Genomic DNA, 115,343 nt, shown 5'->3' with positions numbered 1-115,343 from the left:
ATCAGGTTGTCGCCGGGCGGGCACTGCACGGTGAACGCCGGGCCGGCCACCCGCGGCGCCCCCGCCCACAGCGGACGGATGCCGATGTCCATGACCTGGGCGCGCCCGAGCACGTCGGCCAGGGTGGTGGTGGGGATGTCCTTGAAGTCCTGGTCCATGCTTCCTCGTTCTCCGGTGGGCGGGCGGCGGCCGGCCGCCGCCGGTCACGCTAACCCGCGACGGTTCGGGCGAGGAAGGCCCTTCGGCCGGAGAACTCCACGGCTCGGGCGGGAAGGTCGGGCGTGGGGTTCAGACGCGGAAGGCCGCGACGTAGCGGCGGGGGTCGCGGCGGAGGTCGGTGTCCCAGCGGGCCGTGGTCTGTTCGGCGAAGGTCTGCCCGGTGCGCAGCACTTCGTCGAGCGGGTCGAGGTAGTCGAGCACCTTCGGCTGTTCCAGGCCGGCGCGGACCCGGGCCCGCAGGCCTGCCCGGGCGAGCCGGACGAGTTCCGCCGCGAGTTCGCGGACCCGGTCGCCGCCGAGCATGGTGTCCAGGCCGTCGGCGGGGAGCCTGGCCTTCGCCGCGCGGTGCTCCGCCACGCCGTGGTGGCGCAGCAGTTCCCAGGCCGCCGTCCGCGAGGGCGGGTGGTAGGCGAGCCCCGCCCACAGCGCCGGTACGGCCGGGATGTGCCGGTACGGCGGGCCGTCCCCGGCCCGCAGTTCCAGGGTCCGGCGGACCCTGACGTCCGTCCAGATCTGCGACATGTGGGAGACCCAGTGGTCGAAGGTCGGCATGGTGCCGTCGTCGAAGCCCTGCCGCAGGATCTCGGCGAACGGCCGGTCGGGGGCGGGCCGGTACCGTCCGTCCGGGCCGCGGTAGTAGATCATCGGGATCCCCAGCGCCCAGTCGATGACGTCGTCGGCGTTCACGTCGGGCCGCAGCGCGGGCGGTAGGACGCCGCAGCGGCGCGGGTCCATCCGCAGCCAGTTCTGCGACCTGTGCGAGAGCAGCCCGTTCGACCGGCCGCCCTGCAGCGGCGAGTTGACGAGCAGTGCGGCGACCACCGGGGACGCGGCGGTCAGCATCCGCAGCTTCTGGGTGAAGTCCTCGTCGGACAGGTAGTCCAGGTGCACCTGGGTGGACAGCGACATCGACATGATCTTCGGGGCCCCGCTGCCGGCCTCGCCGATCCGGTCGAAGAAGTCGCGCATGACGGCACCGCGGAGCATCGGCACCCAGGAGACGGTGTCGAGCCGGTCGAAGGGGAGGTTGCCGCCGGGCAGGAGGGCCAGGCCGAAGCGCCCGACGAGTTCCGCGAGGCGCTCCATCGTGGCCCGCATGTCGTCCACGGCCGTGGCCAGGTCGGCGGCCGGGACGGAGGAGTACTCGACCTGGCCGCCGTGTTCGAGCGTGATCTGGGCGGTGTCCGCCAGGTCCACGCCGGTCAGCCGGCCGTTGTCGCGCCGGTCCGTGCCGCCCCATTCGGCGAGGACGGCCTCCAGGACGGCCCGGACGCCGTTCTTCCCCTCGTAGGGGGCGGCCCGCCCGGTCTCCGGGTCGACGATGCCGTTCTCGATCTCCAGCCCGATCCGCTCGGTCGCGGCCGCGGCCGGGGCGAGCAGCGGTCCGAGGTCGTCGCGGTGCAGCGCCGCTCCCGCCGCCGGGCCGCCGCTCTGCTCGCCGGTTCGGCGCCGGGGCGCCGGTGCCGCGCTCACCCGGCCCGCAGCCGCGCGGTGTCGTCGGCGTGCTGCCCCCGGTCGATCACCTGGCCGACCACGGCCAGGGCCGACTGGGCGGCGCCCTGCATCCAGGCGTGCGCTCCGGACAGGTGCTCTCCGGCGAAGAAGATCCTCGGGTCGTCGGTCGGGTGCGGGGCGCCGAGCCCGGTCAGGTACCGGGTGTGCTCGCCGGGCGCGAGGTGGGCGAAGGCGCCGCCGCCCATGCCGACCTGGTCGTCCCAGTTCCAGTGCACGATGTCGTCCGCGTCGCGGAGGATGCCGGGGTGCAGCCGTTCCAGGCACTTCAGGACCAGCAGGTCGCGGTCGGCCGGCGGCAGGGTGGTGAAGCGGCGGGCGTTGGCCCCCCACAGGTAGGCGCCGACGAGCACCGCGGGCTCGTGGGAGCGCTGCGGGTCCCGGGCGGCCCAGCGCCGCCTGCCGACGGTGCTCCCGTTGGTCCGGCCGTCGACGGGCCGGGCGTTGTCCGACGGGTACCAGCACTGCTGGATCGGCATGTCGGTGAAGCTGCCGCCGCCGAAGATCCGGTCGTCCAGTTCCCAGCCGCGCCGCTTGGTGTGCACGAGCGTCTTCGTGCTGCTGGCGTAGCTGATGCCGCGGATCGCGTGGCGCTGGTGGTGGGGCAGGCCGGGCCGGAAGCTGATCTGGTCGAGGGCGGGGACGGGGACGCAGCAGACGACGAAGTCGACGTCCTCGGTGATCGTGCCGCCGAGGCGCCGCCCGTGCACCCGGACGCCCCGGCGGGTCAGCGAGAGCTCGTCGATCTGGGTGGACAGCTGGAGGGTCCTCGGCCGCAGCCGGCGTACGAACGCGTGCACCAGGCGGTCGGTGCCGTCGACCAGTTCCACCTGGCCCGCGTGGAACAGGCCGAAGTAGTCGACGAGGACCTCCAGCAGGGAGGACTGCTCGTAGTGGACCAGGCCGCTGGCGTGGCCGAGGAGGTCCCAGGCGTCCTGCGACAGGTGCTCGTGGACGTACTGCCACAGCGACACCGAGACGAGCCGGTCGAGCGCCGGGTCGTCCCAGTGGCCGTCCAGCACCCGCCGGCGCTGGTCGGGGGTGAGCGTCTCCCAGGCGGCCGTCAGCAGCCGGTCCAGGATCCGCCGCGGGTCCTGCTTCTCGGCGGCGCGCAGCGCGAACGCCGGGTGCAGCGCGTGCACCTCCTGGACGCGGGCGCGGTGGCCGCGCAGGTGGTAGTAGGCGTCCGGGTTGAAGTTGACGAACGGCCTGGTCCGCAGGCCGAACTGGGACACGTAGTGGAGGACGCAGTGGTGGTTCCCGGGGATGCGCATGGCGCCCAGGTCGGCGTGCGTGCCGTCCCAGAAGCGGTGCGTGCGCACCCGTCCGCCGGGTTGGTTCGACCGCTCGTACAGGACGATGCCGAAGCCCCGGCGCTGGAGCTCGTAGGCGGCGACGAGGCCCGCCACCCCGGCCCCGATCACCGCGACCCGCCCGGTGGCGCCGGTCACCGGGCGCAGCAGGCTGCTGGGAAAGGCGAAGCTCTCGTCGAACATGGGCACCTCGCGTCGTCGTAGCCCTCAGACTGGGGCAGCCAGCCGTCGCGAGCCACCAGACCGCGCCCATCCGAACGTCGGTCCGCGGCTGCCGCGGGCTCCGGTGATCCGCTGCCCGCCGTGGGCCGTTCGGCGTAGCCTTCGTGCATGGCAGAGAGCAAGGTCCGGGCGGCGGCGGCACCGAAGGCGAAGGCCGTGCCGGGGGTGAAGCCGGGGAAGCCGGAGTCGCACCTGGCGATGGTGCGGCGGGCGCGGCGGATCAACCGCGAGTTGACGGAGCTGTACCCGTACGCGCATCCGGAACTGGACTTCGAGAACCCGTTCCAGCTGCTGGTGGCGACCGTGCTGTCGGCGCAGACGACGGACCTGCGGGTGAACCAGACGACGCCGGCGCTGTTCGCGAAGTACCCGACGCCGGAGGACATGGCGGCGGCGAACCCGGAGGAGCTGGAGGAGGTCATCCGCCCGACCGGGTTCTTCCGGAACAAGGCGAAGTCGCTGATCGGCCTCTCGATCGCCCTGCGCGACGACTTCGGCGGCGAGGTCCCGGGCCGCCTGGACGACCTGGTGAAGCTGCCGGGCGTGGGCCGCAAGACCGCCAACGTGGTCCTCGGCAACGCCTTCGGGGTGCCCGGGATCACCGTGGACACGCATTTCGGGCGGCTGGCCCGGCGGTTCGGCTGGACCGCCGAGGAGGACCCGGTGAAGGTCGAGGCGGCCGTCGCCGAGATCTTCCCGAAGTCGGAGTGGACGATGCTGTCGCACCGGGTGGTCTTCCACGGCCGCCGGATCTGCCACTCCCGCAAGCCCGCCTGCGGCGCCTGCCCGGTCGCGCCGCTCTGCCCGTCGTACGGGGAGGGCGAGACCGACCCGGAGAAGGCGCGCAAGCTGCTCAAGTACGAGCTGGGCGGGCAGCCCGGGCAGCGGCTGAGGCCGCCGGGGGACTTCCCCGGGGAGGCCGCCGCCCGGGCCGACGCCGCCGGGCACCAGGGGCGGATCGCGGACCTGGCGGTGGGCGAGTGACCCGCGAGGCACGGCGGGCGCCGGAGCCGTCGGCGGTGCGGGTGGTCGAGGGGGACGGTCTGCCGGCCTGGCTGGAGCCGGTGCGGGAGGCGGCCGAGCGGGTGCTGCCGGAGCAGCTGAGCCGCTTCCTGCCGCCGGTGGAGGGCGGCCGGGCGGCGGCGGTGCTGATGCTGTTCGGCGAGGGCCCAAACGGGCCGGACCTGCTGCTGATCGAGCGGGCCCGCTCGCTGCGCTCGCACGCCGGGCAGCCGTCCTTCCCGGGTGGCGCGCTGGATCCGGAGGACGGTGACCCGGACGGCCCGGGCCCGGTCGCGGCGGCGTTGCGCGAGGCCTGGGAGGAGACCGGGCTGGACCCGGCCGGGGTGCAGGTGTTCGCGGTGCTGCCGGCGCTGTACATCCCGGTCAGCCGGTTCGTGGTGACCCCGGTGCTGGGCTGGTGGCGCGAGGAGTCGCCGGTGCGGCCGGTGGACCAGGGGGAGACCGGCGCGGTGTTCCGGGTGCCGGTCGCCGATCTGGCCGACCCGGCGAACCGGGTGCGGCTGCGCCACCCGTCCGGGCACGTGGGGCCGGCCTTCGCGGTGGCCGGGCGGCTGGTCTGGGGGTTCACGGCCGGGGTGATCGACCGGGTGCTGCACCACGGCGGGCTGGAGCTGCCCTGGGACCCGTCCCGGATCGTCGACCTCTCGGACGAGGCGCTGGCCCTGGTTCAGGGCGATCTCGACCACTCCCGGGCGCTGCCGGGCGGCGACGCCGGTCCCACGTGAGGGGCCGTCTGCGCGGCCGGGCCGCGGGCCGTGGGAGGGTGTCCGGGTGAACGTCCTGGATGTGCTGCTGATCGCCGCTGCCGTGGCATTCGCCGTGTCGGGCTACCGGCAGGGCTTCGTGGTGGGTGTCCTGTCCCTGGTCGGCTTCCTGGGCGGCGGCCTGCTGGCCGTCCAGCTGCTGCCGCTGCTGCTCGACCACCTCAGCCCGGGCACCACGGCCTCGGTGGTGGCCGTGGTGGTGGTGATCGTGTGCGCCGCGATCGGCCAGGCGGTGACCGCGCACTTCGGCTGGAAGCTCCGGGGCCACATCGGCCGCCGTCCGGCGCGGGTGCTGGACGCGACCGGCGGCGCGGCCGTGAACGTGGTCTCGATGCTGCTGGTGGCCTGGCTGATCGGCTCGGCGCTGGCCGGGGCGTCGCTGCCGACGGTGTCCAAGCAGGTCCGCTCCTCGGCGATCCTCGGCGGCGTGCAGAACGCGCTGCCCGACGACGCGCCGAACTGGTTCTCGGACTTCTCCAAGGTGCTGGCCCGCAACGGTTTCCCGCAGGTCTTCAACCCCTTCGAGCACGAGCCGATCACCCAGGTCGACACCCCCGACCCGGCGCTGGCCGGCAGCCCGGCGGTGGCGCGGGCCAAGCAGAGCCTGGTCAAGGTGGTCGGCACCGCCACCTCCTGCAGCAAGACCCTGGAGGGCAGCGGTTTCGTCTTCGCCCCGCACCGGGTGATGACCAACGCCCACGTGGTCGGCGGGGTCGACGAGCCGACCGTGCAGATCGGCGGGGTCGGCCAGCTGTACGACGCGACGGTGGTCCGCTACGACTGGCAGCGCGACATCGCGGTCCTGGACGTCCCCAAGCTGAACGCGCCCCCGCTGGCGTTCGCGGGCGAGGCGAAGACCAATGACAGCGCGATCGTGGCGGGTTTCCCGGAGAACGGCGCCTTCAACGTCCAGCCGGCCCGTATCCGCGGCCGGATCCAGGCCAACGGCCCGGACATCTACCACCGCGGCCAGGTGGTCCGCGACGTCTACTCGGTCCGCTCGCTGGTCCGCCAGGGCAACAGCGGCGGCCCGCTGCTCACCCCGGACGGCCAGGTCTACGGCGTGGTGTTCGCCAAGTCGCTGGACAGCGCCGACACCGGGTACGTGCTGACCGCGGCCGAGGTGCGGGAGGACGCGGAGAGGGGCAGCACCGCGAGCACCCCGGTGGACACCCAGGGCTGCGCGCTCTGACCGGGCCGCGGGGCGGTCCGACGCGCCGGGTCCGACGATCCGATATCCGTCACACCGTCAGTCCGCCCTGGTAGCCTCTGCCGCGCTCACCCGTTCGGCTCAACCGGGCGCCGTCCCGGAGTGAGTCTTACGGGAGGTCGTGGTAGTCCGATGATGGGTCACTCGCACGCGGTCAGTGGGGCGATGCTGTACGCCGCCTCCGCGCCGTTCCTGCCCCCGCTGCTGCTGCACACCACGCTGCAGCCGGCGGACATACTGATGGGCACGGTGCTGTGCGCGGGGGCGGCCCTGCTGCCGGACCTCGACCACCACGACGGCTCGATCGCCAACTTCCTGGGGCCGATCTCCAAGGCGCTCTGCCGCTTCGTGGCCTGGGCCTCCGGCGGGCACCGGCACGCCACCCACTCGCTGCTGTTCGTCGCGCTGATGGGCGCCGGCACCTGGGCGGGCGTCACCTACCTGGGCCGCAACTTCACCCTGGTGCTGACGTTCTTCCTGATCGCGCTCGCGATCCGGGCGCTGCGGCTCTGCCCGCCGGGGGACGGCCCGGAGAGCTGGATCACCGTCATCGGGCTGTCCGCGCTCGGCACCTTCGGGATGAACACCTGGATGCCGAACTCGCCGGGCTGGCTGCCGTACGCGGTGGCGCTGGGCACCCTGGCGCACTTGCTGGGCGACTGCCTGACCAAGAAGGGCGCGCCGCTGCTCTGGCCGCACAAGGAGCGCTACGAGGTGGTGCTGATCAAGCGCAGCGGCAACAACGTCGAGACCAAGGTGCTGGTGCCGATCATGTCGGTGGCGACCTTCGTCCTGCTCTGGTTCACCGCGGTGTCGCCGACGCTCGTGAACTGACCGGCGGGACTGGCCGGCCAGCCGACCCGACCGGCGGGACCGACCGGCCGAACCGATTGGTCGGCCGGAACCGGTCCGCCGGACCGGCCGGACGACGCGGCGCGAGGCCTCAGGTCTCGCGCCGCAGTCGTGCGCCGACCCAGCGGGCGCGTCGGCCGAGGATGCGGGGGATGCCGAGCTGCCGCTGCGCCGGGCGTGGACGGCGGTCGGGGCCGTCGTAGCCGAGGTCGTCCGCCCAGTCGGGGCGGTGGGCGGAGCGCTGGGAGCTGTTGTGGCGTCGGGCGCGCGGGGCGCCGCCGCGATCGGGCATCCAGGTCATACCGGAATGGATGCCCCTGGGCCGGTGGGGGTAACCGCCGGGCGCGCGTCGAAAATGGCCTATGCGGTTGTCATATGTGCGTCAGATCAAGGGAGTTGGGGCCAAGGGCCCTTCCCTCCCGGCCCCTTCGCCGCTCCTGCGCCATCACTCCTTGTGACGGCCGACCCAGTCCAGCAGCTCCGCGGTGAACTGTTCCGGGGCCTCCTCGTGCGGGAAGTGCCCGACCCCCGGCATCAGCCGCCAGCGGTACGGCGCCGCCACGTACTCGCCGCTGCCCAGCGCGGTGTGCGACAGCAGCACCGGGTCCGCCGCGCCCTGGACGTGCAGGGTCGGCGCCGTGATCGGCTTCTTCATCCGCCGGGCGAACTGGATGCCGTCCGGGCGCGCCATCGAGCGCAGCAGCCAGCGGTACGGCTCGATCGAGCAGTGCGCCGTGCTGGGGATCTGGATGGCCTGCCGGTACGCGTGCACCGCCTCCTCGTCCAGCCGGTTCGGACCGGCCCAGGCGTCCAGGTAGCGGCCGACCAGCGCGGCGTCGTCGGCCACCAGACGGCGTTCCGGTATCCACGGCCGCTGGAAGCCCAGCACGTGCTCGAAGGCGGCCGCCTGGCGGCGGTCGGTCAGCAGGGCCCGGCGCAGGTCCCGGGGGTGCGCGGCGGAGACCACGGTGAGGCTCTGGATCACCGACGGGCGCATCACCGCCGCCACCCAGGCCAGCGTGCCGCCGGCGGCGTGCCCGACCAGGTGCGCCCGGCGCTCGCCGAGCGAGCGGATCACCCCGGTGATGTCCAGGGCGAGGTTGCCCGGGTCGTACCCGCGCGGGGTGCGGTCGCTGCCGCCGACACCCCGCAGGTCGAGCGCCACCGCCCGGTAGCCGGCCTCGGCGAGCGCGGTCAGCTGGTGGCGCCAGGCCCACCAGTACTCGGGCCAGCCGTGCACCAGCAGCACCAGCGGGCCCGAGCCCAGCTCGGCGATGTGGAACCGGGCGCCGTTGGCCGCGAGGTCGCGGTGCGTCCACGGGCCGCTCTGCCGGACGCTCCAGGCCTCGGCGCCGCCGTCGGGGGTGGTGCCGGGGGCCTCATCGGCGGGCTCCCCCCCGGGTGCCAGGTCGGGTCCGGAGTCGGCGGACGGCTGCGCGGATACGGGCTTCTGGTCAAGCGGCATACCGAGAGCGTGTCACATCCGTGCGCCGGACGGCGCCCGGCACTCGCTCCCGGCGGGTCCGGGCGGGCGGCGTGCACCGCCACCGGACGGACGGTTACGGGATGCGGCCCAGGGCCCGGTCGATCTCCTCCTTGGTGGCCGGGCGCGGCCGGGCGTTCTTCAGCACGTCGGCGGTCTTCTGGGCGCCCTCGATGGTGCGGTGCGGCTTCTCGATCCGCTTGAACGAGCGCCAGGCCATCAGCCCGAGCAGCACCGCGAGCAGCAGGTAGGCGCCGGCCACGATGAGGAACGACCAGCCGAGCGACAGGCCCAGCGCGTGGATGCCGAAGGCCGCCGCGGCGCTCAGCATCGGGACGGCGGCCAGCGCCACCACGGCGGCGACGCCCAGCGAGACGCCCCCGGAGACGCCGCGCTTGACGTCCGCCCGGATCTCGGCCTTGGCGAGCGCGATCTCGTCGTGGACGAGTGCGGACAGGTCGGCGGTGGCCGCCGCGAACAGCTGCCCCACCGAACGCTCGCCCTCGTAGGGCGCCCGGCCGTTGCTGGACGGGTCTGCGGCTCCTGCGGGCATCAGCGGTTCTCCTCTGCGGCTGTGCGGCGTGACGCCGCCGCGTGGTGCGGTTCGGGGGGCCGGAGGGGCCCGGAGGCGTCAGTGGACTGTCGACAGCTCAGAATCATGCCCCTACCGGTCAGTCGCACACCACTCCGGGGCCCCGCCGGGGGGACGTGTCCGGGCTCTGCCGGGCCGCCGGCGGGCCTCAGCGGGGCTTCTCCGGCCCCTCGCCGTCGGGTCGCGGGGCGAGCCCGGCGGCCCGGGCCCGCCAGGCCGGGTCGTCCTCCTGGTAGACGTCCGGGACGCCGTCGCCGTCCACGTCCCGGTCCTCCTCCTCGCACAGCTCGCGGTAGTGCCGGTTGCGGAGCTTGAGCAGCACGGTGGCCACCGTCGCGCAGAGCAGCGAGCCGACCAGGACGGCCGTCTTGGAGAGGTCGGCGAGGGCCAGGTCGTCGCGGAACGCCAGTTCGCTGATCAGCAGCGAGACGGTGAAGCCGATGCCCGCGAGCACCGAGACCGCGAACATGTCGGCCCACCTGAGCTTCGGGTTCAGCTCGGCCCGGGTGAACCGGGCGGCCAGCCAGGTGCCGCCGAATATGCCCACCGTCTTGCCGACCAGCAGGCCGATGACGATGCCGAGCGGCGTGGCCTGGGTGAACACCTCGCGCAGCGACGGGCCGGAGATCGTCACCCCGGCGGCGAACAGTGCGAACACCGGGACGGCCAGGCCGGCCGAGAGCGGGCGGACCAGGTGCTCGATGTGCTCGCCGGGGGAGTGCTGCTCGTCGCCCTCCCGGTGGCAGCGCAGCATCAGGCCCATCGCGACGCCCGCGACCGTGGCGTGGATGCCGCTCTCGTGCATCAGCGCCCAGTTCACGACGGCCAGCGGTACGAACAGGTACCAGCCGTGCACCCCGCGCCGGTGCAGGAACCAGAACAGCACCAGGCCGGCGAAGGCCAGGCCGAGCGCCCAGAACCTGATGCCGGAGCTGTAGAAGACCGCGATGATCAGGATCGCGATCAGGTCGTCCACCACGGCGAGGGTGAGCAGGAAGGCGCGCAGGGCGGACGGCAGGTGGCTGCCGACCACGGCCAGCACGCCGAGCGCGAAGGCGATGTCGGTGGCGGTCGGGATGGCCCAACCGCTGGGGTGACCGCCGCTGCCCGAGTTGACGAGCGCGAAGAGGATCGCCGGCAGCGCGACGCCGCAGACGGCGGCCACCACCGGGAGCAGCGCGGCGCTCGGGGTGCGCAGCTCGCCCGCGACGAACTCGCGCTTGAGCTCGATCCCGGCCACGAAGAAGAAGATCGTCAGCAGGCCGTCCTTGGCCCAGTTGCCGAGGGTGAGGTCGAGGTGCAGCGGGGCGGAGGGCCCGACGGTGTAGTCGAGGACGCTCTCGTACGCGTGCGGCCAGACGTTGGCCCAGACCAGCGCGGCCACGGCGGCGAGCAGCAGCAGCACGCCGCCGACCGTCTCGGTGCGCAGGGCGTCGGTGATGAACGTCCGCTCGGGCAGGGACAGCCGGCCGAGCAGCTGCCGGCGGCGGGTCGTCGGCTCGTGGACGGGCGGCTGGTCGGTCACGAGGACCTCCTGAGGGGCTGGGAGCGGCAACGGATGCACGTGTGGTGCAGTTGCCGACCAGACTTCCCGGCGCGCCCTGTGACGCTCGGACTCCCGTTCAGGGATCTTGATGCGTCGTTAACAGTCTAGGGGATCGTTCGGGTGACATCCGGATTGTCCTATTCAAGGACTTAAGCCCTACGGGTGGGTTCTGCACTCCGGAGGAGCAGCGGCACGGCACCCGAATGGCCCAGGCCGCTCGCAGACGGGTGAACGCGGCACCGTCGGTCGGGGCACCGCCCGCTCCCGGCCGCCCCGCTGTACACCCCGGCGGCCGACCGGAAGGGGGCTTCAGACCCGCGGCATGGCTGTGCCCCGGGCGGTGACCACCGCCCGGGGCACGCTTCACCGTGTCGGCCGGCTCAGCCGTTGCCACCCGCCAGCGGCAGCTGGGCCTGGATCTGGCTCATCACCGTGCTGTCGGCGAGGGTGGTGGTGTCACCGACCTCGCGGCCCTCGGCGATGTCGCGCAGCAGACGGCGCATGATCTTGCCGGAGCGGGTCTTCGGCAGCTCGCCGACCACCTTGACCTGCTTCGGCTTGGCGATCGGGCCGAGCGTGCGGCCGACGTGCGCGCGCAGCTCCTCGACCAGCTCCGGGCTCTCGGTGGCGCCGCCGCGCAGGATCACGAAGGCGACGATGGCCTGGCCGGTGGTGGCGTCCGTGGCGCCGACCACGGCGGACTCGGCCACCGACGGGTGGCCGACCAGGGCCGACTCGACCTCGGTGGTGGAGATGTTGTGGCCCGAGACGAGCATGACGTCGTCGACCCGGCCGAGCAGCCAGATGTCGCCGTCCTCGTCCTTCTTGGCGCCGTCACCGGCGAAGTAGCGGCCCGCGAAGCGCGACCAGTAGGTGTCGATGTAGCGCTGGTCGTCGCCCCAGATGGTGCGCAGCATGGACGGCCACGGCTCGGTGAGCACCAGGTAGCCGCCGGAGCCGTTCGGGACCTCGTTGGCCTCGTCGTCGACCACGGTGGCCGCGATGCCCGGCAGGGCGCGCTGGGCCGAGCCCGGCTTGGTCTCGGTGACGCCCGGCAGCGGGCTGATCATCATGGCGCCGGTCTCGGTCTGCCACCAGGTGTCCACGATCGGGGTCTTGCCGGCGCCGATGTGCTCGCGGTACCAGATCCAGGCCTCGGGGTTGATCGGCTCGCCGACGCTGCCCAGCACCCGCAGCGAGGACAGGTCGAACTTCGCGGGGATGTCGTCGCCCCACTTCATGAAGGTGCGGATCGCGGTCGGCGCGGTGTAGAGGATCGTCACGCCGTACTTCTGGACGATCTCCCAGAACCGGCCCTGGTGCGGGGTGTCCGGGGTGCCCTCGTAGATGACCTGGGTGGCGCCGTTGGAGAGCGGGCCGTAGACGATGTACGAGTGGCCGGTGACCCAGCCGATGTCGGCGGTGCACCAGTAGACGTCGGTCTCCGGCTTGAGGTCGAAGACCGCGTGGTGGGTGTAGCTGGCCTGGGTGAGGTAGCCGCCCGAGGTGTGCAGGATGCCCTTGGGCTTACCGGTGGTGCCCGAGGTGTAGAGGATGAACAGCGGGTGCTCGGCGTCGTGCGCCTCGGGGGCGTGCTCGGTGGACTGGCGCGCGGTGATCTCGTGCCACCAGACGTCACGGCCCTCGGTCCAGGAGATCTCCTGCCCGGTGCGGCGGATCACCAGGACGTGCTCGACGCCGTCGACCTTGGTGAGCGCCTCGTCGATGGCCGGCTTGAGCGCGGACGGCTTGCCGCGGCGGTAGCCGCCGTCGGCGGTGATGACGAGCTTGGCCTGGGCGTCCTCGATGCGGGAGGCGACGGCGTCGGCGGAGAAGCCGCCGAAGACCACCGAGTGGGTGGCGCCGATCCGGGCGCAGGCGAGCATCGCGACGACCGCCTCGGCGATCATCGGCAGGTAGACCGCGACCCGGTCGCCCTTGCGGACGCCGAGCTCCAGCAGCGCGTTGGCGGCCTGCGAGACCTCGTCCTTGAGCTGGGCGTAGGTGATCGAGCGGCTGTCGCCGGGCTCGCCCTCGAAGTGGATCGCGACCCGGTCGCCGAGACCGGCCTCGACGTGGCGGTCGACGCAGTTGTAGGCCACGTTGAGCTTGCCGTCGGCGAACCACTTGGCGAAGGGCGGGTTGGACCAGTCCAGCGTCTCGGTCGGCTCGACGGCCCAGCTGAGGCGGCGGGCCTGCTCGGCCCAGAAGCCCAGGCGGTCCTCGGAGGCCTGCGCGTACGCGGCCGCGGTGACGTTGGCGGCGGCGGCGAGCTCTGCCGGCGGGGCGAATCGCCGCTCCTCCTTGAGCAGGTTGGCCAGGCTCTCGTTGCTCAACGCGCACTCCTCATCGAGTCATGATCGGAGACGATCCCGTGCGTGGGGATTGTCCCGTGTGTCCCAGCGCACAGCTCACCAGGCGAATGGGGCACTTGACAAGAGCCTCCGGGTAATTGGTGTAGACCTTTGACCGACAGTCGAACGGACCATCATACGGCGCACCGCCTCGGGGCGGTGCGCCGTACGACGGCCGGAGGGCCCGTGCCCCGGCCCGCCCGGCGGGGACACGGGCCCGGCTCTCAGGCGGCCAGCCAGGGGCCGTCCTCGGTGCCGCCGGTGGGAACCCGGCCGTCCTCATTCACCCGTTCGGGCGTGTCGCCCGCCACCGGCCCGGCCGGCGGTGTCCTCGGCGCTGCCGGGCCGGCCGCGGTTGCGGCCGCTGCCGTCCCGATGCGCGCCTCGATCGGACTGAACGTCCCCTCGGCCCGGTCGAGCACGTAGGCCTGGGCGGTCGCGAAGTCGAAGTACATCCCGACCAGCCGCAGGGTGCCCTCCTCCACCCGGCGCTCCACGGCCGGGTTGGCCAGCAGCTGGTCCAGCTGCTGGACCACGTTGGTGATGCAGAGCTGCTCCACCAGGTCCACCACCGGCCGCGCGTCGAACCCGGCGGGGACCCGGCGGAGCCGGTCCAGCGAGCCGCGGCCGTTGCGCAGCCAGCGGGCCAGCGGGGTGGGCGGCCCGGGGCGCTCGTGCACGCCGTCCAGCAGGGCCTTCATCGCGCCGCAGCCGGAGTGGCCGCAGACCGTGATCGAGCCGACCTCCAGGACCTCGACCGCGTACTGCACCGCGGCCGCCACCGAGTCGTCGGCCGCGCCGGGCTCGTACGGGGCCGGTACCAGGTTGCCGACGTTGCGGACGGTGAACAGGTCCCCCGGGCCGCTGTTGGTGATCATGCTGGTGACCATCCGGGAGTCCGCGCAGGTCAGGAAGAGCTGGGAGGGCGTCTGCCCCTCCCGGGCCAGCCGGGCGAGTTCGGGCCGGATCAGCGGGGCGGTGTGCTGCTGGAACACCCGGACGCCGTCCAGCAGCCGGCCGTGCGGATCCTCCTGCTGCTCGATGCAGTGGTGGCCGACCCAGGGCGTCCAGGCCCGGCAGCGGTGCGGGCCGGGTGAACTGCCCGCCCGGACGGTGCCGTCGGGGTCGAGCACCTCGTCGTCCCTGCGGCGCGTCACCATCGAGACCCGTCCGCCCGCGGCCTGGTGGCCCGTCCGCCAGCTGTGCAGCGTCTCGTACGCGGCGTGGTCCAGGAAGGAGCCGTCGTGGACCACGGTGACCTCGGCGCCGGAGGGGATCCCGGCCAGCGCCCGGCTCAGCCGGGGCACGGCGGTGAAGGTGAGCGGCCCGTGCGTCTGGACGGTGACCGCGCCGGCCGGGCCGGCCAGCACGTCCACGTGGGCGCGGGTCAGCCGGTAGAGCGCGAGCAGCACGGCGGTGCCGGCGCCGAGCGCGACGCCCCACAGCACGCCGAGCGCCACCACGCCGAGCACGGTGGTCAGGTAGACCGGGAACTCGCGGTGCCGGTGCACGTTGCGGATGTGCGCGAAGCTCACCATCTGCAGCCCGACCACCAGCACCAGCGCGGCCAGCGCGGCCAGCGGGATCCGGCGCAGCCCGCCGGTCAGCGCCAGTGCGGCGGCGAGCACCCAGACGCCGTGCAGCACCGAGGACCACCTGGTCTGGCCGCCGGCCCGCACGTTGGCGGTGCTGCGGACGGCGCCGCCGGCGACGGGAAGCCCGCCGACCAGCCCGCTGACGATGTTGGCCAGGCCCTGGCCGCGCAGTTCGCGGTCGAGGTCGCCGGTACGGCGGGACATCCGGTCGACCGCGACGGCGGACAGCAGCGACTCCACGCCGGCGACGGCGGTGACGGTCAGGACGGCGGCCAGCACCCCGGCCGGCGGGCCGTGCGGCAGTGCCGGCACGAGGGCGTGCGGCTGCCAGGCGGGCAGCCCGATGTGGGCGAGCCGCAGGTCCAGGGCCAGGGCGAGCGCGGTCGCGGTGGCGACGGCGGCCAGCGGGCCCGGCACCTTGGCCAGCCTGGCGCCGAACTCGCCTGCGCGGCCGGGGAGCCGGCCGAGGCGGGGCCAGCCCAGCAGGACGGCCACGGTCACCGAGCCGGCCAGCAGCGCGGGCGGGTGCGGCCCGGCCAACTGGCCTGGCAGCGCGAGGAGGTTGGCGATCGCGGAGCTCTGCGGGGAGCCGCCGAGGACGACGTGCAGCTGCGCGATGGCGATGGTGAGCCCGACCCCGGCCAGCATGCCGTGCACGATGGCGGGCGAGACGGCGAGCGCGGTCCGGGCCACCCGGCGCAGGCCGAGCAGGAGTTGGAGCAGCCCGGCGGCCAGGGTGATGGCGCAGGTGGCCCGCCACCCGTACTGGACGATCAGTCCGGCGGTGATCACGGTCAGCGCGGCCGAGGGGCCGCTGACCTGGAGCGGGGTGCCGCCGAACAGTCCGACGACGATGCCACCGACGGCCGCGGCGGCGAGGCCGGCGGTGAGCGGGGCACCGGTGGCGAGCGCGATGCCGAGGGAGAACGGCACGGCGATCAGGAAGACCACCAGGGAGGCGGAGAGGTCCTGGGCCCAGCGGGCCTTGGTGCCGGGGCCCGGTGGTGCGTGGTCGGTGGTGTCGGAGGCGATGGGGGCGCTGGAGATGTCGAGGGTCATTGTCTTCCCGTCTGTCCGGGGGAACGAACGCAGTCAGGTCCGGCGGTGGGTGGGGCTCCGGGGCGGATCGGCTGTCGTGGGTCGCGACGGTGTGGCGGGATGGCGTGGGCGCGGCGGGGAGTGCGGGTGTCACCGGCCGGACCTTGACCATCAGGGCCCGCCAGGGGCCTGGGCGAGGTGCGGGACGTCTCGCCGAGGGCCGTCGGGACGGACCATCAAGACTCGGTAAACCGAGGGTAATGAAAGCTTTGCACAGCGTCATTCCGGGAGGGAAGGGGAAAACCCCCTGATTCACCCCATTGGGTGGTGTTCGAACCGCTGGGGATCTGCTGGCGGCGCCGGGCGGTCCGGACATGCGGAACGGGCCGTGGCCCTCCCCGGGGAAGGGGGGAGGGCCACGGCCCGTTCGGGCGGAGCGGCGTCAGGCGTGCGCACCCGCCGGGGCGGGCCGCTCGCCGCCGACCCCGAGCCCGCCCAGCACGAAGGTCTCGTCCACCTGGGTCGCGAGGTCGACGCCGACCTTGGCGTTGGCCCAACTCTGCGCGTTGCGCACGTGGAAGAGCACGGCCTGCTCGGTGTAGCGCCGCACGTCCCGCTGCCCGTACGCGGCCTCGGCCTCGGCCCGCAGTTCCTCCAGGACGGCCCGGTTGGCCGGCTCCAGCGACTTCAGCGGCGGCTCGGCGCCCTGCTCCAGACGGCGCACCCAGTCCGAGTGCCCGAAGGTGGTGAGCAGGTCGTCGCCGACCTCCCGGCGCAGGAACGCCAGGTCGTCCGGGCCCTGCACCTTGTTGCCGATCACCCGCAGCCGGACGCCGAAGTCGCGGGCGTAGTCCTTGTACTGGCGGTAGACGGAGACGCCCTTGCGGGTCGGCTCGGCCACCAGGAAGGTCAGGTCGAAGCGGGTGAACAGGCCGGAGGCGAAGGAGTCCGAGCCCGCCGTCATGTCGGTGACCAGGTACTCGTCGGGGCCGTCCAGCAGGTGGTTGAGCAGCAGTTCCACCGCGCCGACCTTGGAGTGGTAGCAGGCCACCCCCAGGTCCTCCTCGGTGAAGGCGCCGGTCGCCAGCAGCCGGACCGAGCCCTCGTCCAGGGCGATCGGGCGGGCGCAGGCGGCGTAGACCGGGTTCTCCTCGACGATCCGCAGCAGGCGCGAACCCCGGCCGGGCGGCGTGGTCTTGATCATCTCGTCGGCCGAGCGGATCAGCGGATTGCTGCCGCGCAGGTACTCCTTGATCTCCGGCAGGTGCGCGCCGAGCGAGGGCAGCTCCGCGGCCTGGGCATCCGTCAGGCCCAGGGCCGGGCCCAGGTGCTGGTTGATGTCGGCGTCGACGGCGATGACCGGCCGGCCCACGGCGGCCAGATGGCGGATGAACAGTGCGGACAGCGTGGTCTTCCCGCTGCCGCCCTTGCCGACGAAGGCGATCTTCATCTGGGACTCCGGCTCTCGCTCTGGGCCCGCGCTCGGGGGCCACCTGCTCAGGGGTCGCACATGTCGAGGCCCCTAAGTGGAAATAGTTATCGTCTCCGATAGTGGCCATGCTAGCCGGGGTTTGGGCCTCCTCGGCGGAGGGAAGTGAGGATTGCCTCTAACGGGTGATCCGGGGTTGCTGTTCCGGGAGGGGCCGGCTGTTCATTACTCTCGGGTAGGTGAGCAATGGAACAGATCCCCTCGCCCCGCTGGCCCAGCTCCCCGGGGTGCCCGACGCCGTGGCCGAGGTGCGCAAGGCCGTCGACCGGCTCTACGGCCACCGGGTGATGCGCCGCCGCGCGGCCGAGGTCACCTCCGAGTCCGCGCTGCGCGGCGCCCGCGCGTCGGCGGCGCTGGCCGGGGCCGACTGGCCGCTGGAGGAGGTCCGGCGCCGCAGCGACTTCAGCGCGGACCCCGAGGCCCGGACGGTCGGCGCGGCCCTGCGGATCGCCGCCGAGGCCGGCCAGCTGCTCAGCATCTGGCGGCACTCGCCGCTCCAGGTGCTGGCCCGGCTGCACCTGCTCGCCGTCGGCGACGGCGACGGCGAGCCGTCCGCCGGGCGGCCCCGCCGCGCGGGCGAAGGCGTCGAGGAGCTGTTCCCGCTGGGGCTCAAGCCGGTGGAGAGCGTCGAGGTCGCCCAGGTGGACGAGCCGCTGCCGGTGCTGCCGCCCGCCCCGGGTGCCGAGGAGGTCGCGGCCCGGCTCGACCAGCTCTCCCGGCTGCTGGTGGCGCGCGCCGAGGGCCAGGGCGTGGGGACGCCGGCCCTGGTGGTCGCCTCCGTGGTGCACGGCGAACTGCTCGCGCTGCGGCCGTTCGGCGCGTACAACGGCGTGATCGCGCGGGCCGCCCAGCGGATCGTGCTGCTCGCCGAGGGGCTCGACCCGAAGTCGATCTGCCCGGCCGAGGTCGGGCTGGCGGAACTCGGCACCGACGCCTACCGGCGGGCCCTGGCCGGCTACCTGGCGGGCACGCCCGAGAGGATGGCGGCCTGGATCGCGCACTGCGGGCGGGCGCTGCGGCTCGGGGTGCGGGAGAGCACGGCGGTCTGCGAGGCGATGCAGCGCGGGATGGTCTGAGCGGGCGCGGGAGGGGCGCGGGCTCTTCCGGAGCTTCTGGCGCTTCTGACACGAAGATGCGGCGGCACCTGATCCTGCCTGGTGCCGCCGCTGGTGCAGATACCGGGTGACCATGCATGCACCGGAAGTGCTGATCAGACGGGGATCCTGCCCGTTCGTCTGGTCCAGCGGCCCGACAGCGGGTCGGCTGCATGTGGGTGCTCGGTCATCTGTACACGCGGTCCGTGGGGCCTTAACTGCGTTGTCGGTTTGACCTCTTCGGGTCCTGACCGGGTCTCGCGGGCCGTGCTTCATTTGTATCGCGTTTCGGGCGAAAGGGGAACCCGAAAAGTGAACTCTGCGCTGATTGTCTGATTTGCCTGCGTTGCGAGGCCTGCGGTGGGTGGCCCGCGTTTGCCTGTGTTGCGGGCCCGCGGCGGGCGGCTCAGGCCTCCGGACGGCGCCGGTGGGCCAGGTACCAGATGACCCCGGCGGTCACGGCCGCCGTCCCGATCGCCACGGCCGTCAGCACCGAGCCGCTCGGCGCGGAGAACTCCGGGAGTCGCCGCCGCAGTTCCACCGGCCGGTCGAAGACCAGCACCGGCCACTCCCGGGCCTGGGCCTCCTTCCGCAGCGCGCGGTCGGGATTGACCGCCGACGGGTGGCCGACGGCCTCCAGCAGCGGCAGGTCGGTGGAGGAGTCGCTGTAGGCGTAGGAAGCGGCCAGGTCGTAGCCCTCGGACTCGGCCAACTCCCGGATGGCGGCGGCCTTGTTCTCGGCGTAGGCGTAGTACTCGATCTCGCCGGTGTAGCAGCCGTCCTCGACCTTGAGCCGGGTGGCGATCACGTGGTCCGCGCCGAGCAGTGCGCCGATCGGCTCGACCACCTCGGAGCCCGAACTGCTGACGATCACCACGTCCCGACCGGCCGCGTGGTGCTGCTCGATCAGTGAGGCGGCCTCGTCGTAGATGATCGGGTCGATCAGGTTGTGCAGCGTCTCCGCGACGATCTCGCGGACCTGCTGGACGTTCCAGCCCCGGGTGAGCGAGGAGAGGTACTCGCGCATCTTCTCCATCTGGTCGTGGTCCGCGCCACCGACCAGGAAGACGAACTGGGCGTACGCGCTGCGCAGTACGGCCCGACGGTTGATCAGACCGCCCTGGTAGAACGGGCGGCTGAAGGCCAGCGCGCTCGACTTGGCGATGATGGTCTTGTCCAGGTCGAAGAAGGCCGCCGTGCGCGGCCCGCCCGGCCTGGGGCGAACGGGTGAGCGGGTCTGCGCGGGCCCGGTGGCCTCGCCCGGGGACTCGTCGGCGTGGTCGTCGGCGTTCTCGGTGGTGTCCACGGGAACCGAGGATAGAGGGAGCCGCAAAACAGGCCGCCATTCGGTGTACTCGTGGGCGTGCGGGTTTGTGTTTCTGGCCGCTCGGGTACACCATGGAAGTCACGGATCGTTCGCGACCGTGCTAACCCGGTCCGGCTCCTCCCCCCCGAGTCGGGCTGTGGATAGACGACCCCCGCTCTCCCCCCCGGCGGGGGTCGTCGCACGTCCGGGGCCATTTTCAGGGCCTGAAGGCCCTTCGCGGCGAGCGCCGCGGCCGCCCCGCCGACGGTGTACAGGGGGTGTCGACACCCTGGTCCACTGACCACCTTTCGTCACTCTGTGTCGCCATTTGCTCATGGCTGCCCATGGCTCTTCGGCTGGTTCCGATCGGTGGGCCGGGCTGCTGCGGCGGGGTGTCCGAGCGGCCTCCGGGAGGGTCTGCCGGGTGGCCGGCGGGGGGCGCGACGGGCTTCCGGTTCGTCTCCGTGATCCCCGATCGTCAATTCTTTGACGATTAATCCCCCGCCCGGGTGAACGTTTTCCTCCACAGCCCACGAGTTATCCACAGGGATTCGCATCGTGGATGACGGAATCCCGATCTCCCCCCACCGTGATGGTCGGCGGCGGTCGCCGGGCGGATCTCACCTCCCTCTCTCCCACGAGGTCTGCCGGGCGGCCGTTCGCCGGAACCGTCCGACGTGCGCCCCGGACCGCCCCTGGCGGCCGTCGGCGCAGAGGGGAGCCCGTCATGTCGACGCCGATCGCCGACCACGCCACCACCGAAGGGCCCGGGGCCACCGGTCCGCTCGTCGTCACCGAGGACGAGGGCCTGGCCGAGCACCTGCTGCGGCTCTGCGCGGCCGCCGGCACCGAACCGAGGCTGATCCGGGGCGCACCACCGCCGCGCGAGCTCTGGGAGGGCGCCTCACTGGTGCTCATCGGGGACGACCAGGCCGCCCGGTGCGCCGGGCTCGGCCGGCGCGGCGGGGTGCTGCTGCTCGGGCTGGACCTCGACGACGCCGGGGTGTGGGTCAGAGCCGTCCAACTCGGCGCCGAGCACGTGCTGTTCCTCCCCGACGCCGAAGCCTGGCTGCTCGACCGGATCGCCGACGCGGCCGAGGGCGCCGGCTCCCCGGCGCTCACCGTCGCCGTGCTCGGCGGCCGGGGCGGGGCCGGGGCCTCGACCCTGGCCTGCGCCCTCGCGGTCACGGCCGCGCGGGCGGGGCGGCGGACGATGCTCATCGACGGAGATCCGCTGGGCGGCGGCCTCGACATCCTGCTCGGCGGCGAGGCGGCCCGCGGGCTGCGCTGGCCCGATCTGGCCGGTTCGCGCGGGCGGGTCAGCGGGGTCGAACTGGCCAGGGCGCTACCGGTGCTCAAACGGATCTCCGCGCTCTCCTGCCTGTCCTGGGACCGCGGCGACACCCTGACCGTGCCGCCGGAGGCCATGCGCAGCGTGCTGGCCGCCTCCCGGCGGCGCGGCGGGCTGGTCGTCGTCGACGTGCCGCGCCATCTCGACGCGGCCGCCGGGCAGGCGCTGGAGCAGTCCGACCTGGCGCTGCTGGTGGTGCCGGCCGAACTGCGCGCGGTGGCCGCCGCCGACCGGGTCGCGGCGGCCGCCCGGATGCGGCTCGGGGACGTCCGGGCGGTGGTGCGGTCACCGCGCACCTTCGGACTCCCGGCCCACCGGATCGCCCGCGGGCTGCGGCTGGAGCTCGCGGGGGAGTTGGAGCCGGAGCCCGGCCTGGCGGAGGACGTCGAGAAGGGCGTCCCGCCCGGCATCCGGGACGGCGGCCCGCTCGCGCGCTTCTGCGAGACCTTCCTGGACGAGGTGTTGCCGCCGGTGCCGGCGGTCGGAGGAGGTGTGTACTGATGGTCCGTCTGCGTAGAACAGGCCCCACCGTGCGGGCGGGGGGCGGTCCGAAGAGCCGGGGCGACGGTGCGCGGGAGCACCGGCCGCTCAGGAGCGTGCCGCCGCCCGGCGGGCCACCCGAGGCGCCGCGCCACCCCTGCCCGTACGGGCGCACCGCCCGGGAGGAGCGGACGGCGGAGCTGGTGGACGCGGTCCGGTTGCGGCTGGCCGAGTCGGGTGCCGCCCCGACGGCGGGGTCGGTCGCGGCCGTGCTGCGGGCCACCCGGCCGCCGCTCGGCGGGGACGAAGTCCTGGACACCGTGCGCTCGCTGCGCGCCGAACTGGTGGGTGCGGGCCCGCTGGAGCGGCTGCTGGCGGCGCCCGACGTCACGGACGTCCTGGTGAACGGTCCGGACGAGGTGTGGGTCGACCGTGGCGGCGGCCTGCACCGGGCCACCGGAATCCGGTTCGCCGACGCCGAGGCGGTACGGCGGCTGGCCCACCGGCTGGCCACCGCGGCCGGACGGCGGCTGGACGACGCGCGGCCCTGGGTGGACGCCCGGCTGCCGGACGGCACCCGCCTGCACGCCGTGCTGCCGCCGATCGCGGCCGGCTGCACGCACATCTCGCTGCGGGTCTGCCGGCCCCAGCCGTTCACGCTCGACGAACTGGTGGCGGGCGGGGCGCTGCCGCCGGAGGGCGCCGGCCTGCTGGCCGGCATCCTGCGGGCCAGGCTGTCGCTGCTGGTGTCCGGCGGGACGGGCACGGGCAAGACCACGCTGCTCGCGGCCTTGCTCGGCCTGGTCGGGCCGGAGGAGCGGATCGTCATCGCGGAGGACTCCGCCGAACTGCGGCCGGCCCATCCGCACGTCGTCCGGTTGCAGAGCAGACCGCCCAACCAGGAGGGGCTGGGTGAGCTCACGCTGCGGGACCTCGTCCGGCAGGCACTGCGGATGCGTCCGGACCGGCTGGTGATCGGAGAGGTCCGCGGGGCCGAGGTGTCGGACCTGCTGGCCGCGCTGAACACCGGGCACGAAGGCGGCTGTCCCGTCTCATCCAGTCGTTCAGTGTCTCGGCCAAAAGTTCAGTGAGTGCTTCAGCGATCGGGCATTTGGCTGTGGTGCAGATCACATGGCGATTCGGGAGGCAGAGCTGCGGCGCTCCTCGAACCTAGGCATCGCGAAGACTGCCTCGTCACCACGGTGGATCGAGGCGGCCTCACCGTGATCTATGGCGCGTCGGGCCTCGTACAGGCGCTGCTCCCAAGCGCCCACTAGATGATCAACTTTGGCGCCGTGCACGCGGGTAAGGACCTCGGCAGCGTGGAGGACGTTGGTGTTCTCCGTCTGGTGCCCGCCAGGGGCGTTGATCGTTGTTCTCAGAAAGAGCTCGAGCGGGTCGCGAGCTTCGGGCCGCTCCCACATCAGCGCCGAGGCTGCCAACATTGTTGACGTGCCGATCAAGGCGGTCCCGTCGTAGAGGTCGTGCGCTTCGGCGCAAAGCAGCGCGACGTTGGCCAGCGAGTGGAATCGGCGCTGGGCGATAAGGAGTGGAAGGTGGAGGCTGAGTTCCTTGGTGGCGGGCCAGCTCCGAACGTGGGCGATCTGGAGCCGTGACCTTCCGAGGTCCGAGAGGCCCCAGTGACCATCCACCTCGTGCTTGTCCCTGTGCCAGCGGAGAGCCTTGGTCTCGCTGTTGCTCGACTCTCTGGGCTTCTGGAGATTCGGGTGGAGGAGCGCGCAGTCCGTGATCCGCATGGAGTCGAGCAGTGACCGAAGCGGTCGGGACATCGCCGGACGGTGGGATGACATGACGGCGGTATAGCAGGCGGGTGGGACAGCCATCAGTTCGAACTTGGGCACACCGCCGGACGCTGATGGGTTCCATACTGGCCGGGTGAATCCTCTCGGTGAGCGTAAGACGAACACGACGTACTCGGCCCCCGTGGGATCGGTGGATCTTTTGGCCCACCGTGAGGACGGAACGCCGTACGAGATCTGGCCTTGTCACGACTGCCTGCCTTGGCATGCGGAGATCGTCCGCGACGACGCCGACGAGACCTTCGTCCGGGAGTGGCACGCTGTGGACTGCCCGGTCTTCCAGGAACTGGTGAATGGGCAGTCGGACTAGTCACGGGGTGTCGCGGCAGGCCCGGTGCTCCACAAGGCCCGTGTTGTCTGCAGCATGCCTTCAGCGCGGGCTGCTCGCGCGATCTGATCCGACGGGCGTAACGGACGTCATGCCGCTGCGGCCGCGCCTCGCGGCTCGCCGATGCCCAGGACCTCAGACAGGGGCTGGCCCCAGGTCGCCCAGTCCCGCATGGTGACCCAGTCGATGAGGACGATGTTCTGCGTTCGGGCGAAGTCTCGGGCCGGTTCGGAGTAGCTGCCGTTGGTGACGACCGCGACGACATCGGCTTGGTGGACGGGACGGGCGGTTCCGTTGAGCGTCTGGAGTGCGGGCGATCCGACCTTGGTTCGCTGGTCCTTGACGTGCTTGCACTGGATGACGACGCGCTTCTGATCGGGTGTCAGGGCGATAACGTCGGCTCCCAGGTCACCTGCCCCGCCGCGATCGCGCCGGACTTGGAAGCCGTCGCGCTCTGCGAGGCCGGCGACGGCCAACTCGAATTCCTTGTGGTGCATGCCGTGGAGCCGGTCCATCGAGATGCTCTTGGCCGACTCCTCGAAGGCGATCCGCGCGGCGTCGCGCAGTGCTATCGGATGCAGTTCGTCGCGGTACGCACGGAGAATCTCCTCCATCCGTCCCCTGGCCTCCGGCAGGTCGTGCCAGAGCTTGGCCGCGGTGTCCAGCAGGAACGGGCCTCGCTCCGCGATCCGTCCGTAGCGCGTGAGGAGTTTCTTCATCTGACCTGAGTCGTCGAGCAGGGTAATCCAGATGTCCCAGGCTTCCTGCTCCTTTGCCTCGGCTTCCTTGTGTTCGAAGTAGAGCTTGTTGTGAGCGTTCACGGCCGCCTTGACGCAGTCGTCCCGGGTGGGGGTCCAGAGGGGCGCGGTCTTCCTGCCTCCGTACAGGCGGGGCTGGATGCGGTCGAGCTCGGCCTTGACGGCGTCACGATGCTTCGACAGGCCCAGATGGATGGCTCGTGCGATCTTGCACTCACGGGCCCACAGGTACGAGGCGAACAACTCGTCGGGGCCCGCCTCGGCGATGTAGTTGCCCATCTCCCATCGGAGGGTCTCGTCCTCATAGTTGGGCGGGGTAACTGGGGCTTCGCAGTCGATGATCACCGCGGGAGGCTACCCGAGGCCGCGGACAGTGGACCAATGCTCCGTTGGGCATGTATGTGCAGGTCAGGGCCTTGCTGGGAGGTAGCAACGCCGCCATTGCCAGCCTTCCGGTTCAGCGGGTCGGCGGTTTGGTCAGGTACATCTTGACGACCACGGCCGGCATCGGGATGGGCTCGTACGGCGTGAGGGCCACGGCGATGGCCTGGGCAAGTTCGTCGATCGTCCGCACCACGTACGTGGGTGGCGTGATCCAGATCCGAGGCACGGCGTCGCGGTCGTCGCTGTTGTGGTAGAGCTGCGCGTAGTAGTGGTTGAGACCGTCCTCGTAGCCCCAGGTGCTGTAGTGGTCCCAGCCCGGCAGCGAGAAGGCGTGCAGCCCGCCGACGTTCTCCTCGGTGATGACCGGGGGCAGCGGGGCCGAGAGCCGGCGGTCGGTGTACGAGGGGCCGTAGACGATCTCCCACACGCCGTCGTCGTGCTCCAGGACGTCCATCCGCACGTGCTGCTTCAGGCCCCGTAGCTGGGCGCGGAACCCTTCCGGGTCGAGGCCGACCCGGGCGGCGAGCTCGGGGATGTCGGCGGGGGTAACCTCGAGGCCCATGATCTCGGGGATCTCCGCGTCCCACAGGTTGCTCGTGATCTCGGTGCGTTCGGCCAGCAGCAGGAACACCTGCTCGGCCCGCTGGTCGGTGATGCCCAGCCGCTGCACGTAGATGACGGCCTGCTTGCTCATTCGGATTCCCCGGGTCTTCGCACGGCTACAGGTGGTGTCCAGCGGATCACGCTACCGGCTGGGGGCTGCGGAGCACTGACGAATCGGCCGAGACCGTACGCGCGGTGAGGCGGTGAACCGGCCGCGCGGACGGCGGTGACGGCGGCGGGGATGGCCGGGACGAACGTGGCCCCGGCGACTTGACCGAGGTCAGCGGTCCACCGGGGCTTTCGGGGGCAAGTGTAGTTCGGGGCTCAGCGCCTGCGCAGTTCGCCGCGCATGATGCCGGCGACGAAGACGTCGTACTCGGCGTCGTCGAAGATGTGCGGCGGCTTGTGCTTGTTCTTGGAGTCGCGGATTGCCACGATGGCGCTGTCGAGGAAGGCGACCTCCACACAGTTGGTGCCACCGCTGCTGGCGGTCTGCCACTCGGCTGAGGCGAGTTGCTGCTCGAGCCAGGCGGGGTCGAGGTCGTTCTTGTTCATGACGCGAGTTCCTTGGCGATCGTCTTGAGCAGGGACAGCGATGCCTTCTGGCCGAGGGCATCGGACTTCAGGTGGTTGCTGGTGGTGCGATAGACCTCGACCGACTCGTGGTCGGTGAGGTGCAGCCGAGCACGGGTCGCCTCGATGGTGACCGTGTCGGCGCCGGTAGCGAACGACATCAGCATGAACGACCCGTCCATGCCCGCGTGCGCGCCGGCGCTCAGCGGCAGGACCTGGATCGTCGTGTTCGGGTCGCTCTTCAGCAGGTCGATGAGGTGCTCGACCTGGGCCCTGGCCACGGCCCGGCCGCCGACCTCCTGGCGCAGGAGCCCTTCGGGGATCACGGACCATATCTTCAAGGGCGGCTGGCGCTCGGCCATGGCCTGCCGGTGCTCGGCACGCATGGCGATGAACCGCTCGATGTCCTCGGCGGTGGTCCAGGCCCGGCTGCCTTCGACGATCGCCCGCTCGTACGGGGGGATCTGGAGCAGGCCGTGCAGGGAGCCCGAGTTCCAGTGGAACAGGTCGAGGGCTTCCTCGATCTCGGTCAGGTAGTCGCTCAGGGGGTCCTCGACGACGCCCTGGTAGCGCTGGTGCCAGTCCGGCTCGCCGGCACGTCGGACCAGCTCTCGCCACTGCTCGCGCCGGGCCGGGTCGTGGATCTGCAGGACCTCGAAGAAGTGGGGCAGGACCTGGAGCTTGACACCCTGAGTCCCGTTCTCGATCTTGCTGACGGTCGACAGCGCCTTGTAGCCGAGGTGCTGGGCGGCCTCTTCCAGGCTCCATCCCAGCGCCTCGCGGGCGCGGCGGATCTCTGCCCCCAGGCGCCTTCGGCGCGGGGTCGGCTCGACGGGCATCGCACCTCCTGACTCTGGAACCACAGCTTTCAGAAGGAAAGCGTAGTGGCCGTGCCAGTAGGTGCATATGACAGATCGCCAGAAAGAAAGGTTTTCCTCTCTGGGGCCCTTGCCCTTCTGCCACGGGCGGGTCCATCATCGAAACCCGGCCGAGCGCAGAGTGCCCCATTGGGCACGGACCGCGACGCCAGCCCCGTATCCGAAGCCATCCGGAGGGCCCATGTCTGCCGCGACTGTCGACCAGCTTGGGGAGCTCCGCCTGGTCCTTCCCGTGCTGCGGCCCGAAGCGATGGGGCGCGTGCGCGAGATCGTGCGGGCCCAGCTGCGGATCTGGTGCAAGAGCGAGTTCGCGGACGTGGCGGAGCTGGGGGTGACCGAACTGCTGACCAACGTCCTCCTGCACACCGCAGGCGGGGGTGAGCTGCTGGTGCGGGAGACCTCGGACGGCATCCGCGTCGGCGTCACCGACTTCGACGACCGGCTGCCGCTGGCCAGCGAGCCGGATCGGGATGCGACCGGCGGGCGGGGGCTCCTCCTGCTCGCCGGCCTCGTGGGCGGGCTGGAGACCGAACTCCTGCCGCGAGGCAAGGAGATCCGGTTCAGCCTCCACTCTGCGGGCTGCGAGGGCGAAAGCGCCTTCGAAGGGGCGCCGGCGATGGCCGCGGCACCCGGCTGATCATCCCATCACACAGTGGTCCAACTGCCCCGGCAGGGGGCGGGAGAAAGTGAATTGACGGTCACTCAGGGGACCTAGACTCGTGGGCTTGCCGGTCCGGTGTCACCGCCGGACCGAAGGGCTGGAGCCGCGTTCCCGCAAGCTCCAGACGATCATTCCCGACCACGTGGAGGTTCCGATGCCCGAGAAGGTCACCAAGGAGAAGGTGCTCGTCTACGTCGTACGCGACGGGCGGCTGCTGGTGTTCCGGCACACCGACTACTCCTACGAGGAGGTCGGCATCCAGGTCCCGGCCGGCAGCATTCGCCCCGGGGAGACCCCGGAGGCCGCCGCCCTGCGCGAGGCCCGGGAGGAGACCGGCCTGAACGACTTCAAGATCGTGCGCAAGCTCGGCGAGACCGAGTACGACATCAGCCCGTACCGGTTCGAGATCCAGCACCGGCACGTCTTCCATCTGGAGCTCACCGAGCCCACCCCGGAGCGGTGGATGAGCCAGGAGGACCACGACGGCGAGCAGGAGCCCACCCACTTCGAGTGCTTCTGGATTCCGCTGGAGGCCGCGCACATCCTCCAGTCCGGCCAGGGCGCCCTGCTGGGACGCCTGTCCGACTAACCACCCGGTCACGGCAGCAAGGGAGGCAGCCGATGCACCGCACCACCGAACAGCACCACCCGATCGACCGGCTCTACCGGAGCCTTCAGCCCGAGGACACCAGCACGGCGGTGTCGGTGATCGTCAAGCTGCGCGGGGAGACCTGTGACATCGACTGCCCCCACTGCTACGAGAAGCGCAAGGAGGTTCCCGGCGGAGCCCGGATCAGCGCCGACCAGATCGGACAGCTGGCCCGGCTCTTCCGGGGCCGCCCGCTCGCCGTCGAGCTCCACGGCGGGGAGCCGCTGACTGCCGGCCGCGACGCGGTCGCCGAGGTCCTGCTCGAACTCGCCGCCCAGCCGCAGGTGGTGCGCGTGTCGATGCAGACCAACGCCGTCCAGCTCGACGGGCAGTGGCTCGACCTGTTCGACGAGCTCTGCCCCGGCCTTCAGATCGGTGTCTCCCTCGACGGCGACGCCCAGGGCAACGCCTGGCGCATCGGCTACGACGGCCTGCCCGTCTACCCGCGCGTCGCGGCGGCCCTGGAGCTGCTGGCCGAGCGGGGCCGCAAGGTCGGCGTCATCACCACCGTGACCCCGGCCGTGCTGGGCCGGGCCGAGCAGGTCCTCGACCACCTCGCCGCCTTCGCGGCGGTCAACGCGGTCAGCTTCGTGCCCTGCTTCGACACCGCCATCCGCCGCTCCACCACCGTGCGGGCCCGTCGCGTCCCGGCCAGCCGCCTGCTCCAGCAGGCCGCCCTCGCCGCGGAGGGCGGGCCGGCGTGGGCGATCCACCCGGACGAGTACGCCGAGTTCGTGCTGGCCGCCACCGCCCACTGGATCGGCGCCGGGCACTTCACCCGGATCAAGCTGGAGCCGGCCGTCTCCACGATCCGGCGCCTGCGCGGCTTAGGAAGCGGCTTCTGCCACTTCTCCGACCTCAAGTGCGACCACGTCTTCACCCTCTACCCCGACAACCGGTTCGGCTCCTGCGACGAACTCCCGTGGCCCCAGGTTCGCCTGGGCCAGCTCGACGAGATCACCGGCCAGGACGAGGTGGCCCGCCTCCAGCAGGGCAACCTGCTGCTGAACCAGGGCAAGGCGCTGATGGCCAAGTGCGCGGGCTGCGACTACCGCAGCACCTGCGGCGGCGGCTGCATCGCCACCCGCTGGCGCCAGGACCCGGCCGTGGACGGCGACGCCTACTGCGACTACCGGATGCGCATGGTTGACGGCATCGCCGCCCTCCTCGCCCAGCCCGCCCACCCCGAAGGCGCCTGGTGCCAGAGCCTGCGCTGGCACCCCCGCAGCCCGAACAGCATGCGCGACGTGAACGCCTTCACCGCCCGCTGGGACGACCCCGCCGCCACCCGCGCCGAGGTGCGGCTGCACGCCAGCGAGCACGGCAACATCAACACCGTCGGCCTGCCCGGCGTCCACGAGGCCGACGACCTTGACCCCGCCCACCCGAACTGGCGCGAGGCGATCGAACCGCGCGTCTGGCCGCTGGTCGACGTCCTCACCACCGGCTGGGGCCTGATCACCTACGACAGCTGCCAGGGCCACCCGTACGGCGGCCTGGACCTGGCCCCGGCCGAACTACGGATCGGCCTGCTGCCGCGCGACCGCGCCGAGTACGCCCGCACCGCAGCGGCCCTGTGCCGCGCGGCCACCGCCGTCGCCTCCGTGCTGCCCGGCGGCATCGAGGTCCGCGTCGCCCGCTCCGAGCTGACCTGCGAGACCTCCGGCACCACTGTCCCGGTCCTCGACCTCAGCCTCCACCCGCACCGCCGCCAGGACTGGGACGCCTACTTCGCCGACCTCGACGCCGCCGCCCGTGCCCTGGCCACGGTGCTGGCGACCGAGCGCCCGGTGGGTACGGCGTGCTCCTGCCCGCTGCCGGCCCCGGCCGATGCCGCGTCCACGGCGGTGGCGGGATGAGGCCCGGCGACGAGGTGACCGTCCACCAGCTCCTGGGGCGGATCTCCTACTTCCACGCGCTGTTCATCGAACCCGCCCTCACCCCGGCCCGCGCCACCATCGGCGGCTGCGAGCCGTGCTGCAACCACCGCACCCCGTCCGGGCCCGCGCGGCCGGACGCGGGCGGGCTGCTGGCCCACAGCGCGTGGGCGGTCCTCGACGAAGCCGCCACCACCCTCGGCGCCGGCGCCGGGCGGTGTCCGTCGCACGGGCCCGCCTGCTGTGCGACGTGCCGCGTCGCGGGCTCGGCCGCCGCCGTCGCCGACGCGTGGCTGGCCACCGAGCACCGCGCCTACCGGCGGCCCGAGCCCAACAGCGCGACCCGGCAGGCGTGCAGGGAGGCCGCCGCCGCCCGGCTGACCCGCGTCTTCGTCCACCAGCACCACGCACCCTGCCCCGCCGCCCAGGCCGGCGAGAAGGCCGGCGCCTGGCTGCTGCCCGGCACCGGCGAGCTGCCGCTGACCGGCGAACTCCTCGCCCTGTGGCGCGACCCGCTGGCCCGGGGCGGCAGCCCGGTCGTCAGCTGGCTCAACCACTGCACCGACCTCGACGACATCCGCCGCGTCCTCGACACCAGGAGGCCCACCCCGTGACGATCCACATCGCCGAGACCACCGGCGTCGGCAGCATCGAGAACTTCCTCGGCTCCGCCGAGCGGCTCCAGCTCGCCGCCCTGATGCACGACGTCCTGACCGCCGCCGACGCCGACCGCTTCGGCGACGAGCGCCGCACCTCCATCCACGAGATCCCCGGCCACAGCCACGAGCAGGCCATGGCCGTCTACGAGCCCGCCGGACGCGTCGAGATCCCCGGTATCCCCGCCGAGGCGGAGAAGATCCTCCAGGACGCCTTCGACCGGGCCCGCCCGGCCCTGGCCCGGGTCATGCCCTCCATCACCGTGTGCCGCCCGTGGACGTACGTCGAGTACGGGGCGGGCCAGCACATCACCAGCCACCTCGACGGCATCGCCCCCGACCCGCTCGCCTGGCCCCGCCAGATCGCCGGCATCAGCGTCGTCATCACCCAGGCCGACGCCGGAGGCGACTTCTACGTCGAGACCGCCTCCAGCGACCGGCTCTGGTACCGCCAGGCCCCCGACCCGGCTGCCAACGGCTACGCGGAAGGCATGTGGCTGGCCCACGACGGCGCCGACAACTCCGCCGACTGGTTCACGACGATGCCCCGCACCCGCTGGTCCGTCGATCCCGCGCCGGGCACCGCGCTGCTGTACGGCTCCCAGCTCGCCCACGGCACCCTGCCGGTCACCGCCGGGCGGTGCGCGAAGTTCATCAGCTGGCTCGCCGCCGACGAACCGGCGAGGTGACCGCCGTGCTCATGGCCCTGGAAGGCTTACCCGGCGCCGGCAAGAGCACCCTGCGAGACCGGCTCCTCGCCGACGCCCGCACCGGCGGCATCGCGCTCGACCACACCGGCCAGTTCTCCTGGCTCTCCCTGGCCGCCACCCGCACCCTGGTGCGGCTGCGGGCCGGACACAGCTCCGACGATCCCGAGGAAGCTGTCGAAGCGGCCTGCTGGGACCTCGCACTCCACGCTCGCTTCAACCTCACCCCGGCGCTCGCCCGCGGCCCGGTCATCGCCGACCGGCTCAGCCTGTCCACCGCCTGCCTGCTCGCCCTGGTCCACCGGCGCCCGGTCGCCGAGTACGTCGAGCGCCTCGCCGAGCAACAGCGGGCCCGCCCGCAGCTGACCGTCCTGCTGACCACCGAGCCCGACCTGTGCCAGGCCCGCCTCGCCGGCCGCGAGAGCGCCCCGCGCTTCACCGACCGCCCCGAGGCCGCCGCCCGCCTCGCCGACCTCTACCCGCAGGCCGCCACCGCCTGGAGCCGCTGCACGGGCCTGGAGGTCTGGCAGCGGCCCTGCACCACCAAGGCCGACCTCGACCAGCTGGCCGCCGACTGCCTCGCCCACTTGAACGGCTCCACCCGCCCGTCCGCGACCTGAGGAAGCGAGCTGATGAACCTCCACCCCCTCCACCCCGCCGCCTGGGTCATCGACCAACTCCGCGCGGACGGATGGCAGGTGAGCGACCTGCTCGCCTTCACCCGCGCCAGCACCCTGGTCACCGCCCACCGCACCGGAGGCCAGCCTGTCGTGCTGAAGGCCGGCTTCGGCTCCAACCACGTCCTGGCCGAACTCCCCGCCGACCAGCGAAGCGCCGCCTACGGCTTCTACTGGTACGCGCAGATGACCGACGCCGAACGCGCCCTGGCCCGCGAGGACTTCCGCCACGAGGCCGACCTCACGCAGGCCGCCGGCGGCGCCGACCATGTCGTCCCCCTGCTCGAACGTGGCACCAGTGAGCGGTTCGACTGGTACACCATGCCGCTGTGCGACGGCGGCAACTTCCGCACCCTCATGGCCTCGGGCAAGGACACCGACGAGGGCCTGAACATCCTCGCCGACGTCGCCGAAGGCCTGCTCGCCCTTCACCAGCGCGGCATCGTCCACCGGGACGTCTACCAGGAGAACATCCTCATCCACGGCGGCTGCGGCCTCATCACCGACCTCGGCGCCGCCCGCCGCCTGTCCGTCGCGCGCGGCCCCGAGCACCGCGGACCCGAGGTCCACTGGCCGCCCGAGTACCTCACCGGCTACCACCAGGCCGGCCCGGCCGCCGACGTGTTCAGCCTCGCCGTCCTGATCTACCGCTACCTGTGCGCGGACATCCCCCGCCTCGGCGGCCACGCCAACCTCGCCCTCATCCCCGCCGTCCTGCGGACGCTGGTCGTCGCAGCCCTCTCCGACCAGGGCAGCGACCGCCCCGCCATGAGCGACCTCGCCGCCGCGCTCCGCACCGCCGCCCGCACCGCCTCGCACTGACCGGGAGGCCACCGTGACCCGGGCGCGATCACCGCCCGGTGCCCGAGCACGCACCACCGCAACGGGCACGCACCACACCATCCGATTCGCTCAGAAGGAGAAGGACCCCATGGACAACGACCGCATCTCCGAGTTCCTCGCCGACGTCGAGGACCTGCGCGGCGAGGACGAGACCGTCCGCACCACCGCCCACACCTCCAGCGTCTCCGCCGAGGGCTGGCCGACCGCCGAGGGCGACGTCGCCTGAACACCCCTGACCGCCCGGCGCGCTGAACGCCGGAGGTAACCACCCTGGGGCCGGACCCGACCGCGGCGGGCCCGGCCCCAGGCCACCCCTTTCCATCTGGACAGGAGCCCGCACGTGGACAACCCCGGCCTCTTCGACTTCCCGCCGACCAGCCGCCTGCACGACGAGCGCACCGCCAAGATCCACACGATCCTCACCCCCGGCACTCGGCCCCGGCCCACGGGCCTGGGCCCCGCCGCCGACTACTGCCTGGCCCACCACGCCCTCGAAGGCGCCGAGACGGCCGCCCGCTCGGGCGAGCGGGCCGCCTTCGACTGGTACACCGCCAACCCGCACGCCGACGCCGCCGCCAGCTCCATCCCCACCGTGCTCGGCCCGCGCGTCGTCGTCGCCCCCGACCTCACCGACCTGCCCCGCTCCCCGATCTCGGAGACGCCGTACTACGTGCTCGGCCCCGGCACCGAACCCGCGCCGATCGCGCTGCGGACGCTGGCGGCCGGCGCGTTCACCACCGCCGCCGACACCGGCTTCGGCAGCCTCCTTGCCGCGCACGCCGTCGTGGTCGTCCTGCTGCGGACCAAGCAGCTCGGCCAGAGGCTGGACAGCTGGACCATCACCCGCCTGCCCGGCACCGTCTTCCTCGACCACGTTGGCGACCCCACCGTGCTGGCCCGCGACCTCATCCACGAAGCCGGCCACAACTGGTTCAACGACGCCCTCACCGCCACCGGCTGCAAGATCGACGACCAGGCCGAGTTCCACTCCCCCTGGAAGCAGGGCACGCGACCCGCCTTCGGCTTCCTGCACGCCTGCTGGGCCTTCCCCCTCACCATGCTCTACACCGCCCGCGTCCTGGAGCACACCGACGGCGACCTGCGGCACTTCCTGACCGCCTACCTCGACCAGCAGCGCGACCTCCTCGCCGCCAGCGCCGCCGACCACCCGCGCGCCCTTCACCTCATCGGCGACGAGGGCCTGCGCGAACGGCTGGCCGCCGTCCACCGCCAGGCGCTCACCCTGTGACCGCCCACCGCCCCACCGCCCCGGGCCTGGCCCTGCTCGTCCACCGCCCCGGCCAGGAACCGGCGACCTGGCACACCGGCCTGGCCAGCGTCGAGCACCAGGTCCCGATCGGGCCCGGCACCGCGTTCAATTCCGGCTCCGTCGCCAAGCAGATCACCGCCCACCTCGTCCTGCTCGCGGTCCGCGACAACCTGATCCACCTCCATCAGAGCGCCGCCGACCTGCTGCCGAAGCTGAAGCTCACCGACGTGACCGTCGCCGACCTGATCACCCACACCTCCGGCCTGCGCGACGCCGAGACCCTGCTCGGCCTCGCCGGCCTGCGCTACCTCGACCACTACACCGCCGCCGACCTGCGGACCCTCGCCTACCGGCAGCGCGAGCGCGCCGTCCCGGAGGGTCAGTTCCTCTACAGCAACACCAACTACCTCCTGCTGGCCGAACTCCTGGAGACCGTCCACCGCACCGACCTGGCCGACCTCGCCCGCCGCCGGGTCTTCGACCCGCTCGGCATGCACGCCACCGGCTTCCAGAGCGACCCCCGCCAGGTCTTGCCCGGCGCCGCAGCCGCCTACCGGCCCGCCGGCGGCGGCTGGCGGCACACCCAGCCCCCGGTCGCCCTGCCCGGCCCCGGCACCCTGTTCACCACCGCGGGTGACCTCGACCGCTGGCTCGGTCACCTCCATCAGCTGTGGCAGCACGACGGCACCCCGCTGCCCTGGGAGGAGATGCTGGGCTACCGCACGGCCGACCACCGGCCGTACCTGTACGGGCCGGGCCTGTACGCCGACCCCCGCCCGGGGCACACCGCCGTCTTCCACTATGGCCACGAACACGGCTTCTCCGCAGCCACCCACCTCACCCGCGAGGGCCTGCGGATCGTCAGCCTCGCCAACACCACCGACCTGGCCGCCGACCACGCCGCGGCGGCCGTGCTCCGCGCGCTCGAACAGCACCCCGGCCAGGACCTGGACGAGCTGCTGCCGCTGGCGGCCGAGCGGGCGCGACAGCCGGTCACCACGGCCGCTGCCGACCACCGCGAGGACGACGGCAACCAGCCCCGCCGCGAGCTCGGCCGCTTCACCTGCGACCAGGTCCCGGGCACCCTGCGGCTCACCCGCACCGGCGACACCCTCCACCTGTGGCGCCGCGGCACCCCGGACCGTCTCGCCCCCACCGGGGCCGCCACCTGGGCGGGCAACGGCTACACCCTCACCCTGCCCGTCGGCACGGACCACATCGAGGGCTTCACCCTCGACCTCGACCGGGCACCCGGCCTGGCCTACGTCCGCCTGCTCCCGTCCTGACCCACCGGCCCGCCTGCAGCCGGCCGCCCCTGGCCGCCGGCCGCGGGGCGGCCCCCGCAGTGCCCGACAACCCGGCCGCCACCGCGCGGTCGCCGACCGGAGAATCCTTCAAGTGCTCGACGTAGACGTGCTCGTGATCCCCGGCATCGCCGAATTCGCCCGGGGCGGCCTGCCCGCCCCCGCGCGAACGGACGACGGCAACCCCTGGGTCGACGGTGTCTGCTGGCTGTACTGCGGCCAGCGGTGGACCCGCGTCCTGTGGATCGGCCCGGCGACCGTGGCGGGGATGAACGCGCCGATGTTCGCCTGCGGCCCGTGCATCGCCGAACTCCAGGAGCGGGTCTGGAAGTCCGTCCTCCTCGGCGACGAACCGGCCGAGCCCGTCCCGGACGCCGTGCGAACCGGCGCCGAACCGGCGCCGGCCGTGGAGACCGATCAACCGCGCCGGGGCAGGCACCGCCGCCCCGGGCTTCTTCGACGGACGTGAGAGCTGCGGAGGGTGGCATCCGCCGCCGTCGGACCGTGGCATTGCACCGAGACCGGGCAGCTGCCGTGCGAGGAAGGCGTCACCCGTTTCTTCGTCACCTGCGGCGGGCCTTCTTGTGGTCCGCGTCGGAGGGGTGGCGCTTCGGCGCGGGGACGTCCTCGATGAGGTTCCACAGCAGTCCGGAGCCGGCCGCCCAGGTCTCCAACAGCTCACGGTCGACAAGGTGGACGTCGTGGGCCTTACCCCACGGGACGGCCTTGGCGGAGAAGCCTCCATTGGTGACGACGAGAGCGAAGGTGGCGCCGTGGACGGGCTGGGCGGTGCCTTTGACCTGCTGCAGCACCGGGGTGCCGATCTTCTTACCGGCGGCGCCGTCGCGCCGGTGCTTGACCTGGACGGCCCAGATCCGGCCGTCCGGGTCCACGGCCCGCACATCGCAGGCGTCGTCCCCGCTGCCGCCGATTCGCTCGGCCCGGAAGCCGTCTCGGCGCATCAGGTCCCGCACCGCGAACTCGAAGGCGTGGAAGTGGAAGCGGTCGATCTGGGATATCGAATACCGCAGCCCGTGGCGGCGGACGTTCCCCTCCCACTCCTTGCGCCGGTTGCGACGGAACCCCCAGGCCGCGAGGAGACCGCACCCGATGATCAGAGCGATCTTGATCACCCAGAAGTGCCGGTCCAGCCAGGCACCGAGGAGAAGGTTCCCCACGAAGAAGAGCACCCAGAAGAGGCCCTGCGCGACCAGCAGTGCCTCCTCCTGCCAGTGCCAGGGTGACCTGGGCAGCGGGCCGGGTTCGGCGACCGGGTCCGATTCAGCATCCTCCGGGAGATCCTTCAGTGCGTCTGGCTGCGACGTCATGCCACCTTCCCTGTCGTGGTTCTGGGTTCTCAAGCCGCCGCCCCGAGTCGACCGCGTCGGGGGCCGCGGCGGGGCAGCCGAAGAAGTTCAGGCAGTGCGGTGCCGCCCTCGGCCCAGCGCCGAAGCGCCTCGCGGTCCACCCAGTAGATTCCGTGTTTGTCGCCCCACGCCTTGGCATCGCGGGTGAAGGAACCGTTGGTGACGACCACCGCGACATCGGCCTGGTGCACGGGCTGGGCGGTGCCCTTGACCTGGTACATCACCTGCGAGCCGACCTTGCCGCCGACCTTGGTGTGCTTGGCCTGCACGACGATCCGGCCCCACCGGCCGTCCTGGCCGATCACGTCGGCGGCCTGGTCGCCCTGCTGGCCGACCTGCCGGGCCTCGATCCCGTCGCGCAGAAGCAGGTCGCGCAGGGCGAACTCGAACTGCTTGTCGTCCATCGCGTCGATCTGGGCGAGGCCGAGCCGCAGCGAGGCCAGTCGCTGGCGGCGCGCGGCAGCCCCCGCCCTTCGCAGCCGCCACCAGACGGCCACGCCGACCGCGCCGATAGCGGCCAGAGCCGCGAGCACGGGCAGGCCGTCTGTGGCCACCCATCGCAGGCCCTGCACGGCCCACGACACGACGACGAGCACGATGACGACGGCGGCGACGCGTTCGGCCGTCGTACGCGGTGCCCGCAGCCCGAGCCGGCGGAGCTTTCGGCGCATCAGTGGCCCGCCGCCGGGGCGGAGGCCGGGGCGGAGGCCGGGGCGGTGGTGCCGGGGTTGGTATTCGTGGTGGTCGACGAGCCGCCGCTCTGTCCGTACAGCCACAGACCGCCGACGACGAGCGCCGCGATCAGCCAGCCGCTGGTCTTGTTGATCCTCCGCTGCGGCTTGCGGCGGATGTGACCCTTCACGTAGGTGTATCCCTCGGGCACCATGCGATTCCCCTCCCACAACGGCGCTCCGCCCAGCGCGGCCCGCCCCCGGAGAATTGGTGTAGCAGCGGCCCCCGACAAATCCTGACTGATCATCAACAATGATCATTGGCTGCGGTGTTAACCGGCCAGCAGTCGTGCTGCGGGGGCGCAAGCTCCGACGCGAGGCGATGACCAGTGCCGATACCCCCGTACGCCGCGGCGGCTGGCACCGCTGCGGCGCCACGTCGCCGCGGGTACCGGGCTTTCGGAACGTGGATCACCTGGGAAGAGACGCGGATCGGGCCTGCGGCTCGCCCGACGCCTCGGTCGCCGTAGATGGCGTGTTAGCGGCGGCGCACACCCGCGCACACTGGCCGCGCTTGGCTGCCGATGCCCGCCAGCGGCGCGAGGCCAGTTGCGGCGCCGAAGGACGGTGCGGCTGCCCAAGCGTCGGAGCCGGGCAGTGTCGGCTTGCTGCCGTAGCCTTCTGCCATGCCGCTGAGCGATGACGAGAAGGCCCTGCTGTCCCTGGTCGCCGAGGCCACCGCCCCGGTGGCGATGTCCGAGTTCTTCGAGACGATCAACCCGCCCGCTCCCGGGCTCAACGAGCACCACCCCGACCACCCGGCCTGGACCGAGCGCCAGATCGCCCTGTATGGCGCCTCCGTCCAGCTGTGGCAGCAGGGCCTGGTCCGGGTCGTCACTCCGGCAGACGGAAGCCGCCCCGATCTGGTGGAGGCCACCGACACCGGACACGCCGTCCTGGCCGGCTGATCGTCGGCAACGGGCCGCCTTCGCGTCCGGGCGAAGACGGCCCGCTGCCGGGACAGAGGGCGCTCACCCGAGCGCTGGTGTCTCAGCTCAGGAGCGGCTGACGTCTGTCACGGCGTTCACCTGCCCAGGTACATCGCGCTGCGTTCACCGATGTCGAGCACCTGGTAGACACCGGGCTGGATCTCCCGGGACTCGGCCCGGATCCAGCGCGCGACGGCGGGCGGCCAGATCGTCGTCTCCGACCACACCAGGCTGGCCAGTGTCGACGGCTCGCCCAATGCCAGGTTCGACAAGTCGCTCCCGCGGGCGTCGAGTTCAACGCCCCTCAGCAAGTGCACCAGAAGCCGCCCCGCTTCCCGGGCCTGGTCCTGTTCGGCGAAGAGCCGGTCCGACTTGGCCAAGGCCGCGTCCACATTCAGCGATCGCATCTCGCGCTGGGTGTCGCGAGCTTGGCCCAGGACGCTCGTGAAGGCCCGCAACTGCTGCAGGACCGCGCCCAGAGCGGGGAGACGGTCCAGAAGCCCCCGGGCGCGGAACCGCAGCGACATGTCGATCGCGGACGTCCACGGACCTTCAAGATCTCCGCGGGTCAGAAGATCAGCGAGATCGGGCAACTCGTCCAACGGGCCGAGCGGGCCGGGCGACCTGACAGCGTCCAACGCCTCGGTCGCGGAACGCGCCAGAGCGCGCAGGTCAACGACCGTGATGACGTCGGCCCCCGTCACATCGTCTGGATCTGCAGCCTGCCCGGGGCCCGAGGGCGCATCCATGATGGCCAGCAAGACCTTCGTGGGGTCCGCCACGGACTCAGCCTGGCCGAGAAGTTCAGCCGACGCGCCGGCCAGCAGAACGTCCAACTCGTCGTCGTCCAGCCAACGGTCAGGTGTACTCATTCCGCTCTCCCCTCCTGTCCGCATCCCGTTGCGCGCTCAGTTTGTGCCGCAGAACAGCGCGAGCCTTCTTCAGCAGATCGCGGGCCTTTTGATCCGACACCCCGATGGCGCGGGCGGTCTCGACCGAGCTGAACCCGTCCAGGTGGAAAGCCATGACGACCCGCGTGTTCTCCTCCAGCGCTCCGAGCGCGGCGAGCACAGCCATCGTCTGGTCGGTCAGCTCGGCGTGACCGGGGCCCGGCTCGCACAGCTCCGGCAGCTCGACTCCCGCAACCACGTCCACCTGGTGGCGGGCCATGGCGGGCGGCCTCGACCAGGCCCTGCGGGCCACCGTCCGGATCCAGGACCGTCGTTGGGCGTCCTGGGCGGGGAACCCACCGTCGCGCAATCGCTCCCACGCTGCCGCGAACGCCTCGGAGGCGGCATCCTCGGCGTCCGGGAGGCTGGCCCCCAGGTACCGCAGGAACCGGATGACGAGCAGGTGCTCACGCTCGAAGAAGTCGAGGAACTCACCGCGCACCCGCGCCATCCTGGCAGCCTCGGAGGCGACGCGCAGGCGTTCGTCCAAGACCGGCGCGGCGAACTGACGGTCATCGAACTCCACCGGCACCGCCCTTGCGCTGGCCGACCTCGATGACCAGACCCTGCCGGCCCCGATCCACGATCAAGCTCCCGACCGGAAGCGTGCGGGCGTACTCCCGTAGCGACAGCTCCCGGTCACGCTGCCGCCGGCCTCGCAGCCGTAACCACGCCGCCACGCCGGAGGCCGCACAGCCGCCCACAGCGGTCACCGCCTCGATCAAGGTGCCAGGTTCCACCATCTCATCCCTCCCTCACCGGCACGGGGACCCTCTCCCCGCTCGAACCGGCGCCTACAGCATGTAAGTGGCCGCCAACGACCATGATCGGGAAGGGAACTTCAAGATTCTTTGCAGCGGACGACGCCGCCGCTGGACCCGCCGGACGTGGTCCGGCTGTCAGCGCTTGACCCGGCTGCGGGTGGCCAGGGCCGCCAAGCCTAAGAGCGTTGGTTCGGTGAGCCGACTGAACATCTCGATCCACGTGCCGATCGGGGTCAGGTCCTGGCCGCTGCTGCGGAAGAGGACCGAGTTGATGACCACCTGGACGGCGTCCCGGGCTCGCTGAGCCGTCCATCGGGCTGACATGGGCTCGTTCAGAAGCGGATCGGTCTTCCTTATCGTCCAGGTGCTTGGCTGAGCAGATACAGCACTGGTCGGGAGAACCTCGGTGGAGGATGTCTGAGTCGGAAGACCCCAGGCCATCATGAGTACCACGGTGGCGGTCATGGCCACGATCAAGGCCGTCAGCGCCCTGGAGGCCCGCAAACCGTAGCCGGACACCAGCCAGTACAAGTGGAGCAAGACGCGTTCGCCGCGCGGGACGCGGGCGGAGTGGCGGCGCATCTCCATCTCGCCGTAGTAGAAGTCGGCGGCGCCAGGTTCGTCCTTGCGGTCCTCCAACGCCTTCCGTAACTGCCGGTAGACCGCGGCCAGGTCGTGGGGCTCGGCCGTCAGCTCGCCGCGGCGGCCGGCGGCGTCCGCGGTCCAGCCGTCCCTGCGGAACTTGATGGCCGAGCGGGCACGCCAGCGGTGCTCCTCGGTCATGGTCTTGCGGCGCGTCCAGCGCCACAGCGGCAGCCAGAGCGGGCCCCGGCGAAGTCCGCGCGGCGGTTCGGCCCACCTGCAGTACCCCTCGAGGCGGAGCTGGTCGAGATGGTAGGCGCCCAGGACCTCGCAGTTGGTGAGGTCGACGTCGCACAGGATGAGATGGGACGCATCCACGCCTACTATGCCGTGCAGTTTGATCACGGGGCCCAGGCCAGCGAAGCGGTTCTCGGCCTGGAAAGGGCGTCCACCGACAGCGATGGGCGACAGCCGGGTGACGAGGGTCACCGGCTGGCTCAGTACCGCGTCCGTCATGTCGACTTGTGCGTATCGCAGTTGAAGTACAGCGGTGGCTTTGAACTCGGCGCCTGACAGATCGACCTGTCGCGCGGCGATGTCCAGCCGGGCGGGAGCGTTGAGCGTCGTCCTCCGCATGCTCAGCAGGCCGCCACAGACGATGGGCCCGCGCCAGGCTCCGACGAAGCAAGCGTCGTCGAAGGTGGCGTCACTGGCCAGCTCGACTGCCCAGAAGGAGGACTCGTCACCGAAGCGGACCTTCCTGAACTCGGCAGCACCGGCTACCTCCATCTCGCCGAAGTTGCCCTGCCCGGTGAAGACCGCGGAGTTGAGGGTCACGTCGCCCTGGAATGCGGTCCGCTGGAACATGCCGAGGCCGGCGATCTCGATGCCGTCGAACAGCGCGTCGCCGCCGAACAGGGCATCGTTGAACCATGCCGACGCGTCGAACTGCGCGTCCTCGAACACGGCCCCGACGCCGAAGAGCACTTGGGTGAAGATGGCCTCGCCGATGAAGTGGCAGTCGGCGAACGCGGCGTCGCCGATGAACTGGGCGTCGGCGAAGACCGCGTCGGTGTTGAACGTCGTCTCGTCGAACGCGGCACCGTCGGGGAATGAGGCATGGTCGAAGCGGGCCTCACCGAGCGTGCGGGAGACGGCTGACAGCAACTGCTCCAGCAGGTCAGCATCGATGCTGACACCCCGCAAGTCCACCGCTGACCCCTCGCTCAAGGCCGAGAGCGCCGCCGCCCGCTCGTGCTCGGTCAGGTGCCGCAGACAGCGCTCGTATTCCGCCCAGCGGGCACCTTGGCAGTCGCTGTCGTCGGTGCACTGGGGCCACGGAAGTGTCGTCATACGGACGGTTGTAGAGGTACGACCTCCTGTCCGTCCGGCTGTTCGAGAAAGATGTCCGACCGGCCACCGCGTCCCGGGCGCGGATGTCCGGCGTCCCGCGAACCGTCCCTTACGCAAGGTGACACGTCGCGTCCCCCTTCCCCTCGCACAGGGCAGGCTCAGCGCGGAATCTGGAGTTCGAACCAGACCACTTTCCCCACAGCCTTGCGTGCGGTGCCCCAGCGGTCGCACAGTCGAGCGACTAGCCCGAGTCCGCTCGTGCGGTCGGTGGTCACGTCCGGTGAGGGCAGGTTGTGGTTGTCGTCGGAGACTTCGGCAAGAAGGCGGTCGGTGCGGATGAGCTGCAGCTGAATCGGGCCGTGCGCGGTGGCGTGGACGGCGTTGGCGACCAATTCGCCGACGAGGAGCTCGGCCGTCTCGGCGACTGCGGCGAGCCCCCAGCTGATCAGTTGCTCCTGAACGAGAGTGCGGGCTCGGTGAACCTCGGTGATGTCCACCGAGAGGGTCCAGGTGGCCACCGCCGCATCGGGCATGCCATCAAGGGCTGCTACGAGGAGAGCGATGTCGTCTTTCGGGCCGGTTGAGTCGAGCCGGTCGAGCACGGTGTCGCAGACGGCTTCAGGGCTCTGCTTAGGGTCGATGAGCTGATCGCACAGGGCGCGGAGCGATGCTTCCAATGAAGCTTCTGGGCGTTCGACCAGGCCGTCGGTGAACAGCGCGAGCACCGAGCCGTCCGCGATGCCGACTGTCGCGGAGTCGAAGGGAACGCCGCCGACACCGAGGGGTGCTCCGGAGTGCAGCTCCAGCAGCTCGGCACGTCCGTCCGGGTGCACGAGAACCGGCGGTACGTGGCCGGCACTGGCGATCTCGCACGTCCGGTTGATCGGGTCGTACAGCGCGACCAGGCAGGTGAGCAGAGAGTCGTCGCCCAGTTTGTGGGAGAGGTTGTCCAAGTGACGCAGGATCTGGGCAGGCGGCAGGTCGAGCGTGACTAGTGCGAGCGCGGCTGCCCGGAAGCGGGCAGCCCTGGCGGCGCCGTGGATGCCGTGGAGGCCCATCGCGTCGCCGATCACCAGGGCTGTACGGCTCCCGGGTAGTTGGGCGACGTCGAACCAGTCGCCGCCGGCGAGTTCCTCCGGCGAGCCCGGAAGGTAGCGGTGGGCGATCCGCAAGCCGGGGATGTTCGGCAGTGCGGGTGGGATCAACAACTGCTGGATCTTCGCTGTCGCGCTGGTGGCGTCGCGCGTCGCGTCGGCTTTGGGGCTGCGAGCGAGGCGGATCTGCCCGTCGACCGAAATCACGCTCAGGGTGGGTGTCTGGTCCGGGACCTGCTCCGTTACGCGGCGCAAGACGAACCGGTACAGGTCGTCGACGCTGACGTACCCGTCCTGATCGCCGTCCGCGTCACCGGTCCGCAGTCCCTCGACGATCGCGGAGGTGAAGACCGACGGCTGATCCCTGCGCCGGCTCAGGGCCTCGGACTCGTAGCTGTACTGCAGGGAAGTCGACGAGGTGATCACGATGCGGCCGTTGCCCTGGAATGCCTCACTCAGGTCGACGTCCGGCTCGCCGCGGCTTCGCATGCCCTTGGCGAAGGCTCCGCTGTAGCAGCAGTCGAGAAGGAGGACGGTGCGCCAGCTGCGGCTTTGCTCCATGCGGTCGGCGAGGAACTCGGCGCTGACCGAGGTCGCCTCTAGCATGTCGAACTCGCTGTCGCGGGCGATGAAATGAAGGCGGTTGCGGGTGTCCTTGCGGCCGTGGCAGGAGAGGTGCAGCAGGAGGATGTCGTCGCGCTCGGCGGTGCTGAAGAAGCGTTGGATTTCCTTCTGCCAGGTGCGGGCCGTCTCGTTCGACAGCACGTCGACCTCGAACTGGCCGATGCCCGGGTCGCTGAGGACGGCATGGAGATGTTCTGCGTCGGCGGAAGCTCCGGGAAGTTCGGCGAAGCGCTCGTCGTCGTGGTGCTGGTTGGCGAGGATGAGCGCGCGTTTACGCATCGGGTGAGTGGTCAGCTGCCTTCGCGGTGAAGGCCTCGATGGCCCTGCGCTGGTCGGCGCGGGAGACGGACGTCAAGTGGAGTTCGTCCTCGCCCAGTTTGATATCGATCGTCCCGGAGTTCCGGCGTGTCAGCCAGTCCTGAGCCAGGAGAATCAGGGACTTCAGCGCGGGTGCTCCGGCCAAGCCGAGGACGACGGAGGTGTAGGTGGCAGCTTCCCCTGCTCGTGTGCCCGCGGGGGACGGGGCTGCTGGCTCGTGGGCGAGCCGGTTGAGGGTGAGCTGTTGGATCTCCTCCAGGAGGAATTCCATGTCGCGCTCAGCTGCTGCCGCGCCGTCCGGGTCCTCGAAGATCAGGCTGACTTCCAGCGCCGCGCTATTCATCGTCTCCCCCCACAGGAATGCTCGTGCCGCACCAGCATGGCACAGCCGGTCAGTTGCCGGACGAGAATCGGCCAGGGGCGGGACGCAGGAGCCTGGCCCTACTGGCCGCTTCAACGGGCAGGCCAGCCGTGTGCGGGACGACGTCCGGACCGCCGTGTAGGGCCAGGCGCATCACGGCCGCGAGGCGATCGGTGGCGCTGCCAGGGGCGCGGGACAGAGCGCCGAACCTCAGCTGCTTCCGGAACGACTTGATCGCGGGTGAGTCGCTCTGGCTTCTGAGCCTGGTGATGGACTCGGCAGCTTCCAGCGGGTCGTCGGCGAACGTGATGCGTGCGGCCAGGCGAAGAACAGCCGCGGTCACCAGGGAGCCGGGTCTGAGGCGGGCGCCGCTGACCATCCGTCGGCCCCACGGGGAGTCGTAGGTGTCGCAGAAGCGGGTGAACGCCTCCACGACCGCGGCGTCGGCGCCTTCCAGATGGTCTGGTCCGGCGGTGTAGAGGGCGAGGCTCGCGGCGGCCCACAGGTCACGGAAGTCCGCGCGGGCCGGCCGACGATCCTTGTCGTTGTCGGTGTCGAGGTGCCCCAGCAGGAGTTTCTGCAGGGCGAGGATCTCCTCGTCATGGACGGGCAGGGCCTCGAGGTCCCGCCAGGAGAACCCGCACACGGTCGGCTTCCCCTGTGGCATGGAGCGCTCGCGGCGGCAGCGGCCAGCTACCGGATCGGTGCCGGACACAGTCAGGGCATGGCGGCAGGAAGGGCAGCGTTCGACGAGGTAGCAGGAGTGCACCGGGCATGCGTAGACCCAGGGCAGGCCCCAGGCGAGCTGCCAGCGGCCGTCCGCTTCCCGGCAGCACTGCGGGCAGAGCTTCATCTCGTACGGCTCGATCCAGTACGCCTTGACGAACTTCCTTGTGGTGGCGACGGTGGCGTGCTCGCCGTCGACCGGCGGTAGGGCGGTCCCCCGGAAACGGTGCCAGGTCATGGCAGTCAGCTGCTCGGGCGGCAGCCCGGTCGCGGCGACGGCCCGCGGGAGCCAGCTGCGATGAGGTCCGTACACGGGAGCGTTGTCCGAGACCACGACACCGGATGCGCGGCCGTTGGCCCAGACAAGACCGGTGAGCTGGGCGGCCCGGTGGGGGTCGATCCCGTAGTCGGCCGCGACGGCGTGCAGCCAGCTGACCAGCGACTCGCCGGGCAACGGATCCACGGACAGGGCCACCCGGCGGGTATGGCCGGGGAGGTTGATCGCCGCGAACCGGGCAGCTTGAGCTGGTTGTGCTGTTGCCCGTGTCCTGGAGTGCTGGACGGTGAGGCGGTAGCGGTTGCGGCTGTCGGCGAAACTGGGGCCGATGACGGCGGTCATGATCTCCTCCAGCCGCTCGGTGGTGTGCCACGGCGCGAGCTTGAGGGGCTCGGCCTGCCAGGCGTGGTGCAGCCGTGTCAGCTCCTTCGACTTCTCCGCGTTGCCGAGACCGTTGACGAGATGGGCCGCCCGGAACGGCTCGTCGGCGAAGGTGATCCGCGCGGCGATCTTGATCAAGCCGGCGGACAGCAGCGTCGGCGGGGTTCGCCGCACGTTGGGGGCGGGCTGTGAGAGCCGGTGCCGCTCTGAGGTGCGGCAGAACTCCTCGAAAGCGTCGTACACCGGCTGATCGGCGCCTTCGAGGTGTTCGGGGTGCGCGGTGAACATGGCCAGGTGCGTCATCGCCCACAGGTCCGCGAAGTCGCGCCGGGCTGATGCCCGGCGGTCGCCGGTGGCATCGAAGTGGGTCATCAGGGTGCGCTGGAGACTGATCAGCTCGCTGTCGGTGGCCGCGGGGGCCTCCATTGCCTCCGGGCGGGTCAAGCACCCCGTGCACGTTCCCCAGCGCGAGGGGGTCAACCCGAACGGATGCTCGCAGTGCGGGCAGCGGTCGAGCAGATAGCACTGGTGGGTCGGGCAGAGGTACTGCCACGGCAGGCACCAGGCCAGCGGCCAGCGGCCGTCGTTGTCCGCCAGGCAACCGGGGCAGACGCGGCGGCGTTCGCCGATGACGCCGAAATAGCCGATCCACGGGCGCATCTGCATGCGTCCCCGGGCTGCGTCGGAGGGGACGGCCGTGCCGGAGAACCGCGCCCAGGTCAGGTCTCGGATGCCCTCGGCGCTCAGGCCCGTGGCGGCCCCGATCCGGGCGCTCTCGTCGCCGGCGAGTTCGAAGAGCGGCGACCGCTGGAGCTTGGGGTCCATCCGCCTGGGATCGTCCGCGGGCACCGCGCCGGTGATCCGGTACGCATGCTGGAGGCTGATGCCGTACTCGGCGGCGATCGCTCCCATCCAGCTGTACAGCGACTCACCGGGTTCGGGAGCGACCATCAGGGCGATCCGCCGAGGTCTGCTGGGGGAGGACGTCACCGCTCGCCGCCACCAGAAACAGGCACCCCGGCCGGACCCTGCTCTGCCTCGTCGCCGCGCGGGATGGCGAAGCGTCGGCCGCGCCCCCGGCTGATCCAGCGTTGCGGGTGAGGCTGGTGCGCGTTGACCGCGTCAACGATGTCGCGGGTGCGGGTGAGGCGGTGGGTGGCGACGGAGAGCGGCAAAGAGCGCCAGGACCGGCCCAGCGTCAGGACATCGCGCCCGGCGGGTTGGCGGGTCAGGCCGAACAAGGCATCCGCCGCCTCGAACGGATGGTCGGCGCCCACGATCTGTGCGGCCAGCCGGATCGCCGCTGCGAAGGCGAACGGGTCCTGGAAGCGTTGGCCGCCCGGGTGATGCAGTTCGGCATCACCGCGGCGGGCGAGGAAGACGCGACCGTAGCGGTCGTAGCCGTCGCGGACCGCCGGGTCCGCTTCCGACAGGTGTTCCGGGGTGGCGAGGAACAGGGCCATCGTCGTCATCGCCCACAGATCCCCGAGTTCGTCACGAGCCTGCTGGTCGCTCGTGGGGGTGTCGAGGAGGTCGAGCACGTGCTGTTGGACACCGATGAGCTGCTCGTCGGCCGCCCCGGGTGCGGCGATGGCCGCTAGCTCGACGCGGCACGGGGAGTCGCTCGCCCGCCTGCGGCGCCCGCACAGCCTGCGCACGCCGGCCGACCCCAGGATCTTGCCGCATCCGGGGCAGCGGTCGACCAAATAGCAGCGGTGACGCGGGCACACGAACAGCCAGGGCACGGACCACAGCAGCGGCCAGCGGCCGCCGTCCTCGGCTAGGCAGGAGGGGCAGATGCGCACCTGCGCCGGGTCGATGAAGTGCTGGTGCAGGAATTCGCGTAGAAACAGGCGCGGCGGCGGCTGGTCGGGCAGCACCTGTGCGGGGTCGGGCACGGTGGTTCCCACGAACCGCTGCCAGGTCATGTCGAGGAACCGCTCGCTGTCCAGCCCGGTCGCGGCGGTGAACCGCGCCAGCCGCTCTTCGGAAGCGCCGAAGACGGGCGAGGAGCGGCGGGCCGGCGAGAGCTCGGCCCCGGGGCGCTCGTCGGCGAGGGCGGTGATCAGCGCCGCGCGGGAGCGGGTGACGCCGTAATCGGCTGCGACCGTGTCCAGCCAGCTGTACAGCGACTCACCTGGCAGGGGCGCCACCATCAGGGCGATACGCCGGGGAAGTCCGATATGCCGGTTGCTCACCGGTCACATGGTCGCACAAGGGCGGGTGCCGCCCGGCGTCAGGAGTCGGCTGAGGTGCCCGTCTGGATCTCGCTGTCCTGTGGCAGCAGGTCGTGGATCGAGGCGCCGAGGGCGTCCGCCACCTGGTAGAGGCGGTCCACCGAGATGCTGTGCTTCGCCGTCTCGACCTCGACGTAGAACGAGCGGTCGAGGCCGGAGGCCCTGGCCGTGGCGAGCTGGGTCAGGCCGCGCTGCAGACGCACTTCGCGCAGGCGGCGCCCGAAGGCGATGCGTCGGGCGTCGGCGAGGTCCTCAGTTTTCGACACGGGAGAAAAGTAGTACATCGACGTGTAGGGTATATCCTACTTTTCGCCCTTTCGGGGGTGCTGACCTGTGTCTTCTCAAGGGGTGGGGTGTGTCCGACGCTGCTGCGGCCGGGCGGTGGGAGCCGCCGGGGATGCCAGCCGACGTCCCGGTTGGCGTGCCTCAGCCCCATCGGCCGGCGCCAGTCGGGCAGGGACGGCTGCTCGAGCTGAGGCCGGTGGGGGTGCGGCGTCTGGCGCTGGTGGCGGCCCCGGCGATGGGCGAGTCGTTCCCGTCGTGGGTGGAGCGAATCGCGGCCGACCACGGGGTTGCGGTAGGCCGGATCGCCCAGCTGCTGGGAATCCCGGCCAGGGAGAACGCCGGGGCGATCTTCCGCCCGATGCTGTACGGCATCACCCCGACCGCGGCGGGTGAGGCGGCGGTAAAGGCCGCCACCGGCGTCGGCGCCGAGCACCTCGCCCTGATGCACCTGTCCCGGTACGGCCGCACCCTGCTGGAGCTGTCCGCGCTGGACGGCGGCGGGGAGTCGGCGGTGCCCATGCTCGCGGTGCGCGAGTGGGCACAGTTCCACGCCTCCCGGGCGTGTCCGGCCTGTCTCGCCGCGACCGGCGGGGTGTGGCAGCTGTGGTGGAAGCTCGGCGTCGCGGCGGTCTGCCCGGTGCACCGTCTGCTGCTGGTCGATGTGTGCCCGGCGTGCGGAATCCGCCTGCGCCAGGGCTACCGCAAGCGCCCCCGCGGCCTGTCGAAGGTCCATGTGAGCGACCCGGCGGGGTGCGGCAACCACGGTGCGGGTGGCCGGTGCGGTCAGGACCTGCGGTTGCTCGTCTCCGAGCCGGTCGACGGGCAGGCGGCTGCTTGGCAGCAGCAAGTGCTCGAGGTTGCAGACGGCGCCCCTGCCCTGCTGGCGGGCCGGCGGATCGACGGGCGCGAGTGGTTCTCGGCCCTCAAGAGCCTCGCCGCCCTGGTGCGCTTCGCCGCCCCCGCGTGCGAGGCGGCATGCCTGTTGCCGGTGCCCGAAGTGGCCCGCGCCGCATTGATCGACGCCGGGGCCGCGAGACCGTCGGTCGGCGGCGCCCACAGCACGCTGCGGACCATGCCCGCCAACGCCGCGCTGGCCCTGGCGGTCCTCGCGGCCGTCCGCCCGATCCTCGGGGCGCGCGGTGAGGACGAAGTGGCCGCCGCGCTGGAGCCATGGGCACGGGCCGCCGTCGCACGCCGGCGGGAACTGCACCACAGCCCGCTGCGGCACCTTCAGCTGCCGCCGGTGCTCCAGCGGGCGCTGGCCAGGGTCGAGCCGCGCAACTCCCGGGTCGCAGCTGCCGCCCGCGCCGTGGGCGCGTCGGTGGACCTGTCCGCCGCCCGGATCCCGCACCTGCTGGACGCGGGCGACTACCGCGACCTGATCGCGCACCACCTGCCGGGCACCGCGCCCGACAGCGGACGGCGCCTGGCCTCCCTCGCCCTCGCCCGTCTCGCCGGCGCCCCTTCTTGGCCCGAGGCTGCGCGGCAGCTGGACATGGACCGGCGGCGCGCGGCCAACGTCACCAACACCCTCGTCCAGCGCATCGCGGACCCGGACGCGTTCTGGCTGGACAGCACCCTGGCCGCCGAGCGCCTGAAGCGCCGCGCTCCCATCGACTACGCCCATCGCCGCTCGGCGCTCGCCCACCTCGTCGAGGTGCCGCACCCGGTCCTGTTCGCCCTGTACCGGCCGCTTCGCCTCCCGGTCACCAACCGGCGCCGCCAGTTGGCCGCCTGGTGGGTCTGGGTGGAACTGACCGGCGGCGACTGGCGCGACGCTCCCGCCTACACCCCTGACGAGAGGGCCACCGCCGAGTCGATGGCGGAGATGTACCGCGCCTTCCGCAAGAACCTTCCCGCCCCGGTGGCCGAGGGCCTTACGGCGTACGGGACCGCCTTGATCCACAAGCACCGCACAGGAGAGTCGTGAACACCCTGATACATCCGCGCTCACGGCGGACCGTCGTCCAGGGGGTCGGCCCGCGCCTGGCCGTCACCTACCTGCAGCCGGGCACCGGCCGGCCGACGACCAGCGCCCTCACCGACGCCTGGGACGTCGCCTTCGAGCAGTGCCTGCCGATCCGCCGCATCCCCAGCCACATCGGCCAGCGCCACACCCCGGGCTGGTTCTGGTCGGCGACCACCTCCACCCTGCTCGGCTACGAGAGCTACCTCGAGTCGCAGTGGCTGACCCTGTTCGACTTCGAGCACGAGGTCGTCGGCCTCTCCACCCAGCCGATGATCTTCGACGGGGTGGACGTCGGCGAGGTCTGGGAGCACACCCCGGACATCTTCTGCCGTCTCGCGGACGGTACCGCCCGCCTGGTCGACGTGAAGAACCCCCGGCGGATCAACGACGAGGACGTCCAGCTCCAAGCGGAGCGGACCCGGATGGTGTGCGAGGAACTCGGCTGGGACTACCAGCTGGTGGGCGCGGTGCCCTCCCAGCGGTACACCAACGTCGCCTGGCTGCGCGGCTACCGCCGTCCCCTGCACGCCGGTGCCGACCTCCTCCCGCGGCTGCTGGCCCTGGCCGCGCAGCCGCTGCCGATCGGCGAACTCCTCAGCTTCATGGACGAGCCCGAGATCGCCCTGCCCGCCCTCTTCCACCTGATGTGGCACCACCGCCTGTCCTTCGACCTGGACCGCCCGATGACGTTCGCCACCACCGTGACCTGCACCGACGAGGAGACGACCCCGTGAATCCGACCACCCGAGGAAGTGGCGCCGTACGCCTTCGCCTGGGCGCACGCATCGAGTGGGAGGAGGAGATCCACGAGGTCATCGGCTTCAACGACACCGGCGTGCGCCTGCGCTCCGAGTCCGGTGCACTGAACGTGATCCTGACCTCCGCTCTGCTGGCCGACCCCACCTTCCGTCTGCCCGACGCGCCGCAGGCTGCCGAGCCGGACCGCAAGGCACAGCTCAGTGCGAGCGCCCTGCTGGACGATCTCGACGATGACCACGAACGCGCCCGGATCCTGGCCCTGGAGGAGAGCCTCCTGGAGGCCACCACCGGCTACCCGACCTGGACCGGCGAGGCGGACGGGCTCACCCCACGCGAGGGCTACGACCCCCGCGCCGTGGCGCTCAGCGCCCGGGTCAAGGCCATGGCTGGTGAACTGGGCCTGAGCGAGCGGGCCCTGTGGAAGGTGATCGACAAGTGGAAGACCGGCGGCCTGTGGGCGCTGGTCGACAAGCGCAGGTTCAAGACCAGCAACCCGCTGGCCGGCGCCGACCCGCGGATCATCAACGCCATCCTCGACCAGGACGCCGCCGAGATCGACGACTCCACCGGCACCCTGGGACGCTTCCACCGCCGCGTGCAGAACCGCCTCAACGCCCAGCACGGCGAAGGAGCTGTCACCCTCCCCTCGCGGGCCACGTTCTACCGTTGGGTCGCGCTGCTGCTGAAGAACCGCCACACCTTCGGTGACGCCACCGCCCGCCGCACCACTGCCAACCAGCCCGACCGCATGTTCGGCCACCTCGTCGCCCACCGCCCCGGCGAGGTCGTCATGATGGACACAACCCCGCTCGATGTGCGCGCTTACGACCCGGCCACCGACACCACCAGCGCGGTCGAGCTGACCATCGCCCTCGACCTGGCCTCCCGATCCCTGCTGGCCTGGCGCATCACCCCCGTGGGCACCAACGCCTTCGACATCGGGTTGCTGCTGGCCGACATGATGACCCCCGAGCCGATGCGGCCCGGGTGGCCGGACCGGCTGCGCTACGAGATGAGCCGCATCCCGCTGCCCCGGCGTCTGGACTACAGCCAGCGCCTTGCGCAGGGCGCCGCCCGACCCGTCGTCATCCCCGAGACGCTGATCATCGACCACGGCCGGCCGTTCGACTCCGACGTCGTCCACCGCGCGTGCACCCGGCTCGGCATCAACCTGCAGCTCGGACGCAAGGCCAAGCCCACTGACAAACCGCAGGTCGAAGCCGTATTCGCCACTATTCGCACCCAGTTCAGCCAGCACGTGGCCGGCTACAAGGGCTACAGCGTCGCCACCCGCGGTAAGAACCCCGACCTGGTGGCCCGCTGGTCGATCGCGGACCTGGAGGAGTTCTTCGCCGAATACGTCGTCCACGTCTACCAGCGCCGCCACCACTCCGGTCTGATCATGCCTGGCTTCCCCGACTACCGGATGTCGCCCAACGAGGCGTACGCCCTCGCGGTGGGCCGCAGCGGCTACGTCGCCTGCCCCACCGACCCCGCGCTGTACTACGACCTGATGCCCATCCAGTGGCGCACCATCCAGCACTACGGCGTCGAGTACCGCAACCTCACCTACGACGCCCCGATCCTGCACCGCTACCGCCGGGCCAAATCGCCCTACCCAGGCGGCAAGTGGCCACTTCGAACCGACCCGCGCAACCTCCTGCACGCCTACTTCCAGGACCCCCACGACGGCCAGTGGCACGTCCTGCGCTGGACCCACGCCGAGGACGGCCAGAGCCCCTTCACCGACGTCACGCTGCGCGAGGCCCTGCGCCTGGTCATCGCCCGAGGCCGCGACAGCAACGACCAAGCTGAGGTCGCCCAGGCTCTGCTGGAACTGAACAACAAGACCGACGCCCCCGAGTCCTGGACCACCACCGACCGCCGGCGCCGCGCCCGCGACGCCGAACGCGCCCGCACCTCCGCCCGCGACCAGCACCGCGCCGCCCAGGCCACCCAGGACGCCGCCGCCTCACGGCTGCCCACCCTGCCGCCGCTCAAGGCCGTTCCCGACCTGAACCTCGACACCGACGAGGACCAGCCCACCGCCACGCCGCCGCGCTTCGACCTCGGCGAACTCGCCGACCTCGAAGTCTGGACCAAACCCACCGAGCACCGTCGGGACAGCCAGCCGTGACCGCCCACCTGCGACGTCCCAACCGCACCCGCACGGCCTGGCGAATCCTCCTCGCTCGTCTCTCGCGGCTCAAACGGCGCATCCATGGCGAAACAACGCGCGTGCTCTCGCCCTTCACCCCGCGGACTCCGCACCGACTCCGCCTTCTTGACCACCACGCAGGAGAACCGACCGTGACGATCCACCCCGGCCTGTCCGAGCCGCGCACCAAGGAGGAGTGGCGGGCCTACCTCGAGGCTGAGCCGCCGGCGCGGCCGAGCATGCCACGGCTGACCGAGTACCTCTCGTGGAGCGATGAGCAGCGAGCCGACTTCGACCACGCACGCGAGGAATACCACTCGGCCCTGATCATCCTGAAGACCGCGCCGATGCAGCGGATCAACCGGCAGATCACCCGCAAGCTCAAGCTCAACACCAAGGCCCAAGCCGGTGCCCGCCCCGGCATCGTCATCGACGGCCCGCCCACCGTCGGCAAGTCCACGCTGGTCAAGACCTTCGCCGCGGACTTCGAACAGAGCCTGCGCACCAAGCACCCCGAGCGGTTCAGCGAGGAGCGCCTCGACGACTACATCCCAGTGGTCTACGTCAGCGTCCCGGCCGGCGCCACCCCCAAGATGCTCTCAGCCGCCATAGCCCACTACCTCTGCCTGGAACTGCCCCGCGGCGCCACGATCTCCGACATCAGCACACGGGTACTGGAAGCCCTGCGCCGCTGCGGCACCGAGCTGATCATCATCGACGACATCCACTTCCTGGACGTGTCGGTCAAGGAAGGGCGCCTGGCCAACGACCACCTCAAGCACCTGGCCAACTTCGCCGCCGCCACCTTCGTCTACACCGGCGTCGAGGTCGAGAAGTCCGGCCTGTTCCTCGAAGGCGGACACAGCGAGCGCGCCACCCAAACCAGCGGACGCTTCACTCTCTTCGAACTGGAACGCTTCAGCATCGACACCCCAGACCAGGCCCGCGAGTGGGCCGAGGTGATCAAGGGCATGGAAAGCGCACTCGCCCTGTTCAAGCACAAGAACGGCACCCTGGTCCGCGAGTGGGAATACCTCCACGCCCGCACCAACGGCAGCATCAGCAGCCTGTCGATCCTCATCCGCGAAGCCGCCCTCGAAGCCGCCGACACCGGCACCGAGAAGATCACCAAAGCGCTCATGGACAGGATCGTCCTGCCCAGAGCCGCCGAACAGTCCTACCGGGACGCCAAGCGCAAGCGCCGCCCGCGCACCCAGCCGCCCGCCCCCGAGACCGGCGGCGACAAGCCGGGCGACGAGGACGGTGGCACCGTACCCGCAGCCGTTTGACCACCACTTTGGCGCTGGCCTGTGCCGCATCACTGTGCGGCGCAGGCCAGCGCGCTTACTGCCAGTTCCGGTCCGGCGCTGCCCGTCAGCGGTTAGCTGGTGACCAAGCTCGGTGTCAGCGCAAGGTGGCGAAGATCCTCGGGCAAGTCCCATTCGACGACGCGCAACCCGTATCGTGCGATCGTCTGCGCGGAAAGCCCAAGTGCCCTCAACGGTGTGCTCTTTCTCTTGGTCGCCCACCGATGGCGCCAGTACTGCTCTCGAGGACTCAACGCCTCCCACGAGTCGAGAGTGACACCTCCGCTGGCAAGCTGTTCCAGCGGTAGCCCTGGCCACGGTGGCGGTGGAACCCACGCCCCCGAACTCAGGTTCACCAAGATCCAGGCCGTGCTGTAGTCCACGAGTTGGTCTCCGTGGACCGCCGAGAGCCGGCAGGCGCGGTACTGCAGGATCGGTGCAAGGAGCCACCGAACAGTCGTGAGTTGCACCACAGCAGCCTGCCCGCGCGGGCCTGGCACGCCAGTGAGCCACGAGCTGGTTTCACCGGAACGAGCGACCTAGCTCGACAGCGTGTGCGTACTGAACTTTCACGTGAGACGGATTCCCATCCACGGCTAGCCAGATGATGGTTCAGTCCGCAGGTCAGACGGGGTGCTTACTGAACGACTCGATGAGAGCGGGACAGCGGCTGCGGCACGGTGCACGCCAACACGGCGGCGGACGTGCCGGTCCGGCTGGAGGCGCTGGGCTCGCTCGCCGGGCTCGACCGGCCCGCGCTGCACAGCCAACTCCGGGCCGCGCTCGACTTGGTGGTGCACCTGGTCAGGGAGCCGGGCTCGGGGCGCCGACGGGTGGCGGAGATCCACACGTTGGCCGCCGGCCGTGACGGCCTGGCCGTCACCACCCCGGCGGTGGAGTTCCCGGTGGCGGGCGGTCTGGTCCCCGGGGCGGGTTGGGAGCGACTGGTCGGGCTGCTGGCGGTGCGCGGGGTGTCGCTCGCTGCGGGGTCGACGTGACGGCGGCGGTGGCCGGGTTGGTGGGTGCGGCCGGGTTGGCGAGTGCGGCCGTGCGGGCGGCGGAACTCGCGTTCGTCCTGCTGCTGGGCGGGTGCGTGGCGGGCGCCCTGACGCTGCTCGGGGCGTGGAACAGGAAAGACCGACGACCGGGAGGGTCCTGACGTGATGAGTGATCAGAGTTCTTTCTGCTGGGCATTGGTGCTGTGCCTGCTGGCCGTCGCCGCATGGCGTGCGGTGCAGGAACAGCTGCCGGGCGGGCGGCGGTACAGGCTGGTGCTGGCGGGCAGCGGGCCCCCGCCCGTTCCGGTGCCGGGCCCGCCGGCGGTGACCGCGGGGCGCGCCCGGCCGCGGACGTCCGACTGGCCGGCGCCCGAACTGTTGCTCCTGCCGGTGGGGTTGGCGGCCGGGCAGGCGACCTCCTCGCCGCTGCCGGTGCTCGCCGCCGGGCTGGCCGTACTGCCGCTGCGGCGTTGGCGGCTGCGACGGCGCGTGACGGTGGAGGCCGGGCGGCGAGCGGCCGCCGTGGTGGAGCTCTGCACAGGGCTGGCAGGGGAGTTGCGCGGCGGGGCGACGCCGGAGCAGGCGTTGCACCTGGTCACGGCCCGCCTCGCGGCCGACCCGGACGGGCTGCGCCGACTCGGCGAGGAACCGGTGGCGCGGCTCGCGGCGGGCCGGTACGGCGGGGACGTGCCCGCCGCGCTGCACCTGCTCGCCGAACTGCCGGGTGGGAGCGGGGCGTCGGCGATCGCGGCCTGCTGGCGGGTCGCCTCCGACGGCGGGTCGGGGCTGGCCGTCGCGCTGGACCGGGTGGCGGAGGCGCTGCGCGGCGAGCGGGCGCTGGCGGAGGAGATTGCCGGGGAACTGGCGGGGCCGCGGACCACGATCGCCGTCCTGGCCGCCCTGCCGGCCGCCGGGCTGCTGCTGGGGGCGGCGCTCGGGGCCGGGCCGGTGGGCATCCTGCTGCACACGCCGGCCGGGCTGGGGTGCCTCGCGGCGGGGGCGGCACTGGAGGGCCTGGGCGTGTTCTGGACGGCCCACATCGTCCGGGCGGCGACTCAGGGCGCTCAGGGCGCCCTGGAGGCTCCCCGGCGGGCTGCCGGGGAGCGGGGCGCTGGTGGCGGCGGGAGCTGCGGGCTCTCACGGGTACGGGCGCGGGCGGAGGTGGTGTCGGGGTGATCCGGGGAGTCGGGTGGGTGATCGCCGGGGGTCCGGTGGTGGTGGCCGGTGTGGTGCTGGTGCGCGGGTGGGCGCGACAACGGCGGTTGTTCGGGCGGGTGTTGGTGCGAGTGCCGCCGGCATCTGGTGGTGGCGGCGGTCGTGGTGGCGGGCGTTGGCGGCCTGTGGCTCTGGCTGTGGGCGCCGGGGCCGGCGCGGCGGTGTTGCTCGGCGGCGCCGTCGGGGTGGTCGTCGGGGCGCTGCTGGCGGCGGGCGTGCACCGGTGGTCGGCCCGGGTGCGGTCCCCGACGGAGCGGCGGGCGGTCCTGGAGGAGGAGCTGCTGACCAGGCAACTCCCGCTGAGTGCCGAGCTGTTGGCGGCCTGCCTCGGTTCGGCGGCCTCACCCTCGGCAGCGGTGTCGGCGGTCGGCCGGAGCGTGGGGGCACCGATGGGGCCCCGGCTGGTCGCGATCGGTGCCGAACTGGCCCTGGGTGCGCCGCCGGAACTGTGCTGGAGCCGTTTGGGCGAGCAGCACCCGTCGCTGGCCCCGCTGGCCCGCTGCCTGGTCCGGACTAGCCTCGGCGGGGCTCCGGCGGCCGGGCCCTTGATCGGGCTCGCGCAGGGGCGGCGGACGGCGGCGGCCCGGGCGGCCCAAGCCCGGGTCCGCCGGGCGGGGGTGCTCGCCACCGCTCCGCTCGGGCTCTGCTTCCTCCCGGCCTTCGTCCTGATCGGCGTGGTGCCGGTCGTCATCGGCCTCACCACCCGCTTCGCCCAGGGCGGGTGAACGCGGGGCCGCGCCAAGCGGATCGGCGGCGGAGCCGTGGGCAGCGGCGTCGGCGGCAGCCGCGTAGGAGGCATCGGGGACATCGGTATGGCGGGGCATCGGTATTTCGGAATTTCGGAGACAGGAGAGATTCATGACCGCAGTGATCGCAACGAGGCCCGGCAGCGGGCGCGCGCTCCGTCAGGCGCCCGGGGTGTGGCGGCGCAGGAGCCGCTGGGCGGCCCGCCGGATGCGCGGGATGGCCCGGAGCCGGGGCCGGTCGGACGCCGGGATGACCACGGCGGAATACGCCGTCGGCACCTTGGCCGCGTGTGCCCTCGCGGCCGGGCTGTACAAGGTGGTGACCAGCGCGACCATCATGGGGGCGCTGACCGATTCACTGGAACGGGCGCTTCATGCGACCTAGCGACCGTCCGCGAACTCCCGCCTGCGCGGCGGCGTTGGGGGACGCGTCTCGTCGCGTTGCCGTCGGCCGGCAGGCGTCCCCCGGCCTTCGGCCGGGAGGTGCCCCCTCCGGGTCGGGCCCCTCCGCTGCCGTTCGGTGCGCGCACCCCGACGCCGCCGCGCACCGCCTCCGGGTGGATGGCGGGAGGCCGAAGGCTCGCCCTGGCCTGGCGGCGGCACGTGGTGGCGGGCGGGCGCGGTCGCTGCGGCCGGGCCGTCGCGGCGATGCGGGCTTCGTCACGGCGGAGACCGCGGTGGCCCTGCCGGCGCTCGTCCTGCTCGCGGCGATGCTGATCTGGGGCGTACTGGCGGCGGCCGCGCAGATCCGCTGTGTGGACGCGGCCCGGGTCGGGGCCAGGGCGGCCGCACGCGGGGAGGCGGACGCCGCCGAACTCGCCCGCGCGGCCGCGCCGCCGGGGGCCCAGGTGCGGGTGGCGATGGCGGCGGAGGTGGTGCGGGTGGAGGTGGACGCGCCGTGCGGGGCGCCGGGCAGGCTCGGCGGACTGCTCACGGTACGGCTGGGCGCGACCGCGGTGGCGGCGCGGGAGGACACCCTCGTGGGGGCCACGGGAGGTGCGGTAATCGCGGGAGGTGGTGGTTCATGGCCGGCCTGACCGGGGTTCGGTTGGGGGCGCGGCGGTGGGCGAGGACTCGTACCGCCCGGGCGGCCGCCGTCGGCGGGCGCGGGCCGGACGCCGGTTCGGCGACGGTCTGGCTGCTCGCCCTGGCGATGCTCGGCACGGCGGTCTTCGCCGGGACGATCGCGGTCGGAGCGGTGGTCGCCGCGCGGCATCGGGCCGAGTCGGCCGCCGACCTGGCGGCGCTCGCGGCCGCGGACCGGCTGCTGCTGGACCCGGACGGCGGGTGCGGGCGGGCCGAGGGGATCGCCGCCGCGCAGGGCGCTGGTCTGGTGTCCTGCACGGTGGACCGGACGGGGGACGCCGTCGAGGTGGTGGCCGAGGTGACGGTCGGTGGGCTGCCGGCGCGTCTGCCGGTCGGCCCGGCGCGGGCGAGGGCGCGGGCCGGGCCGGTGCGGGCCGCGGTCACCGCCGCCGAGGACGGCCTCGGCGGGCCGACCGGCGGCTCGGCGGCGGGCTCATGAGCCGGTCGGCGGCCCACCGTCCGCGCTCGGCTCGGGCTTCGCCTCGGAGTCCTTCTCGGGGTCCGTCTCGTGGTCCGTTTCGGAGCTCGCTGAGGGGTTCGCTGAGGGGTCCGCTGAAGGGCCTGTTGAGGAGTCTGCTGAGGGAGCCGCCGCCCCAGGGTCCACTGAGGGGTCCGCCGTCCTGGAGCCTGCCGTCCTGGAGCCTGCCGTCCTGGAGCCTGCCGTCCGGGCGCCTGCCGTCGTGGGGGCGCCGGCCAGCAGGACATCCAGCAGTTGGACGGCTGCGGCCTTGTCCAGCGGCTCGTTCCCGTTGCCGCACTTGGGTGACTGGACGCAGGACGGGCAGCCGCGCTCGCACTCGCAGGAGGCGATCGCCTCGCGCGTGGCCGTCAGCCACTCGACGGCCCGCTGGAAGCCGCGTTCGGCGAAGCCGGCCCCGCCCGGGTGGCCGTCGTAGACGAACACGGTGGGCAGTTCGGTGTCGGGGTGCAGCGGAACGGAGACGCCGCCGATGTCCCAGCGGTCGCAGGTGGCGAACAGCGGCAGCAGGCCGATCGAGGCGTGCTCGGCGGCGTGGGCGGCGCCGGGCAGCTGGTCGAGCGGAAGGTCCGCGTCCAGCAGCTGGTCCTCGGTGACGGACCACCAGACCGCGCGGGTGCGCAGCGTGCGGGGCGGCAGGTCGAGCTTGCTCTCGCCCATGATCTCCCCGGTGGAGATCCGCTTCCGGAGGTAGCCGACCACCTGGTTGACCACCTCCACCAAACCGAAGCTGAGCCGGCCCTCGCCCCAGGGAACGGTGGTGTCGGTGTCGAGCACGGAGATGGAGGTGATGTCGCGGGCGGCCGTGGTGTACGGCGGGTCGGCCGGCTCGACCAGGGCGACCGAGTTCTCCAGGTCGAGTTCCCGGACCAGGAAGGTGCGGCCCTGGTGCAGGTGGACGGCCCCGGTGTGGACGGTGGTGTGGGCGGCCGCGGCGTCCACCGTGCCGAGCAGGCGGCCGGTGTCGGCCTCGACGATCTGCACCGGGCTGCCGCCGCTGCCGCGCAGGTCGACGGCGTCGGCCGCGCGTTCGCGGCGGGTCCAGTACCAGGAGCCGTCGCTGCGCCGGCGCAGCAGGCCGCGCCGTTCCAGGACGGGCAGCAGCGGTGCGGTGGAAGGGCCGAACAGCTCTAGGTCGGCGTCGGTGAGCGGGAGTTCGGCGGCTGCCGCGCACAGGTGCGGCGCGAGGACGTGGGGGTTGTCCGGGTCGAGCACGGTGGCTTCGACGGGCGCCGCGAACAGCGCCTCCGGGTGGTGCACCAGGTAGGTGTCCAGCGGGTCGTCCCGGGCGATCAGGACGGCCAGCGCGCCCTGGGCCTCGCGGCCCGCCCGCCCGGCCTGCTGCCAGAGCGAGGCCCGGGTGCCGGGGTAGCCGGCCATCAGGACGGCGTCGAGGCCGGAGACGTCGACGCCGAGTTCGAGAGCGGAGGTGGAGGCGAGTCCGAGCAGCCGGCCGCTGTGCAGCGCGCGTTCCAGGGCCCGGCGTTCGTCGGCGAGGTAGCCGCCGCGGTAGGCGGCCACCCGGTCGGCGAGCGGTCGGCCGAGCTGGTCCTGGGTCTGGAGGGCGACGAGTTCGGCGGCCCGGCGGGAGCGGACGAAGACGACGGTGCGGGTCTGGCGCTCGACCAGGTCGGTCAGCAGGTGCGCGGCCTCGGCGGTGGCCGTGCGGCGGACGGGCGCGCCGTGTTCGCCGACGTTCTCGGTCAGCGGCGGCTCCCAGAGGCCGAAGACCATCGGTCCGCGCGGCGAGGCGTCCTCGGTGACCGCCCGGGCGGGCAGGCCGGTCAGGCGCTCGGCGGTGGCGGCCGGGTCGGCGGTGGTGGCGGAGGCGAGCAGGAAGGTGGGTGACGAACCGTATCGGGCGCAGATGCGGCGCAGCCGTCGGAGCACCTGGGCGACGTGCGAGCCGAACACGCCCCGGTAGCTGTGGCACTCGTCGACGACCACGTAGCGCAGCACCTTGAGGAAGGAGGCCCAGCGGGCGTGGGCGGGCAGGATGCCGCGGTGCAGCATGTCCGGGTTGGTGAGCACGTACGAGGCGTACTGGCGGACCCACTCGCGTTCCTCGGGCGGGGTGTCGCCGTCGTAGAGGGCGGGTCGGACCCGGGGCGGGGCGAGTTCGGCGGCCCGGCGGCGCTGGTCGGCGGCGAGCGCCTTGGTCGGGGCGAGGTAGAGCGCGGTGGCGCCGCGGCCGTTGCGGGCCTCGGTGCCGTCCAGCAGGTCGCTGAGGACCGGGGCCAGGTAGCCGAGCGACTTGCCCGAGGCGGTGCCTGTGGCGATCACCACAGTCTGACCGCTTTTGGCCAGATTCATCGCTTCTGCCTGGTGCGCCCAGGGCTGCTCCACGCCGACGGCGAGGGCGGCGGCCACGATCTCGGGCCGGATCGACTCGGGCCACGGCGCATAACGCGCAGGTCGGGCGGGAAGGTGCTCCGTATGGGTGAGCCGGTCGGACCGCCCCCGGCTGGTGGACAGGGTCGTGAGCAGTGCCTCGGGCAGGCTGTGTCGGGGCGGCATGAGGACCCAGTGTGTCACCGGCGTGACGGAGAATCGTCGTAAGCCATCGTGCGGGCATGGTCGCAGGTGGTTGAATGTGGCCGTGACGGCCGGATGGCCGTGGGTCGCAGCGCCGAGGCTTGCCACGTGTGGCTGGGCGCGCCCGGGCTCGCGACCATGCGGTGGCGGCCGGCCGGCCGAGGATCGCACATGACGTAGCAAGGCAAGGTGCTGGAGGTTCCGTGGACCTGTCCCTGTCGACCCGTTCAGTCGGCGATCGTACGGTCGTCGAGGTTGGCGGCGAGATCGATGTGTACACCGCCCCGAAGCTGCGGGAGCAGCTGGTCGAGCTCGTCAACGACGGCAAGTACCACCTCGTCGTCGACATGGAAGGCGTTGACTTCCTCGACTCGACCGGTCTCGGTGTGCTGGTGGGCGGTCTGAAGCGGGTGCGTGCCCACGAGGGCTCGCTGCGCCTGGTCTGCAACCAGGAGCGCATCCTGAAGATTTTCCGCATCACCGGCCTGACCAAGGTCTTCCCGATCCACACCTCGGTGGACGACGCGGTCAACGCGACCGACTGACGCGGCCGGGCCGGCCCGTGCCCGTGGAGGCCGGCCCGTTCGTTCCAAGCGTCCGGAGTGCCGGGGCCTGCGGGCCCCGGTGCTTCCCGGCCGCCCCGGGGCCGGTTCCGCCGGCCCGCAGGGGCCGCATCGTCGGCCCTGGTCGGAGCACCCCGAAGGGGAGAGATGGCAACCGTCGAACTTCGATTCAGCGCGCTTCCGGAGCACGTGCGAACGGCCCGGCTGGTCGCCGCGGCCGTCGCGAGACGGGCCGGGGTCGACGAGTCGGTGCTCGACGAGGTACGGCTCGCGGTCGGTGAGGCCTGCTCCCGTGCGGTCGGCCTGCACCAGCGCGGCGGCATCGGTGGCACGGTCCGGGTCGCGTTGACCGACCAGGAGAAGCGTTTCCTCATCGAGGTCGAGGACGAGGCCGGCCCCGCCGCCGTCCCGGCCTCCGGTGCCGCCGAGGGGGCGGACCCGGACGAGGACACCCTCGGCCTCGCCGTGATCACCGGCCTGGTCGAGGACCTGGAGGTCACCAACGGCACGGACGGCGGCCTGATCCGGATGAGCTGGCCGGTCTCGGTCGAGTCCGTGGTGGTCTGAGGGCCCGGCCTTCGGCGTGCCTCGCGTGCCCGGGGTGGTCCGGGCGTCGGCCCGGTCCTCTGGGACGCGTTGAAACGTTGTTGAATCTGGCGGTTCGCTGCTTCCGGCACGACCGGGTCCGATCGGTGATCGGACCCGTCGCGACAAGGAAGCCCCTGCGGATTCGCATTCTGCGGCCGGTCGACAGGCCAGGCAGGCCGGACAGGCCGCCGCCACGCTGAAGGCCGCACCCACCACCGAGGCGCTCCGGGCCGAGCTGCCGACCAGCTCCTCGGTGAGCACCGGGAGCGAAGAGGTCCGCTTCGGCACGCCGGTCGGCGTGCCGCGCGCCGTCCGGCCCGGCGATCCGATCCGCCCGATCCGCGTCGAGCGCGCCCGAGCGGGGCCGGGCACCCGGTGGGGGCAACCCGGGGCCCGGGAACCGGTCGGCAGGCGGCGGACATCGGCCGTGTAGGTTCGACGACCGAAGACGACCGAAACCGAAAGGCTCCTCCCGGTGAACAAGCGACTGCTGGCCGTACCCGTCCTCGGCGCGCTGCTCGCGTTCGGCGCCGTCGGCTGCGGCGGCGACGACAACGGCAAGCAGCTGGAGTCCTGGGCGTCGAACGTCTGCGGCTCGGCCAAGGACCCGATCGTCCAGGCGCAGGCCGCGCTCGCCGACACCGCCCAGGTGAAGACCGGCGAGACCCCGACCGAGCTGCAGAAGCGGCTCTCGACGGACATCGGGCGGCTGGCCAAGACCAACCAGGACATCGCGGCGGCCATCACCGCGGCCGGGGTGCCCAAGGTGAAGGACGGCGAGAACCTGCAGAAGGACGCCGTCGCCGAGTTGACCAAGGCGGCCGACGGCTATCAGGACATCCAGAAGAAGCTGGACGCCGTGACCAACACCGACCAGTCGAAGTTCGCGGACGGCCTGCGCAGCATCTCGGACCAGATCCAGCAGTTGGCCTCGCTGTCCACGCAGGCGCAGGGCAAGCTGCAGCGCGGCGACCTCGGCGCGGCCATGGCCAAGCAGGACGGCTGCAAGCCCGCCGCCGCGGCCCCGGGCGGCGCGTCCGCCACCCCGAGCGCCGGGGCGCCCGGTGGGACGCCCGCGCCCGGCGCGACGGATGGCGCGAGCCCGTCGACCACCCCCTCCGCGGGCACCGACACCACCCCGGCGAGCCCGCCCGCCGCCCCGCCGACCACCCCGACCACCCCCGTGCCCAGCGCGAGCTGAGCCCGGGGCCGTCGGGCCGGCCGCCCCGGCGCCGGTCCGGAGGGTGCCCGACCCTGCCCCCGACCCTGCCCCGACCCGCCCTCGAAGACGGCCCCCGACCCGCCCCGGACCCGGCGGCCGCCCGGTCCGGGGCGGGGGACAATGGCGGGGTGATCAGTAGCCCCGTTCTCGACCAGACCCGCCTCGCCAAGTTGCGTGAGGCGCTGCTCGCCGCCTCGTTCACCGCCGATGGCTGCCTCGACCTGCTCGGGCCCACCGGCTATGCGGCGTTGGCCCGTAGCGAGGCCGTGCCGGCGCTCCGGGCGACCAGGGGCGGCAGCCCGCTGGAGACGCTGGTCCGGCTGTTCCTGCTCCAGCAGCCGGTGCCGTACCGGGTGGCCGCGGCCGCGCTGCCGGTCGAGGACTGCCTGGCCGACGGCTGGCTGCGCTCCGACGGTGAGCTGGTGCGGGCGACGGTGGACGTCCGGCCGTATGCCAACGAGGTGGCCGGGATGGGCAGTTCGGACGCCTGGGTGGTGTCCGACCTGGGCTGCGCGGTGGGTGGCGCGGGCGGTATCGGATCCGGCGAGACCGCGCACGGGGTGGCCCGCAAGGACCTGGTGCTCGGGGTCGGCGGCGCGTCGACGACGCTGGCCAACATCACCGTGCGCCGTCCGGTCCGGTCCGCGCTGGACCTCGGTTCGGGTTCCGGTGTGCAGGCGCTGCACGCGGCCCGGCACGCCGGGCAGGTGACCACCACCGACCTGAACCCCCGCGCGCTGCGCTTCTCCGAGCTGACCCTGGCGCTGTCCGGTTTCGAGCGGCGGGAGGCACTCACCGGCAGCCTCTTCGAGCCGGTCGGGGAGCGCCGGTTCGACCTGATCGTCTCCAACCCGCCGTTCGTGATCTCGCCGACCGGCCGGTTCACCTACCGCGACGGCGGCATGGCCGGCGACGACCTGTGCCGCAGCCTGGTCCGCTCGGCCGCCGACCACCTGGAGCCGGGCGGCTACTGCCAGTTGCTCGCCAACTGGCAGCACGTCAAGGGCGAGGACTGGCACGAGCGGCTGGCCGGCTGGGTGGCGGGCACCGGGCTGGACGCCTGGATCGTCCAGCGGGAGGTCCAGGACGTCGCCCAGTACGCCGAGTTGTGGCTGCGGGACGGCGGCGATCACCGCGGTCCGGGCGGCGACTACCAGGCCCGGTACGGCGAGTGGCTGGACGCCTTCGAGGCGGGCCGGGTCGATGGTATCGGCATGGGCTGGATCACCCTGCGGGCGAGCGGCGCGGAGCGCCCGACCGTCCGGGTGGAGGAGTGGCCGCACCCGGTGGAGCAGCCGCTGGGCCCGCACATCGAGGAGTGGTTCGACCGGCAGGACTTCCTGCGTTCGCACGACGACGCGGGCCTGCTCGCGACCCGTTACGTGCTGGCCGACGAGGTGGTCCAGGAGCAGGTCGGCGAGCCGGGCGCGGAGGACCCGGAGCACGTGATCCTGCGTCACAACCGGGGCATGCGGCGGGCCACCAAGGTGGACACGGTGGGTGCCGGTTTCGTCGGGGTCTGTGACGGTTCGCTGTCGGCGGGCGAGATCGTGGACGCCATCGCGCAGTTGCTCGGCGAGGACCGGGTGGTGCTGCGGGACCGGGTGCCCGAGTCGCTGCGGCTGCTGACCGAGCAGGGGTTCATCCGCCCGGCAGGCTGATCCGGTTCACCTGGCGCGGCGCGCCTGACCCGCGGCGCACCGCGACGAACCCGGCGCGGCGTCCTCGGGGTGATGCACCCGGGCGTGGCGTCCTCGGTGCGGTGCCCCTGGCGGGGGCGGTCGGCGCCGGTTCACCTTCCCGTACTCCCCGGTTCGTCCGGCGGTCTCCGGTCGGCCGCCGCGCGTTGGCCCCCTGCTGTGAGGCTCTGTCCACAGGCTGTGGACAGAGCTGGGGAGCCGGGGGCCAGGGGTGGACACGACGACGGCGACGGTGGGCGGGCTGGTGCTCGCCCTCTTCGGTGGCGTGCTGCTGCTCTGGTGCGCCGCCGAGGTGCGCCTGCGCCACCGGATGCGCCGCTCGGGGGCGTCGGCGGTGGCCACGGTCGTGGCCGAGGACGAGGCGCACGGCCAGCTCGACAGCGCCCCGCTGCTCTCCTTCTCCGTCCTGCCCCCGGCCGAAGGGGCCGGAGCTGGCCGGATCGCCGAGCTGGTGCTCACCCGTCCGCGCGGACACACCCCGCTGCGCCGTCCGGACCGCTTCACTCCGGGCGCCCCGGTGCGGATCTGCTACGACCCGCGCCGCCCGAGCCGGGTGGTGCTGGCGGCCGGGGAGGTCCGCCGGGCAGCCGTCGCCGACCTGCTGTGGAGCGTGCTCGGCATGGGTTGTCTGGCGGCGGGTGCCGGGCTGCTCGTGGCGGTCAACGGCTGAATCCGGGGCGGTCGGCCGACCCCGGTCGGGCTCGCCGGGAACCGGTGGCCGGCGCCCTGCGGAGGCCTCGCTGCGGCCCTCCGTGGGGCCGTCGATATTCCGTTGACAGATTTTGAAATCCGTCATTCCATCCTCCGGAACCCGCCGAAGCCCCCCTCCACGGGGCGCGAACCTCCGTCATCGGGTTACCGTTCGAGTGGCGTCGGTGAGCCCGGCAAAGTGAAAACGCGGGATCCTTCCGTTTGACAAGAGTGGCCGGGGTACGGTCACACTCCGCTGGTGGGGTCGTCGTACAGCGGCAGCCCCGGGGCGGTGGAGGGGTCGGGCGGAGCGCAGCCCGTGCTGCCGGCGCCGACCAGCCCACATAAGGACCGGGAGAGAAGAGCGAAGGTGTCCCCGAGCAGCGAGACCGCGCACGGACAGCGACTCGTCATTGTCGAGTCGCCGGCCAAGGCGAAGACGATCAAGGGCTACCTGGGCCCCGGCTACATCGTCGAGGCGAGCGTCGGGCACATCCGCGACCTCCCCAGTACCGCGGCGGAGGTCCCGGACAAGTACACCGGCGAGGTGCGCCGCCTCGGGGTGGACGTCGACCACGACTTCGCCCCCATCTACGTGGTCAACGCGGACAAGAAGTCCCAGGTCAGCAAGTTGAAGTCGCTGCTCGCGGAGTCCGACGAGCTCTTCCTCGCCACCGATGAGGACCGCGAGGGCGAGGCCATCGCGTGGCACCTCCAGCAGGTGCTCAAGCCCAAGGTGCCGGTGCACCGGATGGTCTTCCACGAGATCACCAAGACGGCGATCCAGGAGGCGGTGGCCAACCCGCGCGAGCTCAACCAGCGCCTGGTCGACGCCCAGGAGACCCGCCGCATCCTCGACCGCCTCTACGGCTTCGAGGTCTCGCCGGTGCTGTGGAAGAAGGTCATGCCGAAGCTCTCGGCGGGCCGGGTGCAGTCCGTCGCGACCCGGCTGGTGGTCGAGCGCGAGCGCGAGCGGATCGCCTTCCGCACCGCCTCGTACTGGGACCTGGTCGGCACCTTCGGTACCGGCCGCACCCCGGCCGACGCGGCCAACCCGGAGACCCTCGGCGCCCGCCTGTCCTCGGTGGACGGCAAGCGGATCGCCACCGGCCGCGACTTCGGCTCGGACGGCCGACTGAAGGCCGGCAGCGCCAACACGCTGCACCTGGACGAGCAGGCCGCCCGGCAGCTGGCCGCCGCCCTGGAGCAGACCGCGTTCAGCGTCCGCAGCGTCGAGTCCAAGCCCTACCGCCGCTCGCCGTACGCGCCGTTCCGCACCACCACGCTCCAGCAGGAGGCCAGCCGCAAGCTGGGCTTCGGCGCCAAGCGGACCATGCAGGTGGCCCAGAAGCTGTACGAGAACGGCTTCATCACCTATATGCGCACCGACTCCACCACGCTGTCGGAGACCGCGATCTCCGCCGCCCGCGCGCAGGTCACCCAGCTGTACGGGGCCGACTACCTGCCGGACGCCCCGCGCACCTACGCCAGCAAGGTCAAGAACGCGCAGGAGGCGCACGAGGCCGTCCGCCCCTCCGGCGACCGCTTCCGCACCCCCGCCGAGACCGGCCTGACCGGTGACGACTTCCGGCTCTACGAGCTGATCTGGATGCGCACCGTCGCCTCCCAGATGAAGGACGCGGTCGGCCAGTCGGTGACCGTCAAGGTCGGCGGCGCGTCTGCGGACGGCCGTGACGTCGAGTTCTCCGCCTCCGGCAAGATCATCACCTTCCACGGCTTCCTCAAGGCCTACGTCGAGGGCGCGGACGACCCGAACGCCGAGCTGGACGACCGCGAGCGCCGGCTGCCGCAGGTCGTCGAGGGCGACCCGCTGGCCGCCGAGCAGCTCACCCCCGAGGGCCACGCCACCAAGCCGCCGGCCCGCTACACCGAGGCCTCGCTGGTCAAGGAGCTGGAGGACCGGGAGATCGGTCGCCCCTCCACCTACGCGTCGATCATCGACACGATCATCCAGCGCCGGTACGTGTTCAAGAAGGGGACGGCGCTCGTCCCGTCCTTCCTCTCCTTCGCCGTGGTCAACCTCCTGGAGAAGCACTTCGGCCGGCTGGTCGACTACGACTTCACCGCCAAGATGGAGGACGACCTCGACCGGATCGCGGCCGGCGAGGCCAAGTCCGTGCCGTGGCTGAAGCGCTTCTACTTCGGCGAGGGCGACGGCCACGCGACCGGCGGCGCCGCCGAGGCCGGCAACGGCGACGGCGACCACCTGGGCGGCCTGAAGGAACTGGTCACCGACCTCGGCGCGATCGACGCCCGGGAGATCAGCTCGTTCCGGATCAGCGACGACATCACCCTGCGGGTCGGCCGCTACGGCCCGTACGTCGAGCGCGCCTCCGACGTCGAGGGCGAGCCCGGCCAGCGCGCCGACATCCCCGACGAGCTGCCGCCGGACGAGCTCACCGTCGAGCTGGCCGAGGAACTGCTGGCCAAGCCCAGCGGCGACTTCGAGCTCGGCCCGGACCCGGTCAGCGGCAACATGCTGGTCGCCAAGGACGGCCGCTACGGCCCCTACGTGACCGAGATCCTGCCCGAGGGCACGCCCAAGACCGGCAAGAACGCGGTCAAGCCGCGCACCGCCTCGCTGCTGAAGACGATGTCGCTGGACGCCGTCACCCTGGAGGACGCGCTGCGGCTGCTCTCGCTGCCGCGCGTGGTCGGCGCCGACGCCGAGGGCGTGGAGATCACCGCGCAGAACGGCCGCTACGGCCCGTACCTCAAGCGCGGCACCGACTCCCGCTCGCTCACCGACGAGGAGCAGATGTTCACGGTCACCCTGGAGGAGGCCCTGGCCATCTACGCCCAGCCCAAGCAGCGCGGCCGGGCCGCCGCCGCCCCGCCGCTCAAGGAGCTGGGCACCGACCCGGTCAGCGAGCGTCCCGTCGTGGTCAAGGACGGCCGCTTCGGACCGTACGTGACCGACGGCGAGACCAACGCCACGCTCCGCAAGGACGACGAGGTCGAGACCATCACGCCGGAGCGCGGCTACGAGCTGCTCGCCGAGAAGCGGGCGCGCGGGCCGGTGAAGAAGACGGCGAAGAAGGCCCCGGCCAAGAAGGCGACCGCCAAGAAGGCGACGGCGACCAAGACCACGGCCACCAAGACCGCGGCCGCGAAGAAGACCGCCGCCAAGAAGACCGCGACGAAGGCGACGGCGACGAAGGCGACCGCGGCGAAGAAGACGGCGGCCAAGAAGACCGCCGTCGGGAAGGCCGCGGCCACCGACGAGGGCTGATCTCCTCCGGATCCTCCGGCAGGGGCTCCGTCGGTGCCGCTGCCAGTGCCTTCGCCGGCACCTTCGCCAGTGCCCCGCCAGTGCTTACGGGCCCGCGACCCCACCCCGGGGACGCGGGCCCGAGGCCGGTCGGACGGTGTGCGCGGAACGTCACAACCCGGTGATGAGCGGGATCCGGAACCCCGTTCATCTCATTCCGGTCAACCCCAGCCCGCTACGCTGACCGTATGACGAGCGAGGAGCAGCCCACCCCCAGCGCCGCCCCGGCCGCCCGCGACGCCACGTCCGGGTTGCCCGAGGTCGCGCCAGCCGGGACCCCGGTCGACCGGGCTCGCGCGCTGCTGCGGACGCGCCCCTACCGGCGCCTGTGGACCACCCAGCTGATCGGCGGCACCGCCGACCGGCTCGGCCTGCTGGTGCTGCTCGCGCTCACCGTGATCGCCGTCGCCCTCGGCGGCCAGTTCGGCGCCTTGCCGCGCAGCCTCGCCTTCGCCGTCACGGCGGTCCTCGCCGTCCGGCTGGCGGCCACCGGGCTGGTCGGCGTCGCGCTGCTCGGACCGGTGCACCGACTGGTCGCCGGCCGGCTGGACCGGCGCTGGACGCTGTTCGGCGCCGACGCGCTGTGCGCCCTGCTGATCGGCCTCGCCCCCTGGTGGACCGTCTGGCTGGGCTCCGGCCCGAAGCCCTCCGGCGCCGCCGCCTACGTCCTGCTCGCCACCGTGTTCGTCACCGGTGCCGCCGAGCGGGTCCGGGGGATCGCCAAGGACGCCGCCGTCCCCGGCCTGCTGCCGCCCGCCGATCCGTACGCCCCCGCCGCCGAGCAGCGGCCCGCCGCCGCCCACCTGGACACCGTCCGGAGCATCGACCGCTTCACCGGCTGGGCCACCCTGCCGCTCGCGGCCGCCGGCCTGGTCGCCCTCACCCTGCTGAACAACATCGGCGCCGCTCTCGGCTCGGACTGGCTCCGGGCCCACCAGGTCACCTTCGCCGCGCTCGGCGCGGCCGGCCTGTTCGCCGCCTCGGCTGCTCGCGACTACCTCCAGCAGCTGCCCGTCGGCCCGGTGGCCGTCGCCCCGCACTCGCCGCTGCAGGGCCTGCGCGCCCCCACCGACGCCACGCCCGGCCCCGCGCTGAGCAAGGGCCGCACCGGCAGCGCCCCGTACTTCACCTTCGCCGTCGCCGCCGGGTACGCCTCGATGGCCGGCGTCGCCGCGCTCGCGCTGCTCACCGCCGCCGAACACCGGGCCGGGCCGATCGGCTACGGCCTGCTGGTCCTCGCCGCCACTGCGGCGCCCGCCCTCGGCTCCCGGCTCACCCGGGCCACGCTGCCCGCGCTCTCCCGCCGCCGCCTGCTCGCGCTGGCGCTGCTCACCGAGGGTGTGGCGCTGATCCTGGCCGGGCTGGTGCTGGACTTCGTCCTCGTCCTGGCCCTCATCGTGCTGGCCGGCCTCACCGCCGGGATCGTCGTCTCCGCCGGGCGCACCCTGCTCGGCCAGGAGGTCGAGGAGGCCCGGCTGCCGAAGGTCACCGAGCACCTGTACGCGGTGCTGCGGGTCGTGGTCGGCGCCGCGCTGGTCGTCGTCCCGCTGATCGCCGCGGCGTACGGGGACGTCGAGTACGGCACGGTCGAGCCCGGCTCGTTCACCTTCATCCACGGCGGCGCGGCCCTGGCCGTCGCCACCTCGGGGCTGCTCACGCTGGTCCTCGCCGCCGTCGTCCTGCTGCGGACCGACGACCGGCGCGGCACCGCGCCCTTCGGCCGGGACCTGGTCGACGCGGTGCGCGGCGCCGTCGGCCCGGCCCCGCGCCAGGGCGCCGGCACCGGCTTCTTCATCGCCCTGGAGGGCGGCGACGGCGCCGGCAAGTCCACCCAGGCCCAGGCGCTCGCCGAGTGGATCCGCGGCAAGGGGCACGAGGTCGTGCTCACCCGCGAGCCCGGCGGCAGCCCGGTCGGCCAGCGGCTGCGCGGCCTCGTCCTGGACGTCGGCAACACCGGCCTGTCGCACCGCGCCGAGGCGCTGATCTACGCCGCCGACCGGGCCGAGCACGTCGAGAACGTCATCCGGCCGGCCCTCGCCCGCGGCGCCGTGGTGATCACCGACCGGTACATGGACTCCTCCATCGCCTACCAGGGCGCCGGACGCGACCTGGCCGCCACCGAGGTCGCCCGGATCTCCCGCTGGGCGACCGGCGGGCTGCTCCCCGACCTGACCGTCGTCCTGGATGTCGACCCGACCAGGGCCCGGGAGCGCTTCACCGAGGCGCTCGACCGGCTGGAGTCCGAGCCCACCGAGTTCCACCAGCGGGTCCGGGCCGGCTTCCTCGCCCTCGCGGCCGCCGACCCGGCGCGCTACCTGGTCGTCGACGGCAGCCAGGCCCCCGGCTTCGTCACCACCGCCATCCGGCACCGGCTCGACCGCGAGCTGCCGCTCTCCGAGCAGGAGAAGGACGCCCGCGCCGAGCAGGAGCGGCTCGCCCGCGAAGAGGCCGAGCGCCGCGCCGCCGAGGAGGCCCGCAAGAAGGCCGAGGCAGAGGCCGCCGAGCGCAAGCGGCAGGAAGTGCTGGCGCAGCTGCGGGCCGAACAGGCCGAGCAGGAGCGGCTGGCCAAGGAGGAGGCCGAACGGGCCGCCGCCGAGGCCCGGCGCAAGGCCGAGGAGGAGGCCCGCCGCCGGGCGGAGGAGGAAGCCCGCCGCCGCGCCGAGGAGGAGGCCAAGCGGAAGGCCGAGGAGGAAGCCCGGCTGGCCGCGGAGGCCGCCGAGCGCAAGCGCCTCGCCGACGAGGCGGCCGCCCAGGCGGAGCTGCAGCGGCAGCGGGAGCTCCAGCGCGAGGAGCAGCGCCGCCGGGCGGAGGAGGCGCTGCAGCGGGCCGAGGAGGCCCGGCTGGCGCAGGCCGCCGCGCTCGCGGCCGCGGCTGCGGCGGCGCAGACGGCGGCGGATCGGGCGGCGGCGGGTACGGCCGGCCTGGCGGGTTCGGCGGGTTCGGCGGGTTCGGCGGGTTCGGCCTCGGGCTCGGCTGCTGGTCAGGCTGCCGGTCCGGCCGCTGGTTCGGTTCCCGGGGATGCCGTGACCACCGAGCTGCGGGCCGTCCGGGACGTCCCGGGGGCGGGGCCCGTGGGCACTCCCGGGCCCGGCGGCACCGACGAGGCGACGCGGGAGCTGTCGCTGCGGGACAGCCAGGCGGCCGTCCGGGCGGCGGAGGCCGCCGACGCGACCGCCCAGCTGCCGGTCGTCCCGCCGACCGCCGTGGACGAGACGGCCGTGCTGCCGAAGGTCACGGAGGAGGCGGACCGGACCGCGGTGCTGCCGCGGATCGAGCCGGGGCGTCCGGCGCCGGGGCGTTCTGTGTCGGAGCGTTCTCTGTCGGAGCGTCCGGCACCGGGCCGGGTGGAGCCGGGCCGTGCGGGGGCGGGTCGTACCGAGGCGGGCCGTACCGAGGACCGGGTGCCGCCGGGGCTGTGGCGCGAGGAGCCGGTGGACAGCACCCGCGAGCTGCCGGTGGTCGGCGACGAGCCGCAGCCCGCCGACGAGTCGCAGGCCACCGCCGAGCGACCCCGGCCGGAGTGGGCCGAGGAGACGCCGATGGACGACCTGCCGAGCCTCACCGACACCCTGCTCGGCTCGCGTGACGAGTGGGCGCGCTGGAATCACGGCGGCCCGGCCCCGCAGGACCCGCGTGGCGGCCAGGACCGGCCCGCCCCCGGGGGCGACCAGGGCGGGGTCGGCGAGGGCGGGGTCGGCGAGGGCGGCGGCAAGGGCAAGGGCCGTCGCTGGGGCCGTCGGGGCTGAGGGGCGGCCGGGGCTGGCCTCGGGCGTAAGGCGGTACGGACGACGGTAGGACAGCGGTACGGACGACGGGCGGCGTCGTCGGGGTGGAGAGCCCCGGCGGCGCCGCCCGTCGCCTTCGGCGGTGGGGCGCCTCCTTTCGGTGGTGGGCGCCCCGGAGGGCGCCGTGGCTGTCGGAGCGGACACGTATGCTCGACGGCGGGGAAGAGGCGCCGGGAGCGCTGCCGTACGGAGCTTGGGAGCAGCAGTGGCCGTCTGGGACGACCTGGTGGGCCAGGAGCGGGTGGTCGAGCAGCTGACCGCCGCCGCCCGGTCGGCCGGGGCGACGATCGCGGCCGGCCGCGGAGCCGGCCCGCAGCCGGGCGGGAACGCCTCCCTGATGACGCACGCCTGGCTGTTCACCGGCCCGCCCGGGGCCGGGCAGGTCACCGCCGCGCGCGCGTTCGCCGCGGCCCTCCAGTGCACCAGCCCGGACCTCGCGCTCGGCGGTACGCCCGGCTGCGGGTTCTGCGACGGCTGCCACACCGTGCTGGCCGGCAGCCACGCCGACGTCAAGTACGTCCGGACCGACGGCCTGTCCATCGGCGTCGGCGACATGCGCGAGCTCGTGCTGCGCGCCTCCAGCTACCCGACCGGCGGCCGCTGGTCGGTGATCCTGGTCGACGCCGCCCACCGGCTCACCGAGGCCGCCGCGAACGCGCTGCTCAAGGGCGTGGAGGAGCCCTCCCCGCGCACCGTCTGGCTGCTCTGCGCCCCCTCCGTCCAGGACGTGCTGCCGACCATCCGCTCGCGCTGCCGCCTGCTCGTCCTGCGCACGCCCGCCGCCGAGGCCGTCGCCGACATGCTGGTCCGCCGCGACGGCGTCGACCCGGAGACGGCCCGGCTGGCCGCACTCGCCGGGCAGGGCGACGTCGAGCGCGCGCGCCGCCTCGCCGTCGACGACCAGGCCCGCACCCGCCGCGCCGAGGTGCTGCGGATCCCGCTGGAGGTCGGCGACATCGGCGGCTGCCTGGCCGCCGCCCAGCGTCTCGTCGACACCGCCAAGGCCGACGCCGAGGCGCTCGCCGAGACCCAGGACGCCAAGGAGACCGACGACCTGAAGGCCGCCTACGGCGCCGCCGAGGGCAGCAAGGCGCCGCGCGGCATGGCCGGGGCGGTCAAGGAGCTGGAGAAGCGGCAGAAGAGCCGGGCCACCCGCACCCGCCGGGAGACCCTCGGCGTCGCGCTGCTCGACCTGCTCGGCTTCTACCGGGACGTGCTCGCGCTCCAGCTCGGCTCCAGCGGCACCCTCGCCAACGAGGACCAGCGGCAGGCCCTGAACCGGGTCGCGCAGGACGGCCCGCCGGAGGGCACGCTGCGCCGGATCGAGGCGGTGCTCGCCTGCCGGCGGGCGCTGGACCGCAACGTGGACCCGCTGCTCGCCGTCGAGGCGATGACGGTGGCGCTGCGCGCGGGCTGAGCTGCGCCGACCTGCCGACCCGCCGACCTGCCGACCCGCCGGCCCGCTGGGCCGCTGGGCCGTTCGGGGTGGGACCGTGGGGCCGGGCGTCCGGCGTAGGCCTCCCGGAGCCGTCCCGTTGTCCCACCTTCGAGTGAACGATCGATACGCGCCGGGCACACCCGCGTGCGACCGTCCGCCCGTTGTGCACGCTGGGGGCCGACTGTGCCCCGGTGCCGGGGCCGTCGCCCCCGTACGGCACCGGGTCCCGTCCGGCGTCGGCCCTCCTCCCGAGGCGGTGCGTCCCATGGTTCGTTCGCTCCTCGTCATCCCCCTGCTGATGGCCGCGCTGGGCGGGATCTGGCTGGCCCGCGGCGCGCTCCAGCGCTGGCGCGACCTGCGCGCCGCCGCGACCTACGAACTGGCCGGTGAACGCTGGCCGATGCTGGTGCGGGCGGCCGGAGCGATGATCTGCGGGGTCTGCGTCACCGCGCTGACGCTGCTCACGGCGCTCGGGGCGTTCGGCGGCCTGACCCCCCGCGGTCAGGAATCGGACCGGGCCGAGTCGATGGTCGGCGCGGCGGGTGCGGGCCCTGGCGGGGGACCGGCGGTCCGGCAGCAGCCGGCGCCGCCTGTCGTGGCGGAGCCGGCCGCAGCCTCCGGCGCCCCGGCGGCCGCCGTGAGCCACTTCGACGGCGTCGGTCAGCCGGGCGGCGGCGAACTGCTGCAGTCCGCCGTGCCCGGCCCGGACGGGCAGCCGCGCACCGTCCGGGTCTGGCTGCCGCCGCAGTACGCCAAGGAGCCGAACGCGCGCTTCCCGGTCGTCGTGATGCAGGCGGCCACCCCGCGCAAGACCGCCGACGCCGAGGTCCCGGACGTCTTCGAGGGCCTCACCGCGGCCCTGCAGACCGGTCGCGCGCGCCCCTTCATCCTGGTCGCCCCCGAGGCGCCGAACGGCACCGCGCACCCCTGCGACCTGGTCGCCGCCGCGCCGGCCGCCGTCGCCGACGACGAGACGCTGCGCGCCGCCATCGCCGCCTCGTTCCGCATCCTGGCGCCCGGCCCGGCCTCCTGGGGCACCCTCGGCGTCGAGGGCGGTGCGCCGTGCGCGGCCGCCGCCGGGCTGTCCCGCCCCGACCTGTACGGCGCGGCCGCCGCGGTGTCCGGCCGCTACGACGCCGCCGCGCTCACCCAGGCCGGCGCCGAGGCCCCGGCCGGCAGCGCGGCGAAGCTCCTGCTGGCCGCCGCCAAGGCCGACACGGCCGGGCTGGACACGGCCCGCAAGCTCCAGGCCGCGCTCCAGGCCGGGGCCGGACCGGCGGCCAAGGCCGAAGTGAAGATCTCCGACAACGTGCAGGACTACACCCCCGACCGGGAGCGGATGCGGCTCGTCCGGCAGGCGGCGCAGTACCTGGCCGACGCGCTGGCCAAGGCGTCCTGACCCGGTGTGGACGGGGCGTCGCCGCCCGGTGCCCGTGGCGGGTGCCGGGCGGCGCGCTGTGGTGCAATGCGAGGCGGGTCGCCGGGCGACGACCCGGGGTGACGATCGAGAGGGCTCGGATGATCGCGAGGGGTCGGATGAGGGCCACCGGGCGAGTACTGGCCGCGGCGCTCGCCGTCGGGCTGCTGGTGGGCGGGTGCGGTGCGGGTTCGTCGGGTTCATCGGGTTCATCGGGTTCGTCCGGGGTGGGGGGCGGCGGGCCGTCCGGTCCCGCCGGGGCGGCCTCGTCGAACGCGGCCGGGGCCGTGGAGCCGTCCACCCCGGCCCCGCCCGGGGTCACGCCGCTGGAGCCGCTGCCCGCCGCCGTCCCGGCCGGGCTGGCCCCGTACTACGCGCAGCGGCTCGACTGGCAGCCGTGCGACGGCGGGTTCGAGTGCACCGCCTTCCGGGTGCCGCTGGACTACGACCGGCCCGGCGACGGCGACCTCACCCTGGTGGCGGCCCGCGCCACCGCCGTCCCAGCGGGCTCGGGCTCGGGTTCCGAGGAGGGGGGCGGGGGCGGCCGGCTCGGCTCGCTGCTGCTCAACCCCGGCGGGCCCGGCGGCTCGGCGGTCGAGTACCTGGAGGCCGCCGCCCGGACGTACGACAGCGGCGTGCGCGCTCGGTACGACCTGGTCGGCCTCGACCCGCGCGGAGTCGGCCGCAGCAACCCGGTCACCTGCCTGAGCGGCGACCGGATGGACGCCTACACCGCCGTCGACCTCACCCCCGGCGACCAGCACGGAATCGACGCGCTGATCGCCGCCGACAAGGAGTTCGCGGAGGGCTGCCGGCAGCGCGCCGGGGCGGCGCTCGGCCACCTCGGCACCGTCGAGGCCGCCCGCGACATGGACGTGCTGCGCGCCCTGCTCGGCGACGAGCGGCTGAACTACGTCGGCAAGTCCTACGGCACCTTCCTCGGCGCCACCTACGCGGGGCTCTTCCCCGGCCGGGTCGGGCGGCTGGTGCTGGACGGCGCGGTGGACCCGTCGCTCGACTCGGTCACCGGCAACCGCACCCAGGCCGGCGGCTTCGAGACCGCCTGGGCCGCCTTCGCCAAGGACTGCGCCAAGCACGAGGACTGCCCGCTCGGCCGCACCGAACAGCAGATCGGCGATCAGCTCACCGCCCTGCTCGCCACCGTCCAGGCCGACCCGCTGCCCAGCACCGACCACGGCCGCCGACTCACCGCGGCCCAGGCGACCACCGGCGTCATCCAGGCCATGTACGCCGACTTCCTCTGGCCCAAACTGCGCACCGCGCTCACCGATGCCAAGGCCGGCGACGGCACCAGCCTGCTGAGGCTCTCCGACTCCTACTACGGGCGCGAGACGGACGGCTCGTACCCCAACCTGATGTTCGCCAACACGGCGGTGAACTGCCTCGACCTGCCCGCCCCGTTCGCCGGGCCGGAGGACGTCCAGCGCGCCGTGCCGGACTTCGAACAGGCCTCGCCGCACTTCGGCCGCGACATGGCGTGGATGGCGCTGGCCTGCACCTACTGGCCGGTCCGGGCCACCGGCACGGCGCACACCATCCGGGCCGCCGGCGCCGCCCCCATCGTCGTCGTCGGCACCACCCGCGACCCGGCCACCCCGTACGCGTGGGCCCAGGCGCTGGCCGGGCAACTGGAGTCCGGACGCCTGCTCACCTACGACGGGGACGGCCACACCGCGTACGGGCACCACGACGCCTGCGTGGACGGCGTGGTCAACCGCTACCTGCTGGCGGGCGAGGCACCGGAGCCGGGCAAGCGCTGCGCCCGGTAGGCGGGATGGTTTCCGCTTCAACCGACCGCCGGTGCGACGTTACGATGAGCGCCCCCCGCCCTCATCCCCTCCCCTCCCCGGAGCGCACCGTGCTCGGAGTCAACGACCTGGCGACGTACGTCCTCGGCGCCCTCGTCATCGTCCTACTGCCCGGCCCCAACTCCCTGTACGTGCTGTCCGTCGCCGCCCGCAAGGGCATCCGGACCGGCTACCAGGCCGCCGCCGGCGTCTTCGTCGGCGACCTCACCCTGATCAGCCTCACCTCGCTGGGCGCCGCCTCCCTCCTCAAGGCCAACCCGGCCGTCTTCGCCGTGGTCAAGCTCGGCGGCGCCGCCTACCTGCTCTGGATCGGCTACGGCATGCTCCGCGCCGCCCGCCAGCTCTGGCGCGAACGCCGGACCGCCGACAACCCCGACAACCCCGACAACCCCGCCGCCACCGCCGAACCCGTCGAGCGCCCGTTCCGCCGCGCCCTGGTGATCAGCCTGCTGAACCCGAAGGCGATCCTCTTCCTGCTCTCCTTCTTCACCCAGTTCGTCGACCCGGCCTACGGTCAGCCGGCCCTCTCCTTCGGCCTGCTCGGCGGCATCCTCCAGACCTTCAGCGTGCTCTACCTCTCCCTGCTGATCTTCGCCGGCACCACCCTCGCCGCCACCTTCCGCCGCCGCAGGCGCCTCTCCGCCACCCTCACCAGCGGCGTCGCCGTCCTCTTCGCCGGCTTCGCCGCCAAACTCGCCGTCTCCTCCGCCTGACCCCCACCCCCGCCAACCGGGTGTGGATCACCCTCGAAACCTGTGTAGACTGGCCCGCGTTGCCACCACGCGTGACAACGGTGCCGCCTTAGCTCAGCTGGCCAGAGCAACGCACTCGTAATGCGTAGGTCGCGGGTTCGAATCCCGCAGGCGGCTCTGTAGAAGCCCCAGGACTCACTCGCCGTGACCTGGGGCTTTTGCCTTTACTGCATCCGCCGCCGCCGTCGCGCGCGGGCCGCCCGCGTGTTCGCGGTCTCAGTTGTGGTCTCAGTTCCGGCCGGGTGGGGCCAGAGCGCGTTGCCCATTCGCCTGGCGGCCTCACGGGTCGGAGGCCGCGCAGGTCGTCGTTCCCGGCGGCCTTGGGGCCGAAGGTGGTCTCGTCGAACAGCACCGTGGGCCGGGCGTCGGGGTCACAGACGGACCGGAACAGCGCGGCGGGGCTGACGTCGGTGGTGAGCATCGGGCGCGGGGCGAGCGTCCTTACGATCTCCAGCGCACGGGTCTTGCCCGATCCGGGCTCCGGGGAGAGGAACGCGATGCGCGGGGTGGACTCGAAGGTGTCGAGCAGGTGGGTATGGCTTGAAGCGGAGGTGGAAGGCCTCGACGGCGTCGAGCACGGCGGCCCCGTCGTCGGTGTCGGTGGTGACGGGCGGGTTGGGATCGGTCACCGGCGTCGGCCTGCTCGTCCAAGTCGGAGACCGCGATCCCCGACCGCCAGTACGGCGAGAGGTGGGAGTGGACGCCACCGGCGGACGCGGGTTGTTCCTGGTGAGCGAGATGGCCAATCGCTGGGGTTACTACCTGACCGCAGCCTCCGGGAAGGTTGTCTGGTCACTTCTCCTGATCTGGCATCACCAGGGTTCCGGCAAGACGCTGCTGATGGTGTTCGCCGCCTCGCTGCTGCTGGCCGACGCCCGCACCGAGTCACCCACGATCATCCTGCTTTCGGACCGGACCCAGCTCGTCCGACAGACCTCCAAGGCCTGTACCTCCGCTATGGGCGACTCCTACTTCCATCGGCCCGCCACCAGCCAAGCGTTGCACTCCCTGCTGGCCGACGACGTGGGCGGTGTCATCTCCACGACCGTCCACAAGTTCGCTGACGCCGGCAAGGACCTAGGGAGGACGAGAAGCCGCCGTCCGCGGCGGAGATTCTGGACCGGATCAAGGCTGCCCTCGACAAGGGCGTCGAACCAGAATCCGCGAAGTACACCGCCCTCGCGGAGCGGATAAGGCAGCTGCGGGACCGGATCATCCAGAACGCCCAGGATGCACTGGACTTCCTGTCCGAAGCACTTCGGGTCGCTCGTGCTGTCGTGGACGCTGAGAAGCACCCCAACGAAGCCGTTGTCGTGCTGGATGACGACCACGTGGGTGTCCTGTCGCGGATCATCCATGACCACGCACCGTCCGGTCTCACCGTCACGGAGAGGAACCTTGCCGAGGAGATCGACCAGGTGGCCGCCCCACGCTTCGCCAAGTTGTGCTCCCCTCCGGTTGTCGGTTGCTGCAAGTAGGGTTCTCTGGCTGCTTCATTGTGGATGGCACACCAGAGGAGGGGCGTGAACCAGTTCGAACTGCGGCGCGTAGAACGGGAACTCCGGGAGGCGCTGTCCGGCACCGACTTGCAGTGGGTCCTTGACGACGTCGATGACGCGATTGCGGCGGGCGTGCCCGAGGAGAAGATCCTCCGGCGGCGCCCTCACCGCCGCGGAGAGGACCGCCAGCCGACCAGCCCAGCGGCTGAGGCGGCCCGATACCAGGTCTTGGACCGTCGTGAGCTGGGCTCTGCCGAATTCGAGGCCTCGCGTAAGCGGGGGACGCTCGTCATCACCACCCGGCCCATGACCGAAGAGGAGCGTGTGTTGCTCCTTCTCGATGCTCTGAAGCGGCTTTTCGTCGAGTTGCCTGAGATCGAAGGGGAGACCCTGAAGGTGCTCCAGTCCGTACCGGACAGCGATACGGGAAGTCGCAGCGTCATCCAGGGCGTCGTATTCGAGCCTGACGAGAGCACCAGGCCTCGCCGCTCACAATCCACCATCGTGGCCAACCGAGTGGCGGCGGAGCGGCGCGAAAGCGTCAGCCTTCTCTTCGACGACGTAACAGACGGGGTGCGCAGTTGAGCAAGGTCGACCAGCTGATCGGTGAGATCAAGAGTCTGCTGGGCGCAGGTACGGTGTCTTACGACGCGGCATCCAAGCTGTCGGACGTCTACGAGGGGTACGTCTTCTCGCTGATCGTCGGTACTGCGAGTCGGCACGGGGCCACCGTCACCTACGAGGACGTGGGCGGGTCGAAGGTCGGCAGTCTCCTTTTCCGCACCGGCCCTGGTCAGCTCTACGCCAACAGCCACCCATTCACTCATGCCGTTATCGAGTTTGACGGTGCTCCGGCCCTTGAGGTCCACCTCGGGGTCTATGTGCAAGGAACGTCTGGTGTCCTGCACGAATGCGACGTGCTTGTACTGCCGGCCGACGAGGCTGCGCTGAGTCGTGCGCAACAGATCGCGCCACGCGGGAGTACGTGCGTGCTCATCGTCGAGTGCAAGTACTACCTCTCGAACCTCGGGATCGGGCTTGCCCGGAACTTCGAGGGGCTCCGGGCTGATATCCGGACTCAGGGCGAACTCTTCGTCTCCAACATTGGCTCCTCCAGCATCGTGCGATACCTCGATGCCCGTGGGAGAGGCTTCGAGCGTGATGTGGTGCCCAACTCGCCCCAAGCGGGCTACCTCCAAGGGGAAATCCGTAGGACGTTCAAGAGCTACCTGAGCAAGCATTCGCCGTCGACGGTGATCTGATGAAGATGGCGGCAGTAGCCGTCATGATCACTTTCGGGCCCGTCATGCGTAGGTCGCGGGTTCGAATTCCGCAGGCGGCTCGGGAAGACGGAAGCCCCAGGTCATGTGGTTTATGACCTGGGGCTTTTGCGTGGGCGGGGTGGGGCGGGTTACTGGTCGAGGTAGGCGAGGACGGCGAGGACGCGGCGGTTGTCGCCGTCGGTGGGGAGGAGGCCGAGCTTGGTGAAGATGTTGCTGATGTGCTTGGCGACGGCCTTCTCGGTGATGAAGAGGCCCTGGGCGATGCCGGCGTTGGAGCGGCCCTGGGCGAGCCATTCGAGGACTTCGCGTTCGCGGTCGGTGAGGCTGCCGACGTTCTCGTCGCGTTCCTTGCGGACGAGGAGCTGGGAGATGACGTCGGGGTCCATCGCGGTGCCGCCGTCGGCGACGCGGCGGATCGAGTCGAGGAACTGGGAGCCGTTGGTGACGCGGTCCTTGAGCATGTAGCCGACGCCGCGGCCGCCGCTGGCGAGGAGTTCGCGGGCGTAGAGCGGTTCGACGTACTGGGAGAGGAGCAGGACCGGGAGGTCGGGCATGGTGCGGCGGGCGGTGAGGACGGCGCGCAGGCCCTCGTCGGTGAAGTTCGGCGGAAGCCGGACGTCGACGACCGCGACGTCCGGCTGCTGCTCGGTGAGGGCTGCGAGGAGGTCGGCGCCGTTGTCGACGGCGGCCACCACCTCGTGTCCGTAGGCCTGGAGGAGGCGGATCAGGCCGTCCCTCAGGAGGAAGTGGTCTTCGGCGAGGACAATACGCACGGAAGCTCCATCGTCACCATGGTCGGGCCGTTGACGGGGCTGTTCACGGCCAGGACCCCGTCGAACGTGCTGAGTCGTCGCTCGATGCCGCGCAGGCCGGTGCCCCGGGTGGCGTCGGCGCCGCCGCGGCCGCTGTCGGTCACGGTGATGCGCAGCATGCCGTGATCGTAACGGATGTCGATCCAGGCCCGGTCGGCGCCGGAGTGCTTGGCGACGTTGGTGAGGATCTCCGAGATCGCGAAGTAGGCGGCGGACTCGACGGGCATCTCGGGGCGGCCGGGGAGGTCGACGACGACCTCGGTGGGGACCGGGCAGACCATGGCCAGCGCCCGCACCGCGTCGGCGAGTCCGCGGTCGGCGAGGACCGGCGGGTGGATGCCGCGGACCAGGTTGCGGATCTCCTCCAGGGCCTTGGAGGAGGACTGGCGGGCCTCGATGAGCAGGGCCCGGACGGCCTCGGGGTTGGTCTCCAGCAGGTGTTCGGCGGCGTCCAGGGTCATGCCCATCGCGACCAGACGGGCCTGGGCGCCGTCGTGCAGGTCGCGTTCGATCCGCCGGATCTCGGCCATCTGGGTGTCGACGGCGGTGCTGCGGGTGGTGGTGAGGTGCTGGATCCGGCTGGCCATCAGTTCCTGCTCGCTGGGGGCGAGCATGGAGTGGGTGTACAGGGCGTGCTTGCGGACGGCGCGGGGGGCCATCCACAGGGCCAGCGGCAGTTGCAGGACGCCGAGGACGCCGGCCAGCACCGCGGTGGCCTGGCCGTCGATCGGGATGAACTGGTACCAGAGGCCGTCCCACTGGGTCGACAGCGGGACGCCGAAGAAGGCCAGGAAGATGCCCCAGAAGCCGCTGAGCAGGACGGCGATCGGCATGAAGGCGAGGAAGCCGCCGGCGATCGGGTCGGTGAGCACCCAGGTGAACTCCCGCTTGGTCTGCGGGTCGCTCATGATCCAGCGGTAGCGGGCGACGGCCCCCGAGGCGCCCTCGGGGGCGGCCGGCAGGCCGCTGGGCGGGCCGGGGATCTGCACGCCGGACCAGCGCTCGGACAGGCCGCGCTGGCGGGCGGCCAGTGCCCGGACGCGCTCCATGGCCCGCGGCACCAGGCCGAGGCCGGGGCCGACGAGGGAGATCGCGCCGGTGACCCCGAGCGAGCGTCCGAAGGCCGCGACGGACATCCAGCAGAGGGCCAGTGCCCGCCGCAGCCCGGTGAATCCGGCGGGGACGGAGAATCCCCTGATCTCGACCGCCGAGGGGCTTCCCCCGAGCTTCATCGTGCGGTCCATGACCCGCTCCTCTCTGTGCCGTTCGCTGTGCCGCGGCCGTGGTGGCCGTGTGACCATTCTGGCGGGGACGGCGTGCCGGAATCGGTAGTAATAACCCCCCTCTTGCACGACCGGAGGGGGAGGTTCTTCTACCTGGCGGCGGCGGTGACGTCGGCGGGCGGGCTCAGAAGCCGTCCGAGCCGCCCTCGGCGGTGTCGGGGGCGGCGACGAAGAGGGACAGGGTGTCCGCCACGCAGGCCGCGTGCTGCTGGCCCTCGACCTCCACCGTCATCCGGACCGCGGCCAGGTGGCCCATCGGGGTCTCGCGGACGCTGGTGACCTTGGCGCCGCCGCGGACCCGGGCGCCGACCGGGATCGGGCGGGGGAAGCGGACCTTGTCCAGGCCGAAGTTGACGCCCAGTTTGACGTTGTGGATCTCGAAGATCGCGCGCATCATCGCGGGCAGCAGGCCGAGCGTCATGTAGCCGTGGACGATGGTCCCGCCGAACGGGCCGGTGGCGGCGCGCTCCGGGTCCACGTGGATCCACTGGAGGTCGCCGGTGGCGTCGGCGAACTGGTCGACGCTGTGCTGGGTGACGTCGAGCCATTCGCTGTAGCCGAGGTGCTCCCCGGTCGCCCCGGTGAATTCGGCCAGGTTGGCAAAGGATCTCATGCGGGTGATTCTGGGCGGCCGTCCATGGCACGGACAAGGCGTCGGGGGGCCGTGGGGCCGTTCGGTCAGCGTGCCGTCAGTTGGCCGTCAGCGGAGGGGGCGGGGCGGCGGGAAAGGCCGGAGGCCCGCCGGCGCCGGGAGCGCGGGCGGGCCTCTGGGGCAGGGTGGGGAGGGCTCAGCCGTAGCGCTTGAGCTCGTGGAAGAAGTCCGGGACGGTGTGCAGCTGCCCGGCCGCGAGGACGCGGTCGTAGACGTGCTTGGCGACGGCCATGTCGAGCACGCCGAGGCCGAACGGGGAGAAGACCACCGGCCGGTCGGACGGCGGGGTGATCGTGCCGGTGAGCACGTCGTAGAGCGTGCCGGCGACGAACTCGCGGTGGCCGACGCGCTGTTCGGCCAGGTGCGGCGAGGTGCCGGCCTTCATGCAGTGCTCGATGTCGTCGACGACGTTCCACGAGTCGAGGACGATCTCGGGGGAGAGGTCGCGCAGCGAGACGTGCAGCACCAGCGGGTTGTGCGAGAACCACTGCGGGTCCGTCACGTGCGGCTCGCCGGCGATGGTGGCGAAGACCACCAGGTCGCTGGAGCGGATCAGGTCCTCGGCCTTGTCGTGGACGGTGATCTCCACGCCCTCGCCCTCGGCCCGGCGCAGGTAGTCGGAGAAGCCCTCGGCGTGCTCGGCGGACAGGTCGTGGACGCCGGCCGCGGTGAAGTCGAAGCCGTTGGCGGCGAGGTAGGTGTGCACGTAGCGGGCGATCAGGCCGACGCCGAAGAAGCCGACCCGGGTCGGGCGCTGGCCGCGGGCGTCGGCGAGCCGGGCCGCCGCGAGGGCCGCGGAGGCGGCGGTGCGCGCCGCGCTGATGATCGAGCTCTCCAGGCAGGCGAACGGGTAGCCGGTCTCGGCGTCGTTGAGGATCAGGACGGCCGAGGCGCGCGGGAGGCCGGCCGCCACGTTGTCCGGGAAGCTGGAGATCCACTTGATGCCGTGCACGCCGACCTCGCCCTTGACCGAGGCCGGCAGCGCGATGATCCGGGAGGACGGGCGGTCGGGGAAGCGCAGGAAGTACGAGTCCGGGTTGACCGTCTGCCCCTCGCCGTGCAGCCGGTACGCGGCCTCGACCGTGGCGACGACCTCGTCCTCGTGCCCGTTGAGGGCCTCGTGCACCTGGGCGCCGGAGACCACGGCGAAGGGAGGGACCTGATTCATGGGAACAGTGCTCCTGGTCGGAGGGGTGCGGATCGGAGGGTGGGGAAACGGGAGGGGCGGAGGAGGGGTCAGCCGATGCGGGCCAGGCCCTTGGCGCGCTGCCGCGCCCGCCCGCGCGAGACCACCAGCGGGTCCCAGTCCGGGCCGCGGTCGGGCAGCCGGGAGGGGTCGCCGAGCACCGCGCCGCCGAACACCTCGCGCAGCAGTCCGCGGCCGATGATGTCGGAGGCGGCGGCCATGCCGCTGTTCGCGACCGCGGCGATGCCGCTGCCGTAGCGGACGCTCTGGCCGACCACGTACAGGCCCTCGACCTCGGTGCGCACGTCCGGCCGCTGGTTGGAGCCGCCCCAGCTGGCCATGCCGTACGGGGTGCCGCCGGTGGCCCGGATGTAGCGCTCGTGGGTGAGCGGGGTGGCCGTCTCCAGGTGGGTGATGCGCTCCCGGAACGGGCCGATGACCTTCTCGGCGGTGGCCAGCATGACCTCGGTGAGCTGCTGCTTGCGGGCGAGGTAGGCGGCGTTGCGGCGGTAGGGCTCGCCGTCGGCCGGGCCGCCCTCCAGGCCCCAGAACCCGTAGCCGGGCGGCAGGCCCGTCATGAGCTGGAAGTTGCTGTGGCCGGGCGGGCAGACGGCGGTGGCGCCCGGGTCCTTGAGGGAGGCGAAGGAGAAGGTGAGCGCCGGCACCGAGTCCATCGAGCCGTCCCGCGCGTACCGCTCCAGCATGGCGGCGTGCGCGCCCTCCATGTCGTCGCTGTCGTGCCACCAGAGGTTGGCGTTGGGCAGGCCCGGCAGTTCGGTGTCGAGCCCGATGTACACCGAGACGAAGGAGCCGCGCATGGTCGCCGCGCGGGTGCGGGCCACCACCTCGGCGGGGAAGGCGTCCTCGCCGCCGCACAGGTCGAGGACGGTGCGCCGGTAGTCCGCGTTGGAGATGACCAGCGGGGCCGAGACCCGCTGCCCGTCGGTGAGTTCGACGCCGGTGGCGCGCCCGTTCTCGACCAGGATGCGGCGGACGTCGCAGCGGGTGCGCAGTTCGCCGCCGTGCGCCTCCAACGCCTCGACGAACGCGGCGACCATCGCCTGGCCGCCGCCCTCGGGGTAGTACGCGCCGCGCAGGTAGTGGTCCATCATCGAGGCGTGGTGGGCCAGGCTGATGCCGTCGGGCATGGTGCCGTAGTTGCCGGCCTGCGCCGCGAGCAGCGTGCGCGCCTTGGCGGAGAGGCCGAAGTGGCCCAGGGCGTCGGCGAAGGTGCGGCGGGACCAGCGCATGGTCTGCGGGGACTTGCGGAACAGGTCGACCAGGGACTCGCCGTTCAGGCCGGCGCGGGTCGAGCCGGCCACGTTCTCGGCGAGTTCGAGGAAGCAGGAGATCCGGTCGGCCTCCTCGGGCAGGGCCTGCCGCAGCCGGTCGCGGTAGGCGTCCCAGCCGGCCGGCACGTCGACGGTCGCGGTGGGCGTGATGATCCGGTCGAAGCCCTGCTCGTTGTCCATCGGCCGGAACCGCACCCGGTCCAGGACGCCGAGGCCGGCCAGGATCGCCGGGAAGTGCCCGTCGGGGCCGCAGTCGCCGAGGTAGTGCGTGCCGACGTCGAACTCGTACTTGCGCCGGCGGCGGAACACGTGCGCGTTGCCGCCGGCGATGTCGTGCTGTTCGAGGACGAGGACGCTGCGCCCGTCGGCCGCCAGGTAGCCGGCGGTGGTCAGGCCGCCGATGCCGCTGCCGACGACGATCGCGTCGTAGTGGTCGCGCAGTCCCTGGGCCCCCTGCATTCGTGCTCCCATCAGAACGTGCCGCCGCCGTGGATCTCGAAGACCGACCCGCTGATGTAGGCGGCGCGGTCGGAGACCAGGAAGGAGACCAGGTCGGCCACCTCCTCGGGCTTGCCGGCCCGGCCGAGGGCGACGTTCTTCAGCATCCGCTCCACCGCGGCGTCGGACATGTCGCCGACCATGTCGGTGGCGATCAGGCCCGGCGCGACCACGTTGGCGCGCACGCCGCGCGGGCCGGTCTCCTTGGCGAGGGACTTGGTGAAGCCGATGATGCCGGCCTTGGACGCGGCGTAGTTGGCCTGGCCGAGGTTGCCGTAGATGCCGGACACCGAGGACAGGTTGACGATCGATCCGCTGCGGCGCTTGCTCATCGCGAAGGCGGCGGCGCGGCACACGTGGTACACGCCGTCCAGGTTGGTGCGCAGGACCTGGTTCCAGTCGTCCTCCGGCATCAGGATGACCGGGCGGTCCCGGGTGATGCCGGCCGAGGTGACGGCGGCGTCCACCGGGCCGACCTCGCGCTCGGTGCGGTTGTACCAGTCGCGGACCTGCTCAGGGTCGGCCACGTCGCACTGGGTGGCCGTGATCCGGGTGCCGAACTCGCCTGCCTGCTTGGCGAGTTGCTCGGCGGCCTCGGCATTGGAGCGGTAGCAGAAGGCGACGTCGTAGCCGTCCTGGGCCAGGCGCAGCACGATGGCCTTGCCGATGCCCCGGGACCCGCCGCTGACCAGGGCGATCACGCGTGCTCCCCGAAGAGTCTCAGGACGGCGCAGCCCACCGCGCCGTCACGGTCGACGGCGGACACCAGGGCGATCCGGCCCCGGGCCGCCGGGTCGGCCTCGGCCACGCCGAGCACCGCCTGGATCTGGAAGGACGCGGAGGCCGCGCTGGTGTCGCCGAGCAGTTCCATGGACGGGACCCGGCCCAGTGCCTCGGCCGGCAGCAGCGCGGCGAGCGCGTCGTACTCGGCCCGGCCGGCCGCGGTCGGCGCGGCGCACGGGACGGCGGCCCAGACCTCGTCGGCGGTGACGCCGGCGCGGGCCAGGGCGCGCTGCACGCACGCGGTGACGGCCGCCTCGGGGTCGTCGTCGATGTCGACGCGGGTCTCCACCGCGAGCACCGCGGCGAGCGCCGGGCGCTGGGCGGTGCCGGCGTGCTCGACCACGAACAGGCCGCAGCCCTCGCCGAGCAGCGGCGTGGAGTCGCCGGCCGCGACGGCGGTGTGCTCGATCCAGGCGTGCGCGGCGGAGAACTCCTCGGCCGAGCCGACCAGGTACTTGGTCGCCCGGCCCTGGCCCATCAGGCGCCGCGCGTAGTTGAGGGCGAGCAGGCCGCTGACCCGGCCGCCGGCGACGGTGGTGTTGGGGCCCTTGAGGTCGTGCCGGATGGCGGTGGCGCCGGCGGCGTGGTTGAGGCTGCCGAAGGGGATGCGGCCGGCGTCGACGTGGAAGGGCAGCGCGTTGGTGTAGGACTGCTTGAGGAAGTTGGTGACGTTCTCCAGGCTGCCCATCGAGATGCCGAGGACCACACCGGTGCGGTCGTCGGTCTCCACCACCCGGTTGCCGTCGGCGTCCTTGAGTAGGCCGTCGGAGGCGACCAGGGCCAGCGCGGTGAGCCGGTCCATCTTGGCGGTGCCGGTGGGGCCGAGCAGGCCCTTGATGTCGAAGCCGGGCACCAGGCAGACGTCGGGCGACGGCAGCGTGCCGAGCGCGGCGTCCGCCTTGACGGCGGTCTTGGCGCCGGCGCGCACGCCGGACGCGAAGTCCTGGCGGGTCAGGCCGTACGGCGACACGGCCGACCAACCGGTGATGACGAGTGTCTCCGGCGGCAGGGCCGCCGGGGTGGCTGCGGTGGTCATCGTCAGACTCGCTCTCCGTACGTGCCCAGAATCAGGATGGCGTTGTTGCCGGCGAAGGCGCTGGAGTTGTTCTCCACGATCCGGACCTCCGCGTCGACGGCCTGGTTGGGCACGACGTCCAGCGGGCAGTCGGGGTCGGTCTCCACGTGGTTGATGGTCGGCGGGATGAACTGGTGCTCGATGGCGAGGCTGCAGGCGATCGCGCCGAGCGCGCTGGCCGCGCCCATCGAGTGGCCGAGCATCGACTTCACCGCGACGGTGCGCGGCGGTGCGTCGCCGTACACGTCGACGATGGCGGCCGACTCGGTCTTGTCGTTGGCCTTGGTGCCGGTGCCGTGCGCGGAGATGAAGTCGATCTCGTCCCGCTCGACCCCGGCGTCGTCCAGGGCGAGCCGGATGCCGCGCGCGATGCCGTCGCGGTTCGGCGCGGTCGGGTGGGCGGCGTCGCAGCTGAGGCCGTACCCGAGCACCTCGGCGTAGATGTGCGCGCCGCGGGCGAGGGCGGACTCCAGGCTCTCCAGGACGAGGATGCCCGCGCCCTCGCCGGTCAGGATGCCCTGGCGGTTCTTGTCGAACGGGCGGACCACGTCCGGGGTGAGCGCGCCGAAGCGCTTGAACAGCGCGAAGGCCTTGCGGCAGACGGCGTCGGCGCCGCCGCACAGCGCGATGTCGACCTCGCCGGAGCGGATCGCGTCCAGCCCGTAGCCGATCGAGTAGTTGCCCGCCGCGCAGGCGGTGGTGATGGTGGTCGGCTCCACGTTCGGCATCCGCAGCTCGCGGGCGATGACGGTGGTGAGCCGGCCGGCGTTGATCCGGCGGGACAGCACCGGGTCCATGCCCTCCGGGTCCCCGGCCGCGAGCTCCTGCTCGACCAGCACGCCGATGTCGTGCCCCTCGCCGTCGGTGGTGCCGACGCTGATGACGGCCTGGCGCTCGCCGAGGTCGGCCTCGGTGAGCCCGGCGTCCTCCACGGCCATCCGGGCGGCGGCGACGGCGAACTGCCCGGCGCGGCCCATGTCGTCGAGGGGGACGTTGCGGATCCAGCGCTCCGGCTCGAAGTCGGGGACCTCGCAGGCGATGTTCTGGCCGAACCCCTCGGTGTCGAACCGGGTGATCGGCCGCGCACCGGAGCGGCCGGCCCGCAGCCCCGCGGTGTACTCCTCGACACCCGTGCCGATGCTGGAGATCGCCCCGAGGCCGGTGAGGACGACCCGGCGGCGGTCGGCGGGCACGCCGGCGCGGGGTGCCGCTGGTGACTGTGCGGTGGACATGGGACTCCTTAAGCAGTGGGATGCCTGCGGGCGGGGGTTCCGGTCCCGGAACCCGCCCCGATCACCAGCCGGCGGCCGTCGCGGTCACCTGGTACGTGGCCTCCACGTTCACCATCTTCGGCAGCTCGTTCATGTCGATGACGATGGAGTACTCCATCTCCAGGGCGCTGAGCACGTCGATGAGCTTCAGCGAGTCGGCGCCCAGCTCGTCGACGAACAGCGCGGTGTCGGCGAACTCGGTGTGCACGTCGATGTTCTCGGCGATGATTTCGCGGATCCGGGTGAGACGCTCCGGGGCTACCGTCGTCATGCTCGTTTTCCTCCGTTTTTGCGGGTGCCCTGTGCGGGTGCCCTGGGGTGCCCGGAAATCGGGCCTCTGAGCAGCAAATTAGTCAGGCCCGATGACGGGTCGATGACGTCCAACTGACCGCTCACTGACGGGTCCTGGCGGGGTGTCGCGTGCCTGGTGGGGAGGGGTGCGGGGGACAAAACGGCCGCCCGCCGCACCGGCGGGCGAAGGCCCTGGGGGTGCGGCGGGCGGCGGGGTCGGAGCCGTCCGGCGGCGTTCTTCCGGATTCCGGGCGCGGGCCCGGCCGGTCAGCCCTGCTGCTGGAGGCTGAGCGGGCGCATGTCCGTCCAGTTGCCCTCGATGTGGGCGACGGCGGTGGCCCGGTCGGTGGCCTCCAGGGTCACCGACCAGCCCTCCGGGACGGCGGCGAAGGACGGCCACAGGGAGTGCTGCCCCTCCGCGTTGACGAGGACGAGGAAGGTGCCGTCTTCGCGGTCAAAGGGGTTCGCCATGACTGTTCTCCAGATCTCGGGATCGCGGGACGTGCCGGGTTGACCGGGCGTCAGGTGGTCGGGGTGCCGGTCGGGCTCGCGGCCAGGGCGGCGAGGGCGTGTTCGACGACCGCGCCGATCGCCGCCGCCGGTGCGGGTTGCAGCAGCTGCTGGTGCCCGCTGTCCACGTCGTGCGCGAGGACGGCGGAACCGACGTGCGGCTCCCAGCTCTTGACCTTGAGGGCGCGCTCCTCCGGGGTGGGGCGGGTGTCGCCGCCGACCGCCACGAAGAGCGTCATCGGGCAGCCGTCGAAGCGGCCCGGGGTGAACCGCTGGAACAGCTCCAGGTTGTTCCGCATGACCCCCAGCAGCCGTTCCAGCGTACCCGGTTCGAGCGCGGCGAGGGGGCCTTCGGTGCGGGCCAGGTGTGCGGCGACGCCTTGCGGGGTGAGCCGTTCCGGCTCCGCCGCGTCGACCCCGGCCTCGGCCAGGAAGTCGGCGAGGAACTCGGCGTCGCTGGGCCGGGCCCCGAGGGCGTCGTCGGGGTAGGCGTCCAGGTTGGCCAGGAACGCCACCTGTTCGCCGGCGGCGTGCAGCCGGACGGCCATCTCGTGCGCCACGACGCCGCCGTAGGACCAGCCGAGCAGGTGGTACGGGCCGTGCGGCTGCACGGCGCGCACCCGGGCCAGGTACTCCTCGGCGACGTCGCCCAGGTCGGTCGGCAGCGGGCCGTCGTCGGACAGGCCGCGGGCCTGGAGGCCGTAGACCGGCTGCTCCGGGTCGAGGTGCTCGGCGAGCGCCGCGAACGGGATCGCGAAGCCGAGGCCGCCGTGCACGCAGAACAGCGGGGGCCGCCCGCCGGTGGGCCGGATCGGCAGGACGGGCCCGAGCAGGTCGACCGCGCCGCCCCCGGTGGCGGCGGCCGCGGCCAGCGCCTCCAGGGTGCGGTGCTCGAAGACCGCGCCGAGGCTGATCGGCAGCCCGGCCCGGCCGGCCGCGTTGACCAGCCGGATCGCCTTCAGGCTGTCCCCGCCGAGGGCGAAGAAGGAATCGTCGGGGCCGACCGGGCCGGTGCCCAGGACCTCCTCGACGGCGGCGCAGAGCAGCCGTTCCGGCTCGGTGCGGGGCGCCCGCGGGGCGCGGGCCGAGGGGGTGGCCGCGGGGGCGGGCAGGGCCTTGACGTCCAGCTTGCCGTTGGCGTTCAGCGGCAGTTCCGGCAGTGCGGTGTAGCTCTCCGGCACCATGTGGCCGGGCAGCGAGCGGGCCAGGTGGCCCTGCAACTCGGCCGGTCCGGGGGTCGGCCGGCCGTCGGCGGGCACCAGGTAGGCGACCAGGCGGCGCTGGCCGGCGGCGTCGGCGGGGGCCAGGACGGCGGCCCGGGCGACGGCCGGGTGCTCGGCCAGCAGCCGTTCGATCTCGCCGAGTTCGACCCGGTAGCCGCGGATCTTGACCTGCTGGTCGGCGCGGGCGACGTACTCGATCCGGCCGTGCCGGTCCCAGCGGACCAGGTCGCCGGTGCGGTACATGCGTTCCCCGGGCGCGCCGAACGGGCAGGCGGTGAAGCGGGCGGCGGTCAGCGCGGGTTGGCCGAGGTAGCCGCGGGCCAGGCCCTCGCCGGCCAGGTACAGCTCGCCGACCACGCCGCGCGGCACCGGCCGCAGCGCCTCGTCCAGGACGTACGCGCGGGTGTCGCCGATCGGCAGGCCGATCGGGACGGTGCCCTCGGCACGGCCGAGGTCCTGGCCGGTGGCGAAGGTGGTGGTCTCGGTGGGGCCGTACACGTTGAACACCGTGGTGTCCGGCAGGGCGGCCCGCAGCCGGTCCAGGTGGTCGCGGGAGTGCGCCTCGCCGCCGGTGAGCAGCGCCCGCAGCGGGGCCAGGGCGCGCGGCCGGGTGTCGGCGATGGTGTTGGACAACTGGGTGGTGAGGAAGGCGACGCTCACCCGGGCGAGGGCCAGGAAGGACTCCAGGGCCTGCGGGTCGGCCGGGCCGGGCGGGTGGACCGCCACCCGGGCGCCGTGGGCGAGCGCGCCCCAGATCTCGAAGGTGGAGGCGTCGAAGGCGACCGGCGCGAAGTAGAGGAAGGTGTCCGCGGCGGTCGGCGCCAGCTCCGGCAGGCCCAGGACCAGGCGGACGGCGGCGCGGTGCGGGACCGCGACGCCCTTGGGCTTGCCGGTGGAGCCGGAGGTGTAGATGACGTACAGCAGGTCGTCGGGGTCGATCGGGGCGGCGGGCACCGGGGCGGTGACGGGCCGGTCGGCCAGGTCGGCCAGGGTTTCGGGGGCGTCCAGGAGCAGCTCGACGACCCCGGCGGGGAGCTCCCGTTCGGCCAGGGAGCGTTCGGTGACGAGCAGCCGGGCGCCGCTGTCGGCCAGCATGTCGCGGACCCGCTCGTCGGGGTAGGACGGGTCGATCGGCAGGTAGGCCGCGCCGGTGCGGGCGATCGCCAGCAGGGTGCTCACCACGGCCGGGCCGCGCTCCAGGCGCAGCGCCACCAGGTCGCCCCGGCGGGCGCCGCGCGCGGTCAGCAGGTGGGCCAGGCGGTTGGCCTCGGCGTCCAGTTCGGCGTAGCTGGTGTGCCGCAGCCGCTCGGGGTGGCCGGGCTCGGTGTGGACCAGCGCGACCGCGTCCGGGGTGGCCGCGATCCGGCGGTCCACCAGGGCGGTGAGGGTGCTGCGCGGGGTACCGGCCCGGTGGGTGCCGAGGGCGAGCAGTTCGGCCTCCTCCTCGGGCCCGAGCAGGTCCAGCCGGGACAGCGGCCGGGCGGGCTCGGCGAGGGCGGCGGCGAGCAGTCGCAGGTAGGCGTCGGTGATCCGGCGGGCCGTGGCGGGTTCGAACAGGTCGGTGCGGTACTCGACGGCGAGCGCGAGCGCGCCGCCGGCCTGCTCGGTGAGCTGGAAGAACAGGTCCCACTTGGCGGTCCGGACGGGCACCGGCTGCTCGGTCACGGCGAGCTCCGGGTCGTCCTCGGGCGCCGGGGCCGGGCCGGCCTGCTGGAAGCCGAGCATCACCTGGAACAGCGGGTGCCGGGCCATCGAGCGCTCGGGGTTGAGCACCTCGACGAGCTTCTCGAAGGGCACGTCCTGGTGCTGGTGGGCGGCCAGGTCGTAGGCCCGGACCCGTTCGGCGAGCTCGCGCAGTCCCGGGTCGCCGGAGGTGTCGGTGCGCAGCACCAGGGTGTTGACGAACATGCCGACCAGCTCGTCGAGCCGCTCGTCGGTGCGGCCGGCGATCGGGCTGCCGAGCGGGATGTCGGTGCCCGCGCCGAGCCGGGTGAGCAGGGCGGCGAGCCCGGCCCGCAGCAGCATGAAGGCGCTGACGCCCCAGGCGGCGGCGAGCCGGTGCAGCTCGGCGGTGAGCGGCTGCGGCACGGTGGTGCGCACGACGTCGCCGCGGTGCTCGGCCCGGGTGCCGCGCGGGTGGTCGAAGGGCAGCGCCAGTTCCTCCGGCAGGCCCTTCAGGGTCTCGGCCCAGTAGGCGAGTTGGCGGGTGAGTTCGCTCTGTGGGTCGTCCTCCGCGCCGAGCAGTCCGCGCTGCCACAGGGCGTAGTCGGCGTACTGGACGGGCAGCGGCGGCAGTTGGGCCGGGCGGCCGGCCACCCGGGCCCGGTAGTACGCGGTGAGGTCGCGGGTGAGCGGGGCGAGCGACCAGCCGTCGCCGGCGATGTGGTGCAGGACGATCGTCAGCACGTGCTCGTCCGGGCCGAGCCGGAACAGGCGGGCGCGGAGCGGGAGGCTGCGTTCCAGGTCGAAGCCGCGCGCGGCCTCGGCGGCGAGGGCGGCGGGCAGGCCCGCCTCGGTGGTCTCGCTCACCGGGAGCGGGACGGCGGCCTCGGCCGGGGTGAGCACCCGCTGTTCGGCCGGTCCGCTGCCGGTGGTCCCGGGGGTGGTCCCGGGGGTGGTCCCGGGGGTGGCCCCGGCGGGGGCGTGTTGCGGGAAGACGGTGCGCAGCGCCTCGTGCCGGGTGACCACATCCTGCAGGGCGCCCGTCAGGGCGGCGGTGTCGAGCCGCCCGGAGAGGCGGATCGCCAGCGGGATGGCGTACAGCCCGCCGGGTGCGCCCAGGTGCTCGACGAACCAGAGCCGCTGCTGCGCGTACGACAGCGGCAGCACGGCCGGGCGCGGCCCGGCGGCGAGCGGGGCGCGGCCGGGTGCGGCGGCGGCCAGCCGTTCGGCGAGGCGGGCGGGGGAGGGGGCCTCGAAGAGGTCCCGCACCTGGAGTTCGGCGCCGAGTTCGGCGCGGACCCGGTTGACGATCCGGGTGGCGAGCAGCGAGTGGCCGCCGAGGGTGAAGAAGTCGTCGTCGACGCCGACCCGGTCGAGTCCGAGCACCTCGGCGAAGACGCCGCAGAGCTGCTCCTCCTCGGCGGTGCGCGGGCTGCGGGCCGAGGTGGTGTACGCGGGAGCGGGCAGGGCGCGGCGGTCGAGCTTGCCGTTGGCGGTCAGCGGCAGCGCGGCGAGCGGGACCACGGCCGCCGGGACCATGTACTCGGGCAGCCGCTCGGCGGCGAACTCCCGCAGCCCGGCCGGGTCGGCGCCGTCGCGGGGCACCACGTAGGCGACCAGGCGCTGGTCGCCGGGCCGGTCCTCGCGGGCGATCACGGCCGCCTCGGCGACTGCGGGGTGTTGGCCGAGGACGGTCGCGATCTCGCCCAACTCGATCCGGAAGCCGCGCAGTTGGACCTGCTCGTCGGCGCGGCCCAGGTACTCCAGGGTGCCGTCGGCCCGCCAGCGGCCGAGGTCGCCGGTGCGGTACATCCGGGTGCCGCCGGGCTCGAACGGGCAGGCGACGAAGCGGGCCGCGGTGAGGTCGGGGCGGCGCAGGTAGCCGCGGGCCAGGCCGGGGCCGGTGATGTACAGCTCGCCGGGCACGCCGGCCGGGACGGGCTGCAGGGCGCCGTCGAGCAGGTAGACCCGCAGGTCCGGGATGCCGCGCCCGATCACGCTGCCGCCGCCGGCGGCGGCCGTCGGGGCGTCCAGCTCCTGGTAGGAGACGTGCACCGTGGTCTCGGTGATGCCGTACATGTTGACCAGGCGCGGCGCGTCGTCGGCGTGCCGGGCGTACCAGTCGGCGAGCTTGCCGATGTCCAGCGCCTCGCCGCCGAACACCACGGTCCGCAGGGCGAGCGGGCGCGGGCGGTCGGCGTCGGCGCGCATCAGCTGGTAGAAGGCGGACGGCGTCTGGTTGAGGACGGTCACCCGCTCCTCGGCGAGCAGGTCCAGGAAGGCGTCGGGGGAGCGCGACACGTCGTACGGCACCACGACCAGCCGGCCGCCGCGCAGCAGCGCGCCCCACAGCTCCCAGACGGTGAAGTCGAAGGCGATGGAGTGGAACAGCGTCCACACGTCGCCGGGGCCGAAGTCGAACCAGTCGTCGGTGGCCTCCAGCAGCCGCGCCACGTTCTGGTGCGGCACCACGACGCCCTTGGGGCGGCCGGTGGAGCCGGAGGTGTAGATGACGTAGGCCGGGTGCTCGGGGGAGACCGCGGTGTCCGGGGCGGTGGCCGGGTGGGCGGCCAGCGCGGCGGCCGTCTCCGGGGCGTCCAGGTCCAGGCGCGGCAGGTCCGGGCGTGGCAGGTCCGGGGCGTCGGGCGGCTCGGGCAGCACGCCGCCGGCGGTCAGCAGCAGCGCCGGACGGGCGTCGCGCAGGGTGTAGCCGATCCGGTCGGCCGGGTGGCCGGGCTCCAGCGGCAGGTAGGCCGCGCCCGCCTTGAGGACGGCCAGGACGGCGACGATCAGCTGGACGCCGCGCGGCAGCGCGACGGCCACCAGGCTCTCCGGGCCGGCGCCGCGGGCGGCGAGCAGGTGGGCGAGCCGGTTGGCCCGCTCGTCCAGCTCGCGATAGCTGAGGGCGGCCTCGCCGGGGGCGGTGACCGCGACGGCGTCCGGGGTGCGGGCGGCCTGCTCGGCGAACAGCTCCGCGACGGTGGCGCGCCGCGCGGGCTCCCGGGGGGCGGCCGAGGCGCCGCTCCACTCGCCGAGGATGCGGGCCAGTTCGGCGGGCTCGGGCGCGCCGAGCCGGGCGAGCGGGGCCTGCGGGTCGTCGGCGACCTGCTCCAGGACGCGGACCAGCCGGTCCAGGACGCGCTGCGCGGACGACTGCGGGTCCTCGGCGGTGTCAGTGTGCTCAGCGGCCTCGGCGAAGGCCGAGGGCCGGTAGGCGAGGTGCAGGTCCAGCCGCTCGCCGGGGAAGACGGTGAGGCTCAGCGGGTAGTGGGTGGCCGAGAGCACCTGGGCGGAGCTGACGGTGCCGCCCGACTCGCGGAACAGCGCGGCCTCGTCCAGCGGGTAGCTCTGGAAGGCGAGGACGGTGTCGAACAGCTCGCCCTGGACGCCGGAGGCGGCCTGCGCCTCGGCGAGCGGCAGGTGTTCGTGCGGCATCATCGCGAGCTGCTGGCGGGCCAGCGCCTCGAACAGCTCGCTCGCCCGCTGGTCCGGGCGCAGATCGGCGCGGACCGGCAGGGTGTTGGCGAACAGGCCGATCATCGACTCGACGTCCGGGACCTCGGCCGGGCGGCCGGAGGTGACCGACCCGAACACCACGTCCTCGCGGCCGGTGAGCCGGCCGAGCAGCAGCGCCCAGCAGCCCTGCACCACGGTGTTGAGGGTCAGGCCCCGGCCGCGCGCCCAGCCGGCGAGCGCCGCGGTGCGCTCCGGCGACAGGAACCCCCGCACGAGCGACGGCAGTTCGAGGGACTCGCCGTCGCCGGCCGCGGGCAGCGCCCGGACCGGCCCGTCCAGGCCGTCCAGCAGCTGCGCCCAGGCCGCCCGCGCGGCGGCCCGGTCGCGGCCGTTCAGCCAGGTCAGGAACGAGCGGTACGGCGCGGGTGCGGGCAGCGCCGCCGCCCCCGCCTCGTCGCCGAGCAGCACCAGCTCGCGGACGGCCAGCGGGAACGACCAGCCGTCCATGACGATGTGGTGCACCGACCAGAGGAACCGGTGGTGCCCCGCGCCCAGCCGGATCAGGGTGAACCGCATCAGCGGCGGCCGCGCCAGGTCGAACCGGCGCAGCCGGTCCTCACGCGTCAGCCGCTGCGCCTCCTCCTCCCGGTCGGCCTCGGGCAGGTGGGTGAGGTCGTGCAGCTGCCACTGCGGCTCGACCTCGGTCTCCTTGAGGACGACCTGGACGGGCTCGCCGGTCTTGCGGTTGCGGAAGCAGGCCCGCAGGTTGGGGTGCCGGCGCAGCAGCGCGGCCGAGGCCGCGCGCAGCCGGGCGGCGAGCTGCTCGCCGTCACCCGCGCCCGGCCCGTCGATCTCCGCGACGAACTGGAGGGTGTACAGGTCGGGCGAGGCCTGGTCGTACGAGGACAGGAACAGCAGCCCCTGCTGGAGGGGGGAGAGCGGAAGTACTTCGCTGATCTTCGACCCGGTTCTGGGGGCGGTCGTCACGAAAGTTCCTCATTCAACTCGAATTCCAGATCGGCCAGTTCCTCGTCGGACAGGGCGATCAGACTGCTTTCGGGCTCCGTCGGGGCGGACTCGGCGGGGTTCTGCTCCTGCTCCTCGGCGACCTGGGCCAGGGCGGCGGCGGTCTTGTGGGTGAAGATGTCGCGGGTGGTGAGGGTGAGTCCGGCCTTGCGGGCGCGGCTGACGACCTGGATGGAGCGGATGCTGTCGCCGCCGAGGGCGAAGAAGTCCTCGTCGATGCCGACCCGGCCGGTGCCGAGGACCTCGGCCAGGATCTCGGTCAGCACCTGCTCGCGCTCGGTGCGCGGCGCGCGGGCCTCCTCCTGGTCCCCCAGGTCGGGCTTGGGCAGGGCCTTGCGGTCGAGCTTGCCGTTGGGGGTGAGCGGCATGGTGTCGAGGACGAGCCAGGACGCCGGGATCATGTAGCCGGGCAGCAGTTGGGAGAGTTCGGCCCGGACCTGCGCGGGGTCGACGCCGGGGCCGGTGAGGTAGCCGATGAGGCGGGGGTTGCCGGAGGCGTCGGGGAGGACGGCGACGGCGGCGTCGGCGACGGTCTCCAGCGAACGGATGACGGCTTCGATTTCGCCGGTTTCGACGCGGCGGCCGCGGATCTTGACCTGGTGGTCGCGGCGTTCGATGAATTCGAGCTGGCCGTCGGGTCGTTGGATGACGCGGTCGCCGGTGCGGTACATCCGGGTGCCGGGTCCGGCGTACGGGTCGGCCATGAAGGTGGCGGCGGTGCGGGCGGGGTCGTGGAGGTAGCCGCGGCCGACTCCGGCGCCGCCGATGTAGAGCTCGCCGGGGACGCCGACGGGGACGGGCTGGAGTTCGTCGCTGAGGACGTAGAGGCGGGTGTTGCGCACCGCCGTCCCGATCGGGACGCGGGCGGTGAGCGTGTCGCCGGCGCGGATGATCGCGTGGGTGACGTCGTCTGAGCACTCGGTGGGGCCGTAGGCGTTCATCATCGGGATGTGCGGGTGGCGGGCGTGCCAGCGCTGGCACAGGTCCGCCGGGAGGGCCTCGCCGGTGACCATCAGCCAGCGCAGGTCCGGGAGTTCGGGGGCGTCGCCCTCGGTGTCCCAGGCGTCCAGGGCGGCGCGCAGCAGGGAGGGGACGACCTCCAGGACGGCGATCTTCTCGTCCCGGGCCATGCCGAACAGGGCGGCCGGGGCGGCGGCCATCTCCGTCCCCGAGACCCGGACGGTGCCGCCGACGACCAGCGGGGCGAGCATCTGCCAGACGGAGACGTCGAAGGTGAGCGGCGCGTTCTGGACGACGCCCTCCCCGGCGGCCAGGTCGAGATCGCCGACCTTGGCCCAGAGGTGGTTCATCATGCCGGAGCGCTGCACCATCGCGCCCTTGGGCTTGCCGGTGGAGCCGGAGGTGAACATCACGTACGCCAGGTCCAGCCCGGTGCCCACGCAGTCGGGCAGGGCCCGTGCGTCGGCGGCCTGCTCCAGGCCGATGACGGTGACCGGCCCGCCCTGGACCGCGCCGGCGAACTCGGCGGCCTGCTTCTCGTACCCGGCGCCGACCAGCAGGTGGCGGGCGCCGCCGTCCTCCAGCAGCCCGGTGTTGCGGGCGGCCGGGGCGGCCGGGTCGAGCGGCAGGTAGGCGCCGCCGGCGCCGATCACGCCCAGCACGCCGGTGATGAACGGGACGCCGGGCTCGGCGAGCATCGCGACCACCGAGCCGGTGGTGACCCCGGCCTCGGCGAGGCCCGCGGACAGGCCGCCGGCCGCCTCGACCAGCTCCCGGTAGGTCAGCGAGCCGGCGCCGTCGGTGACGGCGGTGGCCTCGGGGGTGCGGGCGGCGACGGCGCGCACCCGCTCGACGACGCCGAGGCTCTCCTCGGGGATCGACGGGTCCCAGGCGCCGAGCAGTCCGCCCAGCTCGCCGGGGGTGCCGGTGCCGGTGAGGTCCGCCGGGGCGGTCACGTCGACCTGGGCGAGCGGCAGTCCGGGCCGCTCGGCGACGGTCCGCAGCAGGTGCTGGAAGATCGCCGCGACCCGCTCGACCTCGGCCCGGCCGAACAGGCCGGGGTTGTAGTCCAGCCGCAGGTGCAGGCTGTCGCCGGGGTGGACCACCAGGCTCAGCGGGTGGTGCCGGGCGTCCAGGGCCTCGGTGCGGACGATGCGCGGGCCGTCGGCGACGCCGGTGTCGAGGCCGTTCTCGTCCAGCGGGAAGTTCTCGAACAGCACCACGGTGTCGAAGACCTCGCCGGACAGGCCGGCGGCCTGGTGGATCGCGGCGAGCCCGAGGTGCTCGTGCGGGAGCAGCGCGGTCTGCTGGTCCTGGAGGGCGTGCAGCAGTTCGGCGAGGGTGTCGCCGGGGTGCAGCCGGGCCCGGACCGGCACGGTGGTGAGGAACATGCCGATCATCGACTCGACGTCCGGGACCTCGGCCGGGCGGCCGGAGGTGACGGCGCCGAACACCACGTCCTGGCGGCCGGTGAGCCGGCCGAGCAGCAGCGCCCAGCAGCCCTGCACCACGGTGTTGACGGTCAGGCCCTGGGTGCGGGCCCAGCCGGCGAGCGCGGCGGTCAGCTCGCGCGGCACCTCGGCGAGCACCGCGTCGGGCAGCGCCGGGAGGCGGCTCGGGTCGGCGGGGACGAGCAGGGTGGGCTCGTCGATGTCGGCCAGCACCTCGTGCCAGGCGGCCCGGGCGGCCGTGCGGTCCTGCGCGGTCAGCCAGGCCAGGTACGAGCGGTACGGGGCCGGGTCGGGCAGCAGCGCGACGTCCGCGCCGGGCGCGCAGAGCGCGAACAGCTCGCGGACGAGCAGCGGCATCGACCAGCCGTCGACCAGGATGTGGTGGCTGGTCCAGATGAACCGGTGCCGGCCCTCGCCGTGGGTGACGAGCGCGAAGCGCAGCAGTGGCGGCGCGGCGAGGTCGAAGCGGCGGGTGCGCTCGGCCTCGGTGATGCGGTTCAGCTCGGCGGCCCGGGCGGGCTCCGGCAGGTCGGTCAGGTCGGCGTCCAGCCAGGGCAGTTCGGCGTGCTGGGCGATGACCTGGACGGGCTCGCCGGTGGCCCGGGCGCGGAAGGCGGCGCGCAGGTTGGGGTGCCGGTCGAGCAGGGTCTGCCCGGCGGCGCGCAGGGCGTCGGCGTCGAGGTCGCCCTCGATGTCGGCGACGATCTGCAGGGTGTAGACGTCGACCGCGTCCGCGGCGCTGCCGGCGGCGGTGTCGTAGTCGGCGTGGAAGAGCATGCCCTGCTGGAGCGGGGTGAGCGGCAGGACGTCGGCGAGGGCGGTGCCGGCCTCGGCGAGTTCGGCCTCGTACTCCTCGATCTCGTCCTGGGCCAGGGCGACCAGCGGCAGGTCGGAGGGGGTGCGGCCGCCCGCGCCGGGGGCGGTGGCGTGCCGGGCGAGCAGTTCGAGGGCGCGGAACCAGGTGGCCGCGACGTCCTGGGCGTCCTCCTCGGCGACGGTCCGGCCGGCCCAGGACCAGTTGGCGATCAGGTGCGGGCCGTCGTGCCGGTCCTCGGTGGCCGGGGTGACGTCGAGCAGGTGCGGCAGCGGCATGCCGGGGTGGGCGCCGGTGCCGACCACGCCGTCGCCGCCGGCCGGCTCCCAGAGGCGGGCCTCGCGGGCGTCGAAGCGGCCCATGTAGTTGAAGCCGATCTGCGGCTTGTGGTGGCCGGCCAGGGCGCGGGCGGCGTGCGGGTTGAGGTAGCGCAGCAGGCCGTAGCCGACGCCGCGGTCGGGCAGCGCGCGCAGCTGCTCCTTGATCCGCTTGAGGGCGGCGGCGAGGGCGGGGCCGCCGGCCCAGAGCTCGTCCCAGTCGAGCGTGCCGGGGTCGAGGCGCATCGGGAAGGCGCTGGTGAACCAGCCGACGGTGCGGGACAGGTCGAGGCCGTCGCTGAGCTGCTCGCGGCCGTGGCCCTCCAGCTCGATCAGGGTCTGGGCGTAGTCGGCGCGGCCGTGCCGGCGGCGCCAGTCGGCGACGGCGAGGGCGAGGCCGGTCAGCAGGACGTCGTTGACCTCGGCGTGGAAGGCCGCCGGGACGTCGGTGAGCAGCGGGCCGGTGACCTCGGGGCCGAGCTCCAGGCGCAGGGTGCGCTGGGTGCCGTAGACGTCCGTCTCGGGGTCGAGCCGGTGGGTGCCGACCAGCGGGTCGGGGCCGGTCAGGATCGACTGCCAGAGGGCGAGTTCGGGGCCGCGGACCTGGGTGCGGGCCTGCGCGGCGAGCAGCTGGGACCAGGCGCGGTAGGAGGTGCCGACCGGGTCGAGGGCGGGGGTGCGGCCGGCCGCCAGCGCCTCGCAGGCGGCGGCGAGGTCGGGCAGCAGGATCCGCCAGGACACGCCGTCGATGACCAGGTGGTGGGCGGAGAGCACCAGCAGGGCGGTGTCGGCGCCGGGGGCCGCGCCGATCAGCACGGCCTGGATCATCACGGCGGCTGCGGGGTCGAGCCGGGCGCGGGCGGCGGAGGCCTGCCGCTCGGCGAAGCCGAGGGCGTCCTGGTCGTCGGCGCCGCTGCCGGCGCCGTTCTCGGCGGTGGCGACCAGGCGGACGCCGGCGAGCGCGCCGGGGGCCAGTGCCTCCAGGTGCCACAGGCCGGGGGCGGGTTCGGTGGCCCGGGTGCGCAGCGCGTCGTGGTGGTCGACCAGGGTGTGCAGGGCCGCGTCGAGCAGTTCGGCGTCCAGGGCGGCGGGGACCCGGACGACCACGTGCTGGCTGTACTTGACGACCGGGCCGGTGAGGCTGGTGGTGTCGTCGTGCAACTGGCCCATGATCGGGGTGAGTTCGTACGGGCCGGTGCCGCCCGCGTCCTCGGCGGGCGCGGTCGCCGCCGTGGGGTCGGCGCCACCCGCGATCCGGGCGAGGGCGGCGGCGGTCTTGTGGGTGAAGATGTCGCGGGTGGTGAGGGTGAGTCCGGCCTTGTGGGCCCGGCTGACGACCTGGATGGAGCGGATGCTGTCGCCGCCGAGGGCGAAGAAGTCCTCGTCGATGCCGACCCGGCCGGTGCCGAGGACCTCGGCGAGGATGTCGCAGAGGACCCGCTCGCGCTCGGTGCGGGGGCCGCGGAGGGTGTCCTGCTCGCCGAGGGCGGGCTTGGGCAGGGCCTTGCGGTCGAGCTTGCCGTTGGGGGTGAGCGGCATGGTGTCGAGGACGAGCCAGGACGCCGGGATCATGTAGCCGGGCAGCAGTTGGGAGAGTTCGGCCCGGACCTGTGCGGGGTCGACGCCGGGGCCGGTGAGGTAGCCGATGAGGCGGGGGTTGCCGGAGGCGTCGGGGAGGACGGCGACGGCGGCGTCGGCGACGGTGTCGAGCGAACGGATGACGGCTTCGATTTCGCCGGTTTCGACGCGGCGGCCGCGGATCTTGACCTGGTGGTCGCGGCGTTCGATGAATTCGAGCTGGCCGTCGGGTCGTTGGATGACGCGGTCGCCGGTGCGGTACATGCGGGTGCCGGGTCCGGCGTAGGGGTCGGCCATGAAGGTGGCGGCGGTGCGGGCGGGGTCGTGGAGGTAGCCGCGGCCGACTCCGGCGCCGCCGATGTAGAGCTCGCCGGGTACGCCGACGGGGACGGGCTGGAGTTCGTCGCTGAGGACGTAGAGGCGGGTGTTGCGGACGGCGGTGCCGATGGGGACGCGGGCGGTGAGGGTGTCGCCGGCGCGGATGACGGCGTGGGTGACGTCGTCGGAGCACTCGGTGGGGCCGTAGGCGTTCATCATCGGGATGTGCGGGTGGCGGGCGTGCCAGCGGTGGCACAGGTCCGCCGGGAGGGCCTCGCCGGTGACCATCAGCCAGCGCAGGTCCGGGAGTTCGGGGGTGGTGCCGTCGAGGTCCCAGGCGTCCAGGGCGGCGCGCAGCAGGGAGGGGACGACCTCCAGGACGGCGATCTTCTCGTCCCGGGCCATGCCGAACAGGGCGGCCGGGTCGGCGGCCATGTCGGTGCCGGAGACCCGGACGGTGCCGCCGACGACCAGCGGGGCGAGCATCTGCCAGACGGAGACGTCGAAGGTGAGCGGCGCGTTCTGGACGACGCCCTCCCCGGCGACCAGGTCGAGGTCCCCGACCTTGGCCCAGAGGTGGTTCATCATCCCCGAGCGCTGCACCATCGCGCCCTTGGGCTTGCCGGTGGAGCCCGAGGTGAACATCACGTACGCCAGGTCCAACTCACCTCCGACAGAGGCGAGTTCGGCGCCGCTGGTGGAGTCGGACGGGTCGGTCAGCGGCAGGGCGGTGGTCGCTCCGGCGGTGAGCTCGGCGGCCTGCTCCTCGTACCCGGCGCCGACCAGCAGGTGGCGGGCGCCGCCGTCCTCCAGCAGCCCGGTGTTGCGGGCGGCGGGGGCGGTCGGGTCGAGCGGCAGGTAGGCGCCGCCGGCGGCCTGGACGGCCAGCACACCGGTGACGAAGGGGACGCCGGGCTCGGCGAACATCGCGACCACCGAGCCGGTGGTGACCCCGGCGGCGGTCAGCCGGGCGGCCAGGCCCGCCGCGCGGGCGACCAGTTCGCGGTAGTCGATCCGCTCGGCGCCGTCGGCCACGGCCACCGCGTCGGGCGTACCGGCCGCGACGGCGCGGACCCGCTCGACCAGGCCCTGGTCGGCGGCGGTGGCCGGATCCCAGGCGCCGAGCAGCCCGAGCGGTTCGCCGGTCGCGCCCAGGCCCACCTGGCCGAGCGGACGGTCCGCGGGCATGGTGGCGAGGGTGCCGAGGAAGGTCTCGAACCGGGCGAGGTGGGTGGCGAGTTCGGCCGGCTCGTACAGCTCGGGGTTGCCGTCGAGGTGGATCTCGACGGTGCCGTCGTCCGCGTTCAGGACCGTCATGATGAGGTCCTTGACGATGCCGGTGGACAGGTTGACCACGACCCCGCGGCAGTCGCCGAAGGCCAGCTCCGGATCCTGGTTGAGCACGTTGATGAACGGGCCGAAGGCGCGCTGGTCGTCGATCCGCAGGCCGATGTCGCGGCGGACCTTGTCCCCGCGGTAGCGCTGGTGCTTCAGCGTGCCGGCGACCTCGACCCAGGCCGCGCGCAGCAGTTCGGTGCGGGTCATCTCCGGGCGCACCCGGACGGCCAGCGGCAGGTAGTTGGCGAGCATGCCGGGGATCTCGCGGCTGACCGCGCCGACCCGGCCGGTGACCGGCAGGGTGAGCAGCGGCGCCGCGACCCCGGTGACGCGCTGGGTGTAGGCGGCCATCGCGGCGACCATCAGGACCGGCATGGTGACCTTGCCGTCCTGGGCGAGGGCGTGCAGCGCGGCCGTGGTCGCGGGGGAGAGCCGGGCGGTCTCGCGCAGCGCGACCCGGCCGGGGGCCGGCTCCTGCTCGGAGAGCGAGACCAGCTCGGGCACCGCGCCGTGCCGGTCGGAGGTGAGGCGGTCCGTCCAGTAGGCGCGGTCCTTCTCGACCATCGACGAGTCGAGGTACTTGCGCTCGGCGTCCAGCAGCCGGTGGAAGGCCGGCATGGCGTCGGCGTCCAGCTCGGCCGGGCCCTCGCCGGCGGCCAGCCGGGTGTAGGCGCTGGACAGCTTGGGGTAGAGCAGCGAGCGGCTGAAGCCGTCCGCGAGGATGTGGTGCATGCACAGGTAGAGCAGGTGGTGCTCCGGGGCGAGCCTGATCAGCGCGCCGCGGAACAGTGGGAAGTCGGTGACCTTCATCGGGTCGGCGTGGTCGGCCCGCATCCACCGCTCGGCGGCCGCCGAGGGCTCAGCCTCGCCGCTGAAGTCCAGCGTCTTGAGCGGGAGCTGGGCGAGCGGGCGGATGATCTGGCCGGGGGCGCCGTCCTCCTCGACGAACTGCACCCGCAGCCCCTCGGCCTCGTGGCCGAGGCGTTGCAGCGCCCGTCCGAGCAGCTCGGCGTCGAGCGGTCCGCGCAGATCGATGTAGTCCGCCATGTTGTAGGCCAGCGGCCCGGCGGCGAACTGCTCGTCGAACCAGATCTCGGCCTGTGCCGCGGTGAGCGGAAGGACAGCGTTCCGGTTTGTCGTCACTGCTTTGCTCTCCGTCATTCTCAGCCTCAGCCCCGCCTTGAAAACTCTCGACCCTCTGATCCCGCCGGCTCCGACCCCGCAGGCCCCGCCCCCGGCGGACCGGTCAGCCGGACACGGTCTGGAGCCCGGCGGCGACGCCCGCCCCGAGGCCCCGGTGCTCGACCCCGGGCAGCAGGCCCTCCGGGCCGACCGAACCGCGCACCCACTCGTCGTGGTAGACGGTGTCCATGTAGCGCTCGCCCAGGTCCGGCGAGATGGTCACGGCGGTCACCCGCTCGCGCACGCCGCCCGCGCCGTCGCCGTAGTGCTCGTTCAGCCAGCGCAGCGCGCCGCTGACGGCCGTCCCGGTGGAACCGCCGAACAGGAAGCCGCCGCGCATCAGTTCGCGGCAGGTGCGGACGGTGTCGGTCTCCTCGACGTGGACCGCCCGCTCCACCAGCGACTCGTCCAGCAGCGCGGGCCGCACGCTGGTGCCCAGGCCCGGGATGTGCCGGGTGGCCGGCGGGGCGCCGAAGGTGACCGAGCCGACGCTGTCGACCGGGACGACCCGCACCGAGGGGCGCCGCTCGCGGAAGTACCGGGCGCAGCCCATCAGCGTCCCGGTCGTGCCCGCGCCGATGAACAGCACGTTCAGGTCCGGGAACTGGCGGGCGATGGCCGGCGCGGTGGTCCGGTAGTGCGCCATCCAGTTGCCCGGACTCAGGTACTGGTTGAGCCAGACCCGCTTCTCGTCGGCGGCGAGCAGCGCCTTGACGTGGCGGATCCGCGCACCGAGGAAGCCCTCGGTCTCGTGCGGCTCGGTGATCAGGTGCACCTCGGCGCCGTACGACTCCATGGTGCGGCGGGTGACCTCGTTGCAGCGAGAGTCGGTGACGCAGATGAACTTGTAGCCGCGGCTGGCGGCGAGCACGCTCAGGGCGACGCCCATGTTCCCGGACGAGGATTCCACCAGGGTCGAGCCGGGGCCGAGGACGCCCGCCGCCTCGGCCTGCGCGACCATTTCCCGGGCCGCTTTCAGCTTGATGGACCCGGCGAAGTTGAACCCTTCGACTTTCAGGAAGAGACGGTGCCCGAAGAACGGCTGCAGATTCACGAAGAGGTCGCTGACCTCGAATTCGTGCGACGCGGAAATGACCGGCACTGGAGACTCCTGGCCTTCGGTAACGAATTAGCCTCGGCGGCAAGCCTCCCGCCGGGCGCTGACGAGGGGCTGACGGACTGCTGACGGGGTCCGCGACCAGGGTTTCGGACCCGTCCTGAGGCACGCGTCAGCCGTCCGTCAGTTGCCGGTCAGTTGCTCGTCAGCGCCATCGGAAAGCGTTTGTTATTCCGCACTTGCAGGCCTTCCACGAGGAGCCCGGTTTGAATCGGCCGTCCGCCATCAGTGAAGTCCTTCCGCTCTCGCCGCTGCAACAGGGACTGCTCTTTCTCTCGGAGTACGACCGTGAGGGGACGGACGTCTACACCATTCAGCTGGTCCTCGACCTGGACGAGCTGACCGACGCCGATGCCGCCGCGCTGCGCACCGCGGCGGGCCTGCTCCTGGAGCGGCACCCCAACCTGAAGGCCTGCTTCCGGCACCGCAAGAACGGCGAGGCGATCCAGGTGATCCCCACGTCGGTCGAACTGCCGTGGCGCGAGGTCGCGGTGGCGGCCTCCGCCGAGGGGCCGGAGACGGAGTTCGACCGGCTCGCCGAGGAGGACCGGCTGCGCCGCTTCGACCTCGCCCGCCCGCCGCTCCAGCGGCTCACCCTGGCCCGCGCCGAGGGCGGGCGCTGCCGGCTGGTCTGGACCGTCCACCACATCCTGGTGGACGGCTGGTCGATGGTCTCGCTGATCGGCGAACTCGCCGCGCTCGCCGAGGAGCTGAAGGCCGGCGGCACCCCCGCCAAGCAGCCGCGGGCCGGCGCGGCCCGCTACCAGGCGCACCTGGCCTGGCTCGGCGCGCAGGACAAGGAGGCCGCCCGGCAGGCCTGGACCGCCGCCCTGGCCGGGGTCGTCGACCCGACCCGGCTGGTTTCGGCCGGCCGCGACCGGGCCGCCGGTGCGGCCGCGCTGCCGCAGGCCGTCCCGCTGGAGCTGACCCCCGAGGTCTCCACCGCGCTGACCGGCTTCGCCCGCTCGCGCGGCCTGACCGTCAACGCGGTGGTGCAGGGCTGCTGGGCGCTGCTGCTGTCCCGGCTGACCGGCCAGGACACCGTGCTGTTCGGCGCGGTCACCTCCGGTCGGCCGGCCGAGGTCCCGGACGTCGAGCGGATGGTGGGCCTGTTCGCCAACACGCTCCCGGTCCGGGTGGACGTCGACCCGGCCCGCACCCCGGCCGAGCTCTTCGCCGACGTGCAGCGGTCGCAGACCGCGCTGCTGGCGCACGAGCACCTGACCCTGGCGGAGGTCCAGCAGCTCACCGCCGTGCGCGGCGAACTCTTCGACACCGCCCTGATGTTCCAGAACTACCCGATGGGCGGCCTGCCGCTGGCCACCGGCACCGGCCCCCAGGTGACCGGCGCCGACGTCCGCTCCGCCACCCACTTCCCGGTCACCCTCACGGTCTTCCCCGGCACCCCGTTCGGCCTGGCCGTCAACCACGTGCCCGCGCTGGTCACCCGGGCCGAGGCCGAACTGGTCGGGCGGCGCTTCGCCCGGCTGCTGGCCGCCGCCGTCGCCCGGCCCGACGAGCCGTGCGGCCGGCTGGACGTCCTGGACGAGGCCGAGCGCGCCGGGATCACCGAGGCCCGAAACGCCACCGGGACGCCGCTGCCCGGCGACTGGCTGGCCCCGCTGCTGGCCGCCCGGGCCGCCCGCACCCCGGACGCGCCCGCCGTGCGCTGCGGCGAGGAGCGCCTGACCTACCGCGAACTGCACGCCCGCGCCGACGCGCTGGCGCACGCCCTGCACGCTGCCGGGGCCGGCCCGGAGCAGGTGGTGGCGATCGCGCTGGACCGCTCCTGCGACCTGGTGGTCGCCGCCCTGGCCGTCCTCAAGTCCGGCGCGGCCTACCTGCCGCTGGACCCGGACTACCCGGCCGACCGGCTGCGCTACATGCTCGCCGACGCCGCCCCGGTGGTCACCCTCACCCACCGCAGGGTGCGCGAACTCCTCGCCGCCGAAGCCGCCGAAGGCGAGATGAGCACCGGCGAACTGTGGGTCCTGGACGGCCCGGACGCCGCGACCGGTGCGCCCGGGCAGCGCGTACCGGGCACGGCCCCGCACGCCGACCACCCCGCGTACGTGATCTACACCTCGGGCTCCACCGGCCGCCCCAAGGGCGTCGTGGTGCCGCACCGGGCGCTGGTCAACCTGGTCGAGGACATGGTCGCCCGTTTCGAAGTGACCACCGAGGACCGCTTCCTCGCCGTCACCACCTTCGGCTTCGACATCGCCAACCTGGAGCTGTTCGTCCCGCTCGCCGCCGGCGCCGAACTGCTGGTCGCCGACCGCGAGACGGTCCGCGACCCGGCCGCCCTGGCGGACGCCGTCACCGGCCTGGACGCCACCCTGCTGCAGGCCACCCCCAGCCTCTGGCAGTCGCTCGCCGCCGACCACGCCCCCCGGCTGGCCGGCCTGCGCGCCCTGGTCGGCGGCGAGGCGCTGCCCGAGCCGCTGGCCCGCACCCTCACCGCGCACTGCGCGTCCGTGACCAACGTGTACGGCCCGACCGAGACCACCATCTGGTCCACCGCCGCGCCGCTGACCACCACCGCGGCCGGGCCGCCGCCGATCGGCGGCCCGATCGCCAACACCCGGGTGTACGTCCTGGACGGCGCGCTGCGCCCCGTCCCCGACGGCACCTTCGGCGACCTCTACCTCGCCGGCACCGGCCTGGCCCGCGGCTACCTGGGCCGCCCCGGCCTGAGCGCCGAGCGCTTCGTCGCCGACCCGTACGGCCCGAGCGGCGCGCGGATGTACCGCACCGGCGACATCGTCCGCTGGGACGCCGCCGGCACCGCCCTGGAGTACGCGGGGCGCAGCGACCACCAGGTGAAGATCCGTGGCTACCGCATCGAACTCGGCGAGATCGAGTCCGTGCTCGCGGCGCAGCCCGGAGTGACGCGGGCCGTCGTCACGGCCCGCACCGACCAGGCGGGGGACGCCCGCCTGGTCGCCTATGTCGTACCGGCAGGGATCGACCGCGACCGCTTGCGGGAGCGGGCGTCATCGGTGCTGCCCACGCACATGATCCCTGCCGTGTACGTTCCCTTGGACGACCTGCCGCTGACCCCCAACGGCAAGGTCGACCGCAAGGCCCTGCCCGCCCCGCCGGACGAGCGGGCGGGCACCGGACGCGAGCCCGTGGGGGAGCGCGAGGAACTGCTCTGCGCGGTCTTCGCGGAGGCCCTCGGGCTCGACCGGGTCGGCGCCGACGACGACTTCTTCGAACTCGGCGGCCACTCGCTGTCCGCGACCAGGGTCGCCAACCGGCTGCGTGCCGCGCTCGGCGCGGACGTCCCGGTGCGGGCCCTGTTCGACGCCCGGACGGCCGAGGCGCTGGCCCGCGCCCTCGACCCGGAGTCGGCGGCCGCCGACGCGGCGGAGCCGGCCCCCCGGCGCCCCGCGCTGCGCGCCGTCCCGAACCGGCCGTCCTCGGTGCCGCTCTCGCACGCCCAGGAGCGGCTCTGGTTCCTGGACAAGATGGACGGCCCCACCGGCAGCTACAACATCCCGCTGGCGGTCCGCCTCACCGGCCCGCTGGACGCCGCCGCGCTGGCCGCCGCCGTCCGGGACGTGGTGGCCCGGCACGAGAGCCTGCGCACCGTCTTCGCCGAGGCCGACGGGCTGCCCTCGCAGCTGGTGCTCTCCGCCGAGGAGGCCGAGCAGGCCGGCGCCCCGCTGGTCGTGGTGGACCTCTCCGGGGCGGCGCCGGGCGCGCTGGAGGCGGCGCTGGCCGCCGAGGCCGCCCACCCCTTCGAGCTGTCCGCCCAGGTGCCGCTGCGGGCCCGGCTGTTCACCCTCGGCCGGGACAGCCACGCGCTGGCCCTGACGGTGCACCACATCGCCGCCGACGGCTGGTCGCTCGGCCCGCTCGCCCGCGACCTCTCCGACGCCTACCGGGCCCGGCTGGACGGCGCCGGGCCGCGCTGGGAGCCGCTGCCGGTGCAGTACGCCGACCACGCGCTCTGGCAGCGCGAACTGCTCGGCTCCAAGGACGACCCGGACAGCCTGGCCAGCGCCGAACTCGCGCACTGGCGCGAGGCGCTGGCGGGCATCCCGGAGGAGCTGGACCTGCCCACCGACTTCCCCCGCCCGGCCCGGGCCGGGCACCGCGGCGCCGAGGTCGAGTGCACGGTGCCCGCCGAGACCCACGCCCGGCTCGCCGAACTGGCCCGGCGCGGCGGCGCCAGCCTGTTCATGGCCGTCCAGGCGGGCCTGGCCGCGCTCCTCACCCGGCTGGGCGCGGGCACCGACATCCCGCTCGGCAGCCCGGTGGCCGGGCGCACCGACGACGCCGTCCGGGACCTGGTCGGCTTCTTCGTCAACACCGTGGTGCTGCGCACCGACACCTCGGGCGACCCGGCGTTCACCGCCCTGCTCGGGCGGGTCCGGGAGACCGACCTGACCGCCTACGGGCACGCCGAACTGCCCTTCGAGCACCTGGTGGAGGAGCTCAACCCGGTCCGCTCGATGGGCCGGCAGCCGCTCTTCCAGGTGATCCTGGCCTTCGAGAACAGTGCCGACCCGCTGCCCGCGATGCCCGGCCTGAGCGCCGAGGTGCTGCCGATCGGCAGCACGACGGCCAAGTTCGACCTGTCCTTCCAGGTGCTGGAGCGGACCGGCCCGGACGGCGCCCCGGCCGGACTGGACATCCGCCTGGAGTACCGCGAGGACCTGTTCACCGGGGCGACGGCGGCCCGCCTCGCCCGGGCCCTGGCCACCCTGCTCGACTCCGCCGCCCGCACCCCCGACGCGCCGCTCAGCGCCCTCGACCTGCTCACCGCCGAGGAGCGCCGCGTCCTGCTGGAGGAGTGGGCCGGCCCGACCGCCCCGTTCACCCCGGTCACCCTGACCGCCCTGTTCGAGGGCCTGGCGGCCGCCGACCCGGACCACCCCGCGCTGATCGGCCCGGACGGCGTACCGGCCGGCCCGGCGACGATGCGGCTGTCCTACGCGGCGCTCAACGAGCGGGCCAACCGGCTCGCCCACCTGCTGCTGGAGCGCGGGGTCGGCCCCGGCGACGTGGTCGCGCTGGCGATGCCGCGCTCCGCGCCGCTGGTGATCGCGCTGCTGGCGGTGCTCAAGACCGGCGCCGCCTACCTGCCGGTCGACCCGCAGTACCCGGCCGAGCGGATCGCCTACATGCTCGACGACGCGGCGCCCGCCCAGGTGCTGACCGTCGAGGCGGTCGCCGACCGGATCCCGGGGCTGCCCGAGGGCGTCGTCCCGCTGGTCCTGGACTCCCTGCGTACCCGGTCCGACCTGACCGGCCGGCCCGACCGCAACCCCGTCGACGCCGACCGCACCCGGCCGCTCGTCCCGCAGGACGTCGCCTACGTGATCTACACCTCGGGCTCCACCGGCCGCCCCAAGGGCGTCGCGGTGCCGCACCTGGGGGCGGCCAACCTGGCCGCCAACCACCAGGCGCGGATGGGCGCGGGGCCGGACACCCGGGTGCTGCAGTTCGCCTCGTTCAGCTTCGACGCCACCGTCTGGGAGCTCGGCGTCTCGCTGTACTCGGGCGGCACCCTGGTGGTCGCCACCGACGAGAGCCGGGTCTCCGGCGAGGTGCTGGGCGCGCTGCTCGCCGAGCACCAGGTCAACCACGTGGTGCTGCCGCCCACCGTGGTGGCCGGCCTGCCCGAGGACGTGGTGCTGCCCGAGGGCCTGCACCTGCTGGTCGGCGGCGAGGCCTGCCCGGCCGCGCTGGTCGACCGGTTCGCCCCGCTGACCGAGTTCCGCAACGCCTACGGCCCGACCGAGGCCTCGGTCTGCGCCACCTGGAGCGACCCGCTGCGCCCCGGCAGCGGCCGCCCGCCGATCGGCCGCCCGCTGGACAACCACCGGCTGTACGTCCTGGACGACGCCCTCGCGCCCGCGCCGGTCGGCGTCACCGGCGAGCTGTACATCGCCGGCACCGGCCTGGCACACGGCTACCTGCGCCGCCCCGTCACCACCGCCGAGCGCTTCGTCGCCGACCCGTACGGGCCGGCCGGCACCCGGATGTACCGCACCGGCGACCTGGTCCGCTGGCGGGCCGACGGCACGCTCGACTACGTCGGCCGGGTGGACCACCAGGTGAAGCTGCGCGGCTTCCGGATCGAGCTCGGCGAGATCGAGGCCGCGCTGGTGCGCCACCCGGTGGTCGTGCAGGCCGCGGTGCAGGTCGCGCCCTCGCCCACCGGCGTGCCCCAGCTGACCGGGTACGTGGTGCCGCTGCCCGGCGTCGCCGCCGTCGACGTGCCGGTGCTGCGCGCGTTCGTCGCCGAGTCGCTGCCCGCGCACATGGTGCCCGCGACGCTGGTGACGCTGCCCGCGCTGCCGCTGACCGCGAACGGCAAGCTCGACACCCGCGCCCTGCCGGCGCCCGGTGCCGCGCCCGCCGCCGCGCAGGCCCCGGTGCGGAGGCCGGGCACGCCGGCCGAGGAGGTCATCGCCGGGGTCTTCGGCGAGATCCTCGGCCTCGACCAGGTCGGCGCCGACGGGGACTTCTTCGACCTCGGCGGCGACAGCCTGCGCTCGGTGCAGATCGTCAGCCGGGCCGCGAAGGCCGGGCTCACGCTCTCGCTGGCCGACGTCTTCACCCACAAGACGGTGGCGGCCCTCGCCGCCGCCGCCCGGCCCGCAGGCTCGCAGCGGCTCCCCGCGACGGTGCTGGAGCCGGTGCTGCCGATCCGGCCGGCCGGCACCGCCGAGCCGCTGTTCTGCGTGCACGGCGGGGTCGGCTTCGGCCTGCCGTACGCGGAGCTGGCCCCGCACCTCGACCCGGCCCGGCCGGTGTACGCGCTGCAGTCCGACGGCATCGCCGCGCCCGAGGGGGAGTGGGAACGGCCGCAGGGCGTGCGGGAACTGGCGGCCACGTACCTGGCGAGGATCCGCCGGGTGCAGCCGCACGGCCCGTACCACCTGCTGGGCTGGTCCTTCGGCGGGCTGGTCGCGCACGAGATGGCGGTGCAGCTCCAGGCGGCGGGCGAGCGGGTGGCCTTCCTGGCGGCGCTGGACGTCTTCCCGGTGCTGCCGGGCGACCACAACCCGACCGACGAGGAGATCCGCGGGGCCTTCCTCGCCCACCACGCCGCCGGGGCGGGCATCGACGACGGGGAGCTGCGCCGGCTGATGGCGGTGATGCGCCACCACACGGACATCGCCCGGGAGTTCACCCCCGGCCGGTTCGACGGCTCGCTGCTGCTGTTCACCGCCGCCGACGAGGTGCAGGGCGCCCCCGCCGCCGAGCTCGCCGACCGCTGGCGCGCGCACCTGACCGGCGCGCTGACGGTGCACGACGTCGCCTGCGGCCACGAGGAGATGCTCGGCCGGGAGGCGGCCGGCCGGATCGGTGCGGTGGCCGACGCCGCGCTGCGCCGGTCCTGAACGACCGGACGGCCGGGCCCGGAATCCGGGCCCGGCCGTCACGGGGCCGTCGGGGGGGCGCCCACCCCGGGGGCGCCCCGGGCGGGGGGGGGCCGGGCCCACCCCCCCCGCGGCGTCGCAGAGAGGGGGCTTTCACATGAAAATGAAGGGGGGGGGGTGGTGGAG

86 protein-coding genes, 1 tRNA gene and 1 pseudogene (1 of these 88 running past the window's edge) are annotated in these 115,343 nt (G+C 73.1%); 47 read left to right on the top strand and 41 right to left on the bottom strand.

What is annotated here, in order from left to right; all coding sequences use genetic code 11:
* The 3 genes from ACFWPT_RS03505 to ACFWPT_RS03495 all read right to left on the bottom strand — a co-directional run.
* Window positions 1-158, bottom strand: the 5' portion of a protein-coding gene (locus ACFWPT_RS03505; RefSeq protein WP_380479263.1) for an RraA family protein. Its footprint begins 460 nt before the window's first position; only the first 158 of its 618 coding nucleotides appear in the window; the start codon lies at window positions 156-158; its stop codon lies off the left edge, out of view.
* 130 nt (window positions 159-288) lie between these two features.
* Entirely contained in the window at window positions 289-1,692 is a 1,404-nt protein-coding gene (locus tag ACFWPT_RS03500) for a glutamate-cysteine ligase family protein (protein ID WP_063348666.1), read from the bottom strand.
* Window positions 1,689-3,227: a flavin monoamine oxidase family protein gene (locus ACFWPT_RS03495; RefSeq protein WP_380377244.1), complete on the bottom strand. Its 1,539-nt coding sequence runs from the start codon at window positions 3,225-3,227 to the stop codon at window positions 1,689-1,691. Before ACFWPT_RS03495 ends, ACFWPT_RS03500 begins: the two co-directional genes overlap by 4 nt.
* A 147-nt stretch (window positions 3,228-3,374) precedes the next feature.
* On the opposite strand from ACFWPT_RS03495, the gene nth reads away from it, so the two are divergent.
* The 4 genes from nth to ACFWPT_RS03475 all read left to right on the top strand — a co-directional run bounded on the left by nth (window position 3,375) and on the right by ACFWPT_RS03475 (window position 7,097).
* A complete protein-coding gene (gene nth / locus ACFWPT_RS03490; RefSeq protein ID WP_380377243.1) occupies window positions 3,375-4,250 on the top strand; it encodes an endonuclease III in 876 nt (291 codons plus the stop codon).
* Window positions 4,247-5,014: an NUDIX hydrolase gene (locus ACFWPT_RS03485; protein ID WP_380479259.1), complete on the top strand. Its 768-nt coding sequence runs from the start codon at window positions 4,247-4,249 to the stop codon at window positions 5,012-5,014. Before nth ends, ACFWPT_RS03485 begins: the two co-directional genes overlap by 4 nt.
* 46 nt (window positions 5,015-5,060) lie before the next feature.
* Complete coding sequence (locus ACFWPT_RS03480; RefSeq protein ID WP_063348670.1) at window positions 5,061-6,245, top strand: MarP family serine protease; 1,185 nt, start codon at window positions 5,061-5,063, stop codon at window positions 6,243-6,245.
* Window positions 6,246-6,395: 150 nt separating this feature from the next.
* Window positions 6,396-7,097 (top strand): metal-dependent hydrolase, encoded by a 702-nt coding sequence (locus ACFWPT_RS03475; protein ID WP_063348671.1) that lies wholly within the window; start codon window positions 6,396-6,398, stop codon window positions 7,095-7,097.
* Window positions 7,098-7,206: 109 nt separating this feature from the next.
* Here the strand turns inward: ACFWPT_RS03475 and ACFWPT_RS03470 are convergent, their stop codons facing one another.
* The 7 genes from ACFWPT_RS03470 to ACFWPT_RS03440 all read right to left on the bottom strand — a co-directional run bounded on the left by ACFWPT_RS03470 (window position 7,207) and on the right by ACFWPT_RS03440 (window position 17,173).
* Complete coding sequence (locus ACFWPT_RS03470) at window positions 7,207-7,416, bottom strand: hypothetical protein (RefSeq protein WP_063348672.1); 210 nt, start codon at window positions 7,414-7,416, stop codon at window positions 7,207-7,209.
* Window positions 7,417-7,560: 144 nt separating this feature from the next.
* Entirely contained in the window at window positions 7,561-8,580 is a 1,020-nt protein-coding gene (locus ACFWPT_RS03465) for an alpha/beta fold hydrolase (protein WP_380479256.1), read from the bottom strand.
* Window positions 8,581-8,674: 94 nt separating this feature from the next.
* A complete protein-coding gene (locus ACFWPT_RS03460; protein WP_063348673.1) occupies window positions 8,675-9,151 on the bottom strand; it encodes a phage holin family protein in 477 nt (158 codons plus the stop codon).
* Between the two features lie 187 nt (window positions 9,152-9,338).
* Window positions 9,339-10,715 carry a Na+/H+ antiporter NhaA gene (gene nhaA, locus ACFWPT_RS03455; protein WP_079135771.1) on the bottom strand — a complete coding sequence of 459 codons (1,377 nt, stop codon included), beginning with the start codon at window positions 10,713-10,715 and terminating at the stop codon, window positions 9,339-9,341.
* 401 nt (window positions 10,716-11,116) lie between these two features.
* Window positions 11,117-13,072, bottom strand: a complete 1,956-nt coding sequence (acs, locus tag ACFWPT_RS03450; protein ID WP_380479253.1) for an acetate--CoA ligase — start codon at window positions 13,070-13,072, stop codon at window positions 11,117-11,119.
* Between the two features lie 242 nt (window positions 13,073-13,314).
* A complete protein-coding gene (locus ACFWPT_RS03445) occupies window positions 13,315-15,744 on the bottom strand; it encodes a SulP family inorganic anion transporter (RefSeq protein ID WP_380479249.1) in 2,430 nt (809 codons plus the stop codon).
* Between the two features lie 421 nt (window positions 15,745-16,165).
* Complete coding sequence (locus ACFWPT_RS03440) at window positions 16,166-17,173, bottom strand: ATP-binding protein (RefSeq protein ID WP_380373042.1); 1,008 nt, start codon at window positions 17,171-17,173, stop codon at window positions 16,166-16,168.
* 218 nt (window positions 17,174-17,391) lie between these two features.
* Between ACFWPT_RS03440 and ACFWPT_RS03435 the strand changes: the two genes are divergently transcribed.
* A complete protein-coding gene (locus ACFWPT_RS03435) occupies window positions 17,392-18,288 on the top strand; it encodes an oxidoreductase (protein ID WP_380479246.1) in 897 nt (298 codons plus the stop codon).
* 424 nt (window positions 18,289-18,712) lie between these two features.
* On the opposite strand, the gene ACFWPT_RS03430 is transcribed toward ACFWPT_RS03435, so the two are convergent.
* Window positions 18,713-19,612 (bottom strand): HAD family phosphatase, encoded by a 900-nt coding sequence (locus tag ACFWPT_RS03430; RefSeq protein ID WP_079135773.1) that lies wholly within the window; start codon window positions 19,610-19,612, stop codon window positions 18,713-18,715.
* A gap of 727 nt (window positions 19,613-20,339) precedes the next feature.
* On the opposite strand from ACFWPT_RS03430, the gene ssd reads away from it, so the two are divergent.
* Together ssd and ACFWPT_RS03420 are read left to right on the top strand one after the other, a co-directional pair.
* Window positions 20,340-21,464: a septum site-determining protein Ssd gene (gene ssd, locus ACFWPT_RS03425; RefSeq protein ID WP_063348677.1), complete on the top strand. Its 1,125-nt coding sequence runs from the start codon at window positions 20,340-20,342 to the stop codon at window positions 21,462-21,464.
* A pseudogene (locus tag ACFWPT_RS03420) lies at window positions 21,464-22,489 on the top strand (TadA family conjugal transfer-associated ATPase); the annotation flags it as partial. The gene ssd and the pseudogene ACFWPT_RS03420, both read left to right, overlap by 1 nt.
* Window positions 22,490-22,570: 81 nt before the next feature.
* On the opposite strand, the gene ACFWPT_RS03415 reads toward ACFWPT_RS03420, so the two are convergent.
* A complete protein-coding gene (locus ACFWPT_RS03415; protein WP_380479243.1) occupies window positions 22,571-23,305 on the bottom strand; it encodes a hypothetical protein in 735 nt (244 codons plus the stop codon).
* Between the two features lie 91 nt (window positions 23,306-23,396).
* Here ACFWPT_RS03415 and ACFWPT_RS03410 point away from each other — a divergent pair, with 91 nt between their 5' ends.
* A complete protein-coding gene (locus ACFWPT_RS03410) occupies window positions 23,397-23,573 on the top strand; it encodes a hypothetical protein (RefSeq protein WP_380479241.1) in 177 nt (58 codons plus the stop codon).
* A gap of 107 nt (window positions 23,574-23,680) precedes the next feature.
* Here the strand turns inward: ACFWPT_RS03410 and ACFWPT_RS03405 are convergent, their stop codons facing one another.
* From ACFWPT_RS03405 to ACFWPT_RS03390, 4 genes are all read right to left on the bottom strand, one after another.
* A complete protein-coding gene (locus ACFWPT_RS03405) occupies window positions 23,681-24,694 on the bottom strand; it encodes a restriction endonuclease (protein WP_380479238.1) in 1,014 nt (337 codons plus the stop codon).
* Window positions 24,695-24,806: 112 nt separating this feature from the next.
* Window positions 24,807-25,427 (bottom strand): hypothetical protein, encoded by a 621-nt coding sequence (locus ACFWPT_RS03400; protein ID WP_380479236.1) that lies wholly within the window; start codon window positions 25,425-25,427, stop codon window positions 24,807-24,809.
* A gap of 233 nt (window positions 25,428-25,660) precedes the next feature.
* Window positions 25,661-25,891: a DUF397 domain-containing protein gene (locus ACFWPT_RS03395; RefSeq protein WP_380479233.1), complete on the bottom strand. Its 231-nt coding sequence runs from the start codon at window positions 25,889-25,891 to the stop codon at window positions 25,661-25,663.
* On the bottom strand, window positions 25,888-26,748 hold the full coding sequence (locus tag ACFWPT_RS03390; protein ID WP_380479230.1) for a Scr1 family TA system antitoxin-like transcriptional regulator: 861 nt from the start codon (window positions 26,746-26,748) through the stop codon (window positions 25,888-25,890). The genes ACFWPT_RS03395 and ACFWPT_RS03390 overlap by 4 nt, the downstream gene beginning before the upstream one ends.
* Before the next feature lie 220 nt (window positions 26,749-26,968).
* Here ACFWPT_RS03390 and ACFWPT_RS03385 point away from each other — a divergent pair, with 220 nt between their 5' ends.
* The 11 genes from ACFWPT_RS03385 (at window position 26,969) to ACFWPT_RS03335 (ending at window position 35,900) form a co-directional block, all read left to right on the top strand.
* Complete coding sequence (locus ACFWPT_RS03385; protein ID WP_380479227.1) at window positions 26,969-27,424, top strand: ATP-binding protein; 456 nt, start codon at window positions 26,969-26,971, stop codon at window positions 27,422-27,424.
* A gap of 178 nt (window positions 27,425-27,602) precedes the next feature.
* The gene (locus tag ACFWPT_RS03380) at window positions 27,603-28,037 is read left to right on the top strand and encodes an NUDIX domain-containing protein (protein WP_359118773.1); all 435 of its coding nucleotides are present in this window, start codon (window positions 27,603-27,605) and stop codon (window positions 28,035-28,037) included.
* A 32-nt stretch (window positions 28,038-28,069) separates the two neighbouring features.
* The gene (locus ACFWPT_RS03375; protein WP_380479223.1) at window positions 28,070-29,956 is read left to right on the top strand and encodes a radical SAM protein; all 1,887 of its coding nucleotides are present in this window, start codon (window positions 28,070-28,072) and stop codon (window positions 29,954-29,956) included.
* Window positions 29,953-30,588: a hypothetical protein gene (locus ACFWPT_RS03370; protein ID WP_380479220.1), complete on the top strand. Its 636-nt coding sequence runs from the start codon at window positions 29,953-29,955 to the stop codon at window positions 30,586-30,588. Before ACFWPT_RS03375 ends, ACFWPT_RS03370 begins: the two co-directional genes overlap by 4 nt.
* Entirely contained in the window at window positions 30,585-31,319 is a 735-nt protein-coding gene (locus ACFWPT_RS03365; RefSeq protein ID WP_380479217.1) for a hypothetical protein, read from the top strand. Before ACFWPT_RS03370 ends, ACFWPT_RS03365 begins: the two co-directional genes overlap by 4 nt.
* Window positions 31,316-31,957 (top strand): AAA family ATPase, encoded by a 642-nt coding sequence (locus ACFWPT_RS03360; RefSeq protein WP_380479214.1) that lies wholly within the window; start codon window positions 31,316-31,318, stop codon window positions 31,955-31,957. The genes ACFWPT_RS03365 and ACFWPT_RS03360 overlap by 4 nt, the downstream gene beginning before the upstream one ends.
* 12 nt (window positions 31,958-31,969) lie before the next feature.
* Complete coding sequence (locus ACFWPT_RS03355) at window positions 31,970-32,836, top strand: protein kinase (RefSeq protein ID WP_380479211.1); 867 nt, start codon at window positions 31,970-31,972, stop codon at window positions 32,834-32,836.
* A gap of 109 nt (window positions 32,837-32,945) precedes the next feature.
* Window positions 32,946-33,083 (top strand): hypothetical protein, encoded by a 138-nt coding sequence (locus tag ACFWPT_RS03350; RefSeq protein ID WP_380479208.1) that lies wholly within the window; start codon window positions 32,946-32,948, stop codon window positions 33,081-33,083.
* 114 nt (window positions 33,084-33,197) lie between these two features.
* Window positions 33,198-34,106, top strand: coding sequence for an aKG-HExxH-type peptide beta-hydroxylase (locus ACFWPT_RS03345; RefSeq protein ID WP_380479205.1), 909 nt, complete (start codon window positions 33,198-33,200; stop codon window positions 34,104-34,106).
* Window positions 34,103-35,413: a serine hydrolase domain-containing protein gene (locus ACFWPT_RS03340; RefSeq protein ID WP_380479203.1), complete on the top strand. Its 1,311-nt coding sequence runs from the start codon at window positions 34,103-34,105 to the stop codon at window positions 35,411-35,413. The genes ACFWPT_RS03345 and ACFWPT_RS03340 overlap by 4 nt, the downstream gene beginning before the upstream one ends.
* Before the next feature lie 112 nt (window positions 35,414-35,525).
* On the top strand, window positions 35,526-35,900 hold the full coding sequence (locus ACFWPT_RS03335) for a hypothetical protein (protein ID WP_380479200.1): 375 nt from the start codon (window positions 35,526-35,528) through the stop codon (window positions 35,898-35,900).
* Window positions 35,901-35,994: 94 nt separating this feature from the next.
* Here ACFWPT_RS03335 and ACFWPT_RS03330 read toward each other — a convergent pair whose 3' ends face one another.
* The 3 genes from ACFWPT_RS03330 to ACFWPT_RS03320 are packed head-to-tail and all read right to left on the bottom strand — an operon-like array spanning window position 35,995 to window position 37,684.
* Window positions 35,995-36,759, bottom strand: coding sequence for a restriction endonuclease (locus ACFWPT_RS03330; RefSeq protein WP_380479197.1), 765 nt, complete (start codon window positions 36,757-36,759; stop codon window positions 35,995-35,997).
* A gap of 29 nt (window positions 36,760-36,788) precedes the next feature.
* Window positions 36,789-37,469 carry a restriction endonuclease gene (locus tag ACFWPT_RS03325; RefSeq protein WP_380479194.1) on the bottom strand — a complete coding sequence of 227 codons (681 nt, stop codon included), beginning with the start codon at window positions 37,467-37,469 and terminating at the stop codon, window positions 36,789-36,791.
* The gene (locus ACFWPT_RS03320) at window positions 37,469-37,684 is read right to left on the bottom strand and encodes a hypothetical protein (protein WP_380479191.1); all 216 of its coding nucleotides are present in this window, start codon (window positions 37,682-37,684) and stop codon (window positions 37,469-37,471) included. Before ACFWPT_RS03320 ends, ACFWPT_RS03325 begins: the two co-directional genes overlap by 1 nt.
* 471 nt (window positions 37,685-38,155) lie before the next feature.
* On the opposite strand from ACFWPT_RS03320, the gene ACFWPT_RS03315 reads away from it, so the two are divergent.
* A complete protein-coding gene (locus tag ACFWPT_RS03315) occupies window positions 38,156-38,437 on the top strand; it encodes a hypothetical protein (protein ID WP_380479188.1) in 282 nt (93 codons plus the stop codon).
* A 116-nt stretch (window positions 38,438-38,553) separates the two neighbouring features.
* On the opposite strand, the gene ACFWPT_RS03310 is transcribed toward ACFWPT_RS03315, so the two are convergent.
* The 8 genes from ACFWPT_RS03310 to ACFWPT_RS03275 form a co-directional block, all read right to left on the bottom strand.
* Complete coding sequence (locus tag ACFWPT_RS03310) at window positions 38,554-39,330, bottom strand: hypothetical protein (RefSeq protein WP_380479185.1); 777 nt, start codon at window positions 39,328-39,330, stop codon at window positions 38,554-38,556.
* Window positions 39,317-39,934, bottom strand: coding sequence for a sigma-70 family RNA polymerase sigma factor (locus ACFWPT_RS03305; protein ID WP_380479181.1), 618 nt, complete (start codon window positions 39,932-39,934; stop codon window positions 39,317-39,319). The genes ACFWPT_RS03310 and ACFWPT_RS03305 overlap by 14 nt, the downstream gene beginning before the upstream one ends.
* 373 nt (window positions 39,935-40,307) lie before the next feature.
* The gene (locus tag ACFWPT_RS03300) at window positions 40,308-42,107 is read right to left on the bottom strand and encodes a pentapeptide repeat-containing protein (RefSeq protein ID WP_380479178.1); all 1,800 of its coding nucleotides are present in this window, start codon (window positions 42,105-42,107) and stop codon (window positions 40,308-40,310) included.
* Between the two features lie 158 nt (window positions 42,108-42,265).
* Window positions 42,266-44,104, bottom strand: a complete 1,839-nt coding sequence (locus ACFWPT_RS03295) for a SpoIIE family protein phosphatase (protein WP_380479175.1) — start codon at window positions 44,102-44,104, stop codon at window positions 42,266-42,268.
* Window positions 44,097-44,486: a hypothetical protein gene (locus ACFWPT_RS03290; RefSeq protein WP_380479172.1), complete on the bottom strand. Its 390-nt coding sequence runs from the start codon at window positions 44,484-44,486 to the stop codon at window positions 44,097-44,099. Before ACFWPT_RS03290 ends, ACFWPT_RS03295 begins: the two co-directional genes overlap by 8 nt.
* Before the next feature lie 49 nt (window positions 44,487-44,535).
* Window positions 44,536-46,839 carry a TniQ family protein gene (locus tag ACFWPT_RS03285; RefSeq protein ID WP_380479169.1) on the bottom strand — a complete coding sequence of 768 codons (2,304 nt, stop codon included), beginning with the start codon at window positions 46,837-46,839 and terminating at the stop codon, window positions 44,536-44,538.
* A 35-nt stretch (window positions 46,840-46,874) separates the two neighbouring features.
* A complete protein-coding gene (locus tag ACFWPT_RS03280) occupies window positions 46,875-48,086 on the bottom strand; it encodes a TniQ family protein (RefSeq protein WP_380479165.1) in 1,212 nt (403 codons plus the stop codon).
* A 38-nt stretch (window positions 48,087-48,124) separates the two neighbouring features.
* Window positions 48,125-48,391, bottom strand: coding sequence for a helix-turn-helix domain-containing protein (locus ACFWPT_RS03275; protein ID WP_380479162.1), 267 nt, complete (start codon window positions 48,389-48,391; stop codon window positions 48,125-48,127).
* A 215-nt stretch (window positions 48,392-48,606) separates the two neighbouring features.
* On the opposite strand from ACFWPT_RS03275, the gene ACFWPT_RS03270 reads away from it, so the two are divergent.
* From ACFWPT_RS03270 to ACFWPT_RS03225, 10 genes are all read left to right on the top strand, one after another.
* On the top strand, window positions 48,607-50,340 hold the full coding sequence (locus tag ACFWPT_RS03270) for a TniQ family protein (protein ID WP_380479159.1): 1,734 nt from the start codon (window positions 48,607-48,609) through the stop codon (window positions 50,338-50,340).
* Complete coding sequence (locus tag ACFWPT_RS03265) at window positions 50,337-51,113, top strand: TnsA-like heteromeric transposase endonuclease subunit (protein WP_380479156.1); 777 nt, start codon at window positions 50,337-50,339, stop codon at window positions 51,111-51,113. The genes ACFWPT_RS03270 and ACFWPT_RS03265 overlap by 4 nt, the downstream gene beginning before the upstream one ends.
* Window positions 51,110-53,275, top strand: a complete 2,166-nt coding sequence (locus ACFWPT_RS03260; protein ID WP_380479153.1) for a transposase — start codon at window positions 51,110-51,112, stop codon at window positions 53,273-53,275. The genes ACFWPT_RS03265 and ACFWPT_RS03260 overlap by 4 nt, the downstream gene beginning before the upstream one ends.
* 173 nt (window positions 53,276-53,448) lie before the next feature.
* Entirely contained in the window at window positions 53,449-54,585 is a 1,137-nt protein-coding gene (locus tag ACFWPT_RS03255; RefSeq protein WP_380479149.1) for a TniB family NTP-binding protein, read from the top strand.
* A 698-nt stretch (window positions 54,586-55,283) separates the two neighbouring features.
* A complete protein-coding gene (locus ACFWPT_RS03250) occupies window positions 55,284-55,601 on the top strand; it encodes a hypothetical protein (RefSeq protein WP_380479146.1) in 318 nt (105 codons plus the stop codon).
* 165 nt (window positions 55,602-55,766) lie between these two features.
* Window positions 55,767-56,777 carry a type II secretion system F family protein gene (locus ACFWPT_RS03245; protein ID WP_380479143.1) on the top strand — a complete coding sequence of 337 codons (1,011 nt, stop codon included), beginning with the start codon at window positions 55,767-55,769 and terminating at the stop codon, window positions 56,775-56,777.
* Window positions 56,778-56,941: 164 nt separating this feature from the next.
* Window positions 56,942-57,541, top strand: a complete 600-nt coding sequence (locus ACFWPT_RS03240) for a type II secretion system F family protein (RefSeq protein ID WP_380479140.1) — start codon at window positions 56,942-56,944, stop codon at window positions 57,539-57,541.
* Window positions 57,542-57,674: 133 nt separating this feature from the next.
* A complete protein-coding gene (locus ACFWPT_RS03235) occupies window positions 57,675-57,947 on the top strand; it encodes a DUF4244 domain-containing protein (protein WP_063348693.1) in 273 nt (90 codons plus the stop codon).
* A gap of 292 nt (window positions 57,948-58,239) precedes the next feature.
* On the top strand, window positions 58,240-58,599 hold the full coding sequence (locus ACFWPT_RS03230; RefSeq protein WP_380479137.1) for a TadE family type IV pilus minor pilin: 360 nt from the start codon (window positions 58,240-58,242) through the stop codon (window positions 58,597-58,599).
* Window positions 58,587-59,087: an Rv3654c family TadE-like protein gene (locus ACFWPT_RS03225; protein WP_380479134.1), complete on the top strand. Its 501-nt coding sequence runs from the start codon at window positions 58,587-58,589 to the stop codon at window positions 59,085-59,087. The genes ACFWPT_RS03230 and ACFWPT_RS03225 overlap by 13 nt, the downstream gene beginning before the upstream one ends.
* Here the strand turns inward: ACFWPT_RS03225 and ACFWPT_RS03220 are convergent.
* Window positions 59,082-61,643 carry a DEAD/DEAH box helicase gene (locus ACFWPT_RS03220; protein WP_380479131.1) on the bottom strand — a complete coding sequence of 854 codons (2,562 nt, stop codon included), beginning with the start codon at window positions 61,641-61,643 and terminating at the stop codon, window positions 59,082-59,084. The genes ACFWPT_RS03225 and ACFWPT_RS03220 overlap by 6 nt on opposite strands.
* Window positions 61,644-61,864: 221 nt before the next feature.
* Here ACFWPT_RS03220 and bldG point away from each other — a divergent pair, with 221 nt between their 5' ends.
* From bldG to ACFWPT_RS03140, 16 genes are all read left to right on the top strand, one after another.
* Window positions 61,865-62,206 carry an anti-sigma factor antagonist BldG gene (gene bldG / locus ACFWPT_RS03215; RefSeq protein ID WP_049659132.1) on the top strand — a complete coding sequence of 114 codons (342 nt, stop codon included), beginning with the start codon at window positions 61,865-61,867 and terminating at the stop codon, window positions 62,204-62,206.
* Between the two features lie 165 nt (window positions 62,207-62,371).
* Complete coding sequence (locus ACFWPT_RS03210) at window positions 62,372-62,791, top strand: ATP-binding protein (RefSeq protein WP_380479128.1); 420 nt, start codon at window positions 62,372-62,374, stop codon at window positions 62,789-62,791.
* A gap of 496 nt (window positions 62,792-63,287) precedes the next feature.
* Entirely contained in the window at window positions 63,288-64,013 is a 726-nt protein-coding gene (locus ACFWPT_RS03205; RefSeq protein ID WP_063348695.1) for a hypothetical protein, read from the top strand.
* Window positions 64,014-64,162: 149 nt separating this feature from the next.
* Window positions 64,163-65,695 (top strand): methyltransferase, encoded by a 1,533-nt coding sequence (locus tag ACFWPT_RS03200; RefSeq protein ID WP_380479124.1) that lies wholly within the window; start codon window positions 64,163-64,165, stop codon window positions 65,693-65,695.
* Between the two features lie 250 nt (window positions 65,696-65,945).
* A complete protein-coding gene (locus tag ACFWPT_RS03195; RefSeq protein WP_063348697.1) occupies window positions 65,946-66,404 on the top strand; it encodes a DUF3592 domain-containing protein in 459 nt (152 codons plus the stop codon).
* A gap of 390 nt (window positions 66,405-66,794) precedes the next feature.
* Window positions 66,795-69,677 carry a type I DNA topoisomerase gene (gene topA, locus ACFWPT_RS03190; protein WP_380479121.1) on the top strand — a complete coding sequence of 961 codons (2,883 nt, stop codon included), beginning with the start codon at window positions 66,795-66,797 and terminating at the stop codon, window positions 69,675-69,677.
* Between the two features lie 227 nt (window positions 69,678-69,904).
* A complete protein-coding gene (gene tmk, locus ACFWPT_RS03185; RefSeq protein WP_380479118.1) occupies window positions 69,905-73,462 on the top strand; it encodes a dTMP kinase in 3,558 nt (1,185 codons plus the stop codon).
* Between the two features lie 244 nt (window positions 73,463-73,706).
* Entirely contained in the window at window positions 73,707-74,918 is a 1,212-nt protein-coding gene (locus ACFWPT_RS03180) for a DNA polymerase III subunit delta' (protein ID WP_380373045.1), read from the top strand.
* Window positions 74,919-75,204: 286 nt separating this feature from the next.
* Entirely contained in the window at window positions 75,205-76,338 is a 1,134-nt protein-coding gene (locus tag ACFWPT_RS03175; RefSeq protein WP_380479116.1) for a hypothetical protein, read from the top strand.
* A 119-nt stretch (window positions 76,339-76,457) separates the two neighbouring features.
* Window positions 76,458-78,146: an alpha/beta hydrolase gene (locus ACFWPT_RS03170; RefSeq protein WP_380479113.1), complete on the top strand. Its 1,689-nt coding sequence runs from the start codon at window positions 76,458-76,460 to the stop codon at window positions 78,144-78,146.
* A gap of 89 nt (window positions 78,147-78,235) precedes the next feature.
* Window positions 78,236-78,898, top strand: a complete 663-nt coding sequence (gene leuE / locus ACFWPT_RS03165; RefSeq protein ID WP_380479110.1) for a leucine efflux protein LeuE — start codon at window positions 78,236-78,238, stop codon at window positions 78,896-78,898.
* Between the two features lie 82 nt (window positions 78,899-78,980).
* Window positions 78,981-79,054, top strand: a tRNA-Thr gene (locus ACFWPT_RS03160).
* Window positions 79,055-79,633: 579 nt separating this feature from the next.
* Window positions 79,634-80,131 (top strand): DEAD/DEAH box helicase family protein, encoded by a 498-nt coding sequence (locus ACFWPT_RS03155; protein ID WP_380479107.1) that lies wholly within the window; start codon window positions 79,634-79,636, stop codon window positions 80,129-80,131.
* Between the two features lie 83 nt (window positions 80,132-80,214).
* Entirely contained in the window at window positions 80,215-80,415 is a 201-nt protein-coding gene (locus ACFWPT_RS03150; RefSeq protein WP_380479104.1) for a hypothetical protein, read from the top strand.
* 45 nt (window positions 80,416-80,460) lie between these two features.
* Window positions 80,461-81,021, top strand: coding sequence for a hypothetical protein (locus tag ACFWPT_RS03145; RefSeq protein ID WP_380479101.1), 561 nt, complete (start codon window positions 80,461-80,463; stop codon window positions 81,019-81,021).
* The gene (locus tag ACFWPT_RS03140; protein WP_380479099.1) at window positions 81,018-81,698 is read left to right on the top strand and encodes a hypothetical protein; all 681 of its coding nucleotides are present in this window, start codon (window positions 81,018-81,020) and stop codon (window positions 81,696-81,698) included. Before ACFWPT_RS03145 ends, ACFWPT_RS03140 begins: the two co-directional genes overlap by 4 nt.
* 149 nt (window positions 81,699-81,847) lie before the next feature.
* On the opposite strand, the gene ACFWPT_RS03135 is transcribed toward ACFWPT_RS03140, so the two are convergent.
* The 13 genes from ACFWPT_RS03135 to sbnA form a co-directional block, all read right to left on the bottom strand.
* Window positions 81,848-82,492: a response regulator transcription factor gene (locus ACFWPT_RS03135; protein ID WP_063348719.1), complete on the bottom strand. Its 645-nt coding sequence runs from the start codon at window positions 82,490-82,492 to the stop codon at window positions 81,848-81,850.
* Window positions 82,456-83,775, bottom strand: coding sequence for a histidine kinase (locus tag ACFWPT_RS03130; RefSeq protein WP_063348720.1), 1,320 nt, complete (start codon window positions 83,773-83,775; stop codon window positions 82,456-82,458). Before ACFWPT_RS03130 ends, ACFWPT_RS03135 begins: the two co-directional genes overlap by 37 nt.
* Before the next feature lie 163 nt (window positions 83,776-83,938).
* Entirely contained in the window at window positions 83,939-84,427 is a 489-nt protein-coding gene (locus ACFWPT_RS03125; RefSeq protein WP_063348721.1) for a MaoC family dehydratase, read from the bottom strand.
* Window positions 84,428-84,602: 175 nt separating this feature from the next.
* Window positions 84,603-85,634 (bottom strand): 2,3-diaminopropionate biosynthesis protein SbnB, encoded by a 1,032-nt coding sequence (gene sbnB, locus ACFWPT_RS03120; RefSeq protein WP_380372982.1) that lies wholly within the window; start codon window positions 85,632-85,634, stop codon window positions 84,603-84,605.
* Window positions 85,635-85,702: 68 nt separating this feature from the next.
* Window positions 85,703-87,403 (bottom strand): phytoene desaturase family protein, encoded by a 1,701-nt coding sequence (locus ACFWPT_RS03115; protein ID WP_380479096.1) that lies wholly within the window; start codon window positions 87,401-87,403, stop codon window positions 85,703-85,705.
* An 11-nt stretch (window positions 87,404-87,414) separates the two neighbouring features.
* Window positions 87,415-88,143, bottom strand: a complete 729-nt coding sequence (fabG, locus tag ACFWPT_RS03110; RefSeq protein WP_063348724.1) for a 3-oxoacyl-ACP reductase FabG — start codon at window positions 88,141-88,143, stop codon at window positions 87,415-87,417.
* Entirely contained in the window at window positions 88,140-89,261 is a 1,122-nt protein-coding gene (locus ACFWPT_RS03105) for a beta-ketoacyl synthase N-terminal-like domain-containing protein (RefSeq protein WP_380479094.1), read from the bottom strand. The genes fabG and ACFWPT_RS03105 overlap by 4 nt, the downstream gene beginning before the upstream one ends.
* A 2-nt stretch (window positions 89,262-89,263) precedes the next feature.
* The gene (locus ACFWPT_RS03100) at window positions 89,264-90,532 is read right to left on the bottom strand and encodes a beta-ketoacyl-[acyl-carrier-protein] synthase family protein (protein WP_380372974.1); all 1,269 of its coding nucleotides are present in this window, start codon (window positions 90,530-90,532) and stop codon (window positions 89,264-89,266) included.
* A gap of 61 nt (window positions 90,533-90,593) precedes the next feature.
* Window positions 90,594-90,842, bottom strand: a complete 249-nt coding sequence (locus ACFWPT_RS03095; protein WP_063348726.1) for an acyl carrier protein — start codon at window positions 90,840-90,842, stop codon at window positions 90,594-90,596.
* A gap of 287 nt (window positions 90,843-91,129) precedes the next feature.
* On the bottom strand, window positions 91,130-91,333 hold the full coding sequence (locus ACFWPT_RS03090; protein WP_063348727.1) for an MbtH family protein: 204 nt from the start codon (window positions 91,331-91,333) through the stop codon (window positions 91,130-91,132).
* 50 nt (window positions 91,334-91,383) lie between these two features.
* Window positions 91,384-98,700: an amino acid adenylation domain-containing protein gene (locus ACFWPT_RS03085; RefSeq protein ID WP_380479091.1), complete on the bottom strand. Its 7,317-nt coding sequence runs from the start codon at window positions 98,698-98,700 to the stop codon at window positions 91,384-91,386.
* On the bottom strand, window positions 98,697-106,658 hold the full coding sequence (locus ACFWPT_RS03080) for an amino acid adenylation domain-containing protein (protein ID WP_380479088.1): 7,962 nt from the start codon (window positions 106,656-106,658) through the stop codon (window positions 98,697-98,699). Before ACFWPT_RS03080 ends, ACFWPT_RS03085 begins: the two co-directional genes overlap by 4 nt.
* A 103-nt stretch (window positions 106,659-106,761) precedes the next feature.
* The gene (gene sbnA, locus ACFWPT_RS03075) at window positions 106,762-107,799 is read right to left on the bottom strand and encodes a 2,3-diaminopropionate biosynthesis protein SbnA (protein WP_063348730.1); all 1,038 of its coding nucleotides are present in this window, start codon (window positions 107,797-107,799) and stop codon (window positions 106,762-106,764) included.
* Between the two features lie 221 nt (window positions 107,800-108,020).
* Between sbnA and ACFWPT_RS03070 the strand changes: the two genes are divergently transcribed.
* Window positions 108,021-115,178, top strand: coding sequence for an amino acid adenylation domain-containing protein (locus ACFWPT_RS03070; protein ID WP_380479085.1), 7,158 nt, complete (start codon window positions 108,021-108,023; stop codon window positions 115,176-115,178).
* Window positions 115,179-115,343: the final 165 nt, after the last annotated feature.

It is taken from the genome of Kitasatospora sp. NPDC058478 (assembly GCF_042720345.1).
In the GTDB taxonomy this organism is placed as follows: Bacteria; Actinomycetota; Actinomycetes; order Streptomycetales; family Streptomycetaceae; genus Kitasatospora.
This window is presented reverse-complemented; position numbering and strand designations above follow the sequence as displayed.

What these genes read in the sequence shown, in the direction of transcription:
- ACFWPT_RS03495 (WP_380377244.1), bottom strand. Translation starts at nt 3,227, where the DNA reads ATGTTCGACGAGAGCTTCGCCTTTCCCAGCAGCCTGCTGCGCCCGGTG.
- nth (WP_380377243.1), top strand. Translation starts at nt 3,375, where the DNA reads ATGGCAGAGAGCAAGGTCCGGGCGGCGGCGGCACCGAAGGCGAAGGCC.
- ACFWPT_RS03475 (WP_063348671.1), top strand. Translation starts at nt 6,396, where the DNA reads ATGATGGGTCACTCGCACGCGGTCAGTGGGGCGATGCTGTACGCCGCC.
- ACFWPT_RS03470 (WP_063348672.1), bottom strand. Translation starts at nt 7,416, where the DNA reads ATGACCTGGATGCCCGATCGCGGCGGCGCCCCGCGCGCCCGACGCCAC.
- ACFWPT_RS03465 (WP_380479256.1), bottom strand. Translation starts at nt 8,580, where the DNA reads ATGCCGCTTGACCAGAAGCCCGTATCCGCGCAGCCGTCCGCCGACTCC.
- ACFWPT_RS03460 (WP_063348673.1), bottom strand. Translation starts at nt 9,151, where the DNA reads ATGCCCGCAGGAGCCGCAGACCCGTCCAGCAACGGCCGGGCGCCCTAC.
- ACFWPT_RS03445 (WP_380479249.1), bottom strand. Translation starts at nt 15,744, where the DNA reads ATGACCCTCGACATCTCCAGCGCCCCCATCGCCTCCGACACCACCGAC.
- ACFWPT_RS03440 (WP_380373042.1), bottom strand. Translation starts at nt 17,173, where the DNA reads ATGAAGATCGCCTTCGTCGGCAAGGGCGGCAGCGGGAAGACCACGCTG.
- ssd (WP_063348677.1), top strand. Translation starts at nt 20,340, where the DNA reads ATGTCGACGCCGATCGCCGACCACGCCACCACCGAAGGGCCCGGGGCC.
- ACFWPT_RS03400 (WP_380479236.1), bottom strand. Translation starts at nt 25,427, where the DNA reads ATGAGCAAGCAGGCCGTCATCTACGTGCAGCGGCTGGGCATCACCGAC.
- ACFWPT_RS03395 (WP_380479233.1), bottom strand. Translation starts at nt 25,891, where the DNA reads ATGAACAAGAACGACCTCGACCCCGCCTGGCTCGAGCAGCAACTCGCC.
- ACFWPT_RS03390 (WP_380479230.1), bottom strand. Translation starts at nt 26,748, where the DNA reads ATGCCCGTCGAGCCGACCCCGCGCCGAAGGCGCCTGGGGGCAGAGATC.
- ACFWPT_RS03385 (WP_380479227.1), top strand. Translation starts at nt 26,969, where the DNA reads ATGTCTGCCGCGACTGTCGACCAGCTTGGGGAGCTCCGCCTGGTCCTT.
- ACFWPT_RS03380 (WP_359118773.1), top strand. Translation starts at nt 27,603, where the DNA reads ATGCCCGAGAAGGTCACCAAGGAGAAGGTGCTCGTCTACGTCGTACGC.
- ACFWPT_RS03375 (WP_380479223.1), top strand. Translation starts at nt 28,070, where the DNA reads ATGCACCGCACCACCGAACAGCACCACCCGATCGACCGGCTCTACCGG.
- ACFWPT_RS03370 (WP_380479220.1), top strand. Translation starts at nt 29,953, where the DNA reads ATGAGGCCCGGCGACGAGGTGACCGTCCACCAGCTCCTGGGGCGGATC.
- ACFWPT_RS03355 (WP_380479211.1), top strand. Translation starts at nt 31,970, where the DNA reads ATGAACCTCCACCCCCTCCACCCCGCCGCCTGGGTCATCGACCAACTC.
- ACFWPT_RS03350 (WP_380479208.1), top strand. Translation starts at nt 32,946, where the DNA reads ATGGACAACGACCGCATCTCCGAGTTCCTCGCCGACGTCGAGGACCTG.
- ACFWPT_RS03330 (WP_380479197.1), bottom strand. Translation starts at nt 36,759, where the DNA reads ATGACGTCGCAGCCAGACGCACTGAAGGATCTCCCGGAGGATGCTGAA.
- ACFWPT_RS03325 (WP_380479194.1), bottom strand. Translation starts at nt 37,469, where the DNA reads ATGCGCCGAAAGCTCCGCCGGCTCGGGCTGCGGGCACCGCGTACGACG.
- ACFWPT_RS03320 (WP_380479191.1), bottom strand. Translation starts at nt 37,684, where the DNA reads ATGGTGCCCGAGGGATACACCTACGTGAAGGGTCACATCCGCCGCAAG.
- ACFWPT_RS03315 (WP_380479188.1), top strand. Translation starts at nt 38,156, where the DNA reads ATGCCGCTGAGCGATGACGAGAAGGCCCTGCTGTCCCTGGTCGCCGAG.
- ACFWPT_RS03310 (WP_380479185.1), bottom strand. Translation starts at nt 39,330, where the DNA reads ATGAGTACACCTGACCGTTGGCTGGACGACGACGAGTTGGACGTTCTG.
- ACFWPT_RS03300 (WP_380479178.1), bottom strand. Translation starts at nt 42,107, where the DNA reads ATGACGACACTTCCGTGGCCCCAGTGCACCGACGACAGCGACTGCCAA.
- ACFWPT_RS03295 (WP_380479175.1), bottom strand. Translation starts at nt 44,104, where the DNA reads ATGCGTAAACGCGCGCTCATCCTCGCCAACCAGCACCACGACGACGAG.
- ACFWPT_RS03290 (WP_380479172.1), bottom strand. Translation starts at nt 44,486, where the DNA reads ATGAATAGCGCGGCGCTGGAAGTCAGCCTGATCTTCGAGGACCCGGAC.
- ACFWPT_RS03285 (WP_380479169.1), bottom strand. Translation starts at nt 46,839, where the DNA reads ATGGTCGCTCCCGAACCCGGTGAGTCGCTGTACAGCTGGATGGGAGCG.
- ACFWPT_RS03245 (WP_380479143.1), top strand. Translation starts at nt 55,767, where the DNA reads ATGAGTGATCAGAGTTCTTTCTGCTGGGCATTGGTGCTGTGCCTGCTG.
- ACFWPT_RS03235 (WP_063348693.1), top strand. Translation starts at nt 57,675, where the DNA reads ATGACCGCAGTGATCGCAACGAGGCCCGGCAGCGGGCGCGCGCTCCGT.
- ACFWPT_RS03225 (WP_380479134.1), top strand. Translation starts at nt 58,587, where the DNA reads ATGGCCGGCCTGACCGGGGTTCGGTTGGGGGCGCGGCGGTGGGCGAGG.
- ACFWPT_RS03220 (WP_380479131.1), bottom strand. Translation starts at nt 61,643, where the DNA reads ATGCCGCCCCGACACAGCCTGCCCGAGGCACTGCTCACGACCCTGTCC.
- ACFWPT_RS03210 (WP_380479128.1), top strand. Translation starts at nt 62,372, where the DNA reads ATGGCAACCGTCGAACTTCGATTCAGCGCGCTTCCGGAGCACGTGCGA.
- tmk (WP_380479118.1), top strand. Translation starts at nt 69,905, where the DNA reads ATGACGAGCGAGGAGCAGCCCACCCCCAGCGCCGCCCCGGCCGCCCGC.
- ACFWPT_RS03175 (WP_380479116.1), top strand. Translation starts at nt 75,205, where the DNA reads ATGGTTCGTTCGCTCCTCGTCATCCCCCTGCTGATGGCCGCGCTGGGC.
- ACFWPT_RS03170 (WP_380479113.1), top strand. Translation starts at nt 76,458, where the DNA reads ATGATCGCGAGGGGTCGGATGAGGGCCACCGGGCGAGTACTGGCCGCG.
- ACFWPT_RS03130 (WP_063348720.1), bottom strand. Translation starts at nt 83,775, where the DNA reads ATGGACCGCACGATGAAGCTCGGGGGAAGCCCCTCGGCGGTCGAGATC.
- ACFWPT_RS03125 (WP_063348721.1), bottom strand. Translation starts at nt 84,427, where the DNA reads ATGAGATCCTTTGCCAACCTGGCCGAATTCACCGGGGCGACCGGGGAG.
- sbnB (WP_380372982.1), bottom strand. Translation starts at nt 85,634, where the DNA reads ATGAATCAGGTCCCTCCCTTCGCCGTGGTCTCCGGCGCCCAGGTGCAC.
- ACFWPT_RS03115 (WP_380479096.1), bottom strand. Translation starts at nt 87,403, where the DNA reads ATGCAGGGGGCCCAGGGACTGCGCGACCACTACGACGCGATCGTCGTC.
- ACFWPT_RS03105 (WP_380479094.1), bottom strand. Translation starts at nt 89,261, where the DNA reads ATGACCACCGCAGCCACCCCGGCGGCCCTGCCGCCGGAGACACTCGTC.
- ACFWPT_RS03100 (WP_380372974.1), bottom strand. Translation starts at nt 90,532, where the DNA reads ATGTCCACCGCACAGTCACCAGCGGCACCCCGCGCCGGCGTGCCCGCC.
- ACFWPT_RS03095 (WP_063348726.1), bottom strand. Translation starts at nt 90,842, where the DNA reads ATGACGACGGTAGCCCCGGAGCGTCTCACCCGGATCCGCGAAATCATC.
- ACFWPT_RS03090 (WP_063348727.1), bottom strand. Translation starts at nt 91,333, where the DNA reads ATGGCGAACCCCTTTGACCGCGAAGACGGCACCTTCCTCGTCCTCGTC.